109 protein-coding genes, 3 tRNA genes, 2 pseudogenes and 1 riboswitch (1 of these 115 cut by a window edge) are annotated in these 113,263 nt (G+C 68.7%); of the genes and pseudogenes, 78 read left to right on the forward strand and 36 right to left on the reverse strand.

Features of this window, described 5'->3' with window-relative positions:
* Positions 1-125: 125 nt before the first annotated feature.
* Genes ABZV40_RS20180 through ABZV40_RS20195 form a run of 4 tightly spaced genes read left to right on the forward strand, consistent with a single transcriptional unit; the run spans position 126 to position 2,368 of the window.
* A complete protein-coding gene (locus ABZV40_RS20180; protein WP_355443369.1) occupies positions 126-812 on the forward strand; it encodes a response regulator transcription factor in 687 nt (228 codons plus the stop codon).
* A complete protein-coding gene (locus ABZV40_RS20185; RefSeq protein ID WP_355443372.1) occupies positions 797-1,696 on the forward strand; it encodes a HAMP domain-containing sensor histidine kinase in 900 nt (299 codons plus the stop codon). Before ABZV40_RS20180 ends, ABZV40_RS20185 begins: the two co-directional genes overlap by 16 nt.
* A gap of 5 nt (positions 1,697-1,701) precedes the next feature.
* Positions 1,702-2,202 carry a molybdenum cofactor biosynthesis protein B gene (locus ABZV40_RS20190; protein ID WP_030467661.1) on the forward strand — a complete coding sequence of 167 codons (501 nt, stop codon included), beginning with the start codon at positions 1,702-1,704 and terminating at the stop codon, positions 2,200-2,202.
* Positions 2,189-2,368: a hypothetical protein gene (locus ABZV40_RS20195; protein WP_355443779.1), complete on the forward strand. Its 180-nt coding sequence runs from the start codon at positions 2,189-2,191 to the stop codon at positions 2,366-2,368. The genes ABZV40_RS20190 and ABZV40_RS20195 overlap by 14 nt, the downstream gene beginning before the upstream one ends.
* A 75-nt stretch (positions 2,369-2,443) precedes the next feature.
* Here the strand turns inward: ABZV40_RS20195 and mscL are convergent, their stop codons facing one another.
* From mscL to ABZV40_RS20215, 4 genes are all read right to left on the reverse strand, one after another.
* Entirely contained in the window at positions 2,444-2,878 is a 435-nt protein-coding gene (gene mscL, locus ABZV40_RS20200; RefSeq protein WP_355443375.1) for a large-conductance mechanosensitive channel protein MscL, read from the reverse strand.
* Complete coding sequence (locus ABZV40_RS20205) at positions 2,878-3,432, reverse strand: SAF domain-containing protein (RefSeq protein WP_355443378.1); 555 nt, start codon at positions 3,430-3,432, stop codon at positions 2,878-2,880. The genes mscL and ABZV40_RS20205 overlap by 1 nt, the downstream gene beginning before the upstream one ends.
* A 72-nt stretch (positions 3,433-3,504) precedes the next feature.
* Complete coding sequence (locus tag ABZV40_RS20210) at positions 3,505-3,798, reverse strand: FmdB family zinc ribbon protein (protein WP_355443381.1); 294 nt, start codon at positions 3,796-3,798, stop codon at positions 3,505-3,507.
* Positions 3,799-3,892: 94 nt separating this feature from the next.
* Positions 3,893-4,459, reverse strand: a complete 567-nt coding sequence (locus tag ABZV40_RS20215) for a 5-formyltetrahydrofolate cyclo-ligase (RefSeq protein ID WP_355443383.1) — start codon at positions 4,457-4,459, stop codon at positions 3,893-3,895.
* Positions 4,460-4,497: 38 nt separating this feature from the next.
* Here ABZV40_RS20215 and ABZV40_RS20220 point away from each other — a divergent pair, with 38 nt between their 5' ends.
* From ABZV40_RS20220 to ABZV40_RS20240, 5 genes are all read left to right on the forward strand, one after another.
* Complete coding sequence (locus ABZV40_RS20220) at positions 4,498-5,382, forward strand: UTP--glucose-1-phosphate uridylyltransferase (protein WP_355443386.1); 885 nt, start codon at positions 4,498-4,500, stop codon at positions 5,380-5,382.
* 30 nt (positions 5,383-5,412) lie between these two features.
* Positions 5,413-6,636 carry a gephyrin-like molybdotransferase Glp gene (gene glp, locus ABZV40_RS20225; protein WP_355443389.1) on the forward strand — a complete coding sequence of 408 codons (1,224 nt, stop codon included), beginning with the start codon at positions 5,413-5,415 and terminating at the stop codon, positions 6,634-6,636.
* Positions 6,633-7,286, forward strand: coding sequence for a GNAT family protein (locus tag ABZV40_RS20230; protein ID WP_355443392.1), 654 nt, complete (start codon positions 6,633-6,635; stop codon positions 7,284-7,286). The genes glp and ABZV40_RS20230 overlap by 4 nt, the downstream gene beginning before the upstream one ends.
* Positions 7,287-7,441: 155 nt before the next feature.
* Positions 7,442-8,158 (forward strand): gephyrin-like molybdotransferase receptor GlpR, encoded by a 717-nt coding sequence (gene glpR / locus ABZV40_RS20235; RefSeq protein WP_355443396.1) that lies wholly within the window; start codon positions 7,442-7,444, stop codon positions 8,156-8,158.
* A 59-nt stretch (positions 8,159-8,217) separates the two neighbouring features.
* Positions 8,218-8,290, forward strand: a tRNA-Ala gene (locus ABZV40_RS20240).
* A gap of 320 nt (positions 8,291-8,610) precedes the next feature.
* Here ABZV40_RS20240 and ABZV40_RS20245 read toward each other — a convergent pair.
* Positions 8,611-9,078: an MmpS family transport accessory protein gene (locus ABZV40_RS20245; protein WP_355443399.1), complete on the reverse strand. Its 468-nt coding sequence runs from the start codon at positions 9,076-9,078 to the stop codon at positions 8,611-8,613.
* A 576-nt stretch (positions 9,079-9,654) separates the two neighbouring features.
* Between ABZV40_RS20245 and ABZV40_RS20250 the strand changes: the two genes are divergently transcribed.
* From ABZV40_RS20250 to ABZV40_RS20285, 8 genes are all read left to right on the forward strand, one after another.
* Positions 9,655-12,327, forward strand: coding sequence for a cupredoxin domain-containing protein (locus ABZV40_RS20250; RefSeq protein WP_355443402.1), 2,673 nt, complete (start codon positions 9,655-9,657; stop codon positions 12,325-12,327).
* A gap of 117 nt (positions 12,328-12,444) precedes the next feature.
* Positions 12,445-13,392, forward strand: a complete 948-nt coding sequence (locus tag ABZV40_RS20255) for a multicopper oxidase domain-containing protein (RefSeq protein ID WP_355443406.1) — start codon at positions 12,445-12,447, stop codon at positions 13,390-13,392.
* A gap of 54 nt (positions 13,393-13,446) precedes the next feature.
* Positions 13,447-14,160, forward strand: coding sequence for a YcnI family protein (locus ABZV40_RS20260; protein WP_355443409.1), 714 nt, complete (start codon positions 13,447-13,449; stop codon positions 14,158-14,160).
* 76 nt (positions 14,161-14,236) lie between these two features.
* The gene (locus tag ABZV40_RS20265) at positions 14,237-16,000 is read left to right on the forward strand and encodes a copper resistance protein CopC (RefSeq protein ID WP_355443412.1); all 1,764 of its coding nucleotides are present in this window, start codon (positions 14,237-14,239) and stop codon (positions 15,998-16,000) included.
* A 42-nt stretch (positions 16,001-16,042) separates the two neighbouring features.
* Positions 16,043-16,882, forward strand: coding sequence for a helix-turn-helix domain-containing protein (locus ABZV40_RS20270; RefSeq protein WP_355443414.1), 840 nt, complete (start codon positions 16,043-16,045; stop codon positions 16,880-16,882).
* A 156-nt stretch (positions 16,883-17,038) separates the two neighbouring features.
* Positions 17,039-18,025: a glycoside hydrolase family 5 protein gene (locus tag ABZV40_RS20275; protein ID WP_355443417.1), complete on the forward strand. Its 987-nt coding sequence runs from the start codon at positions 17,039-17,041 to the stop codon at positions 18,023-18,025.
* A 74-nt stretch (positions 18,026-18,099) separates the two neighbouring features.
* Positions 18,100-18,468: a cupin domain-containing protein gene (locus ABZV40_RS20280; RefSeq protein WP_355443420.1), complete on the forward strand. Its 369-nt coding sequence runs from the start codon at positions 18,100-18,102 to the stop codon at positions 18,466-18,468.
* A gap of 90 nt (positions 18,469-18,558) precedes the next feature.
* Positions 18,559-20,343 carry a peroxidase family protein gene (locus ABZV40_RS20285; RefSeq protein ID WP_355443422.1) on the forward strand — a complete coding sequence of 595 codons (1,785 nt, stop codon included), beginning with the start codon at positions 18,559-18,561 and terminating at the stop codon, positions 20,341-20,343.
* 2 nt (positions 20,344-20,345) lie between these two features.
* Here the strand turns inward: ABZV40_RS20285 and ABZV40_RS20290 are convergent, their stop codons facing one another.
* Both ABZV40_RS20290 and ABZV40_RS20295 read right to left on the reverse strand, forming a co-directional pair.
* Complete coding sequence (locus tag ABZV40_RS20290) at positions 20,346-20,594, reverse strand: hypothetical protein (RefSeq protein WP_355443424.1); 249 nt, start codon at positions 20,592-20,594, stop codon at positions 20,346-20,348.
* Positions 20,595-20,851: 257 nt separating this feature from the next.
* A complete protein-coding gene (locus tag ABZV40_RS20295) occupies positions 20,852-22,483 on the reverse strand; it encodes a restriction endonuclease (protein ID WP_355443427.1) in 1,632 nt (543 codons plus the stop codon).
* Between the two features lie 236 nt (positions 22,484-22,719).
* On the opposite strand from ABZV40_RS20295, the gene ABZV40_RS20300 reads away from it, so the two are divergent.
* Complete coding sequence (locus tag ABZV40_RS20300) at positions 22,720-24,684, forward strand: serine/threonine-protein kinase (protein WP_355443430.1); 1,965 nt, start codon at positions 22,720-22,722, stop codon at positions 24,682-24,684.
* Positions 24,685-25,020: 336 nt separating this feature from the next.
* Here the strand turns inward: ABZV40_RS20300 and ABZV40_RS20305 are convergent, their stop codons facing one another.
* Entirely contained in the window at positions 25,021-27,138 is a 2,118-nt protein-coding gene (locus tag ABZV40_RS20305; RefSeq protein WP_355443433.1) for an acyltransferase family protein, read from the reverse strand.
* Between the two features lie 119 nt (positions 27,139-27,257).
* Positions 27,258-28,796 (reverse strand): phospholipid carrier-dependent glycosyltransferase, encoded by a 1,539-nt coding sequence (locus ABZV40_RS20310; RefSeq protein WP_355443436.1) that lies wholly within the window; start codon positions 28,794-28,796, stop codon positions 27,258-27,260.
* A gap of 24 nt (positions 28,797-28,820) precedes the next feature.
* Between ABZV40_RS20310 and rsmI the strand changes: the two genes are divergently transcribed.
* On the forward strand, positions 28,821-29,666 hold the full coding sequence (rsmI, locus tag ABZV40_RS20315) for a 16S rRNA (cytidine(1402)-2'-O)-methyltransferase (protein WP_355443439.1): 846 nt from the start codon (positions 28,821-28,823) through the stop codon (positions 29,664-29,666).
* Positions 29,667-29,752: 86 nt separating this feature from the next.
* Here rsmI and ABZV40_RS20320 read toward each other — a convergent pair whose 3' ends face one another.
* From ABZV40_RS20320 to ABZV40_RS20330, 3 genes are read right to left on the reverse strand one after another with little or no spacing between them, the layout of a single operon-like run.
* Positions 29,753-30,481: an ABC transporter permease gene (locus tag ABZV40_RS20320; protein ID WP_355443442.1), complete on the reverse strand. Its 729-nt coding sequence runs from the start codon at positions 30,479-30,481 to the stop codon at positions 29,753-29,755.
* Positions 30,471-31,403: an ATP-binding cassette domain-containing protein gene (locus tag ABZV40_RS20325; RefSeq protein ID WP_355443445.1), complete on the reverse strand. Its 933-nt coding sequence runs from the start codon at positions 31,401-31,403 to the stop codon at positions 30,471-30,473. The genes ABZV40_RS20320 and ABZV40_RS20325 overlap by 11 nt, the downstream gene beginning before the upstream one ends.
* A 58-nt stretch (positions 31,404-31,461) precedes the next feature.
* Complete coding sequence (locus ABZV40_RS20330) at positions 31,462-32,013, reverse strand: PadR family transcriptional regulator (protein ID WP_355443447.1); 552 nt, start codon at positions 32,011-32,013, stop codon at positions 31,462-31,464.
* Positions 32,014-32,067: 54 nt separating this feature from the next.
* Between ABZV40_RS20330 and metG the strand changes: the two genes are divergently transcribed.
* The 9 genes from metG to ABZV40_RS20375 all read left to right on the forward strand — a co-directional run bounded on the left by metG (position 32,068) and on the right by ABZV40_RS20375 (position 43,206).
* Positions 32,068-33,861: a methionine--tRNA ligase gene (gene metG, locus ABZV40_RS20335; protein WP_355443449.1), complete on the forward strand. Its 1,794-nt coding sequence runs from the start codon at positions 32,068-32,070 to the stop codon at positions 33,859-33,861.
* Between the two features lie 26 nt (positions 33,862-33,887).
* Positions 33,888-34,682, forward strand: a complete 795-nt coding sequence (locus ABZV40_RS20340; RefSeq protein ID WP_355443451.1) for a TatD family hydrolase — start codon at positions 33,888-33,890, stop codon at positions 34,680-34,682.
* A 301-nt stretch (positions 34,683-34,983) separates the two neighbouring features.
* Positions 34,984-36,396, forward strand: coding sequence for a transglycosylase family protein (locus ABZV40_RS20345; protein ID WP_355443454.1), 1,413 nt, complete (start codon positions 34,984-34,986; stop codon positions 36,394-36,396).
* Between the two features lie 149 nt (positions 36,397-36,545).
* Positions 36,546-37,379 carry a 16S rRNA (adenine(1518)-N(6)/adenine(1519)-N(6))-dimethyltransferase RsmA gene (gene rsmA, locus ABZV40_RS20350; protein ID WP_355443755.1) on the forward strand — a complete coding sequence of 278 codons (834 nt, stop codon included), beginning with the start codon at positions 36,546-36,548 and terminating at the stop codon, positions 37,377-37,379.
* Between the two features lie 88 nt (positions 37,380-37,467).
* Positions 37,468-37,561, forward strand: a riboswitch (SAM riboswitch).
* Between the two features lie 213 nt (positions 37,562-37,774).
* Entirely contained in the window at positions 37,775-38,773 is a 999-nt protein-coding gene (locus tag ABZV40_RS20355; RefSeq protein WP_355443457.1) for a methionine ABC transporter ATP-binding protein, read from the forward strand.
* The gene (locus tag ABZV40_RS20360; protein ID WP_355443461.1) at positions 38,770-39,453 is read left to right on the forward strand and encodes a methionine ABC transporter permease; all 684 of its coding nucleotides are present in this window, start codon (positions 38,770-38,772) and stop codon (positions 39,451-39,453) included. The genes ABZV40_RS20355 and ABZV40_RS20360 overlap by 4 nt, the downstream gene beginning before the upstream one ends.
* 96 nt (positions 39,454-39,549) lie before the next feature.
* On the forward strand, positions 39,550-40,341 hold the full coding sequence (locus tag ABZV40_RS20365; RefSeq protein WP_355443464.1) for a MetQ/NlpA family ABC transporter substrate-binding protein: 792 nt from the start codon (positions 39,550-39,552) through the stop codon (positions 40,339-40,341).
* A 54-nt stretch (positions 40,342-40,395) separates the two neighbouring features.
* Positions 40,396-41,361, forward strand: coding sequence for a 4-(cytidine 5'-diphospho)-2-C-methyl-D-erythritol kinase (locus tag ABZV40_RS20370; RefSeq protein WP_355443467.1), 966 nt, complete (start codon positions 40,396-40,398; stop codon positions 41,359-41,361).
* Between the two features lie 75 nt (positions 41,362-41,436).
* A complete protein-coding gene (locus tag ABZV40_RS20375; protein WP_355443470.1) occupies positions 41,437-43,206 on the forward strand; it encodes an ABC-F family ATP-binding cassette domain-containing protein in 1,770 nt (589 codons plus the stop codon).
* A 45-nt stretch (positions 43,207-43,251) separates the two neighbouring features.
* Here ABZV40_RS20375 and ABZV40_RS20380 read toward each other — a convergent pair whose 3' ends face one another.
* From ABZV40_RS20380 to ABZV40_RS20390, 3 genes and pseudogenes are all read right to left on the reverse strand, one after another.
* The gene (locus ABZV40_RS20380; protein WP_355443758.1) at positions 43,252-43,698 is read right to left on the reverse strand and encodes a DivIVA domain-containing protein; all 447 of its coding nucleotides are present in this window, start codon (positions 43,696-43,698) and stop codon (positions 43,252-43,254) included.
* Positions 43,672-43,788: pseudogene (locus ABZV40_RS20385) on the reverse strand (DivIVA domain-containing protein); the annotation flags it as partial. The gene ABZV40_RS20380 and the pseudogene ABZV40_RS20385, both read right to left, overlap by 27 nt.
* A gap of 174 nt (positions 43,789-43,962) precedes the next feature.
* Positions 43,963-44,655, reverse strand: a pseudogene (locus ABZV40_RS20390) (DivIVA domain-containing protein); the annotation flags it as partial.
* Between ABZV40_RS20390 and ABZV40_RS20395 the strand changes: the two are divergent.
* The gene (locus tag ABZV40_RS20395) at positions 44,654-46,267 is read left to right on the forward strand and encodes a fatty acyl-AMP ligase (protein ID WP_355443473.1); all 1,614 of its coding nucleotides are present in this window, start codon (positions 44,654-44,656) and stop codon (positions 46,265-46,267) included. The pseudogene ABZV40_RS20390 and the gene ABZV40_RS20395 overlap by 2 nt on opposite strands.
* On the opposite strand, the gene pth is transcribed toward ABZV40_RS20395, so the two are convergent.
* The 8 genes from pth to ABZV40_RS20435 form a co-directional block, all read right to left on the reverse strand.
* Complete coding sequence (pth, locus tag ABZV40_RS20400; RefSeq protein WP_355443476.1) at positions 46,264-46,827, reverse strand: aminoacyl-tRNA hydrolase; 564 nt, start codon at positions 46,825-46,827, stop codon at positions 46,264-46,266. The two genes, ABZV40_RS20395 and pth, sit on opposite strands and share 4 nt — an antisense overlap.
* Positions 46,817-47,380 carry a DivIVA domain-containing protein gene (locus tag ABZV40_RS20405; RefSeq protein WP_355443761.1) on the reverse strand — a complete coding sequence of 188 codons (564 nt, stop codon included), beginning with the start codon at positions 47,378-47,380 and terminating at the stop codon, positions 46,817-46,819. The genes pth and ABZV40_RS20405 overlap by 11 nt, the downstream gene beginning before the upstream one ends.
* 5 nt (positions 47,381-47,385) lie before the next feature.
* Entirely contained in the window at positions 47,386-47,985 is a 600-nt protein-coding gene (locus tag ABZV40_RS20410) for a 50S ribosomal protein L25/general stress protein Ctc (protein ID WP_355443479.1), read from the reverse strand.
* A 600-nt stretch (positions 47,986-48,585) separates the two neighbouring features.
* A complete protein-coding gene (locus ABZV40_RS20415; RefSeq protein WP_355443764.1) occupies positions 48,586-49,557 on the reverse strand; it encodes a ribose-phosphate diphosphokinase in 972 nt (323 codons plus the stop codon).
* A 14-nt stretch (positions 49,558-49,571) separates the two neighbouring features.
* Complete coding sequence (gene glmU / locus ABZV40_RS20420) at positions 49,572-51,038, reverse strand: bifunctional UDP-N-acetylglucosamine diphosphorylase/glucosamine-1-phosphate N-acetyltransferase GlmU (RefSeq protein WP_355443482.1); 1,467 nt, start codon at positions 51,036-51,038, stop codon at positions 49,572-49,574.
* A gap of 46 nt (positions 51,039-51,084) precedes the next feature.
* Positions 51,085-52,773, reverse strand: coding sequence for a GGDEF domain-containing protein (locus ABZV40_RS20425; RefSeq protein WP_355443485.1), 1,689 nt, complete (start codon positions 52,771-52,773; stop codon positions 51,085-51,087).
* Positions 52,774-52,805: 32 nt separating this feature from the next.
* Positions 52,806-52,876, reverse strand: a tRNA-Gln gene (locus ABZV40_RS20430).
* 88 nt (positions 52,877-52,964) lie between these two features.
* A complete protein-coding gene (locus ABZV40_RS20435; RefSeq protein ID WP_355443488.1) occupies positions 52,965-54,107 on the reverse strand; it encodes an alpha/beta fold hydrolase in 1,143 nt (380 codons plus the stop codon).
* Positions 54,108-54,239: 132 nt separating this feature from the next.
* On the opposite strand from ABZV40_RS20435, the gene ABZV40_RS20440 reads away from it, so the two are divergent.
* From ABZV40_RS20440 to ABZV40_RS20465, 6 genes are all read left to right on the forward strand, one after another.
* The gene (locus ABZV40_RS20440) at positions 54,240-54,380 is read left to right on the forward strand and encodes a hypothetical protein (protein WP_355443491.1); all 141 of its coding nucleotides are present in this window, start codon (positions 54,240-54,242) and stop codon (positions 54,378-54,380) included.
* A gap of 20 nt (positions 54,381-54,400) precedes the next feature.
* Positions 54,401-55,108, forward strand: coding sequence for a dihydrofolate reductase family protein (locus ABZV40_RS20445; RefSeq protein WP_355443494.1), 708 nt, complete (start codon positions 54,401-54,403; stop codon positions 55,106-55,108).
* Positions 55,109-55,325: 217 nt separating this feature from the next.
* A complete protein-coding gene (locus ABZV40_RS20450) occupies positions 55,326-56,267 on the forward strand; it encodes an acyl-CoA desaturase (protein WP_355443497.1) in 942 nt (313 codons plus the stop codon).
* Positions 56,268-56,301: 34 nt separating this feature from the next.
* Positions 56,302-56,901, forward strand: a complete 600-nt coding sequence (locus tag ABZV40_RS20455; protein WP_355443767.1) for a TetR/AcrR family transcriptional regulator — start codon at positions 56,302-56,304, stop codon at positions 56,899-56,901.
* Positions 56,902-56,944: 43 nt separating this feature from the next.
* On the forward strand, positions 56,945-57,346 hold the full coding sequence (locus tag ABZV40_RS20460; RefSeq protein ID WP_355443500.1) for an SRPBCC family protein: 402 nt from the start codon (positions 56,945-56,947) through the stop codon (positions 57,344-57,346).
* A 10-nt stretch (positions 57,347-57,356) separates the two neighbouring features.
* Positions 57,357-57,785: a MarR family transcriptional regulator gene (locus ABZV40_RS20465; RefSeq protein WP_355443503.1), complete on the forward strand. Its 429-nt coding sequence runs from the start codon at positions 57,357-57,359 to the stop codon at positions 57,783-57,785.
* On the opposite strand, the gene ABZV40_RS20470 is transcribed toward ABZV40_RS20465, so the two are convergent.
* Entirely contained in the window at positions 57,769-58,878 is a 1,110-nt protein-coding gene (locus tag ABZV40_RS20470) for a PQQ-dependent sugar dehydrogenase (RefSeq protein WP_355443506.1), read from the reverse strand. The two genes, ABZV40_RS20465 and ABZV40_RS20470, sit on opposite strands and share 17 nt — an antisense overlap.
* Positions 58,879-58,885: 7 nt before the next feature.
* Complete coding sequence (locus ABZV40_RS20475; protein WP_355443509.1) at positions 58,886-59,386, reverse strand: DUF4291 domain-containing protein; 501 nt, start codon at positions 59,384-59,386, stop codon at positions 58,886-58,888.
* A gap of 381 nt (positions 59,387-59,767) precedes the next feature.
* On the opposite strand from ABZV40_RS20475, the gene mfd reads away from it, so the two are divergent.
* The 5 genes from mfd (at position 59,768) to ABZV40_RS20500 (ending at position 69,278) form a co-directional block, all read left to right on the forward strand.
* A complete protein-coding gene (gene mfd, locus ABZV40_RS20480; RefSeq protein ID WP_355443512.1) occupies positions 59,768-63,319 on the forward strand; it encodes a transcription-repair coupling factor in 3,552 nt (1,183 codons plus the stop codon).
* Between the two features lie 14 nt (positions 63,320-63,333).
* On the forward strand, positions 63,334-64,281 hold the full coding sequence (locus tag ABZV40_RS20485; protein ID WP_355443515.1) for a hypothetical protein: 948 nt from the start codon (positions 63,334-63,336) through the stop codon (positions 64,279-64,281).
* Positions 64,278-65,198, forward strand: coding sequence for a MazG family protein (locus tag ABZV40_RS20490; protein ID WP_355443518.1), 921 nt, complete (start codon positions 64,278-64,280; stop codon positions 65,196-65,198). Before ABZV40_RS20485 ends, ABZV40_RS20490 begins: the two co-directional genes overlap by 4 nt.
* A 29-nt stretch (positions 65,199-65,227) precedes the next feature.
* The gene (locus ABZV40_RS20495) at positions 65,228-68,398 is read left to right on the forward strand and encodes a PDZ domain-containing protein (RefSeq protein WP_355443521.1); all 3,171 of its coding nucleotides are present in this window, start codon (positions 65,228-65,230) and stop codon (positions 68,396-68,398) included.
* A gap of 94 nt (positions 68,399-68,492) precedes the next feature.
* Positions 68,493-69,278, forward strand: a complete 786-nt coding sequence (locus ABZV40_RS20500) for a hypothetical protein (protein ID WP_355443524.1) — start codon at positions 68,493-68,495, stop codon at positions 69,276-69,278.
* A gap of 192 nt (positions 69,279-69,470) precedes the next feature.
* On the opposite strand, the gene ABZV40_RS20505 is transcribed toward ABZV40_RS20500, so the two are convergent.
* Positions 69,471-70,277 (reverse strand): murein transglycosylase, encoded by an 807-nt coding sequence (locus tag ABZV40_RS20505; protein WP_355443527.1) that lies wholly within the window; start codon positions 70,275-70,277, stop codon positions 69,471-69,473.
* 131 nt (positions 70,278-70,408) lie between these two features.
* Here ABZV40_RS20505 and efeU point away from each other — a divergent pair, with 131 nt between their 5' ends.
* From efeU to efeB, 3 genes are read left to right on the forward strand one after another with little or no spacing between them, the layout of a single operon-like run.
* Positions 70,409-71,233: an iron uptake transporter permease EfeU gene (gene efeU / locus ABZV40_RS20510; protein WP_355443530.1), complete on the forward strand. Its 825-nt coding sequence runs from the start codon at positions 70,409-70,411 to the stop codon at positions 71,231-71,233.
* A gap of 11 nt (positions 71,234-71,244) precedes the next feature.
* Positions 71,245-72,366 carry an iron uptake system protein EfeO gene (efeO, locus tag ABZV40_RS20515; protein WP_355443533.1) on the forward strand — a complete coding sequence of 374 codons (1,122 nt, stop codon included), beginning with the start codon at positions 71,245-71,247 and terminating at the stop codon, positions 72,364-72,366.
* Entirely contained in the window at positions 72,363-73,604 is a 1,242-nt protein-coding gene (gene efeB, locus ABZV40_RS20520) for an iron uptake transporter deferrochelatase/peroxidase subunit (RefSeq protein ID WP_355443536.1), read from the forward strand. The genes efeO and efeB overlap by 4 nt, the downstream gene beginning before the upstream one ends.
* Before the next feature lie 98 nt (positions 73,605-73,702).
* On the opposite strand, the gene ABZV40_RS20525 is transcribed toward efeB, so the two are convergent.
* Genes ABZV40_RS20525 through ABZV40_RS20535 form a run of 3 tightly spaced genes read right to left on the reverse strand, consistent with a single transcriptional unit; the run spans position 73,703 to position 76,146 of the window.
* Positions 73,703-74,074 carry a tetratricopeptide repeat protein gene (locus ABZV40_RS20525; RefSeq protein ID WP_355443539.1) on the reverse strand — a complete coding sequence of 124 codons (372 nt, stop codon included), beginning with the start codon at positions 74,072-74,074 and terminating at the stop codon, positions 73,703-73,705.
* A gap of 10 nt (positions 74,075-74,084) precedes the next feature.
* On the reverse strand, positions 74,085-74,978 hold the full coding sequence (locus ABZV40_RS20530; RefSeq protein ID WP_355443541.1) for a DMT family transporter: 894 nt from the start codon (positions 74,976-74,978) through the stop codon (positions 74,085-74,087).
* A gap of 49 nt (positions 74,979-75,027) precedes the next feature.
* Positions 75,028-76,146 (reverse strand): MalY/PatB family protein, encoded by a 1,119-nt coding sequence (locus ABZV40_RS20535; RefSeq protein ID WP_355443544.1) that lies wholly within the window; start codon positions 76,144-76,146, stop codon positions 75,028-75,030.
* A 50-nt stretch (positions 76,147-76,196) separates the two neighbouring features.
* Here ABZV40_RS20535 and ABZV40_RS20540 point away from each other — a divergent pair, with 50 nt between their 5' ends.
* Genes ABZV40_RS20540 through ABZV40_RS20555 form a run of 4 tightly spaced genes read left to right on the forward strand, consistent with a single transcriptional unit; the run spans position 76,197 to position 79,773 of the window.
* Positions 76,197-76,646 carry an Lrp/AsnC family transcriptional regulator gene (locus ABZV40_RS20540; protein ID WP_355443547.1) on the forward strand — a complete coding sequence of 150 codons (450 nt, stop codon included), beginning with the start codon at positions 76,197-76,199 and terminating at the stop codon, positions 76,644-76,646.
* A 43-nt stretch (positions 76,647-76,689) separates the two neighbouring features.
* Positions 76,690-78,228: a BTAD domain-containing putative transcriptional regulator gene (locus ABZV40_RS20545; RefSeq protein ID WP_355443551.1), complete on the forward strand. Its 1,539-nt coding sequence runs from the start codon at positions 76,690-76,692 to the stop codon at positions 78,226-78,228.
* Between the two features lie 50 nt (positions 78,229-78,278).
* The gene (locus tag ABZV40_RS20550) at positions 78,279-78,974 is read left to right on the forward strand and encodes an SDR family oxidoreductase (protein WP_355443554.1); all 696 of its coding nucleotides are present in this window, start codon (positions 78,279-78,281) and stop codon (positions 78,972-78,974) included.
* A gap of 58 nt (positions 78,975-79,032) precedes the next feature.
* Positions 79,033-79,773 (forward strand): SDR family oxidoreductase, encoded by a 741-nt coding sequence (locus tag ABZV40_RS20555; protein ID WP_355443557.1) that lies wholly within the window; start codon positions 79,033-79,035, stop codon positions 79,771-79,773.
* Here ABZV40_RS20555 and ABZV40_RS20560 read toward each other — a convergent pair.
* Both ABZV40_RS20560 and ABZV40_RS20565 read right to left on the reverse strand, forming a co-directional pair.
* On the reverse strand, positions 79,758-80,459 hold the full coding sequence (locus ABZV40_RS20560; RefSeq protein WP_355443560.1) for an alpha/beta hydrolase: 702 nt from the start codon (positions 80,457-80,459) through the stop codon (positions 79,758-79,760). The two genes, ABZV40_RS20555 and ABZV40_RS20560, sit on opposite strands and share 16 nt — an antisense overlap.
* A gap of 99 nt (positions 80,460-80,558) precedes the next feature.
* The gene (locus tag ABZV40_RS20565) at positions 80,559-81,905 is read right to left on the reverse strand and encodes an endonuclease (protein ID WP_355443563.1); all 1,347 of its coding nucleotides are present in this window, start codon (positions 81,903-81,905) and stop codon (positions 80,559-80,561) included.
* Between the two features lie 274 nt (positions 81,906-82,179).
* Here ABZV40_RS20565 and eno point away from each other — a divergent pair, with 274 nt between their 5' ends.
* The 18 genes from eno (at position 82,180) to ABZV40_RS20655 (ending at position 98,562) form a co-directional block, all read left to right on the forward strand.
* The gene (gene eno / locus ABZV40_RS20570; RefSeq protein WP_030467588.1) at positions 82,180-83,466 is read left to right on the forward strand and encodes a phosphopyruvate hydratase; all 1,287 of its coding nucleotides are present in this window, start codon (positions 82,180-82,182) and stop codon (positions 83,464-83,466) included.
* A 12-nt stretch (positions 83,467-83,478) separates the two neighbouring features.
* Positions 83,479-83,973: a septum formation initiator family protein gene (locus ABZV40_RS20575; protein ID WP_355443566.1), complete on the forward strand. Its 495-nt coding sequence runs from the start codon at positions 83,479-83,481 to the stop codon at positions 83,971-83,973.
* Positions 83,949-84,452, forward strand: a complete 504-nt coding sequence (locus ABZV40_RS20580) for a DUF501 domain-containing protein (protein ID WP_355443569.1) — start codon at positions 83,949-83,951, stop codon at positions 84,450-84,452. The genes ABZV40_RS20575 and ABZV40_RS20580 overlap by 25 nt, the downstream gene beginning before the upstream one ends.
* A 145-nt stretch (positions 84,453-84,597) precedes the next feature.
* Positions 84,598-85,887, forward strand: coding sequence for a lytic transglycosylase domain-containing protein (locus tag ABZV40_RS20585; RefSeq protein WP_355443770.1), 1,290 nt, complete (start codon positions 84,598-84,600; stop codon positions 85,885-85,887).
* 102 nt (positions 85,888-85,989) lie between these two features.
* Complete coding sequence (locus ABZV40_RS20590; RefSeq protein WP_355443572.1) at positions 85,990-86,820, forward strand: helix-turn-helix transcriptional regulator; 831 nt, start codon at positions 85,990-85,992, stop codon at positions 86,818-86,820.
* Between the two features lie 13 nt (positions 86,821-86,833).
* Positions 86,834-87,043: a DUF397 domain-containing protein gene (locus tag ABZV40_RS20595; RefSeq protein ID WP_355443575.1), complete on the forward strand. Its 210-nt coding sequence runs from the start codon at positions 86,834-86,836 to the stop codon at positions 87,041-87,043.
* Positions 87,040-87,525 carry an SUKH-3 domain-containing protein gene (locus tag ABZV40_RS20600; RefSeq protein ID WP_355443577.1) on the forward strand — a complete coding sequence of 162 codons (486 nt, stop codon included), beginning with the start codon at positions 87,040-87,042 and terminating at the stop codon, positions 87,523-87,525. The genes ABZV40_RS20595 and ABZV40_RS20600 overlap by 4 nt, the downstream gene beginning before the upstream one ends.
* Before the next feature lie 218 nt (positions 87,526-87,743).
* Entirely contained in the window at positions 87,744-89,546 is a 1,803-nt protein-coding gene (locus ABZV40_RS20605; RefSeq protein ID WP_355443579.1) for a LamG domain-containing protein, read from the forward strand.
* Between the two features lie 41 nt (positions 89,547-89,587).
* Positions 89,588-90,151: a GNAT family protein gene (locus ABZV40_RS20610; protein WP_355443582.1), complete on the forward strand. Its 564-nt coding sequence runs from the start codon at positions 89,588-89,590 to the stop codon at positions 90,149-90,151.
* Positions 90,138-90,695: a GNAT family N-acetyltransferase gene (locus tag ABZV40_RS20615; RefSeq protein WP_355443585.1), complete on the forward strand. Its 558-nt coding sequence runs from the start codon at positions 90,138-90,140 to the stop codon at positions 90,693-90,695. The genes ABZV40_RS20610 and ABZV40_RS20615 overlap by 14 nt, the downstream gene beginning before the upstream one ends.
* Positions 90,696-90,703: 8 nt before the next feature.
* Positions 90,704-91,645 (forward strand): Ppx/GppA phosphatase family protein, encoded by a 942-nt coding sequence (locus tag ABZV40_RS20620; RefSeq protein WP_355443588.1) that lies wholly within the window; start codon positions 90,704-90,706, stop codon positions 91,643-91,645.
* Between the two features lie 176 nt (positions 91,646-91,821).
* Positions 91,822-93,450 carry an ABC transporter substrate-binding protein gene (locus ABZV40_RS20625; protein WP_355443591.1) on the forward strand — a complete coding sequence of 543 codons (1,629 nt, stop codon included), beginning with the start codon at positions 91,822-91,824 and terminating at the stop codon, positions 93,448-93,450.
* A gap of 152 nt (positions 93,451-93,602) precedes the next feature.
* Positions 93,603-94,532 carry an ABC transporter permease gene (locus ABZV40_RS20630; RefSeq protein WP_355443593.1) on the forward strand — a complete coding sequence of 310 codons (930 nt, stop codon included), beginning with the start codon at positions 93,603-93,605 and terminating at the stop codon, positions 94,530-94,532.
* Positions 94,525-95,499 carry an ABC transporter permease gene (locus ABZV40_RS20635; RefSeq protein WP_355443595.1) on the forward strand — a complete coding sequence of 325 codons (975 nt, stop codon included), beginning with the start codon at positions 94,525-94,527 and terminating at the stop codon, positions 95,497-95,499. The genes ABZV40_RS20630 and ABZV40_RS20635 overlap by 8 nt, the downstream gene beginning before the upstream one ends.
* A gap of 9 nt (positions 95,500-95,508) precedes the next feature.
* Positions 95,509-96,495 (forward strand): ABC transporter ATP-binding protein, encoded by a 987-nt coding sequence (locus ABZV40_RS20640; RefSeq protein WP_355443598.1) that lies wholly within the window; start codon positions 95,509-95,511, stop codon positions 96,493-96,495.
* Positions 96,488-97,483: a dipeptide ABC transporter ATP-binding protein gene (locus tag ABZV40_RS20645; RefSeq protein WP_355443601.1), complete on the forward strand. Its 996-nt coding sequence runs from the start codon at positions 96,488-96,490 to the stop codon at positions 97,481-97,483. Before ABZV40_RS20640 ends, ABZV40_RS20645 begins: the two co-directional genes overlap by 8 nt.
* A gap of 248 nt (positions 97,484-97,731) precedes the next feature.
* Positions 97,732-98,118 (forward strand): hypothetical protein, encoded by a 387-nt coding sequence (locus ABZV40_RS20650; protein WP_355443604.1) that lies wholly within the window; start codon positions 97,732-97,734, stop codon positions 98,116-98,118.
* Positions 98,119-98,226: 108 nt separating this feature from the next.
* A complete protein-coding gene (locus tag ABZV40_RS20655; protein ID WP_355443607.1) occupies positions 98,227-98,562 on the forward strand; it encodes a hypothetical protein in 336 nt (111 codons plus the stop codon).
* 7 nt (positions 98,563-98,569) lie between these two features.
* Here ABZV40_RS20655 and ABZV40_RS20660 read toward each other — a convergent pair whose 3' ends face one another.
* Both ABZV40_RS20660 and ABZV40_RS20665 read right to left on the reverse strand, forming a co-directional pair.
* Complete coding sequence (locus ABZV40_RS20660; protein WP_355443610.1) at positions 98,570-98,998, reverse strand: GNAT family N-acetyltransferase; 429 nt, start codon at positions 98,996-98,998, stop codon at positions 98,570-98,572.
* Positions 98,995-100,452 (reverse strand): peptidase S10, encoded by a 1,458-nt coding sequence (locus ABZV40_RS20665; RefSeq protein WP_355443612.1) that lies wholly within the window; start codon positions 100,450-100,452, stop codon positions 98,995-98,997. Before ABZV40_RS20665 ends, ABZV40_RS20660 begins: the two co-directional genes overlap by 4 nt.
* 30 nt (positions 100,453-100,482) lie before the next feature.
* Between ABZV40_RS20665 and ABZV40_RS20670 the strand changes: the two genes are divergently transcribed.
* From ABZV40_RS20670 to ABZV40_RS20715, 10 genes are all read left to right on the forward strand, one after another.
* Positions 100,483-101,106, forward strand: coding sequence for a uracil-DNA glycosylase (locus ABZV40_RS20670; protein WP_355443773.1), 624 nt, complete (start codon positions 100,483-100,485; stop codon positions 101,104-101,106).
* A 68-nt stretch (positions 101,107-101,174) separates the two neighbouring features.
* The gene (locus ABZV40_RS20675) at positions 101,175-101,777 is read left to right on the forward strand and encodes a DUF4129 domain-containing protein (protein WP_355443615.1); all 603 of its coding nucleotides are present in this window, start codon (positions 101,175-101,177) and stop codon (positions 101,775-101,777) included.
* On the forward strand, positions 101,774-102,124 hold the full coding sequence (locus tag ABZV40_RS20680) for a hypothetical protein (protein WP_355443618.1): 351 nt from the start codon (positions 101,774-101,776) through the stop codon (positions 102,122-102,124). The genes ABZV40_RS20675 and ABZV40_RS20680 overlap by 4 nt, the downstream gene beginning before the upstream one ends.
* Positions 102,121-103,077, forward strand: a complete 957-nt coding sequence (locus ABZV40_RS20685; RefSeq protein ID WP_355443621.1) for a MoxR family ATPase — start codon at positions 102,121-102,123, stop codon at positions 103,075-103,077. The genes ABZV40_RS20680 and ABZV40_RS20685 overlap by 4 nt, the downstream gene beginning before the upstream one ends.
* Positions 103,074-104,303, forward strand: coding sequence for a DUF58 domain-containing protein (locus ABZV40_RS20690; protein WP_355443623.1), 1,230 nt, complete (start codon positions 103,074-103,076; stop codon positions 104,301-104,303). The genes ABZV40_RS20685 and ABZV40_RS20690 overlap by 4 nt, the downstream gene beginning before the upstream one ends.
* Positions 104,297-104,758 carry a hypothetical protein gene (locus ABZV40_RS20695; RefSeq protein WP_355443625.1) on the forward strand — a complete coding sequence of 154 codons (462 nt, stop codon included), beginning with the start codon at positions 104,297-104,299 and terminating at the stop codon, positions 104,756-104,758. Before ABZV40_RS20690 ends, ABZV40_RS20695 begins: the two co-directional genes overlap by 7 nt.
* A 142-nt stretch (positions 104,759-104,900) precedes the next feature.
* A complete protein-coding gene (locus ABZV40_RS20700) occupies positions 104,901-106,226 on the forward strand; it encodes an NAD(P)/FAD-dependent oxidoreductase (protein WP_355443627.1) in 1,326 nt (441 codons plus the stop codon).
* A 200-nt stretch (positions 106,227-106,426) separates the two neighbouring features.
* A complete protein-coding gene (locus tag ABZV40_RS20705) occupies positions 106,427-106,549 on the forward strand; it encodes a hypothetical protein (protein ID WP_269083663.1) in 123 nt (40 codons plus the stop codon).
* Positions 106,546-107,649, forward strand: coding sequence for a hypothetical protein (locus ABZV40_RS20710; protein ID WP_355443630.1), 1,104 nt, complete (start codon positions 106,546-106,548; stop codon positions 107,647-107,649). The genes ABZV40_RS20705 and ABZV40_RS20710 overlap by 4 nt, the downstream gene beginning before the upstream one ends.
* Before the next feature lie 119 nt (positions 107,650-107,768).
* Positions 107,769-107,845, forward strand: a tRNA-Leu gene (locus tag ABZV40_RS20715).
* Positions 107,846-108,147: 302 nt separating this feature from the next.
* Here the strand turns inward: ABZV40_RS20715 and ABZV40_RS20720 are convergent.
* Complete coding sequence (locus ABZV40_RS20720; protein WP_355443633.1) at positions 108,148-108,297, reverse strand: hypothetical protein; 150 nt, start codon at positions 108,295-108,297, stop codon at positions 108,148-108,150.
* 529 nt (positions 108,298-108,826) lie between these two features.
* Complete coding sequence (locus ABZV40_RS20725) at positions 108,827-109,312, reverse strand: very short patch repair endonuclease (protein ID WP_355443636.1); 486 nt, start codon at positions 109,310-109,312, stop codon at positions 108,827-108,829.
* Positions 109,313-109,409: 97 nt separating this feature from the next.
* On the opposite strand from ABZV40_RS20725, the gene ABZV40_RS20730 reads away from it, so the two are divergent.
* Positions 109,410-110,780 (forward strand): DNA cytosine methyltransferase, encoded by a 1,371-nt coding sequence (locus ABZV40_RS20730; protein WP_355443639.1) that lies wholly within the window; start codon positions 109,410-109,412, stop codon positions 110,778-110,780.
* 41 nt (positions 110,781-110,821) lie between these two features.
* Here ABZV40_RS20730 and ABZV40_RS20735 read toward each other — a convergent pair whose 3' ends face one another.
* A complete protein-coding gene (locus ABZV40_RS20735; RefSeq protein WP_355443642.1) occupies positions 110,822-111,595 on the reverse strand; it encodes a hypothetical protein in 774 nt (257 codons plus the stop codon).
* Between the two features lie 253 nt (positions 111,596-111,848).
* On the opposite strand from ABZV40_RS20735, the gene ABZV40_RS20740 reads away from it, so the two are divergent.
* Both ABZV40_RS20740 and ABZV40_RS20745 read left to right on the forward strand, forming a co-directional pair.
* Positions 111,849-112,550: a hypothetical protein gene (locus tag ABZV40_RS20740; protein ID WP_355443645.1), complete on the forward strand. Its 702-nt coding sequence runs from the start codon at positions 111,849-111,851 to the stop codon at positions 112,548-112,550.
* Between the two features lie 136 nt (positions 112,551-112,686).
* Positions 112,687-113,263, forward strand: the 5' portion of a protein-coding gene (locus ABZV40_RS20745; RefSeq protein WP_355443648.1) for a transcriptional regulator. Its footprint extends 725 nt past the window's final position; only the first 577 of its 1,302 coding nucleotides appear in the window; the start codon lies at positions 112,687-112,689; the stop codon falls past the right edge of the window.

Raw genomic sequence — 113,263 nt, forward strand, 5'->3', positions numbered from 1 at the left:
ACCAGGGCACGCACCCGGTCGGGCAGCGACACCGGAATCCAGTCACCGGACAACATCACCAGCCGCAACGACCGCAGTGCTGACGGGTCGGGGCCGGGGCGCCGCGCGTGGCTTAGCGTGGTGACGTGGTGGAACGGGTGTTGGTCGTCGACGACGACACGACGGTGCGGGACGTGGTGCGCCGGTACCTCGAACACGCCGGGTACGAGGTCGAGCTCGCCGGTGACGGGGAGCAGGCGCTGCGGCTCATGGCCGCGCACGAGCCGGACATCGTGGTGCTGGACCTGATGTTGCCCGGCATCGACGGCCTGGAGGTGTGCCGGCGGATCCGGGAACGCGGCAGCACGCCGGTCGTGATGCTGACGGCGCTCGGCGAGGAGGAGGACCGCATCGCCGGGCTGCAGATCGGCGCGGACGACTACGTCACGAAGCCGTTCAGCCCGCGCGAGCTCGCGTTGCGGGTGTCGTCGGTGCTGCGGCGGGCGAACAAGGCCTACGAGCCGCGGGTGGTGCGCGACGGGGACCTGGTGCTCGACGTGGCCGCGCACACGGCGACCCTGGACGGCGTGCCGTTGCAGCTGACGACCCGCGAGTTCGACCTGCTGGCGTTCTTCATCGGCAACGCGGGCAAGGCGTTCGGCCGGGCCGAGCTGCTGGAGAAGGTGTGGGGCTGGCAGTTCGGCGACCAGTCGACCGTGACCGTCCACGTGCGACGGTTGCGGGAGAAGATCGAGAAGGACCCCGCGAAACCGGTGCGGCTCGCCACCGTGTGGGGCGTCGGCTACCGGTATGACCGATGTTCGATCGACTGAGCCGCGTCTCGCTGACCACCGCGATGACCGTCATGGTCATCGTGCCGGTGGTGGCGACCATCGGCGGCGTGCTCGCGGTCAGCGGGTTCATGTTCACGCCGATGCTCAACGCGGCGCTCATGGCGTGCACGGTGGTCAGCGTGATCACCGTGCCGTTCTCGATCATGCTGGGCCGGGCGATCGCGCGGCGGACCATGTGGGAACGCGAGGCGGAGTCGGCGCGGCGGCAGCTGGTGGCGTGGATCAGTCACGACCTGCGCACGCCGTTGGCCGGGATCCGGGCGATGACCGAGGCGCTGGAGGACGGCGTCGTCTCCGAACCGGGCGAGGTCGCCGTCTACGCGAAGCAGATCGCGCAGGAGGCCGACCACCTGTCGAAGCTGGTCGACGACCTGTTCGAGCTGTCCAGGATCACGGCGGGCGCGTTGAACCTGACGATGCACGACGTGCGGCTGGCCGATGTGGTCAGCGACGTGGTGGCCGCCTCGCGGCCCGTTGCCGCGCTCAAGGGCGTCGAGCTGCGCGCGGACGCTCGCGAGTGGCCGGTCGTGCGCGGGGCAGATCCGGAACTGATGCGTGTCGTGCGCAACCTTGTGTCCAATGCCATTCGGCACACGCCGGAAGGCGGCAGGGTCGCCGTCCAGGTCGATGTGGACGGAGGCGAAGCCGTGGTGCGCGTGGACGACGCGTGCGGCGGCATACCCGATGACGTGCTGCCACACGTGTTCGACGTGGGCTTCCGCGGTTCGCCTTCGCGCAATCCCGCGGGCGCCGGACTCGGTCTCGCGATCGCGCGAGGGCTCGTCGACGCGCACCACGGGCGAATCGGTGTCCACAACCACGGTCCTGGCTGCCGCTTCGAAGTCGGACTCCCGCTACGGTGATCGGTATGGAACGCAGCGCGCAGCGCCTTGGCCGCGCTTTGGTCGTGATCGTGGACGACCGGGTGGCGCACGGCGAGCAGGACGACAACTCCGGCCCTCTCGTCACCGAACTGCTCGAAGAAGCGGGCTTCATCGTGGACGGCACCGTCGCGGTCGAGGGTGAGGTGGTCGACATCCGGGCCGCGCTCAACACGGCCGTCATCGGCGGCGTCGACCTCGTGGTCACCGTGGGCGGCACAGGCGTGTCGCCGCGCGACGTCACCCCCGACGCCACGCAGGGCGTGCTGGACCGCCCGATCCACGGCATCGCCGAGGCACTCCGCGCCTCCGGCCTCGCCGCGGGCGCGGTCGACGCGGGCATCTCGCGCGGTCTCGTGGGCGTCTCCGGCAGCACGCTCGTCGTGAACCTCGCGGGCTCGCGCTCGGCGGTCCGCGACGGCATGGCGACCCTGTCCTCGCTGGTGCCGTACGTCATCGAGCAGTTGAGTGGTCTTGACGAAGAGTGATTCTCCCCAGCCGGCCGACGACGACGCGGTGAAGCGTCGTCGCCGGCTGGCTGAGGTGTTCGGTGATGTCCTGCCGGAGACGACGTCGGACGAGCGCGGCGGAGGGCCGGAGGCCGACCGCGAGGCCTGGTACCGCGAGAACCGGCCGCCGCACCACGGCGGGTAGCGAGCGCCGCGAGCCGAGCCAGGAGAAGGCGCGCGGCAGATGCGCGCCTCGTCCCGGTGGGGGTGGGCTCGGTTTTCAGACCTTCGGGTTGCGCACGTCGGTCGACTGCACGACCGTCTGGTGGTTCTGCTGCGCGGCCAGCAGGTCGCGGATCTCCTTGAGCAGTTCGACGTCGGTCGGCTCCGACGGACCGGGCTCCTCGCCCTTCTTGCGGCGTTCCTTGATCTTGTTCATCGGCAGCACGAAGACGAAGTAGACGACGGCCGCGACGATCAAGAAGTTGATGCACGCGGTGATCAGCGCGCCAAAGTCCATGATCGTCTTATCGCTCTTGCCGAGCTGGACCGAGAGTCCGTTCACGTTGTTGCCGCCGAACAGGGCGACCAGCGGGTTGATGATGTTCGCGGTGAACGCGGTGACGATCGCTCCGAACGCGGCGCCGATGACCACGGCGACAGCCAGGTCGATGACGTTTCCGCGCATCAGGAAGTCCTTGAATCCCTTCAGCATCAGCGGAGAGTAACGGCTAACGCATGATCCAGTGACATCGCGGCCACTCGAGTTGCATTAAGTCTCGGCAACGTGAGCACAACGACTTGTCCTCGCGTCTCGCGCACGGATGCGTTCTCGGCCAGCACCTCCGCCGACGCCGACACCACATCGACCCGGTCGCCCGTCCGCACCACGTCGGCCAGGCCCTGGTCAGCCACCTTCACGGCCACCGAGGCGAGATCTCCGGGTGTGGCGGCGAGATCGAAGTCCGTCAGCGGGACACCCGCTCGCGCCGGACCGCTCAGCTCCCGGCCCACCACGGCGTCGACCCGTGCGAACGAACCGGAAACCGGACCGGAGAAGGACGCCAGGCGGACGTCGGAAGCTGTCAGCGGTACACCAGCCGGTAGATCACGCGAGGCGACGACAGCCGGATGGCCCACGTCGGGCCAGAAGGCCGTCAACACCGCCAGCAACGCGAGGCCCAGCGCCAGGAACCGCCGCCACGCAACGGAAGGGCGGCGGCGCGCCAGCGAGCGGATCCGATCGAGGAACGTGCTGGAAAGAGTCATGCCCCCGACGTTAGGGCCGTCGGGGGCATCGCCAACCGGGCTCAGGCCCAAGTTGTGGACAACTCGCGATCTTCAGGACGCGGCGGCCGCCGGGGCGCTCGTCGCGGGCTTCGAGTCCGAGGACGACTTCTTCTCCGAAGACGTGGAGGTCGTGGACGAAGTGGTCGACGACGTGCTCTTGGACGAGCCCGAGCGGCTGTCCGTGCGGTAGAAACCGCTGCCCTTGAAGACGACACCGACGGCGCCGAAGAGCTTGCGCAGCTTGCCCGAGCACTCCGGGCACTCGGTGAGGGAGGCGTCGCTGAACGACTGCACCGCCTCGAACCGGTGCTCACACGCGGTGCAGGCGTACTGGTACGTAGGCACTGGGTTCGCTCCTAGATCTGGCACTCGACCGTTGTGAGTGCCAACACGATTTTGCGTCAGGAACTTCCCGGAGCGCAAACACCCCAGGCCAACGTCACAGCCATCGCAGGCCCACCGAGGGGGTCAGCACGCCGTTCATCCGCACGTCGTGCGGCTCCGCGGGCACCTCGGCGAGCACCTCGCAGTCCCGGACCACAGCCACCAAAGGTGCGTTGACCAGCGGCAACGACCTGTCGTAGTGCCCCTTGCCCTTGCCGAGCCGGATCCCGGCCACCGACACGGCCAGCGCGGGCACGAGCACCAGCGAAGCTCCAGCGATCGCCGAGGGACCGAGCCGCGGCCCGGTGGGCTCCAGCAGCCGCAACGCGGCGGGAGCCAGCCCGTCCGGTCCCGTGTGGACGGCCCAGTCGAGCGGCGCGTCGCCCGTCACGATCGGTAGCAGCACCCGGCACTTCAGGCCGTCCAGCCACGACGCGTCACCGGGCTCCGACCCCACGGGCAGGAACGCGCACACGGTCTGATCAGGGCGAACGGCGAGCGCTGCCACGTGCGCCGCCAGCGCCGCGGCCTCGGCGGCCCGGACCTCGGCGGACAGCGACCGGCGGGCGGCCAGCAACCGTGAACGCAGGGTGGCCTTCCGGTCACGAAGATCGGACGTCATGGTGGGTATCCCTCGGCATGTCGTTAGCATCGCTGCCCATGAGCAGCGCCTTCCACACCGCCATCGTGCCCGCGGCCGGCCTGGGCACCCGTTTCCTCCCCACGACCAAGGCCGTGCCGAAGGAGTTGCTGCCCCTGGTCGACACCCCGGCCATCGAGTACGTGGCCAGGGAGGCGGCCGAGGCCGGCGCGTCCAAGCTGGTCATCGTCACGTCGCCGGAGAAGGCGTCGGTCGCGAACTACTTCGACGCGAACCCGGAGCTGGAGCAGACGCTGGCGGCGCGCGGCAAGGCCGACCTCGTCGAGAAGATCCAGCGCGCCCCCCAGCTGATCAAGGCCGAGACCGCCATCCAGGAGCAGGCGCTCGGCCTCGGTCACGCCGTCGGCTGCGCGGAAGGCAACCTGACGGGCGAGGACGAGGCCGTCGCGGTGCTGCTGCCGGACGACATCATCCTGCCCACCGACGCCCTCAAGAAGATGGCGGAGGTCCGGCAGGAGAAGGGCGGCAGCGTCCTGCTGGCGTTCGACATCCCGCGCGAGCAGATCTCCGCGTACGGCGTGTTCGACGTCCGCGACACCGGGAACGACGACGTCAAGCAGGTCGTCGGCATGGTGGAGAAGCCGAAGCCGGAGGAGGCGCCGTCGACGTTCGCCGCGGCCGGCCGCTACCTGCTCGACCGGGCGATCTTCGACGCGTTGAAGCGCATCACGCCTGGTGCGGGCGGTGAACTGCAGCTCACCGACGCCATCGCGCTGCTGATCGCGGAGGGGCACCCCGTGCACGTCGTCGTGCACCGCGGCGGGCGACACGATCTCGGCAATCCCGCCGGATTCCTGCGCGCTGCGGTTGACTTCGCACTCAAGACCCCGGAGTACGGGCCCGATCTGCGCGAGTGGTTGCGGGAACGCCTCGACAACTCCTGATCAACACCTTCTGGGCGCGAGGACCAACACATGAGGTCAGTGGACGAGCAGCTCGCTCGGGTGATCGCGGCCGCGGTGCGGCCCGCGCCCGTGCGGGTGGCGATCTCGGAGTCGCAGGGCCTGCTCTGCGCGGAGGAGGTCGTCGCGGAACGCGCGTTGCCCGGCTTCGACCAGGCCGCGGTGGACGGCTACGCGGTGCGCAGCGTCGACGTGTCCGGCGCGAACGCGAACCCCGTGCAGCTGCCGGTCGTGGGCGAGATCCCGGCGGGCTCACGGCAGCCGCGCCGGCTCCAGCCCGGTCAGGCGGTGCGGGTGGCGACCGGCGCGCCGCTGCCCACGCTGGCCGACGCGGTCGTGCCGCTCGGCTACACCGACGGCCACCACGCGAAGGTGACGGTCAACCGCAGCGTGCCGTCCGCCGGGTTCGTCCGCCGCACCGGTGAGGACGTGCAGACCGGTGACGTCGCCGTGCGCCGCAGCGCGTCCATCGGTGCTGCTCAGGTGGGTCTTCTCGCCGCCGTCGGCCGCAACAAGGTGCTCGTCCACCCGCGCCCTCGGGTGTCCGTGATCTCGCTCGGCGAGGAGCTCGTCGACGTCGACCGCACGCCCGGTCAGGGCCAGGTCTACGACGTGAACTCGTACGCGCTGGCCGCCGCCGCGCGGGACGCGGGAGCCGAGGTCAGCCGGGTCGGCATCATGTCCGCCGACCCGCGCCGGCTGCGCGAGGTCGTCGAGGGACGGCTGCTGCTGTCCGAGATCGTCGTCATCGCCGGTGGCGTGGGCGGCGCGATCGGCGACGAGGTCAAGGCCGCACTGGCGGACCTCGGCGACATGGACGTCACCCGCATCGCCATGCACCCCGGCTCCGCCCAGGGCTTCGGGCGGCTCGGCCCGGACGCCGTGCCGACGTTCCTGCTGCCCGCTAACCCGATGAGCGCGCTCGTGGTGTTCGAGGTGCTGGTCAGGCCGCTGATCAGGGCCGCGCTGGGCAAGAAGAACCCGTACCGCCGGGCGGTCAGCGCACGGCTGCTGTCGCCGCTCCAGTCGACCAAGGGCCGCCGCGGCTTCCTGCGCGGTCAGCTGCTGCGCGACGCGGACAACGGCGAGTACCTGGTGCAACCGCTCGGCACGTCCGGCGCGCACCTGCTCGCGTCACTGGCGGAGGCCAACTGCCTGATCATGGTCGACGAGGACGTCACCGACGTCTCCGTCGGCGAAGAGGTCCTGGTCAGCTTCCTGGCGCAACGTGGATGAGCGTCTTCGCGGATCTCGGCAGACACCCCGGCTGGCCCGCCCGCCTGGGGCCTCTCCAGGTGCGCGCGGGAACCGTCGAGCTGCGCGGACCCCACCTCTTCGACGGCGCCAGGTGGTCGCGGCTGCGTCTGCGCGACCGTGACTACCTGGAGCAGTGGGAGCCGACCGCGCAGGAGGGCTGGGAGGAGCGCAACGCGACGCTGTCCTGGCCCGCCCAGTGGTCCTCGCTGCGCGCCATGGCCCGGCGTGGCTCCACGCTGCCGTTCATGATCCTCGTGGACGGTGAGGTCGCCGGTCAGATCACCGTCGGCAACATCGTGCGCGGCTCGCTGCTGTCCGCCTGGATCGGCTACTGGGTGGCCGCCGACCGTGCGGGTGGCGGGGTCGCGACGGCCGCAGTGGCGTTGCTCACCGATCACGCCTTCCGCGACGCCGGTCTGCACCGGCTCGAAGCGACGGTCCGTCCCGAGAACGCCGCCTCACTCCGCGTGCTCGCCAAGTCCGGCTACCGCGAGGAAGGCCTCTTCAAGCGTTATCTGGATGTTGCCGGCCAGTGGCGCGACCACCTCTGCTTCGCGCTCACGGTCGAAGAGGTCCCGGATGGCCTAGTGCGCCGTTTGGTTGCACGCGGAGAGGCCCGTCTTCCCTGACGATTGCTTCCGTTCGTCCTAATCACTTCACCCAAAAGTGGGTGATACACCACACTTTGGTACGTACCGCGCTCGGCGAGCCTCCGACACAGGTGTGACTGTTGTGACTAGCGTGGTGACAGCACCACGCGTGGGCCGGGGGAGGTGAACGGGGAATGCCGAGTTCGCTGATCATCGTTGCGCTGGTCGTGGCGTGGCTGGTGGTCCTCGTCCCCATGTTGGCCCGCAAGCGCCAGGAGAGTGCGCGCAGCGTGGGGGAGGAGTACGACGCCATGCCCGACGCCGAGTACGACGACATCCACGACATCGACGACGACTACTTCGACGAGGAGGAGTACGTCGAGCGCCCGTTCCGGCGCGGCCGCGGTGGCTACGACCCCGAGACCGCGGCCCTCGTGGCGCAGGCCAAGTACGCGTTCCGCCGCAGAGTGGTGGCGTTCCTGCTGGTCGCCGCCATCGTCACGGGAGTCGTGGCCGGCGTGTTCTACACCCCGCTCTGGTACGGCCACGCCGGAATCGACCTCCTGCTCGTGGGCTACCTGACCTACCTGCGCAGGCAGGTGCGGATCGAGGAGGAGATCCGCGCCCGCCGGCTCGCCCGCCTGCAGCAGGTGCGCCGCCGCCGCGCGACGGGTCCTCAGCAGCAGGAAGCCCCGGCTCCCGCTCCCGAGCCGGTGCAGGCCGCCGTGGAGGAGGCCGAGACCACCCAGGTCGAGGTCGTCGAGGACAAGCCGGCGCTGCCGCCGTTGCCGCGCTACGAACACCATGTGCGTCCGGGCACGATTCCGGTCGACTCCGACGACGAAGATCCGGTGTTCGTCGAGTTAGAGGGACTGGAGTCGCTGCGGTACCGGGGTGCTGTCGGGGCTTAGGAGGGGGTGGTGAAAACACCCCTCCAACCCCTGCTATAGTTCTTCACGTAACACCGCAAGGGGCTGTAGCACAGTTGGTAGCGCGTCTCGTTCGCATCGAGAAGGTCAGGGGTTCGATTCCCCTCAGCTCCACAAGTGGAAGGCGAGTGCTCGCACAGAGCGCTCGCCTTTCTTGTTGCGCTGGTGTTTTCTGGGGGCCGAGCCCCCAGACCCCAGCCGGGGGCAAGCCCCCGGACCCCCGTAGGTTGCCCAGTGGGGCTTCAGGTCCATTTGAGCCGTGTCCGCAGTAGGCGCAGATCCTCTTGGCCCAAAATGTTTTCTGCAGGCGAGCCCCCACAAGGCTGGATCCCGGCGAGCGCCAGTACTGGGACGGCTTCGTCCACAAGGGCGCGATCGGGCGCACCGTGCGTCTCGCACAACCCTTCTGACGGTGAAGTCCACATTGGACGATCTCATCCCCGTGCCGGTGGGGTGATCATGTTCGAGCACGACACGGTGGTGTACTCGCCCTTGGCCGTGTTGTTGGCGACGACGTGGCCGTCGACCGTGATGGTGCACGAGATCGACTCGCCCTGGCCGTTGGTCGCCATGACCTGCGCCACGGCGAGACCGGGCCCCGCTGGGATGGTCAGTTCCTTGCGCCACGGCAGGCCGACGGCCTCGGCCTTCTCGACGCTGTTCGTCCCCTCGCCGGCGAACCTGATCTCGGGTGCCCTGCCGCCTGGGCCGGTGACCTCGTAGACGATCGTGTGGGTGGTCGGAACGGGTGCGGCGTCGTTGTCGGTGAGGCTCAGGACACCCGCCGCGACGACCACGGCCGCGGTGAGGCCGGCTGCCGCGGCCCACCAGGCTCGCCGGTGGCCTCGGCCGGTGGGAGGCGCCGGCGGGCCGGCTTTGCGGGTGTTCGTGGCTGACGGCATATCCCACCACTCTCTCTTGTCGGGGGATTCGGGTATTGCTGCGGCGGGTGTCGGTACGACGGGTCATGGTGGCAGCCTTGCGGATGTTTTGGCCAGGTCCATTCGGGGAACAAGTTTCTTGGCCCCGCGTTGTCGAATGACTTCGAAACTGTCGGGTGTCAACTTTGAAAAGCAAATGCCTGTCGCTTGTCAAGCAGGTTGGAGACTCGCTGACGGGTAAGTTGACCTGCGGATATGTGTTCCCGGGTGTGCTGGTTGCGATGTCGTGCATGCGGTGGCACGGAATATCTCGTTAGGTCTTTGTCACATCACGGGATGGTCGCGAGTGCGACCCAGTTGACGGACCGTTAACGTTCGGGTAATTCCTTCGACATTGGCTGCACGACCATTTAGGTGTCTTCACGTGGCGGCGGCGCTGTTGGACGCTAATGCGGAGAAACGAAACCCTCGACGGGGGTTTGTTTGTCATGCGTGGAGTTTTCTGATGTGCCGCAACAGGTGTCAGAAGGGAAATCGATGCGCTCTCCACACCTATCACGCATGTTCTCGCCTGGAAGGAGACGGCGCGGGACACGAGTGCTCGCGTTCGGCTCCGCGTTGTTGCTCGCCCTGACCGCGATCGGGTTGAACACGCCGGCGGCCACCGCGGCCACGTTCTCGGTGTCGCTGCAGAACCTGCAGTACAACCCGGCGACTTTGAACGTGAACGTCGGTGACACCGTCAGGTGGACCAACAACGAGACCAACGGTGTCACGCACAGCGTGACCGGCGGTCCGCTGTCCTCGGACGTGAACCCCGGCGAGTCCTACTCGTTCACCTTCACCTCGGCCGGCACCGTCAACTACCACTGCCGTTTCCACCCGGACATGCTCGGGTCGATCGTGGTCGGGGGCGCGCCGCCCACGACCACCACGGGACCGACGACCACCACCACGGCGCCGACGACCACGACGGCGCCCACGACCACCACGACCACGAGTTCCAACACGCCCGCCCCGACGACGACCACCGGTTCGGGTGGACTTCCGGTCGGTGGTGGGCCTGTGCCGGTGTCGTTCCACCTCACCGACAACCAGGGCTCCTGGTACGACACGAACCTGAACCTGTTCGGCACGAGGTCGCTCGCCGTGGCCGAACTGCCGCGGGTGAAGACCGGCGGGCTCATCCCCGGCGTGCCGCTGGACGGCCTTCCGCTGCTGGGCAACGGAGCTCTGCTCGGTGAGGCCGCGAGCAACCTGCTCAACGGTGACCTGTCGCGGTTGACGCAGCTGCCGCTCAACGGCACACCGCTGATCCAGAGCCTCGGCGTGGACCCGGAGAAGCTGCTCGGGCTGGACAAGCTGCGCACCGCGATCGGCAAGGTCATGTCGCCGCTCGACCTGCGGGCGATCAAGGCGAACACCCTGATCACCCAGCTGTCCCAGCAGATGGCGGCCCGCCCGGCCAACACGAAGACCGCGCTGACCGACCTGCCGGTCGGCGTGGAGCTGATGAAGGTGCTGGCCGACATCCAGAAGTACGTGCAGACCGCCACGATCAGCCTGCCCGTGACGGTGAACTTCGACATCTCGAGCCCGAACGCGCAGTCGGCGCACACGATCACGAACCTGATCTGGCCGGAGGGGGCGCAGGGCTTCCCGTTCGACCAGCCGGGCGCCTTCGTCGGCAGCACGACCGTGCAGCTGACCGAACCCGGCCTCTACGCGTTCGTCTGCAAGATCCACCCCTACATGCTCGGCGCGGTCGTCGTGGACGACCCGCTCACGCCCGGCCTCGACTTCGGCAAGAAGCTCAAGATCAACAGCCGTGCGCTGAACGTCCCGTCCGACGCCGACATCATCTCGCAGCTGGTGCTGAAGTTCTTCAACATCACCGCGCCGAACAACTGGCAGAAGTTCAGCAACACCGAACAACGGACGTGGAACCCGACGTACCCGCCCGCGCCGATCCTGATGTACGACTCGAACGGAACGCCGCAGCTCGTCCCGTTGCTGGACGCCTACTTCAAGAACAAGTTCGGCCTGCCGAAAACCCTGCCGGCGCTCAACCAGCGGCCGGGAACACCCGGCGTGGGCGAGGTGTGGATCGACACCGAGCTCGAGAAGACGGCGGGCAAGGCCAAGTCCGGCACCGCGACGAAGGTCGACGTCTCCGCCTGGAAGGTCGACCGGAAGGTGGCGTTGCCCGAGGTCAACATGAACAACCCGCACAACATGTGGACCGACAAGGACGAGCGGTACATCTACCAAACCGAGTGGTTCGGCAACAAGCTCGACGTCTTCGAGCGGGCGACCGGCAGGTTCGTCCGGCAGATCGAGGTCGGGCCCGACCCGTCGCACGTGATGACGAGAACGGACACCGACCAGCTGCACGTCGCGATCAACGGTGGCGCGTCGGTGGTCGAGCTCTCGCCGGGCGGCACGAAGATCGATCGGCGCATCCCGGTGCAGGGGCCGGGTGAGAAGGTCGCGCACCCGCACGCCCACTGGATGACCGGCGACGGCACGACCATGGTCACGCCGAACGTCAACACCTACGACTCCACCGTCGTGGACATCGCGACCGGCAACATCCGCAAGGAGGCGACCGGTGAGCTGCCGATCGCCACGGGCATCACGCCCGACGGCGCCAAGGCGTACGAGGCCAACTTCATGGGCGGGACGGTGTCCTGCATCTCGCTCAAGGCCGACGCGTGCAAGGACGGCGGCGCCACCGTGCACAACAAGCAGATCGACCTGTGGCACAACTACGACCCGGTGGCCGGTGACCACGGCTCGTTCGGCGGTCTGCCGATCCAGCTGCCGGTGAGCCCGGACGGCAACGCGCTGTTGGTGGCCAACACGTTGACGTCGAACATCACCGTCATCAACCCGAAGACCGACGAGATCGTGAAGTGGTTGCCGTGCGACTCCGGTTGCCACGGCATCAACTACGGCGCGAAGAAGGGCGGCGGCTACTACGCCTACGTCTCCAGCAAGTTCGCCAACACGCTCGCGATCGTCGACATCGACCCGAACGGCGACGGTGATCCGTCCGATGCCGCCGTGGTCGGGAAGATGGTGCTCGACGCGACGTCCGCCACCGCGTCGGACGACCAGGTCGTCGACCACGTGGGGATGGGCGGTATGGGCGTGCTCGCCGTGCCGCTCGTCTACAACGGCTGGGTGCAGAGGGTGCCCAGCAATCCGGTGAACGACCAGCTGACCTGTCGTCAGCGGCACCCGCTCACCTTCGCCACTGATTGCTGACACCACCCCCCACCGCGGGGCGGGAAGCCGTTCGAGGACGGCTTCCCGGCCCGCGGCTTCCCCAGCGGGAGGCGACTCATGTCCACAGATTCGGTTAGACAGCGCAAATTCCTGCCGGTGCTGACGGTTCTGCTGTCCGTCCTGATCGCCCTTGCGGCGGGGATGACGGCGTCGAGCGTCCTGAGGAAGTCCGTTGTGGATCCGGTACGGCCGGCCGCGGCGAGCGACGACCTCGGCGACGGGACCAACCTGGCCCCGTACGAGGTGGTCGGCGGGGTCAAGGTGTTCCGCCTGCGCGCGGCGCCCCTGTCGTGGGAGGTCTCGCCCGGCAACGTCCGGCAGGCCTTCGCCTACAACGGAACCGTGCCCGGTCCGGTCATCCGGGTCAACGAGGGCGACACGGTGCGCTTCATCGTCCAGAACGACCTGCCGGAGAGCACCTCGCTGCACTGGCACGGCATGGACCTGCCCAACGACCAGGACGGCGTGCCCGGCCTCACCCAGCCCGAGATCGAGCCGGGCCAGAGCTACACCTACGAGTGGAAGGCGATCAGCACCGGAACTCATTGGTACCACTCGCACATGCACGGCGACCAGGAGGGCAAGGGGCTCTACGGCTCGCTGGAGGTGGTGCCCAGGCTCGGTGACATCTCCGCCGCCCGCGACTACCGGCTGATCATCGGCGACGGCCCGCTCGGGTTCGTGTTCAACGGCAAGAGCTTCCCCGCCACCGTGCCGCTGCGGGCGCGCGTGGGTGAGCGGGTGCGGATCCGGTTGATCGGTTCCGGCCCGGAGATGATCCACCCCATCCACCTGCACGGCGGGTACTTCGAACTGGTCGCGCAGGACGGCAGACGGTTACCGCTGCCGCAGCAGATGGACACCTTGCTCGTCGGTGTCGGCCAGACCTACGACATCGTCTGGACCCCGACCAGGGTGGGCAAGTGGATGATCCACTGCCACATCTTCTCCCACTCCGAGACCCACACCGGGATGGCCGGGCTGGTGTCCATCTTCAACGTCGACCCGCCCGCGGTCGGCCTGCCGCTCCCGCTGGGCGGCTGACCCGTGCCGAGCACCTACGACAGCGACGAATCTCCTACTGCGGAAGGAAAATCGATGTCCCGGCCCAGCACCGTGCTCGTCGCCCTGGCGGCGTTCCTCGTCATCCTGTTCCCGTCGACCGCGTCGGCGCACGTCACCGTCTCACCGGGCACCGCGGAACCGGGCGGCTACGCCAGGGTGGTGTTCCGGGTGCCGAACGAGCGCGCGGACGCCTCGACGACGCGGCTGGAGGTGAGCTTCCCCGCCGACCACCGGTTCGCTTCGGTGTCCGTGCAACCGGTTCCCGGCTGGACGGCGACCACGCGGACGGAGAAGGCGGACGGGGCCGCCCAGTCGGACGAGGACTCCTCCGGCCAGGTCGTGACGGGCATCGTCTGGGAGGGCGGGACCGTCCAACCAGGACAGTTCCAGGAGTTCGGCGTCTCGATGGGGAGGTTGCCGACGACGAACACCAAGCTGGTGTTCAAGGCCGTGCAGACCTACTCCAGCGGTGAGGTGGTCAGGTGGATCGACGTCCAGACCGACGGCGGCCCCCGGCCTGAGCACCCGGCTCCGACGTTGTCGGTGGCCGCACCGCCGGTCGCCGCCGCACCCGTCACGCCCGCCGCGGGAACCGACCCGCTGGGGCGGGTGCTCGGCGGGGCCGGGCTGCTGGCCGGTCTGGTCGCGCTCGGGGTGGCGGTGACCGCGCGGCGGCGGCCGTTCGCACCGGCGGACGGCGTTGCCGCGCAAGAGGAACCTGCCGCGAACGAGCCGGCACGGGTCTGAGAGCCAGCGAGGTCGACGGCACTTCGCCCGCCGTCGACCTCGCGCCTGCCACGTCGTCCCGGTGAGAGGAAGAGCGGTGAACAACTTCGCGCGCGTGTGCATCGCGTTCGTCCTGGCGTTGCTGCCGGTGCTGGGCGTTCAGGGCGTCGCGGGAGCGCACGCCGTCGTCATCTCGACCAGTCCCGCGGGCTGGGCGGTGCTCGGCACGTCGCCCGCCGAGGTGTCGCTGACCTTCAGCGAGCCGGTGGAGCTCGGGCTGGCGGCCGTGCGGGTGCTCGGGCCGGCCGGTGACACGATCACCACCGCCGCCCCGGCGCACGCCGAGGGCAGGCCGGAAGTTCTCGTGATCTCCGTGCCGAGGGCGCTGTCCGACGGGACCTACACGGTGAACTGGCAGGTGACGTCCGCCGACACCCATCCGGTGCACGGCGCCTTCGTGTTCAGCGTGGGACAACCGTCGACGTCGGCGGCGCTGCCGGCACCGGTCCAGACGCACACCGCGACCGACGCGGCCGTGACGGTGTCGTACGGGCTGGCGCGGTGGTTGTCCTTCGCCGGGCTGGCGCTGCTGGCCGGAGCGGCGTTCTTCGTCGTGTGGTGCCAGAACGGTCCTGCGGCCGGCCGCCGGGTCCGCCTACTGCTGTCGGGCGGGTGGGGGACCGTGCTGGTGGCCACGGTGCTGGTGCTGCTGCTGTACGGGCCTTATGCCACGGGCCGGTCGCTCACCGCCGCGGTCGACCTGTCGCTGGTTTCGAGCACGGCGAGCACACGACTGGGCGTGGCGATGCTGGCGCGCCTGCTGCTGCTCGGGCTGATGGGCCTCGCCCTGCTGAGGTTCCTGCGCCGCGCCGGTGACGGCGAGGCCACCGATCTCCAGCGCCGGCGCCGAGGCGTGGTGGTGCTGGCGGCGACCTGCGTGCTCGCCCTCACCTGGAGTACCGCCTCGCACAGCGGAGCCGGGGACCTGGCCGGACTGGCTCTGGTGGCCGACACGGCCCATCTCACCGCGATGGCCGTGTGGCTGGGCGGCCTCGTCGTGGTCGGTGCCGTCGTGAGGTCCGCCGACGCGTTGGCGATGCGCGTGGCGGTGCCGCGCTTCTCCCGGGTGGCGCTGGTGTCGGTCCTCGTGCTGGTCGCCACCGGCGTGTTCCAGTCGTGGCGGCTCGTGGGCACCCCGTCGGCCCTGGTCGGCACGTCCTACGGGCGGGTGCTGCTGGGCAAGGTCGCGGTGGCGGCCGTGCTGCTCGGGCTGGGAGCACTGGCGAGGCGCTGGGTCCAGCGCCACTACGGCTTTCCCGTCGTCTCGCCCGCCGACCGGCGCCGGGCGGCGCGTGGTCCCGGTGATCGTCAGGTGCGGCGCTTCGGGGCCGTCGTCGCCGCCGAGGCGGCCATCGCGGCCCTCGTGCTGGGGCTCACGGCGGTCCTGGTCGGCACCAGCTCCGCCGCGGCGGAACTGGCCGAGCGGAAACCGCCGGCCGAGGTGGCGCAGCCCGTGCCCGGCGAGCCCGTCATCGCGGACTTCGACACCGGTGGTGCGGCCGGACGCGGCAAGATCGCGGTCGTCGTCGCGCCCGGCGCGTCACGGGGCAACGAGGTCCACCTGGCGGTGCTGGACGAGCGCGGGCGCCCGAAGGACGTCGCCGAGGTGGGGGCGACGCTGAGTCATCCCGAGCGGTCACCGGGGCCGTTGACCGTGCCGTTGCGTTACAGCGGTTTGCCGGGACATTACATCTCAGATGCGCTCTCCTTGCCCGTATCCGGGCGTTGGGAGATGTCGTTGAAAATTCGCACATCTGATGTCGATGAAGCCATTGTGCATGTCTCCGTGGGCATTCCCTGAACCGCGCGAGCGGTGATGACCCGCAGAACGGATGGTGACGGCATGTATCCCCACGACGCCCGGAAGGTATCTCCCGACGTGCTGGAAGCCCTGCGCCGGCGCGCCGTCGCCGCGGTCGAGTCGGGCGTTTCCCGCGCGGAGGTCGCACGAATGCTCGGCGTGTCCCGGCAGACGATCAGCGTCTGGCACCGCGAATACCGCAGCAGGGGCGAGGAAGCGCTGCGGAGCAGGCGGCGGGGGAGACAGCGCGGTGAACAGCTCGCCCTGTCGTACGCGCAACAGCTGTGGACGATCAGGACCGTGACGACCTGCGGACCGGACGAGGTCGGGCTGAGCTACTGGCTGTGGACGAACCAGGCGCTCGCGGAACTGGTCAACAACAGGTTCCGGATCCCCCTCTCGGCCACGACGGTGCGCAACTACCTCATCCGGTGGGGCGTGCTCCCCGAGTCCGTCCTCGCCAACCGGCCTGGCGGAGGTCAGACGGATCAGGGGGGCGCTGTGGCGGTGAACGGGGAAACGCTGTGGATGCACAGCGCGCCCTTCCACTGGCTGACCGGTCCGCAACTGCATTCGGACGGCGCGTCGGCCTGCTCGGAGACCGATGGTCACGGGAGTGCCATGTTGTACGCCGTGTCCGCCCGCGGCACAGTGTTGTTCCTCTGCTCGCACGACCCGTTCGACGGCGTCCGGTTGACGGAGTTCTTTGCCAGACTGCAGCGCCAGCGCGGTCGCCGGCTCAACATCGTGCAGGGCTGGCGACCGACCCGCCGGGCCGACGCCCTCACCACGTGGATCGGGCAGCGGGCCGGTGAGGTGTCGGTGCGGTTCGCGGTCGAAGACGTGTCGTTTCCGGCTCCCCGCAGCGGGGACAGCCGTTGACGATTCCGCCGGGTGGCGTGGTTCGGACGGGCGGACGCGGTTCGATCCGAAGTGGACCGTTTGGTCGAATGTGTTCTCCTGCAACGGTTCCAGGCTGTGTTGCGGTTGATGCACGGCCCTTGTCAAGGTCGCGTCCGTGCGGTTGCATCTGCCGCTGTGACCACAAGGCTGAGTGTCGCGAGCGTGCTCGCGCTGATGGCGTCGATCCTGGTCGGCACGCAACCCGCCGAGGCCGCGACAGGACTGCGGGTCAGCGGCACGCGGGTGGTCGAGGCGAACGGGAGCGCCTTCGTCATGCGGGGCGTGAACCACCCGCACGTCTGGTTCCAGGGCCAGACCCGCGCGTTCGCGGACATCAAGTCCCTCGGTGCCAACACCGTTCGCGTGGTGCTGGGCACGGGCAAGCGGTGGGGGCCGAGCTCGGCGGCCGACGTCGCAGGCGTCATCGCGCTGTGCAAGCAGAACCGGTTGATCTGCGTGCTGGAGGCCCACGACACCACCGGATGGGGTGATCAGCTCGGAGCCGCCACCCTGGACGACGCGGCGAACTACTGGATCGGCCTCGCCGATGTGCTCAAGGGCCAGGAGAACTACGTCGTGGTCAACCTGGGCAACGAGCCGTTCGGCAGCAACCTGCTGGTGAGCTGGGCGTGGACGAACGCGACGAAGAACGCGGTCAAGCGGTTGCGCGGAGCCGGGTTGCAGCACCTGCTGATGGTGGACGCGCCGATGTGGGGCCAGGACTGGCTGAACATCATGCGCGACAACGCCGCCTCGGTGCTCAACGCCGACCCGCAGCACAACACCTTGTTCTCCGTCCACATGTACGGCGTGTACAACACGGCAGCGAAGATCAACGCGTACTTCGACGCGTTCCGCTCGGCGGGGCTGCCCCTGGTGGTGGGCGAGTTCGGTGACAAGCACAGCGACGGCGACCCGGACGAGGACACGATCATGGCGCAGTCCCAGGCCCGTGGCATCGGCTATCTCGGCTGGTCGTGGAGCGGCAACGGCGGAGGGGTCGAGTACCTCGATCTGGTCCGCTCGTTCAACCCGGCGGACCTCACCCCGTGGGGCGAGCGCTTCTTCAACGGCCCCAACGGAGTGCGGCAGACCGCGAAGCAGGCCACGATCTACGGCTGAAGGCGCCGGTTGTGGTCAACGCGACACCGTCCTGACATGATCGGCGGCCCCACCACCTTCGAAAGGCCGCGCCCATGACCGGTACGCCGGACAGAGTCACCGTCATCCCTCCCGACGTTCTCGCGCAGATGAAGTCGTTCCCGCTGCACGGCGACGAGCGGCTGCAGAACAAGCTGCTGTGGAGGTCGCCCAACGGTGACACGATCGTCGGCCTGATCCAGATGGCGCCGGGGGCTCGCGACGTCGGGCACAACCACCCGTCCGCGACGCAGCACACGTGGGTCATCGACGGCACGGTGAGCATCGGTGGCGTCGAGGCGAGCGCGGGGTCGTACGCGTTCGTGCCGCCGGGCGTCGACCACGAGACCGTCGCGGGCGACGAGCCGGTCACGATGTTCTACATCTACCAGCCCTCGTCGGACCACGACCACGACCACCACTGACAGGTGCCGGCCAGGATCCCTGGCCCGCACCTGTCATTCTGTGAACAACTGAGCACGTACGGTCACATTGGCCCCCGCCATCATCGAGCCATGCAGTTCTTGCGCAGAGCAGTGGCGTTGGTGGCCGTCGGGACGTTCCTCGGAAGCGGTGTCTCACAAGCGGAATCGCCCGCTTTCGAGATCCAGGGCCTGGACGGGCACGGCAACAACCGTGCCCATCCGGACTGGGGCACCGCTGGTGAGGCGTACACCCGGCTCGCTCCCACGAGGTACGCGGACGGCGTCGGGCAGCCGGTCGCCGGGCCCAACGCGCGGTACGTCAGCAACCGGATCTTCGCGGACGGCAGGCAGAACCTCCCCTCCGACCGCGACGTCAGCCAGTGGGCCCAGGTGTGGGCGCAGTTCATGGACCACACGTTCGGGCTGCGCGAGGACACCGCCACCGACGCGTCGGTCCCGTGGGACAACGAGGCGCCCATGGAGCACGTGCGCAACGACCTCGGCTCGATTCCCATGCGGCGCAGTGGTGTCGTCGACGGCGTCACTCCGCACCAGCAGATGAACATCGTCAGCTCGTACCTCGATGGCTGGGCGGTGTACGGCGGCACGCAGGACCGGCTGACCTGGCTGCGTGACGGCGCGAAGTTGTTGCTGCCCAACAACATGCTGCCGAGGCGCCAGGCGCGCGGCGGCGACGGCGCGGACGCGCCGGTCATGACCGGGCCGTTCGGGGCGATCACCACCGGCAACGGCGTGGTCGCGGGTGACATGCGGGCCAACGAGAACGCCACGATCACCGCGGTGCAGACCCTGTTCGCCCGTGAGCACAACAGGATCGTCGACCGGTTGCCCTCGCACCTGTCCGACGAGGAGAAGTTCCAGATCGCGCGCAAGGTCGTGATCGCCGAGCAGCAGTGGATCACCTACCAGGAGTTCCTGCCCGCGATGGGCGTGCGGCTCGCGCCGTACCGCGGCTACCGGCCGGACGTGCGGACCAGCCTCGCCAACGAGTTCGCGACCGTCGGCTACCGCTCGCACAGCATGGTCCGCGGCGACTTCGAGGTCGTCACGAACACGTCCCGGTACCCGGCGCAGCAGCTGGACACGTTGCGCGCCAGGGGGATGAGCGTCACGGTCACCGGTGACCAGGTGGAGATCGGGATCCCGCCGCGCCTGCTGCCGTTCAACCCCGACCTGGTCGACGACGTGCAGCTCGGCCCGTTGCTGCAGAGCTTCGGCCGCCAGCCGGAGAACCGCAACGACGAGGTCGTCGACGAGGACGCGTTGCGCAGCATCGTCTTCCTCATCCCCGGCTGCGTGCCGCGCTGCCTGACCGCCGTGATCGACGTGGCCGCACTCGACGTGGAACGCGGCCGTGACCACGGCATCGCCGCCTACAACGACCTGCGCCGCGCCTACGGCCTCGCGCCGAAGCCCTCGTTCCGCGCGATCTCGGGCGAGCCGACCGAGTCGTTCCCCACCGACCCCGAGCTCACGCCGGGCGACGAGATCAACGACCCGAACAGCCTCGACTACCTGCGTCCCGGCGTCCGTCGCACGACCACGGCCGCCCGTCTCAAGGCCATCTACGGCGACGTCAGCGGCCTCGACGCGATCGTCGGCATGATGGCCGAGCCGCGCCTGCCCGGCAGCGAGTTCGGCGAACTGCAGCACGCCATCTGGAAGAAGCAGTTCGAGGCCCTGCGCGACGGTGACCGGTTCTTCTACGCCAACGACCCGGCCCTGCGGATCATCAAGGCGCGCTACGGCGTCGACTACCGCCGATCCCTCGGCGACGTGATCGCGGCCAACACCGACATCCGCCGCGGCGACCTGGCGTACGACGTGTTCCGCGCTCACCCACCTGTGGGGTGAAGTTAGGTGAGGAACGCGGCGGCCCGACATAGTTTTTCCAGCGTGAGATCAGTGGCCGCCGCGTTATTACCCGTGGCCGCCACCTCCGGCGGAGCAGCGGCCTCGACCGCTGCCCCGATCGCGAGGTGCGCGGCCGCCCGACCCGAAATCACCTCGACCGAGACATCCGTCGAAGCGCGCGTTCTCACCGGCTGCACGGCCGGTGAGCTCGTCGTGTTCCGCGCGGCCTTCGCGGCCAGCGCCCACGGCACCTCCTGCACCGCGGTCCCGTCCGAACTCGAAGCCGACCCCGCGGACGTCCCCCGGTGGATCCGCGCTCGCCTCGAACTGGTCTGCGCCCCCGGCGAGAAGGGCCTGCTCGGCTCCCCGATCACCGTGGAGATGCACGGCGCGCCCAGAACACCATCGTCGGCCTCGGCGACCTGCCGGAGGCGCCGGACCCGGCCGCGCGGTCGTCGGCAGGGTCGGCGGGAGCGGGCGGTTCGCGGACCTGCGTGGACCACGAGCTCTACGACGGCTGAGCCTTGCCCTTCTGCGTACCGGTGATCACGTCGAGACCCAGGTGCTCGGCGAGCAGGTGCTTGAGCTCAGGACCCTCGATCAGCTGGATGCGGCCGTGCCGCGCGGCGAAGTCGTGGGCCTGCTTCCCGAACCACGACGTCGTGACGAGCACGCCCCGTCCCGCGCGCTTGTCGTCCATCGTGCCCGCTAACGCACGCACGTCGTTGATCGGAACGGTCTTGCGATAGCGCTTGGCCTGCACGATGCACAGTCCGCCGATGAGCGGGTCCGGGTTGACCGCGACCGCGTCCACCCCGTCGTCCCTGGACGCCTGCGTCACCCACGACTGCATGCCCGTCGCCTCGAACAGCTGGCGCACGAGGTGCTCGAACTCGGTGGGGGTGAGGTCGACCAGCACGGGCCTGCCGTCGAGGCCGGCCGCGACGTCGATCTCGTCGATGAACCGGTACTTGGACAGATCCGGGTCGAAGAACGGCCGCACGGCCTCCATGTCGTGCGGGTGCGGGGAGACGAGCGCGTTGAGGTGTTTCAGGCACTTGACCGCTTCCAGCTCGGTCAGCACGAACTGGTCGAACTGTTCGCGTGTGGCCGTCACGCTCACCAGACACGGACGCTCGGGCTGTCCGGTCGCCTTGTTCCGGGTCGACACGTGCCCGTTGACGGAGACCTCGTGCACGAGGTGGCTGGGCTCGATCTCGAACGCGTCGCGCATGGTGAGCAGGACCAGCTGCGCCACGAGGTCCAGGTACCGCTCCCGGATCTCCTTGACCGGGCGTGGTTTCGCGTCGGTCTCGTCGCGGGTGCGGACGTACTTGTACTCCTGGACCTCGGGGATGATGTCCACAGTCGGGAGTTCACGAACGACGTAAAGCCTGCGCGCCTCGGCCTGGTAGGCGATCTCGACGTCGACCGGCACGTCCTCCGGAACCGGCGACGACTCGATGACCAGCTCGAAGTAGTCCTCGATCGCCTCCGGCTGTTCCGCGCGGAACCCCTGTTCGAGCCGGTCGACCTCGGCGTTGGCCTGCACGGCCCTGGCCTGGTGGGCCTGAGCGCGTTCCTGGTGTTCGCGCTGGGCGCGGGCGAGCGCGTGCTGCCTCGCCTGCTCCCGTTGCGCGTGATGGGCGCAAGCCTGCTGGTAGTCGGCCTGGCGTTGCTGGACGAGGTGCTGGTGCTGCTTCGAGGCGCCGAACATCTTCGCCATCAGGCCGGTCGGCTCGGGTGGAGCGAACTGGTGCCACTGGGGTGCCGGGATCGGCTGGGCGAGCTGACCGGGCTGGAACGGCGGGAACGACGGGTCGATCCGCAGTGTCTCGAACGCGATCTGGGCGATCCGGGGGACTCCGTTGGCCAGCACGGACCCGAACGCGGCGACCCTGCCCTGCACGGAAGCGGTCAGCGCGGCCGCCTCGGCGGTCTTCTCCTCGACGTGCTGAGCCTTCTGCGCTTTCTGCCACTCGGCGTGGGCGCGAGCGGTCTCCTTGCGCTGTCGTTCCTGCTCCCGGATCGCCTGGTTCACCAGGCGTTCGTGCTCGCGCTGGGCCCGAGCCTGCTGACGTTGCCGCTCGTTCTGCTGGTGCTGGAGCTCGGCGAAGAAGCCGCGTTTCCTTCTGGCCACGCAAGGTGACGCTAGCCGAGAAGTCGTTCGCGTTCGTATGTTTTGCCCGATCGATAACAAACCGTGCAGCCTTTCCGACACCGTTCAACGGAGCAGCGCACGCCTGCGTTTCCAGGTTCAACAAGCAAATCGCGTGGTGAGAAGGAGGTACAACGCGGTGATCAAGGAAAGGGTTGCTGTGGCGTCAACCGCAGACCAATCACGCACCGTACGCTGTCAGGGCGCCTAGGCTGGGGGTGATCGCGGAAGGGGTGGTGTGGGTCGTGGGGCTCGCGGAGTCCTTGCTCACGTGGCTGCACGGCTTCGTGGGTGCCGGCGTCTGCCCCGGTGACTGGGTGTGGACCACCACAGCGCTCGGTGCGGTGCTCGGGTTGTTTCCCACGATGGGGGCGCTGCTGTCCATCGTGGTGCGCCGGATCGTCGGCAACTCCTACGGCGCGGTGACGGGTGCGATCTTCGCGGTGCTCGGCGTCGCGAGCTGCCTGGTGCTGCCCTGGTTGATCATGCGCGGCACCGTGCAGGGGCTGCAGAACCGGTCGATCCCCGGCTCCGGCACGCTCGACGGCGCCACCTGCTTCGGTCAGCTGCAGCAGGGTGACTACCTGGTCGACAGCACGCCGTCGATCATCGGCGTGATCCAGCGGCCGGGTGCGCCGCCCGTGTTCCTGGTCGCCGCCTGCGTCACCGTGGTGCTGGCGTTGCTCTGCCTGTTGTTCGTGATGTTGCAGGCCGGTTCGGCGTTCCGGCTCGGGCCGAGCTGGCCGCGCCGCGTGTTCTGGCCGCCGTTCCTGGTGCTGCTCGCGGCCACGTCGGCGCTGCCCGTGACCCTCGTGGGCCACGTGTTGTTGGGCTTTCTGCCGATTGCGGTGATCGGCTCAATCGTCGTGCGGATTTTCGGGTTGACTACGGCCATGCTCAACCGCCCCGGCCGCGACCGTTCCCAGGACCGGAACGCGCAGAACCCGCCGCCACCGCAGCCGGTGGCACGCACGCCGCAGCCACAGCTGCCCCAGAACCCCCAGCAGCAGAAGAAGGCGCCCACCAAGCCGATCACGGCAGCTCAGCAGCAGCCGCCGCCGTACCAGCCGGCGCAGGTGCCGCCCTACCAGCCGGCGCCGATGAACCGGCCGATGCGCCCTGTCCACCAGCCCCCGCCGCCGCATCCCGGCCAGTACCCGCCGACCCGCGTCGCCGAGGTGCTGCCGCACCCCAAGCCCCAGCCGCAGCCGTCGCAACCGGCGGTGCTCGCCGACACGCCGGGCCCGCTGCCGTTCGGACCGGGTGCCGCGAACGCCGACGCACCCGCGCCGGTGCAGAAGTCCGGCAAGGTCTGGAACCCCGGCAACGGCCGGTTCCGCCGCGTCCGCCAGCTCGGTTCCGGTGGGTTCGGCACGGTCTGGCTGGCCGTCGACGAGCAGCTCGACCGCACGGTCGCGGTGAAGCTGGCGCACGCCCCGGACAACGAGACCGAGGCGCGCATGCTCCGCGAGGCCCGCGCGCTGGCCGCGGTCCGGCACCCCAACTGCGTGCGGGTGTTCGACATCGTCCAGGACCCGGACGGCCTCGCCCTGGTCATGGAGTACATCGAGGGCGCGTCGCTGTCCGAGACGGTGCTGAAGAACGGCCTGATCGACGACAAGCTCGCCGCCCGCCTGTGGCTGAACATGGCCGACGCGCTGGCCGCCGCCCACGACCGCGGCGTCCTGCACCGCGACGTGAAGCCGTCCAACGTGATCGTCGACGGGCAGGGCACCGCGCACCTCATCGACTTCGGCATCGCCCGCTCCAAGGGTGACAGCACCCTCACCGCCACCGGCATGATGGTCGGCACCCCGGACTTCCTCGCCCCGGAAACCGCTCGCGGCGAGACGGCGTCGCCGGCGTCGGACTCCTGGCAGCTGGCCGCGACCGTCTCCTACGCGCTGACCGGCCACCCGCCGCGCGGCTCCCGCGAGAACCCGATCTCCTCGCTGATGGCCGCCGCCCAGGGTGAACCGATCACCAAGCTGCCGCAGAACAGCGCCCACGCCCGGTTGCTGCTCGCGGCGATGGACCCGGAGCCCAGCCGCCGTCCGACGCTCGCGCAGGTGCGGGGGCAGCTGTCGCAGTTCCTCGACCAGCAGGGGATGAGCAAGGAAGGTCCGGTCACGAGGGTCATCAGCAAGCCGACTCCGCCGCCCACGAGGCACATGCCGATGTAGGCGATCCGGGTGAACGTCGGCGAAGACCGTAACGGTGATTCACCGTTCAACGACCTAAGCCGTGGCTCACCTGGGAAAGCTTCGGCATCGGAGGCGATGCCCTGCGAGGGGTGGTGAGGCGGTTTCCGCCGATCGCCTCACCACTTCACCTTCGCGCGGACGGCCGCACCCGCCACGGCGACGGGCCATCTGCGGGCCCGGCGCCTTGATCAGGAACGTTCCGGCACGGTCAGCGACCCGAGCGGGTGGTCGGCGAGAGGTGTGGATGCCGTACCCGCGCGAGATTGGGCTCGAGGGCGACCTGACCGAGGGGAAAGCTCTCGAGATCAGCCGGAGCTAGCCGATGGCCTTCGAGATCACCGGCGCCAGACTGCGGCTGAACTCGCTGTTGAGGTGGTTGAGGTCGTAGTAGACGGCCACGTTCCCGACCACGGCGTAGCACTTCTGCCGGTCGCAGAAGTAGTCGGTCAGGTCGATCAGGGTCACGCCGGGGTTGGCCGCGGTGCGAGCGGCTTGGACCATCGGATCGGTGGGGTGGGCCAGCTCGCGCGGGACGGCGCAGAGCTCGGGGTTCGCCGGGTTCAGGGTCACGCAGTCGGTCGAGCGGACCTCTTCGTTGAACGGTGGATCGGCTAGCACGACCACGTGAATGCCCGCGTCCGTCCACTTCCGCCACAGCGGCTGCAGGCCCGCGCGGTACTGCTCGGCCTGGCTGCGGCCGCTCTTGTCGTCGACGATCTCCCTGCGGGAGAAGAACGACGTCACGACCAGCGACGGCTTGTCGTCGGCGATCATGTCGGTCACCCGCTTGCTCCAGTTGGCACAGCGCTCGGCCTCCTGGCCCGTGACGGACCCGCCGCGGAACTCGGAGATCCGGACGTCCGCGAACGGGCAGCCGCCGAGATAGCTGATCCTGAGCACCCACTTGCGAGCGCGGGCGATCTCGAAGATCGCCGGCTGCCAGTGCTGGGCGTGCGAGTCGCCCACGACCCACACCTTCTCGGCAGTGGCGGAACCGCCGGAGAAGTCGCAGGTCGCCATGTTGTGCTTGTACGCGCCGAGGGTGACCCACTCCTCCGGCGCGCACTCGGGTGCCCACCGCCAGTACTCGTTGGCCGGGCCCATCACGGTCACCCTGGCCGGGCCGAACGGGGTGGCGCAGCCGTTGGCGGCGATCATGGCACCGGCGCCGTGACACGGGCTGTTCCGGCCCGCGGCCGGGTCTCGCTCGGCTTGCGCGACATGGCGCAGGTAGGTCCACTGGAGCCCGCCGGCGAGCACGGCGACGACCGTGATGCCGACCAGCATGCCCCCGAACGTCAGCTTGGTGCTGCGGGTCAGCGGGCCCCACGACATGCCGCGGTCCTCGACCAGCACCTTCGTCGCCCAGGCGAGCACCAGTGACAGCGCGAGCAGGCCCAGACGCCACGGCGTGCCGAGAGTGCTGCCGTCCACCAGGCCGCTCAGTGCGAACGGCGCGAGCAGCACGACCGGCCAGTGCCAGAGGTAGAGCGAATAGCTGATGTCGCCCACGAACTGCACCGGTCGCGATGCGGTCAGCGGCGTGTGCCACTGCCGGCCGGCACGCATGCCGGAGATGATCACCAGGCCGGTGCCGGCCGCCGGAACCAGGGCCGGGGAGCCGGGAAACGGCGTGTGGTCGTCGTAGAGGAACGCCGTCGCGATGATCATCGCCAGACCGGCGAACGCCGCGAGTTCGGCGGCCGCGCGGGGCAGCACCAGGCGGGTGGAGGCGAGGGCCACACCGGCGCCGATCGCGAACTCCCACACCCGGACCGGGGTGATGAAGTACGCCGCGCTCGGCGAGACGGCCGTGTAGTAGACGCTCAGACCGAGCGACAGCGTGCCGAGCACCGCGACGCCGGTGACCACCCAGCTGCGCCTGCCCAGTTTGAACAGGCCGACCAGCAGCAGTGGCCAGAACAGGTAGAACTGCTCCTCGACCGACAGCGACCAGTAGTGCTGGACCAGGCTCGCGGCCTGGCTCTGCGCCGAGTAGTTCACCGACTTGGCCGCGAGCAGCCAGTTCTCCCAGTAGTAGGCGGCGGCGAAGGACTCCTCCGCGGTGGCCGTCCAGCGCGGGTACGGCAGCAGGAAGTAGGCCGTGACGACGCTGAAGGCGAGCACGAGGAACGCCGCGGGCAGCAGTCGCCGGACCCGCCGCGCGTAGAACCGGGCGAGCCGCACCCGGCTGGTGCGGATGATCTCGTGGTCGAGGTGGGAGGTGATCAGGAAACCGGAGATGACGAAGAACACGTCGACTCCGACGTAGCCGCCGGTCAGCCCGTCAGGCCAGAAGTGGTTCACCACCACGGCCAGCACGGCGATCGCGCGCAGCGCCTGGACGTCGGTGCGGAAGGCGGAGTTCTTCCACCCGCCGTTGCCGACGCCCTGCCTGTCCTGCTCTCTGTAGATCTCGAAGGTGACGCTCATGCGGCTGAATCCCCCCGAAATCCGGCCGGCGCGAGCCCGTGCGGTGACGTGCAGAGTCTTCGTCGGTCACTCGATCAGGGCGTATATGACCAGGCATGTTAACTCACCGCAACCGAAGATCAGCGCCAACTCGGCAACCAGAGCTCCTGCTGCCACATCTCGGGGGTGATCGGGTTGCCGTTCAGGATCGGCCACAGCCACACGAAGTTCGCCACCACGATGCCGACGTACAGCGCGACCACGAGCAGGCCCGTGCCGCGGCGTTCGGAACCGGCGCTGCGACGGCCGAGGATCTCGCCGAGGGCCAGCACGATCATCAGCACCAGGAACGGTGCCATCGGCGTGACGTAGAAGAAGTACATCTGCCGGTCGAGGTTGAGGAACCACGGCAGCAGACCGGCCATGTACCCGACGAGCACGGCGGCGTAGCGCCAGTCGATCCGGCCGATCGACCGCCAGACCGCCCAGCCGATCACCGGGAACGCGAGCCACCACATCGCGGGCGTGCCGATCAGCATGATCGCGCCGAGGCACGACGTCGCGCCGCAGCCGGTGACGTTGTTCTCGTAGTAGTAGAGCATCGGACGCAGACCCATCGGCCACGTCCACGGCTTCGACTCCCACGGGTGCCGGTTGGTCGCCGAGGTGACCAGCTCGACGTGGAACTTGTAGACGTTCTTGGCGTTGAACCACAACGACTGCAGGACGTCGGGGATGTACCAGACGTCCTTGACCTTGGTGCCGACCACGTGCCGGTCGATGCCGGTCTCGCTGGCCATCCACGGGAACCAGGTCGCGATGTACACCAGCACCGGAATCACGAGGAGGGCGCCGAGCGAGGGCAGCACGTCCTTCGCGATCGAGCCGAGCCACGGTTCCTCGACACCGGCGTCCCGGCGGGCCAGGGCGCTCCAGATGACCGTCAGCAGCCCGAACGCGGCGATGTACCACATGCCCGACCACTTGACGCCGCACGCCAGGCCGAGGCACACGCCCGCACCGAAGCGCCACCAGCGGAAGCCCAGCCACGGGCCGAACGCCGAGTTCCCCACGAACCCCTCGCGCACGGCCACGGCGAGTCGTTCTCTCATCTGCTCGCGGTCCACGACCAGACAGCCGAACGCGGCGACGACGAACAGCGCCAGGAAGATGTCGAGCATGCCCATCCGCGACTGGACGTGCGAGACGCCGTCCGCGATGAGCAGCACGCCGGCCAGCGCGCCGAGCAGGTCCGAGCGGGTCAGGCGGCGGGCGATCCGGACGATCAGCAGGATCGTGATCGTGCCCGCGAGGGCGGAGGCGAACCGCCAGCCGACGCCGTCGTAGCCGAAGAGCTCCTGGCCGATCGCCATCAGCTGCTTGGCGAGCGGGGGGTGGACGATCAGCTCGTAGCCGGGGTTGTCCTCGTAGCCGCCGTTGCGCAGCACCTGTGCCGTCTGCGGCACGTAGTGCTTCTCGTCGAAGATCGGCGTGCCTTTGTCGGTCGGATACCCGAGGTTCCAGAACCGGACCAAGGCGCCGACCAGCGTCACGACGACGGTGACGAGCCACCCGCGCATGCGGTCTCCGGACGGCGGCGGGTCGAGCGCTGCCGCACGATCCGTGCTCGGCTCCTCGACGACGACGGGCGCCTCTCCTGGCTGCACGAGGACTGTCACGTCGCCGATCGTAGGGTGAAGCTTGTGAGTCCTGTATCCGGTTCAGGCCGTCTGGTCCTGGCAGCCACCCCGCTCGGTGACATCCGCGACGCTTCCCCGCGCTTGGTGGAGGCGTTGGAGACCGCCGACGTGATCGCCGCCGAGGACACCCGGCGGTTGCACAGTCTTGCGGCCGCGCTGCAGGTCAAGCCATCCGGGCGGGTGATCAGCTTCTACGACCAGGTGGAGACCGCGCGCCTGCCGGGGCTGCTGGAATCGCTGCACAACGGTGAGACGGTGCTGCTCGTGACGGACGCCGGGATGCCGTCCGTGTCCGATCCCGGTTACCGGCTCGTCGCCGCGTGTGTCGAGCAGGACCTCAGGGTCACGTGCCTGCCGGGGCCGTCCGCCGTGACGACGGCGCTCGCCGTGTCCGGCCTGCCGAGCGACAGGTTCGCGTTCGACGGCTTCCCGCCGCGCAAGTCCGGTGAGCGCAAGCGTTGGTTCGCACCGCTCGCCACGGAACAACGCACGGTCGTCTTCTTCGAGGCACCCCATCGGCTGGCTGCGACGCTCGCGGACGCCGTGGACGTGCTCGGGCCTGAGCGTCGAGCTGCCGTGTGCCGTGAACTGACCAAGACCTACGAAGAGGTCGTGCGGGGGTCGTTGGCGGAGCTCGCCGAGTGGGCCGTGGAAGGCGCACGCGGCGAGATCACCGTCGTCCTCGGTCCGGCTCCCGCCGAGGAGAAGCCGGACCTGGACACCCTGGTCGCCGAGGTCAGGCAGCGCGTCGCCGACGGGGAACGGCTGAAGTCGGCCGCCGCCGAGGTCGCGGAGGCGGCCGGCGTCAGCAAGAAGGCCCTGTACGACGCCGCGATCAAATCAAGCTGACCCGCGGCTCGGCTTGTCGCACGCGGGGCCCTTTCGTGCGCCAGGAGTGCACGAAAGCTCCCCGCGTGCGCTCCCAGAACGTGAAATCAAGCTGACTCGCGGTTGAACGTGCGGACGCCGTAGAACACGCCGACCAGCACCAACGCTGTCACCGAGAGCAGCCCGAGCAGGACCGAACCGGCGTTGAAGATCGACCGCTCGGCGTCGACGACGTGCGCCAACGGGTTGGCTCGAGACAGCCAGTAGAGCCACTTCGGGCCGTTGGACATCGGCAGCAGCACGCCCGAGAGCAGCATCAACGGCACGATCGTCGCTGACAGGACGGATGCGAAGACGTACTCCAGCTTCACCTTCAACGCGATCGCGTACGACGCCGACCCGATGGCGACGCCGAGCAAGGCCACGAGCCCGAGACCGAGCAGGACCTCGCCGGGTGACGCGCGGAACCCGAACAGCATCGCGGCCAGCACGATCAGCAGGCCCTGCACGACCAGCAGCACCACGTCCTTGCCGACCCTGCCGACGAGCAGCGCGACCCGGCTGACCGGGGTGACCCGCAGCCGTTCCATCACGCCCGACCGCACCTCGGGCAGCAGCGAGAAGCCCGCGTAGGCGGTGCCGAACAACGCCAGCTGCACCAGCAGGCCGGGCACGAACCACTGCCAGCCGCTGTCGCCGAGCAGCGGTCCGAACAGGCCGAGGTAGAGCAACGGCTGGGACAACCCGAAGATCACCACGACGGGGTTGCGCACCACCGGCAGCATCACGCGGGCGAAGACGAGCCAGGTGTCACCCAGAAAAGTTCTACGCAGCATGGGCTTCCTCCCGCAGAGAGCGGCCGGTCATGGTCAGGAACACGTCGTCCAGCGTCGGCCGGTGGACCTGGACGGAGTGCAGTTCGACGCCGATCTGGTCGAGGTCGCGCAGCAACGACGGCAGCGCGCGGTCGCCGTTCGGGATGCGGAAGCTGACCTTCTCGCCGTCCACCACGGCGTTGGAGAACTTCGTGGCGACGACCGGCGCCTGAGGCGTGCCGAGCACGACCAGGTCGCCGGAGACGCGGTTCTTCAGCTCGTCAGGCGATCCCTCGCCGACGATCAGGCCGTGGTCGATCACCAGCAGCCGGTCGCTGAGGAAGTCCGCCTCGTCGAGGTAGTGGGTGGTCAGGAAGACCGTGGTGCCGTCGGCCCTGAGCTGCTTGATGTGGTCCCACAGGTTGCGGCGGCTCTGCGGGTCGAGCCCGGTCGACGGTTCGTCGAGGAACAGCAGCCGCGGGTTGTGCAGCAGGCCCATCGCGATGTCGAGCCGGCGCTGCTGGCCGCCGGACAACGTGACCGCCAACCGGTTCTCCGTGCCCTGCAGCTCGAACCGTTCGACGAGATCGGCGGCCTTGCGCCGTGCCTGGGCCCTGGACATGCCGTAGAAGCGGCCCTGGAACTCGAGCTCGTCGCGAACCCGCTGGTCCGCGCCGCTGCCGTTCTTCTGACCGACGTACCCGATGTTGCGGCGCACGCCCGCCGGGTCGGTCAGCAGGTCGTGCCCGGCGATGATCGCCTCGCCCGCCGTCGGCTGCAGCAGCGTCGTGAGCATGCGCAACGTCGTGGACTTGCCTGCCCCGTTCGGTCCGAGGAACCCGACGAGCTCCCCCTCTGCGACGTCGATGTCCACCCCGCGCACTGCTTCCACGGGGCCGAACTTCGTCGTGAACCGGCGCGCGAGGCCGCGTGCCTTGATCATGACTGAATCCCCTCTAGTCAAGTTTGACTAGAGGCTAGCGAAAGCTAGTCAAGTTTGACTAGTCCCGGAGGTCGTACTCGCCGGCCTCGAGCCGCCCGATCAGTTCCTCAGTCCAGCGGACCTGCCCTTCGAGCTGCACGAGCCACAGTCGAGCCAGCTCGCTGACGTGGGCGGGCTTGCCCATCTCGGGGAACACCCCCACGAGGTGCCGGGTGGGCGCGACCTGCGCCGTCAGGCCCACCAGCCGGCTCTTCAACAGGACGAGCGCCTGCTCACGGGGCATCAGCATCAGCAGTGCGACGCCGGCCGAGAGCTCGTCCAGGGGCCGCGACGAGTCGGCCAGCGCGCCGCCGAGCGACTCCATCAGCTCGCGGTCGCCCTCCGGCGTGATCCGGTAGCTGGTGCGGGCGGGACCGCCGTCGGACTCGGTGCCGACCGGCTCCAGCAGTCCCTCCCTGGCGAGCGACTTCAGCGCGTGGTAGATCGAACCGGGCTGCACGTTGGCCCACTTGTCCGCAGCCCACGACGTGAGCTCGCGGCGCACCTGGTAGCCGTGCGCCTCGCCGACGAGCTTGACCACGCCGAGCACGAGCATCCTGGTCGCGGACAAACCGACCTCCCATGCAGTGAAAAGCGGCTGGCACCGCCTCCGTAGGCTATGCGCATGAGTGCCTCCGTACTGACCGCGGTGGCCTGGCCTTACGCCAATGGCCCCCGGCACATCGGTCATGTCTCCGGTTTCGGTGTCCCGTCCGACGTCTTCTCCCGCTACATGCGAATGTCCGGACACCGGGTGCTCATGGTCAGCGGCACGGACGAGCACGGCACGCCCATCCAGGTGCAGGCCGAGAAGGAAGGGCTCACGGCTCGTGAGCTCGCCGACAAGTACAACCGCGTGATCGCCTCCGACCTGCAGGGCCTCGGCCTCTCCTACGACCTGTTCACCCGCACCACGACCGGCAACCACTACCAGGTCGTGCAGGACCTGTTCTCCGCGCTGTGGAAGAACGGCTACGTCATCCCCAAGACGGAGATGGGCGCCATCAGCCCGTCGACCGGCAGGACGCTGCCCGACCGCTACATCGAGGGCACCTGCCCGATCTGCGGGTACGACGGCGCGCGCGGTGACCAGTGCGACAACTGCGGCAACCAGCTCGACCCCGCCGACCTCAAGAACCCCCGGTCGCGGATCAACGGCGAGGTGCCGAAGTTCGTCGAGACCGAGCACCTGTTCCTGGACCTGCCCGCGTTCATCGACTCGCTCGGCTCGTGGATGTCCACGCGCACCGAGTGGCGTCCGAACGTGCTCAAGTTCTCGCAGAACCTGATCAAGGACCTGCGCCCGCGCGCGATCACCCGCGACCTCGACTGGGGCGTGCCGATCCCGCTCGACGGGTGGCGCGAGCAGCCGATGAAGCGGTTCTACGTGTGGTTCGACGCGGTCATCGGCTACTTGAGCGCGTCGGTCGAGTGGGCGCGGCGCACCGGCGACGACGACGCCTGGAAGGAGTTCTGGACCGGCGACGCCCAGGGCTACTACTTCATGGGCAAGGACAACATCGTCTTCCACTCGCTGATCTGGCCGTCGCTGCTGCTCGGGCAGAACGGCGCGGGCGACAAGGGCGGCGAGCCCGGCCGGTTCGGCACGCTGAACCTGCCGACCGAGGTCGTGTCGTCGGAGTACCTGACGATGAGCGGCTCGAAGTTCTCCACCTCGCGCGGCACCGTGATCTACGTCGGCGACTTCCTGAAGGAGTTCGGGCCGGACGCGCTGCGGTACTTCATCTCCGTCGCGGGCCCCGAGAACCAGGACACCGACTTCACCTGGGAGGAGTTCGTCCGCCGGACGAACTTCGAGCTGGCCAACGAGTGGGGCAACCTGGTCAACCGCTCGATCTCGATGGCGCACAAGAACGTCGGCGCGATCCCGAAGGCCGTTTCGCTGACCGCCGCGGACCACGAGCTGATGTCGTTGGCGCGCGGTGCCTTCGACACGGTCGGCGCGCACCTGCGCCGGTCGCGGTTCAAGCAGGCGTCCGGCGAGGCCATGCGCGTGATCTCGGCGGCGAACAAGTACCTGTCGGACCAGGAGCCGTGGAAGCTCAAGGACGACCCGGACCGCCGCGACTCGGTGCTGCACACCGCGCTGCAGGTCGTGCAGGACGCGAACACGCTGATGACGCCGTTCCTGCCGCACTCGGCGCAGCAGGTGCACGAGGCGCTGGGCGGCACGGGCGTGTGGGCGGCCCAGCCCGCGCTGACCGAGGTCACCGACCTCGACGTGCCCGACCGCTCGTACCCGGTGCTGACCGGTGACTACGCCGGTGAGCAGGCCCGCTGGGAGTCGACGCCGATCGAGGTCGGGCGGCCCCTGCAGAAGCCCTCGCCGCTGTTCGCGAAGCTCGACCCGAAGCTGGGCGAGACCGGGCCCGAGTGGGCTCCGATCGTCACCGAGTAGTGGCGGACAAGCGGGAACGACCGCCGGTGCCGGAAGCTCTTCCGGCACCGGTGATCGACGCTCACACGCACCTCGACGCCTGTGGTGCCACCGACCGGGCAGGCGTGGCGGAGGTGCTGGACCGCGCGGAGGCCGCCGGCGTCTCGCACGTGATCACCGTGGCGGACGACCTGGCCGCCGCGCGGTGGGCTGCCGAAGCGTCCACTTGGGACCCTCGGGTCTACGCGGCGGTGGCCGTGCACCCGACGCGCACCTCCACGTTCGGTGATCTCGAGAAGGCCGAGCTGGAGCGGTTGGCGGTGTTGCCCCGCGTCGTGGCCATCGGCGAGACCGGTCTCGACTACTACTGGGACTACTCGCCGCCGGCTGCGCAGCACGAGGCTTTCCGTTGGCACATCGAGCTTTCCAAGCGCGTCGGGAAGCCGTTGATGATCCACGACCGGGACGCGCACGAGGACATCCTCAAGGTCCTCGACGCCGAGGGTGCACCGTCCACTGTGGTCTTCCACTGCTTCTCCGGCGACGCGGACTTCGCCCGGCGGTGCGTCGACGCGGGGTACGTGCTGTCGTTCGCGGGTCCGGTGACGTTCAAGAACGCCCGCGCCCTGCAGGAGGCGGCCCGGCTGGTGCCGCAGGATCAGCTCCTGGTCGAGACGGACGCCCCGTTCCTGACGCCGCATCCGTTCAGGGGGCGTCCAAACGAACCCTATTGTGTGAATTACACAGTTCGGACTTTGGCCACTCTCCGTGGCGAAGATCTTTCTGAACTCTGCTCCGCCGTCACCCGTAATGCTCAACGAGTGTTCGGGCTTGGTCACTGAGATGCGATGTGAGACGAACGGAGCAAAGGGTTCCAACCCCATGGGGTGACTGAGGTCACAACATTGGCGGGGGTGTTTGCGCAACGTGCGCGACCCCGTTACTGTCCCGTGACCGTGCCACCTGAGCCGACCTTGTCGGTTCGGTGCACGCCCGCAGTCGGGGCGGGATCCAAGCCAGAAGCGTGAAGAAGCGAGACCACGTAGGAGGAGTTGCCGGGAACCTTCGAGTTCCAACTCGAATGATCTTGTCAACGCCAACTGTGCGGTGGCCTCGAGCTTCCGCAATGGAGGTATCGACCCAGTGTCTGGTAGCGACAGAACTGCCGCTCCGTACGACTTCAACGAGGACACCGACTGGTTCACGCCGGTCGGGATGACCACGGCCACCGCCGTCGCCGATCCTCACCCGAGCTTTCCCGCCGGTGCGCTGACCATCTCGCCGGAGGACGTGCTCGAGGTGCTCGGCCCGGACGCCGACGAGCTCCTCGCGACGGCCAACGTCGACGTCGACGAGCTGATCCGTCTCATCAACGCCGAGACGACGATCATGCCGCCCCTCGTCCTCCCGACGGAGGAAGAGGAGACCGAGGACCCGCAGGTCCTCGTCCAGACCGTCACGAACTGGAAGCGCCGCTTCCTCAAGGGCGCGGTCGCCGCGGTCCTCGTCTCCATCTCCGGCGGCGGCGTGACCGCCATGGCGATGGACAAGTCCCTCACGGTCGACGTGGACGGTGCACTGCAGACCGTCCACTCCTACGAGGGCACGGTCGGCGAAGTTCTCGCGGAGGAGGGCATCACCGTCGGCGAGCACGACGCCCTCTCGCCCTCGCTGAACACCCCGATCTCCGACGGCGGCAAGATCACCCTCGACCGCGGCCGCCTCGTCAAGGCGAGCATCGACGGCCAGGCGCGCGAGGACTGGGTCCGCTCGGTCACCGTCGAGGAAGCCGCCAAGCAGATGGGCGTGCCGATCGAGGGCGCCTGGTTCTCCGCTCCCGGCAACCAGCAAGTGCCCCTGGAGGGCATGAACCTGGAAGTCAAGACCCGCAAGAACATCAAGCTCTTCGACGGCGCCAACCCGGTCCGCGAGATCCAGACCACCGCGGTCACCGTCGACGAGCTGCTGAAGAACGAGAACCTCTCGCTCGGCCCCGAGGACGCGGTCGCCTCCGGCACCGACGTCAAGCTCGCCACCGGCGCCGAGGTCTACATCTCCCGCACCGGCGTCACGGTCATCAACGTGAACGAGCCGGTCGCCCCGCCGGTCGAGACGACCAAAGACCCGAACATGAACGCGGGCGAGCAGACGGTCACCGACCCCGGCACGCCGGGTGAGCAGGTCAGCACCTACCGCGTCACCGTGAAGAACGGCAAGGAGATCAGCCGCGAGAAGATCGGCGGCAAGGTCACCAAGGAGCCGAAGCCCAAGAAGATCACGGTGGGCACCAAGCCCCTGCCCGACGGCGCCGTGTGGGATCGCCTCGCCCAGTGCGAGGCGGGCGGCAACTGGGCCGCCAACACCGGCAACGGCTACTACGGCGGCCTGCAGTTCAACGCCGGCACCTGGGCCGCCAACGGCGGTACCGCCTACGCCCAGCTCCCGCACCAGGCCACCCGCGAGCAGCAGATCGCCATCGCGACCAAGCTGCGCGACCGCGCCGGCGGCACCTACGGCGCCTGGCCGGGCTGCCGCGCCAAGCTGGGCCTGCCGTAAACCGCAAGATTTCATGGCACGCGGGGGCCCCGCGTTTCCCTCTGGGGAACGCGGGATCCCCGCGTTCCTGCCGGTCGGCGGGCGGGTTCCGGCGTCCGGCAGCCCGACCTCCGCCGCCCAACCCCACCTGCGAGAATGCTCCGGTGAGCCTGCTGGGACCTGCCGAAGTGCGACGTCTGGCCGAAGAGCTGGGCATCCGCCCGACCAAAAAACTGGGTCAGAACTTCGTGCACGACCCGAACACGGTCCGCAAGATCGTCGCCGCGGCCGAGCTCACCCCGGACGACGTAGTGCTGGAGGTCGGCCCGGGCCTGGGCTCGCTGACCCTGGCGCTGCTCCCCGCCGCCGAGCAGGTCGTCGCGGTCGAGATCGACCCGCCGCTGGCCCAGCGCCTGCCGCAGACGGTGCGCGAGATGGATCCGGAGAACGCCGGCAAGCTGCACGTCGTCCTCAAGGACGCCATGAAGGTCACGAAGGACGACCTCGTGGTCCAGCCCACGGCGATCGTGGCCAACCTGCCCTACAACGTCGCCGTCCCCGTGGTCCTGCACCTGCTGAACGAGCTTCCGGCGCTGCGGAAGGGTCTCGTCATGGTCCAGGCCGAGGTGGCCGACCGGATGGCGGCCAGGCCCGGCAGCAAGATCTACGGCGTGCCCAGCGTGAAGCTCGCCTGGTACGCCGACGCGCGGAAGGCAGGCCCGGTCGGCAGGAACGTCTTCTGGCCCGCGCCCAACGTCGACTCGGGGCTGGTTTCGTTCCACCGTCACGAGAACCCCTTGTCCACAGTGGACAAGAAGAGGCTCTTCTCGATCGTCGACGCGGCCTTCGCGCAACGTCGCAAGACCCTCAGGGCCGCCCTCAAGGGCTGGGCCGAAGCCGCGGACATCAACGTCGACGAACTGCTCGACAAGGCCGGCGTCGACCCGCAGGCCAGGGGCGAGCAGCTGAGCGTGATCGACTTCATCCGGATCGCGGAGGTCTAGGCCGGAGATCCATCGGCCAACAGTGTGATCTGTCGAACGAATCGGATTCTGGCTTGCGCAACCGAACGTGCGTCCGGTTGACTGCTAGGTGCCATCCGGAGCGACCGAGAGACCTGGCTCTACGACGTCGCAGCAACCACCCGCTGGATGCGGGCAGGTGCTAACGCCAGGACCGATGGAGGATCACATGGGTACCACGCGAATGCTGACGCGCCGTCGAGTCGTCGACCAGTGCCGTCGCACCGCTTCTGCATGTCGTCGCCACCTCGTCTAAGGCGCCTTCTCAAAGTCCTTTGACGCGCACTCGACCAAAGAGTGGCGCACACCTGAGCAGAACTTCGACCGCGCACCGCCCACGAGGCGAGTGTGCCGTCGCGCGCAGCCGTGGAGCAGAAGTGATCACTGTCGAAAACCTCACCAAGTCCTTCCAGGGTGTCAACGCCCTGAACGGCGTGACCCTCGACGTCGAAGCGGGCACCGTGCTCGGCGTCGTCGGCCCGAGCGGGGCCGGCAAGTCGACGCTCGCGCGCTGCGTGGCGCTGCTGGAGCGCCCCGACTCGGGTGCGATCCGCGTCGACGGCACGGACATCACCGCGCTGGACGGGTCAGCGCTGCGGGCCGCCCGCAGGCAGATCGGCGTTGTGCCGCAAGGGGATTCGCTGCTGCGGCAGCGCACCGCCGCCGGCAACATCGCGCTGCCGCTGGAGTCCGCGGGCGTGCCGGGACCGCAGCGCCGCACCCGTGTGGGCGAGCTGCTGGACCTCGTCGGGCTCACCGACAAGGCCGCCGCCTACCCCGACCAGCTGTCCGGCGGGCAGCGTCAGCGCATCGCAGTGGCGCGCGCACTCGCCGCCAACCCGAGCGTCCTGCTGGCCGACGAGCCCACCAGCGCGCTCGACCCCGAGACCACCGGTTCCGTGCTCACCGTCCTCGACCGTGCGCGCGCTGAGCTGGGTGTGACCGTCCTCGTCGTCACGCACGACATGGGCGTGGTCCGCAAGATCTGCGACGACGTCGCCGTGCTGGAGCAGGGCCGCGTCGTCGAGCACGGCAAGGTCCTCGACCTCGTCAGCGACGCTGGCAGCCGCACGAGCGGTGCGCTGCTGCCCGCCGTCGACCTGAACCCGATCAACGAGAGCAGCTACGACCGCGTCGCGGACGTCGTGCTCGTCGGGTTCGCCGCGGTCGGCGCGCTGCTGCCCGAGGCCTCGCACCGGTTCGGCGTCGAGCTGAACATCGTCGGTGGCGGCCTGACGCGCCTGGGCGAGACCCCCGTCGCGCGGTTCCGCCTCGGCCTGAACGGCGAGCGGTCCGACTCGGCGCTGGAGTGGATCAGCGAGGCCGGTGGCGCGGTGCAGAGGTCCCTGAAGGGGCCGCAGGGAGTAGCTGCGTGAGGTCTGCAACACCCTGGCCGGACGTGCTGAGCTTTCTCGTCGAGGCCACCGGGGAGACGCTGTACATGGTCGGCGTCTCCACCTTGATCGCCACCGCTTTCGGAGTTCCGCTCGGGGTTTGGCTGCAGCTCACCGCCAAGGGCGGGCTGCGGCCGAACGCCGCGCTGCACCGCGTTCTCGGCTTCATCACCGACCTGGGCCGCTCGATGCCGTTCATCGTGCTGCTCGTCGCGCTCACGTCGGTCACCCGCCTGATCGTCGGCGGTTCCATCGGCAGCACGGCGGTCATCGTGCCGTTGGCGGTGGGTGCGATCCCGTTCGTCGGACGGCTCGTGCAGAACATCCTGTCCGAGGTGCACGTGACCGTGGTCGAGGCCGCGGTCACGACCGGCGCCTCGACGCTTCGGATCGTGCGTTCGGTGCTGATCCGCGAGTCGCTGCCCGCGCTGATCAACGCCATCGGCGTCACCGTGATCGCCCTGATCGGGTACTCCGCGATGGCGGGCGTGATCGGCGGTGGTGGCCTCGGTGACCTGGCGATCCGCGAGGGCTACCAGCGCTTCAACGACCGGGTCCTGTGGAGCACCGTGGCGTGGCTCGCCGTGCTCACGACGTTGATCCAGCTCGGTTTCACCCGTGCCGCCCGCGCCTCGGACCGCCGCCGCCACGCCTCCGTCTGACTTTCCCGCACGCGGGGCCCTTTCGTGCGCCAGGAGCGAACGAAAGCTCCCCGCGTGCACTCAAGACTCTGCCGTGAAACTCTCAAAAGGAACGAAATGCGTATTAAGGCTGCTCTGATCGCGGTCGCTTTGACTGCTTTGTCTGCCTGCTCCGCCGGTGGTGCGTCTGCTTCGGACACGCTCAAGGTCGGCGTGTCGCCCGTCCCGCACGCGCAGATCCTCAAGTTCGTGGCCGACAACCTCGCCGCGCAGAAGGGTCTGAAGATCGAGGTCGTCGAGTTCACCGACTACGTGCAGCCCAACACGGCGCTGGTCGACGGCTCGCTCGACGCCAACTACTTCCAGACCGTCCCGTACCTCGCGACGTTCACGAAGGAGAGCGGCGCCAAGGTCGAGTGGGTCACGCCCGTCCACGTCGAGCCCTTGGGTGTGTACTCCAAGAAGGTGCGCAAGCTCGACGAGCTGCCGCAGAACGCCAAGGTCGCGCTGGCCAACGACGCCACGAACGAGACCCGCGGGCTGAAGCTGCTGGAGGCCAACGGCCTCATCAAGCTCAAGGCCGTGGACGCGCCGACCGTGCGCGACGTGGCGGAGAACCCCAAGAACCTGCAGTTCGTGCCGCTGGAGGCCGCTCAGCTGCCCCGTTCGCTGGAGGACACCGACGCGTCGGTGATCAACGGCAACTACGCGATCGACGCGGGCCTGAAGCCCGCCACCGACGCGCTCGCGCTGGAGAAGGCCGAGGGCAACCCGAACGCCAACGGCCTGGTCACGCGGACCGAGCTCAAGGACGACAAGCGCATTCGCTCGTTGGCGGAGCTGCTCGGATCGCAGCAGGTCAAGGACTACATCAAGCAGACCTACAACGGTTCCGTCATCCCGGTTTAACGCAGGTGGCGACCGGGGGAGGAGTCCAGGACTCCAGAACGCCCGTAGGCTGACATGGTGCTCGCAGTCGTTCCACCCCCGGTCACGGTCCGCGTCCCGGCCAAGGTCAACCTGCACCTGGCCGTCGGTGACGTGCGCCCGGACGGCTACCACGACCTGGTGACGATCTTCCAGGCGCTTTCGCTGGTCGACGAGGTCACGGTCGCGGTGGCGGACGAACCCGGTGTCGAGGTCCACGGCGAGGGCGCCGACCAGGTGCCCACGGGAGCCTCGAACCTCGCCTGGCGCGCGGTTCGCCTGCTGGCCGCGCACGTCGGCAAGGACCCCGACGACCCGAAGGTCCGGGTCGTCATCCGCAAGGCCATCCCCGTCGCGGGCGGCATGGCGGGCGGCAGCGCGGACGCGGCGGCGACGCTCGTGGGCCTGTCGTCGTTGTGGCGGCTGGAAATCAGCCGTGACGAGCTGGCCGAACTGGCCGGCAAGCTCGGTGCCGACGTGCCGTTCGCCCTCTACGGCGCCACCGCGCTCGGCACCGGCCGCGGCGAGCGGATCGTGCCGGTGCTGAGCCGTCACCAGTTCCACTGGGTGCTGGCGTTCGACCGGCGCGGACTGTCCACTCCGGACGTGTTCGACGAGCTGGACCGCCTGCGTGCCGAGGGAGATCCGCCACGCGTCGGTCCCGTCGAGGCCGTGCTGGAGGGTCTTTCCTCCGGCGACCCGCGTCAGCTGGCGTTGCTGCTGGGCAACGACTTGCAGGCCGCCGCCGTGTCTTTGCGGCCGAACCTGCGCCGGACGCTCAGGGCAGGTGTCGACGCGGGCGCGCTGGCCGGCATCGTGTCCGGTTCGGGCCCCACGACGGCGTTCCTGTGCGAGGACGGCGACACGGCGGTGCGCGTGGCCGCCGAGCTGGCCGGCGCGGGCGTGTGCCGGACGGTCCGGGTCGCGCACGGCCCGGTGCCGGGTGCGCGGGTGATCACGACCGAGGAACCGAAGCCGACGCCGCCGGAAGTCCACGCCTAATACGTGGTGAGCAGGGCCTTTGGCACTTCCAGGTAGCCTCTGCGGGGGTATTTCTTCTCGGGTCGTGAGGTTTTGATGGCCAACCTGGTCAACCTGGAGTCCGTGTCGAAGTCGTTCGGCGTCCGGCCGCTGCTCGACGGCGTGTCGCTCGGCGTCAACGAGGGCGACCGGATCGGTGTCGTCGGCCTGAACGGCGGTGGCAAGACGACGCTGCTCGAGGTGCTGGCCGGGGTCGAACCGGCGGACGACGGCAGGGTGTCGCGGTCGCGCGATCTGCGGATGGCGGTCGTGACGCAGCGCACGGAGCTGCCGGAGGGCTCGACCGTGCGCAACGCGGTGATCGACCCGCTCGGCTTCGACGCGGAGCACGAGTGGGCGTCGGACGCCCGTGTCAGGTCCATTTTGGACGGACTCGGGATCATGGCGCTGGGCCTGGACTCCGTGGTCTCCACCATGTCCGGTGGTGAGCGGCGCCGGGTCGCGCTCGCGGCTGCGCTGATCCAGGACCTCGAACTGATCGTGCTGGACGAGCCCACGAACCACCTCGACGTCGAGGGCGTGCGGTGGCTCGCGGAGCACCTGCTGGCCCGCAAGTGCGCGCTCGTGGTCGTGACGCACGACCGGTGGTTCCTCGACACGGTCTGCAACCGCACGTGGGAGGTCGTGCTGGGCAAGGTCGAGCAGTACGAGGGCGGTTACGCCGACTGGATCTTCGCGCGCGCCGAGCGGCAGCGGCTCGCGGACGCGGCGGAGGAGAAGCGGCAGAACCTGGCGCGCAAGGAGCTCGCGTGGCTGCGCCGCGGCGCACCCGCGCGGACGTCCAAGCCGCGCTACCGGATCGAGGCCGCCGAGGCGTTGATCGCGGACGTGCCGGCGCCGCGCGACAACGTCGAGCTGCTCGCGTTCGCCAAGAAGCGCCTGGGCCGCACCGTGATCGAGCTGGAGGACGTGACACTGTCCATTCCGGACCGGGTGCTGGTGCGCGACCTGACGTGGCGCATCGGGCCCGGCGACCGCATCGGTCTGGTCGGGGTCAACGGATCCGGCAAGACGACGTTGCTGAAGCTGCTGGCCGGTGAGCGCGAACCCGAGACGGGCAAGCGGATCCAGGGCCAGACGGTGAAGATCGCGCACCTGTCGCAGGAGCTGCACGACCTCGACGGGTCGATGCGCGTGCTGGAGGCGATCGAGGAGGTCGCGCGGCGCGTCGTGCTCGGCAAGTACGAGATGTCGGCGTCACAGCTGGGCGAGCGGTTCGGGTTCTCGTCGCAGAAGCAGTGGACGCCGGTCTCGGACCTGTCCGGTGGCGAACGGCGGCGGTTGCAGCTGTGCCGGTTGCTGATGGCCGAGCCGAACGTGCTGCTGCTCGACGAGCCGACGAACGACCTGGACATCGACACGTTGCAGCAGCTGGAAGACCTGCTCGACTCGTGGCCGGGCACGCTCGTCGTGATCTCCCACGACCGCTACCTCGTCGAGCGCGTGTGCGACAAGGTCGTGGCGTTGTTCGGTGACGGCAAGCTGACCGACCTGCCCGGCGGGATCGACGAGTACCTCAAGCGCCGGGACTTGTTGCGCGACAGGGAAAGCGCCGCCGTCCCGGCCGTCGCGAAGGTACCGTCGAACGCGGCCGACCAGCGGGCCGCCCGCAAGGAGCTGGCGCGCCTCGAGCGGCGCCTCGAAGTGCTGCACAAGAAGGAAGCCGAGCTGCACGCGGCGCTCGCCGAGGCCGCCACCGATCCCGACCGGCTGCTGAAGCTCGACGCCGAGCTCCGTGCCGTGCTGGCGGAGGAGGCCGACGTCGAGGCCGCCTGGATGGCCGCGGCCGAGGTCGTCGAGGGCTGACGATGAACGGCGCATTTGTCCACCTCAGGTGAACAAATGCGCCGTTCATCGACCTCGGCGGCGCAGTTCGTTGGCGAGCATCGGGAGCAGTTCGTCGATGAACGACGTGTCGTAACCCTGGCCGGAGAGCAGGGCGTAGCTGAAGCGCGCCTTCATGACCTCTTCCGAGGTCGCCCCGAGCATGCCGTCGAGCGCGACGCCGATCTCCTCCAGCATCCGGTCGACCTGGGCGGTGCGGTAGCCGCGCTGGCCCGCGGCCGCCGGTGGGATGCGAAGCTGGCGCAGGTCCTTCCAGGACCGCACCTGGGGCATGCTGCGGACCGGTCCGGAGAGCTGCTGCTCGACCCGGCTGAGGAACGCGTCGACCTCGGTCTCGTCGTAGCCGCGCCGTCCGATGAGCGGACGGGAGAACCTGACGTCGCGGACGTCCTTGGCGGTCAGGTTGTCCTGGCCTCGTAACGTCGCCTCGATGCGGTCGAGGAACGCGTCCACCTGGGACTCCTGATAGCCGCGGCGGCCGCGGGGAGGGCGGTGGAACGCGACGTTGCGGACGTCGGCCGCGGTGAGCTTCGGTGAGTCCACGGCCCTGGGCTGCGCGGGCTGCTGCACCGGCGGCTGCGGCTGGGGGCGCCGCGGTGGCTGGGGACTCCGCTGCTGGGGCCGTTGCTGTTGCTGCGGCAGCTGCGTGGTGGGCGGCGCGGGCGGCTGCGGCATCCTGGGCGGTGGTGCGGTTTCGAGCATGAGCACCACGAGGTCGAGGAACGTGTCCACGTCCTCCTCGTCGTACCCGAACGTGCCGGGCGCGGTCTCGCCGAACACCGCGTCCTGAACCTGTTGGGCGGTCAGGTTGTCCTGGCCGCGCAGGGTGGCCTCGATGCGGTCGAGGAACGCGTCGATCTGGCCTTCGTGGTAGCCGCGCGTCCCCGGTCTGGGCTTGTGGAAGCGCACGGCGGCAACGTCTTCAGGGGACAGTCGCACCGCGGGTCTGAGCGCCTGCGACGTGGCGTGCGCACCCTGGGCGGGCGCCGCGGCCTGCTGTCGTTGCGGAGTGGACCGCAACGTGTCGGCCACGAGCTCCATGAAGACGTTGACCTCGTTCACGTCGTAGCCCGGATCGCGGGTCGCCGTCTTGAACTTGACGTTGAGCACGTCCTCGCGCGTGAGGATGTCTCTGCTGCGCATGGTGTCCTCGACCCGGTCGAGAAATGCGTCCACCTCAGCCGCGTCGTATCCGCGTGCGCCCCTGGGGGGACGATGGAACGCGACCGAGGCCACGTCCTGCGCGGAGAGCAGAGGTGCCGGATGCGCGGGTAGACGATGCTGCGCTCCGGGGCCGCCCCGATCCACCAATGACCTCCTCCTGCGTACCTGTACTGGGGAGTATCGCGTTTCGCGTGGCATAACGTTTCGTCCTGTTGGACCAAAGGGCGCCACTACGATCGCGAACATGAGTCAGTTCGTGGATGTGATGCTGGCGACGGCCGCCAACGGCCAGGACAGGGGCATGACGACGGGGGAACCCGCCGCACCCGTCCGCCGGACATGGGCCGAGGTGCACGAACGCGCCCGGCGGATGGCCGGTGCGCTCGACGTGGCGCCGGGCACCGCGATCGCCGTGCTCGCCGCCGAACCTGCTGTGATCGCTCCAGCCGTGCAGGCAGCCTGGCTGTGCGGCGGCAGCGTCACGATGTTGCATCAACCCACACCACGCACCGACCTGGCCGAGTGGGCCGAGGACACGCTGCGGGTGCTCGCCATGATCGACTCGCGGCTGGTCCTGCTCGGAAGCCCTTTTGACGCCCTGGCTCCCGTGCTCGACCAGCACGGCATCCCGTACCGCAAGCTCTCGGAGCTCGACGGCGAGCCGATCGCTCACCCTGTTCCCACCCCCGAGGATGCCACGGCACTGCTGCAGTTGACGAGTGGATCGACCGCCGATCCGAAGGCGGTGCGCATCACCCACCGCAACCTGATGGCGAACGCCACCGGCATGCGGATCGCCGCGGCCCTCGATCCAGCTTCCGACGTCATGGTGTCGTGGCTGCCGTTGTTCCACGACATGGGCATGGTCGGGTTCCTGACCGTGCCGATGCTGTTCGGCCTGGAACTGGTGAAGGTCACCCCCGTCGACTTCCTGTCGCGCCCGACCCTGTGGGCCGACCTGATCACGCGCTACCGCGGCACGATCACCGCCGCGCCGAACTTCGCCTACGCGATCGTGGCCCGCCGCCTTGCCTCCTCCACCGACTCGTTCGACCTGTCGTCGATGCGCCTGGCCCTGAACGGCGCCGAGCCCATCGATCCCGCCGCGGTCGAGGCGTTCGTGTCGGCCGGGGCGCGGTTCGGGCTGCGTCCCGAGTCGATCCTGGCCGCGTACGGGATGGCCGAGACCACCCTGGGCGTGGCGTTCGCGCCGCTGTTCACGGGCCTGTCCGTGGACGTGGTGGACGCGGACGCCGTCGAGGCGGACCGGCGTGCGGTGCCTGCTGCCGAGGGGCGGGCGTTCCCGTTGCTCGGCCCGCCGCTGCCGGGACTGGAGCTGCGGGTCGTGTCCGACTCGGGTGCCGTGCTGGGCGTCCGGGATGTGGGTGAGCTGCAGATCCGCGGCGAGGCGGTGACGCCGGGATATCTGACCGTGAACGGGCCGCTGGCCACCCAGGACGCCGAGGGCTGGCTGTCCACAGGGGACATCGGATATCTGGTGGAGGACGGCCAGGTCGTCGTCTGCGGGCGGCGCAAGGACGTCATCATCATGGGCGGGCGGAACATCTATCCGACCGATGTGGAGCGTGCCGCCTGCTCCGTTGACGGTGTGCGCGCGGGCAATGCCGTTGCGGTGCGGCTGGACGCCGGGACGCAGCGGGAGCGGTTCGCGGTGGTGCTGGAGTCGAAGCTGGCCGGGGACGCCGAGGCCGAGAAGTCGCTGGTCAAGGAAGTCACGGCACGGGTGGTCGACGCGGTCGGGTTGCGGCCGTTCGCCGTCGTGGTGCAGCCGCCGGGGACGTTGCCGAAGACGCCTTCCGGCAAGCTGCGGCGGTCCGCGGCGGCCTCGTTGGTCTAGTGGAAGGCGTTTTGCGCGGCTTCGAGGCCCTTGGTGACGAGGGCCTCGGTCGCGTCCGCCGCCCGGTCGATCTCCAACGCGAGCTGCTTGCGCTCCACCGTCGAGAAGTCCTTGAGGACGTAGTCGGCCGGGTCCTGACGGCCCGGTGGGCGGTCCACGCCGAAGCGGACGCGGTAGTAGTCCTTGGTGCCCAAGGATTTCGTGATGGAGCGGAGTCCGTTGTGGCCGTTGTCGCCGCCGCCGAGCTTCATGCGGATGGCGGCGAACGGGAGGTCCAGCTCGTCGTGGATCACGACGATCAGGGAGGGCTTGAAGAACTTCACGGCGCTCGACACCGGGCCGCCGGAGAGGTTCATGAAGCTGCGCGGCTTGGCGAGCACCACGCGGTGGCCGCTCAACCGGCCCTCGACGATCTCGGCGCCGGACTTGTGGGCCTTGAACTTGCCGCCGACGCGTGCGGCCAGTTCGTCGAGGACCAGGAAGCCGATGTTGTGACGGTTGCCCTCGTACTTCGGGCCCGGGTTGCCCAGGCCGACAATGAGGGCGAGGTCATCGTCCACGGAACCGCAACTCCTGCTCGAGGTCGTCCAGCAACGCGTCCACGGCCTGCACCTGGTATCCCTTGCCCAGCAGGCCGGACGTGGTGCTGAACCGGGTGTTGCGGACCTCGGTGGAGGTCATGGCACCCCGGCCGTCCAGGTTGGCCGCGGCGCGGGCGATGAAGGCGTCGACTTCGGCGCGATCGTAGCCGGTGCCGGTCTTCGGCAGCTTGCGCGCGTACAGGTCCTCGCCGGTGTTCAGGCCCGTCGGCGGCACGATGCCGTTGCGGACCTGGTGTTCCAGCAGGTGCAGGACCCCGTCGACGCTCAGCGGGTCGTAGCCGTTGGGGACCGTGGCGAACCGCACGGTGCGCACGTGGTCCGGGTTCAGGCGGATCCGGCCTGCCAGCGCGTCGGCGATGATCAGCATGAACTCGTTCACCTGATCCGGGTCGTAGCCCTGCCGTTTGCGGCGGAAGGTCTTGGCCCGGATGTCGGCAGGCCCCAGGTATGCGGACGGCGCGCCTCCCCCCTCATGAGGGGGTGGCGCGCCGCCAGTCCGGCCCGACGTGATGGGGCTCAGCTTTCCTCGGTGGCCTCGGCCGGAGCGGCCTCGTCACCCTCGAGCTGCGCCGCGGACGGCGCCTCGTTCACGGCGACGACCAGGGCCTCGGCGTCGGTGGCGAGCGAAACGCCCGAGGGCAGCGCCAGGTCACCGGCGTGGATCTGGGTGCCGGCCTCCTTGCCCTCGATCGAGACCTCGATCTGCTCGGGGATGTGCAGCGCCTCGGCCTCCACGGTGATCGTGGTGGCGTCCTGCGTGACGAGCGTGCCGGAAGCGGCCTCACCGGTCAGGACGACCGGGACGTCGACGGTGACCTTCTCGCCGCGCTGGACGAGCAGCAGGTCGACGTGCTCGATGTAGTTCTTGATGGGGTGCGTGGTGACGGTCTTGGTGAGCGCCAGCTCGCTCCCGCCGTCGAGGGCGAGGGTGAGGACGGCGTTCTGACCATGCTCACGGACGACACGGGCGAACTCGAGCGCCGGCAGGGCCAGGTGCTTCGGGTCGGAACCGTGGCCGTAGAGCACCGCGGGGATCTTGCCGGCGCGACGGGTACGGCGGGCTGCGCCCTTGCCGAATTCAGTGCGCTGCTCAGCGGCGAGACGGACCTCGGACACGGTGGGGCTCTCCTTACAAGTCTGGCCTTGTACGTCGGGGCGGTGCACAAGTTTCAGCGGTTCAGCTCTGGGGTGGTGGCCTGCGGCGGCGAGCAGCACGCGGAAACGTCAACACGCGCGGCATCAAGCCACCGCGTCGATCACGCCGGACCCGATGGAGGTCCGCCCTCGCCGAGGCAACCCGACCAGTGTAGGTGAGCGCCCGAGCCCAGGGCCAATCGGGGGTCCGCTCCACGCACGCGGGGAGCTTTCGTACCCATGGAGAGCGCACGCGGGGAGCTTTCGTGTCGCAGGAGAGCACGCGGGGTCCCCGCGTGCCGCAGGCGTGAGGCGGTGGGCACGCGGGCGTTGTGGGGCGCACGCGGGGAGCTTTCGTTCACCAGGAGAGCACGCGGCGTCCCCGCGTGCGGCAGCGGGAGCAGGGTCGGCGTGCGTGCTGGGGAGAGGGAACGCGGGGGCCCCCCCGTTGGGGGTGGGGAACCCGGGGGCCCCCCGGGCCGGGGGCGGTGGGGGGGGGGGGGTGGGGGGGTGCGGGAGGGGGGGGGCCCCGGTTTTCCTTTTGGGAACGGGGGGGCCCCCGCGTTGCTGGTGAAGTGAGGGTCAGGCGTTGCCGTCGAACAGCGACGTGACGGAGCCGTCCTCGAACACTTCCTGGATCACGCGCGCCAGCAGCGGCGCGATGGAGAGCACGGTCATCTGCGGGAACCGCTTCTCCGCCGGGATGGGGAGGGTGTCGGTGAACACGACCTCGCGGGCGCCGGAGTTCTGCAGGCGCTCGGTGGCCGGGCCCGAGAGGATGCCGTGCGTGGCGGCGATCACCACGTCGGCCGCGCCCTCGTTCAGCAGCTGCTTGACCGCGCCGGCGATGGTGCCGCCGGTGTCGACCATGTCGTCGATCACGATGCAGAGGCGGCCCTCGACCTTGCCGACCACGCGGTTCGAGACGACCTCGTTGGGCCGCAGCGGGTCGCGGGTCTTGTGGATGAACGCGATCGGCGCGCCGCCGAGCGTGTCCGCCCACTTCTCGGCCAGCTTGGTGCGGCCGGAGTCGGGGGAGACGACGGTGATCTCGTGGCCCGCGTACTTGCCGCGGATGTGGTCCGCGAGCAGGGGCATGGCCCACAGGTGGTCGACCGGGCCGTCGAAGAAGCCCTGGATCTGCGCGGTGTGCAGGTCGACGGACACCAGGCGGTCGGCGCCCGCGGTCTTGAACAGGTCGGCCACCAGGCGGGCCGAGATCGGTTCGCGGCCGCGGTGCTTCTTGTCCTGCCGGCTGTACGGGTAGAACGGCATGATCACGGTGATGCGCTTGGCCGAGGCGCGCTTCAGCGCGTCGACCATGATCAGCTGTTCCATCAGCCACTGGTTGATGGGCGAGGTGTGGGACTGGATGACGAAGGCGTCGCAGCCGCGCACGGACTCCTCGAAGCGGACGAAGATCTCGCCGTTCGCGAAGTCGTAGGCCTGCTGCGGGGTCACCGTGACGTTGAGGTGCTTCGCGACCTCTTCAGTCAGTTCGGGATAGGCGCGTCCGCCGAAGAGCATCAGGTTCTTCTTCGGCGTTCCGGGCATCTGCGGGTTCACGGTCAGCCCTCCTCTGTCTTCTCGTCATTCTGGGCGGCGAGGGCTGCTGCCGCTGCCTGAGCCGCGGCGGTTCCTTCACGTCGGCTGAGGACCCAGCCTTCGAGGTTGCGCTGTGGGCCGCCGGACACGGCGAGCGCGCCCGGCGGGACGTTGCGGCGCAGGACGGTTCCCGCGCCGGTGTAGGCGCCGTCGCCCACGGTCACCGGTGCCACGAACATGTTGTCCGAGCCGGTGCGGCAGTGGGAACCGACGATCGTGCGGTGCTTGTTCACCCCGTCGTAGTTGACAGTTACCGATGCCGCACCGATGTTGCTGTGATCGCCGATCGTGGCGTCACCGATGTACGAGAGGTGGGGGACCTTCGAACCCTCGCCGATCTGCGCGTTCTTGGTCTCGACGAACGTGCCGATCTTGCCCTTCACGCCCAGCGCCGTGCCGGGGCGCAGGTAGGCGAACGGGCCGACGGTGGCGCCGTCACCGATCACCGAGTCGCTGCCGTGGGTCCGCACGACGGACGCGCCGACGCCCACCGTCACGCCGGACAGCGTCGTGTCCGGTCCGACCACGGCGCGCGAACCGATCACCGTGCCCGCGCGGAGCTGCACGTTCGGCTCGATCAGCGCGTCCTGGCCGACCTGCACGTCGGCGTCGACCCAGACGGACGACGGGTCGACGAACGTGACGCCGGAACGCATCAGGCCCTCGACGATCCGGCGGTTCATCTCGGCACCGACGGCGGCCAGCTGCACGCGGTCGTTGATGCCCTCGACGAGCCACGGGTCGGACGCGATCAGCGCGCCCACGCGGCGGCCGTCACCGCGGGCGATGCCCAGCACGTCGGTCAGGTAGAGCTCGCCCTGCGCGTTGTCGGTGGACAGCCGCGACAGGCCGTCGCGCAGCACCGCCGCGTCGAACGCGTAGACGCCGGAGTTGATCTCGGTGATCAGCTGCTCGGTCTGGGAGGCGTCCTTCTGCTCGACGATCCGCTGCACGGTGCCGTCGGAGTCGCGCACGATCCGGCCGTACCCGGTGGGGTTCTCCACCACGGCGGTCAGCACGGTCACCGCGTTGCCCGCGGAGGCGTGCTCGGCGAGCAGGGCCTTGAAGGTCTGGGTGTCGAGCAGCGGCACGTCGCCGTAGCTCACGATCACGGTGCCGCCCAGGTCGTGCGGCAGCTCGGCGAGGCCGCACGAGACCGCGTGCCCGGTGCCCTTCTGCTCGGCCTGCACCGCGACGGTGACCTTGCGCCCCAGAACACCGGCGAGGTTCTCGAGGTGCTCGGTGACGGCTTCGCGACCGTGGCCGACGACCACGGCCAGGTGGTCGGGATCGGTGCCGGCCGCCGCGCGCACCGCGTGTTCGACGAGTGAACGTCCGGCGATCCGATGCAGCACCTTGGGCGTGGACGACCGCATGCGGGTGCCTTCCCCGGCGGCGAGCACGACCGTGCTGACAGGGCCCTCGAGCATCAATGCTCTCCCTAACAGGCTGGGTGGTTCGAGTCCGCGGACCAGCCTAAGCCTCCGCGGACGGCTCTCCCGCCACGGCCGCGACCTGGCAGCCTCCCTGGCGCTTGGCCACGTACATCGCCGAGTCGGCCCGCGACAGGGCCTGGTTGGCGGATTCACGGGGGCGCAGCGAGATCACGCCGACCGACAGCGTGACGCCCCGGGAGAGGTCGATTGGCAAGCCTGCCACCGCATCCACGGCCCGGCCGAGTGCTGCTTCCGCGGCGTGCAGAGGGGCTCCCGGCAGCAGCACCACGAACTCGTCACCGCCGTAGCGGGCAACCATGTCGTCGCCGCGCAGCGCCTGCCGGAGTGTGCTGGCAATCACCCGAAGAACATCATCACCCTCGGCATGCGAATGCCGGTCGTTCACGCCCTTGAACCCGTCGAGGTCCACCAGCGCGATGGAGAACGGGTCGACCTGACCGGCGATGAGCTCGCTCATCTTGTCGTCGAGCGCCCGCCGGTTGGGCAGTCCGGTGAGGGGGTCCTGCAACGCCTGCTGCGCTATCGCACCGTGTGCGCGCGTCAGCCGTTCGTGCTCACGCCGCGCTGTCAACGTGGCCACGCGGCCTTCGCGCATCGCCCACAGCTCGGCCTCCAGCGCCGCGTTGTAGGACTCCAGCGCGGACATCGTGTGCGGGCCGCAGAGGTACGCGTACTCGCGTTCCAGCGACAGCAGCAGCGACGGTTCCGACGTGTCGTGCTCCATCTGCGTGCGGGTGTCGGCGAGGACCTTGAGCGCGTCGTCCAGCCGGTTCGCCACGACCAGGCACCTGGCCAGGGCGATCGCGACGATGATCAGCTCGCGCGCGTACATCGACAGGCCGCGCAACGACCACAGCCGGTCGAGGTGGTCCTCGCTCGGGCGCGTCAACGCGTGGGCGGCACCGAGGATCGGCACCTGCTCGGCGGCGTCGAGGTCGCGCCGGCCGGGGTGCAGCGACTGCCGGAACGGCACCTCCGCGGCCTCGGCGAGCCCGGAGGCCATCCGGAACTGCTCGTGCGCGGCGTCGTGCAGGTTCACCCGTTCGAGCCGCAGGCCCCAGCCGATCCGCAGCCTGGCCCTGTTCACCAGGTGCACGTAGATCTGGTGCGGCTGGCCGCTCTCGCGCAACGCGTTGTTCGCGCCCGCCAGCACGTCGTCCGCCATCTCGTAGACGCCGAGCTGGGTCAGCACGAGCGCGATGTCCTGCAACGTCGTGGCGAGCAGCTGGTCCCAGATCCGCTTGTCGAAGACGGGGTCGGTCTCGGGTTCCTCGTCGAGCATCATCGCGAGCGCCGCCGCGATCTCGGTCAGCGCCTTGTCCTCGGCGTTGGCCAGCAGGAACCGGCGTCCGCGCAACGCCCGCGCGTCCGCCTCCAGCACCATCAGGCCGTGGCGGCGGCAGTGGCTGAGCATCTCGTCGAGCTGCGGGTCGGACATGTCGACCAGACCCGGCGTCACCAGCCGGACCACGGCCGCGGCTCGCAGCAGCTGCGCGACGATGCGGGGCTCGCCGCGGCCCTGCGCCTCGGCGAGGATGTGGTCGATCTCGGACGCCGCGTCGAGCTGCGCGGCGAGGTGGCTGCTCTGGGCCACGGCGACAAGCTCGCTCGCGCGGCCCACCAGCCACGCGTCGGACATCTCGTGGTGGCGGTGGCCCACGTTGCCCTGCTCGTCGACCGTTTCCTCGGGCAGCTTCGCACCTCCCAAAGACCGCACAAGACCCCGTGCCCTGGGGCTCGCTCCGCCACCAGGATTCGAACCTGGACCATCGGAACCAAAATCCGAGGTGCTGCCTTTACACCATGGCGGAACGGACGCGCGCGAGCGCGTCCTGCGCACATGTTGTCACGAGACGTCCTCTTGTTGTCCAACCGCCACTCATCCGGCTCAGCCCAAGATCACGGCTTGGCGCCGATTGACCTGGTCAGGAAGTCCGCGAGCGCGTTGCGGTACGTGTCGGTCGCCACATTCCACCCCGACGTGTGGTCGGCGCCGGGGATCTCGACGTACTGCAGCGGCCACCCGAGGCCGTGCGCCGCGGCGGCCAGGTCGCGCGACGACTGGGCCGGCACGGTCTGGTCCGCCGAGCCGTGGAAGAGCAGCGTCGGCGGCTTGAGCGCGGGCGGGTTGCGGACCAGGTCGAACCGGTCGAAGTCGATGTCGGCGCGCCAGCCGGACACGAGCTCGGCGACCGGCGTGAGCCACGTCGGCACGCCCCGGTTCTGCGCCTGCAGGTCGAGCGTCTGCGACCAGTTGGTGACGGGGGAGTCGAGCACGACGCCGTTGACCGCCGCCGCGACGCTGGAGCGGGCCAGCGTCTGGCCGACGATCGCGCCGCCCATCGACCAGCCGTAGAGCACGATCTTCCGCGCGCCCTGGTTCTGCGCGTACTTGATCGCGGCCTCGACGTCGCGCCACTCGGTGTCGCCGAGGTGGTACAGGCCGTCGGGGGAGGCGGGCGCGCCGACGTCGTTGCGGTAGGTGATCAGCAGAACGGGCAACCCGGCACTGTGCAGCTGAGGAACCACGCGCAACGCCTCTTCGCGCTTCGCGCCCCGCCCGTGGACGGTGATGACCCACGTGTCGGCGGGGTTCGTCGCCGGCACGAACCAGGCCGGCATGTCGCCCAGCTCGGTCGGCACGGCGACGTCGTCGTAGGCCAGGCCCAGCGTGGTCTTCGGGTCGCCCTCGTACACGGCGGTCTCGACGCGGACCTTGGTGCCGTCCGGCGGTGCGCTGCCCTCCAGCAGCGGCCGTTCGACGCGGCCGTCCTCGTTCGCCGCGATGTCGCCGACCTTCGCCGCGCCGCCCGGCCAGATCAGCCCGAGGGTGCCGTGCTGCGTGGTGGCCACCGACTCGGACAGCACGACGGCCTGACCGTCGCGGCCCAGCGCGGTGTCCGGGTACTCGCGCGCCCACCGGTCGACGTCGAGCAGTTGGCCGCTGTAGTACCAGCCGATGCCACCCAGAGCGGCCGTGACCAGCACGAGCAGGACGAGGAGCGAGGTCGCGGTGATCCGGATGATCTTGCGTCTGGCCATCCACCGATGATGCCTGGTCCTGGTCTCGATTCCAGGCGACACGGCGTGACGAATGCCGAGCGACCGTGAAGACGGCCGATCGCCGGCGGCCGACCTGGGGCCTCTGATCGACGCGCATGTCGGTCCGCGTCCGTGCGGCTGTCCCGCAAAGCAGCGCAGGCCTGTTCGTCGGTGGCGGACGCCATGATGGGGATATGGCTGGAGAAGTACATGCCGAAGATCCGGTGGCGCAAGACCGAACGGGTGCTCCGACAGGGCCGCGACCTCGCGTGATCGCGCACAATTCCAGTTCGGTGGACGGACGGATCGCGTTGTCGCCGGGGATGTTGCTGATGTTCGACGAGCGCTGGCCGGTCTTCACCGGGTCGGGTTACGCCGATGTCAAACGTCGCCATCACCCCCAGGTCATCTTGGAGGGCAGCGGATCGTTCGTCACCGACGACCACGTCGAGCAGTTCCAGCCACCGACGGAAACCGCGGAGGAACTTCAGCGTCACCACCTGCCGGAGCACGTCACGGCCCTGGCCACTCAAGGATGGCTGGTCGTCCCGGACAGCCGCGGCCGGGTTCGCTGGGTCTACAAGCAGTTCCCCGGCCCGGATTGGCAGGGATGGCACCTGCTCGTGCTGGTCACGAAGGCGACGCCGCTGGCGTACCTGTCGTTCCTCCGCCGCGAGGACATCCCCTACCTGGTGATCGGGGAGCTGCGCGTCGACCTGCCTGCGGCACTGGAGGAACTCGATCGCCGATTCGGAGTCCGGACCGTGGTCTCCACCGGGGGAGGCCGCCTGAACGGGGCACTGCTGCGCGCCGGACTGCTGGACGAGATCGAAATCGAGGTGGTCCCGATCGCCGTCGGCGGAACGACCACCCCGATCCTGTTCACCGCCGCTGACCTGCCCCCGGACGGTTCGCCGACCCAGCTGCGCCTGTTGGCGGCCGAGCCGCGCTCACGCGATCGGGTGCTGTTGCGCTACCAGGTGACGGAACACGGGAAATGACCTGCGGCAGGAACGTGCTCTGCTCACCGGGCAGTCCGTGAGCCATCACGACGAAGGGCCCGGCCAGGCCGGCTGTCGCTCGACGAACCCTGAGAACCGGCCTCGATTTTCCACCTGGGTCTGGCGAAGCAGGTCGGCCTAACTTACGCTTCCGTAAGTTACGGTTGCGTAGGTACTTCACCCCTGAATACGCCCTCAACCCCCCAGAGGTATCCGTATGACCACGACGATGGACCGGTCCACCGACCAGGGCCCCAAGCCGTTGATCGACGGACAGCGCGGTCACGCCGAGCAGTTCGGCGTGTACGTGTTCGTCATCGTTCCCTTCCTCGCCTTGCTGGCCGCCGTCCCGTTCGCCTGGGGCTGGGGCCTGGGCTGGGTCGACGTGGTGCTCTTCGTCGCGTTCTACTACCTCTCCGGCCTCGGCGTGACGATCGGCTACCACCGGTACTTCACGCACGGCTCGTTCAAGGCCAAGCGCCCGCTGAAGATCGCGCTGGCGATCGCGGGTTCGATGGCGCTGCAGGGCCCGGTCATCGACTGGGTGGCCGACCACCGCCGTCACCACGCGTTCTCCGACCGCGAGGGCGACCCGCACTCGCCGTGGCTCTTCGGCACCGGCCCGGCCGCACTGGCCAAGGGCTTCTGGCACGCCCACATGGGCTGGCTGTTCGAGCGCGACAAGACCAACCACAAGCGCTTCGCCCCCGACCTGATGGCCGACGAGGACCTCGTCCGGATCGACAAGCTCTTCTGGCTGTGGACGACGATCTCTCTCGTCGTGCCCGGTGTGCTGGGCGGCCTGATCACGTGGTCCGTCTGGGGCGGCGTCACGGCGTTCTTCTGGGCCGGTCTGGTCCGCGTCGCGTTCCTGCACCACGTCACCTGGTCGGTCAACTCGATCTGCCACATGGTCGGCGACCGCCCGTTCGCCGCGCGCGACCGTTCCGCGAACGTCTGGGCGTTGGCGATCCTCAGCTTCGGCGAGTCGTGGCACAACCTGCACCACGCCGATCCGACCTCCGCGCGTCACGGCGTGAAGCGCGGCCAGATCGACACCTCGGCCCGCCTGATCTGGATGTTCGAGAAGTTCGGCTGGGCGTGGAACGTCCGCTGGCCGAGCGAGCAGCGACTGGCCAGGATCAGCGTCAAGAAGTGAGCCCCGTAGGCTGGCTCGGGTGACCAGGGTCAGGATGACGGGCAAGGAACGCCGAGAGCAGCTCCTGGACGTCTCCCGCGCCCTGTTCGCCGAGAAGGGCTTCGAGGCCACCTCCATCGAGGAGATCGCGCACCGCGCCGGCGTCTCGAAGCCCGTCGTCTACGAGCACTTCGGCGGCAAGGAAGGCATCTACGCCGTCGTCGTCGACCGCGAGATGCAGCGCCTGATGGACCAGATCGTCGACGCGCTGGATGGCGGCGATCATCCGCGCGAGCTGCTCGAACGGGCCGCCAGTGCGCTGCTCGACTACATCGAGGGCTCGACGGACGGGTTCCGCATCCTGGTGCGCGACTCGCCCGTCGCCTCCTCCTCCGGGACGTTCTCGTCGCTGCTCAACGACATCGCCTCGCAGGTCGAGCACATCCTCGGCCTGCACTTCGCCAAGCAGGGCTACGACCGCAAGCTCGCCCCGCTGTACGCGCAGGCGCTGGTCGGGATGGTCGCGCTGACCGGCCAGTGGTGGCTGGAGGTGCGCAAGCCGAAGAAGGACGAGGTCGCCGCGCACCTGGTGAACCTCGCCTGGAAGGGCCTCTCCGCGATGGACCACAAGCCGCGCCTGCGCAGCCGCTCGTGAGCTGCCCGTTGTGCTTTAGTAAGCGCGCATATAGTATGCGTGCATGGCGAACTACTCGTACGAGCACAGCGTTGAAGGCCCCGCGACCGTGGCGGCGGTGTGGGCGTTGTGGAGCGACGTCTCGCGGTGGACGGAGTGGGACGAGGGGCTGGAATCCGTGACGCTGTCCGGCCCGTTCGCCGAGGGGGCCAGCGGCACGATGGTGGTCAAGGGACAGGGGCCGATCGCGTTCACCCTCACCTCGGTGACCGACTCCGGGTTCGTGGACGAGACGTCCGTGCCGGGCGCGTTGCTGCGGTTCAGCCACCACGTGGAGCCGGTGGACGGGGGTGTGCGCGTCACGCACTCCGTGGTGATCGAGGGGCCTGCGGCGCAGGAGTTCGGTCCGGTCGTGACGGCCGACCTGCCGGACGCGGTGGCGGCGCTGGTGAAACTGGCCTGCTGAAATTGTCGCTGTGACGCGTTTTTCCGGTCCGGACGAGTCTCCCGGCTTCCTGCTGTGGCGGGTGACGCTCGCGTGGCGACGGGCCATGCGAGTGGCACTGGCGCCGCACGACCTGACGCACGTGCAGTTCGTGCTGCTCGCGTCGTTGTGGTGGCTGGAGGGGCACAGCGGCGCGCCCTCCCAGCAACGCCTGGCCGAGCACGCCGGCACCGATCCGATGATGACCTCGCAGGTCCTGCGCAAGCTCGCGGACCGGGGGCTCGTCTCCCGGGAGGTGGACCCGTCCGACACGCGGGCCCGGCTGCTCTCGCTGACCGAGCCCGCCAAAGCGCTGGTCTCGCAGGCCATGAAGGACGTCGAGGACGCGGACGCCGCATACTTCGCGGGGCTGGGCGACGAGCACCAGGCCTTCGTCCGCGGTCTCACCCGTCTTCTGTGAGCCGCAGCAGCTTGTCGTTGGAACCGTTCGACGTGGTGAGGTAGAGCGACCCGTCCGGCGCGGTGCGGGCGGCGCGCAACCGCCCGTACTTGTCGTTGAGCTGGTCGGGGATGCTGACGTTCTGCACCTCGCCCTGCGCGTCCAACGTGAACAGCAGCAGCTTCGTCCCCTTGAGCGCGGTGACCGCGAGCTTGCCGTGCCAGAACGCCGGCTGGCAGATCGCCTCCGTCGGCGACCCCGACGACCACACGGCCGGCACCGCGTCCGGGAACCGCTTGAGGTCGGTCATCGGCACGCTCTCGTCGTACCCGCCCTGCGTGCCGCCCTTGGACGGGTCCCACCCGTAGTTGGCCCCGGCTTTGAGCAGGTTGACCTCGTCGTCCACGTCGGGCCCGTGCTCGCTGGAGAACACCTGGCCGGAGTCCGGCCGCACGACCACGCCCTGCACGTTGCGGTGCCCGTAGGTGTAGACGCGCCGCTCGTTGGCGTTCGCCGACTGGGCGAACGGGTTGTCCTTCGCCCCTTCACCGGTCTCGGCGTCGATCCGCAGCACCTTGCCGCCGAGACTCGTCCTGTCCTGCGGGTTGCGCCCCTGCGCGATGTCACCGGTCGCCACGAACATGGTGCCGTCCGGCGCGAGCGTGGGCCGGCACCCGGAGTGCCTGCCGCTCGGGTTCGAGGGCATGCCGGTGAGGAGGTTCTTCGTTTTCGTGGCCTTGGTGCCGTCGAGGCGGAACGTCACCAGCCGCACGTCGCTGACGGTGTTGTAGCAGACGGTGAAGCGCTGGTCGTCCGGGTGGATCACCAGTCCCATCAGGCCGCCCTCACCCTGCACCTTGACGTCGGTGAGGTCGATGTCGACCGGTGTGACCTGGCCGTTGCGGACCAGCTTGAGCCGGCCGGGGCGTTCGGTGACGAGGATCGAGCCGTCCTTGCGGAACCCGACGTCCCAGCCGTGTTCCAAGCCGGTGGCGACCTCCTCGACCTTCAGGCCCTGGGGCGGAGGCACCTTGGACGGCGCGTTCCCGCCTGGCGGAGGGGTGGAGCAGGCCGCTGACGCGAGTAGTAACCCCGCTGCCACTAATGCGCGCATGTCCCAACTATGCGTTTTGTGCCGTGGTGGTCACGTAAGGCCGTTCAACGGGCAGGAGTGCGCGCGCCTTGTCGTCATCGCCCGCACGCACAGCGGCATGCACCTCGCGCGCAAGGGCCGTCACGTCGGTGATGCTGATCGTCCACTCGTGCACGTACTTCTGCACGGCTTCGCGTGTCAGGCCGATCTGGACGGCCCGGTACGGCAACGCCTCGTGCCTCAGACCGCGCTCGGGATCCCACTGCACCCGCACGTCGGGCTTGCCGGAGATGGTGCTCTCGACGGCTCGGGACACCGCCCGGTCGAACCCCTCTCGGGCGATCCGCACGGCCGGCACCCGCTCCTGGCCTTCCTTCCGCGCGTAGCCGCAGCGGTACATCATCCAGAGGAACGACGGCTTGATCCACGTCATCCGTTCCATCTTGAACGGCGGTACGAACCGTTGCGCCGCCAGTGCGGGCTCGGCGATCGCGGGCCCGCCCGATATGCCCGATGAGAGCGCGCCCACGCGGCGAGCGTCGTCGATGAAGGGACCCTTCCTGAACCTGGGGTGGATGAAGGAGCCCTTCATCCACCACGACAAGGGCTCAGTTCCGGCTCTTGATCGAATCGCCAACCTCGCAACCTGGTTGACGGCCGAGCGACTTTGCCGGAGCCCTGCACTTCAGGTGGAGGAAGGTTCCCTTCATGAAGATCAGCACTCGCGGATGTGTCCGGCATGTCCGACGGGACCGCTCCCAGGGTCGCATGACGGGCCGCTGGACCGAGAATCCGTGTGTTGCTGATCGACGCGCGCTTGAGTTCCTGGCATTGGAGCTAAGGTGGGTATGAGACCCCTCGTCCCAGGCAGGGGTCTGTCTGGCGTTCCGCACTCGACGGGGTTTCTCACATGCCGCTGCTCGGCCTGCTCGATGGTGTCCTGCCCGACAAAGCCCTCCGCACGTTGATCGACTCCGCCGGCGTCCCCGAGCTGGAGCTGGACGGTCCGCTGGCCGCCCGCCCGCTCGTCGTCGCCGCGCTGTCCACCGCGAAGCCGGTCCTCGCCGTCACGGCCACGGGACGTGAGGCCGAAGAGCTGACCAACGTCCTCAAAGACCTCATCGGAGCGGACAAGGTCGCGTTCTTCCCCAGCTGGGAGACGCTGCCGCACGAACGGCTGTCGCCCCGCGCGGACACGGTGGGTGCGCGCCTGCAAGTGCTTCGCAGGCTCAAGCACCCCGAGGGCAACCCGATCAGGGTGCTCGTGACGACGGTCCGCAGCCTCATCCAGCCGATGGCGCCGGACCTGGGCGAGCTCCGGCCGGTGCGCCTGAAGACCGGTGAGGAGCAGGACTTCGCCGAGCTGATCACGCGGCTGGCCGAGAACGCCTACACGCGGGTCGACATGGTCGAGAAGCGCGGCGAGTACGCGACGCGCGGTGGCATCCTCGACATCTTCCCGCCGACTGCGGAGCACCCGTTCCGCGTCGAGTTCTGGGGGGACGAGGTCAGCGAGATCCGGCCGTTCTCCGTGCAGGACCAGCGGTCGCTGCCCACCCGGATCGACGAGTTCGTCGCGCCGCCGTGCCGTGAGCTGCTGCTCACCGAGGACGTGAAGGACCGGGCCCGCGACCTCGCCGAGGAGCACCAGTCGGACGCCCATCTCGCCGAGATGCTGGAGAAGATCTCCAACGGGATCGCGGTCGAGGGCATGGAGGCGCTCATCCCGGCGCTGTGCCCCGGTGAACTGCAGCTGCTCACCGAGGTCGTGGAACCGGGCACCCACGTGCTGCTCAACGACCCGGAGAAGATCCGGGCCAGGGCCGCCGACCTCGTGCGCACCGGTCAGGAGTTCCTCGAGGCGTCCTGGATGGCCGCGGCGGCCGGTGGCAAGGCGCCGATCGACCTCGGGCGCAGCGCCTACCAGAGCATCGGTGAGATCGCGGAGAGCGCGAAGTCGAACGGCCGTCCCTGGTGGACGCTCAGCCAGCTCACCACCGACGCGCCGGACGTCGTGCACCTGGACGTGAAGCCCGTTGAGGCCTATCAGGGCGATGTCGAACGCGCCTTCGCGGACCTCAAGGCGCACACCGCGACCGGTGGTGCGGCGGTGCTGGTGGTGCCCGGTGCCGGTACCGCGCAGCGCGCCGTGGAACGCATGAAGGACGCCGAGATCCCGGCCGTCCACGTGGAATCCCTCGACGAGGCACCGAAAGCGCGGACCGTCACGGTCGTCCGCGGCGCGCTCGAGGACGGCTTCGTGCTGCCGGACCTCGCGCTGGTGGTGCTCACCGAGACCGACCTGACCGGCGGCCGCGGTGGGACGTCCACGAAGGACATGCGCAAGATGCCGTCGCGGCGGCGCAACGCGGTGGACCCGTTGGCGCTCAAGGCGGGCGACTTCGTGGTGCACGAGCAGCACGGCATCGGCAAGTACGTCGAGATGGTCCAGCGCACGGTCGCCGGTGCCACTCGCGAGTACCTCGTCCTGGAGTACGCGAGCAGCAAGCGCGGCCAGCCCGGCGACCGGCTGTTCGTGCCGACCGACCAGCTCGACGAGGTCAGCCGGTACGTCGGCGGTGAGCTGCCCAGCCTCAACAAGCTCGGCGGCAGCGACTGGAAGAACACGAAGTCCAAGGCGCGCAAGGCGGTCAAGCAGATCGCGGCCGAGCTCGTGCAGCTCTACGCGGCCCGGCAGAGCGCTCCCGGCCACGCGTTCGCCCCGGACACGCCGTGGCAGCGCGAGCTGGAGGACGCGTTCGCGTTCACCGAGACGCAGGACCAGATGGCCGCGATCGACGAGGTCAAGGCCGACATGGAACGCGGCGTGCCGATGGACCGGGTCATCTGCGGTGACGTCGGCTACGGCAAGACGGAGATCGCGGTCCGCGCGGCGTTCAAGGCGGTGCAGGACGGCAAGCAGGTCGCGGTCCTGGTGCCGACGACGCTGCTGGCCCAGCAGCACCTCAACACGTTCTCCGAGCGCATGCGCCAGTTCCCGGTGAACATCAAGGGGCTCAGCCGGTTCACCGACGCGCAGGAGTCCGAGCAGACCATCGCCGGTCTCGCCGACGGCGAGGTCGACATCGTGATCGGCACGCACCGGCTGCTGCAGAAGACCGTGCGGTACAAGGACCTCGGCCTCGTGATCGTCGACGAGGAGCAGCGGTTCGGCGTGGAGCACAAGGAGCACATCAAGGCGCTCCGCACGCACGTCGACGTGCTGACCATGTCCGCGACGCCGATCCCGCGCACGCTGGAGATGTCGCTCGCCGGCATCCGCGAGATGTCGACGATCCTGACCCCGCCGGAGGAACGGCACCCGATCCTCACCTACGTCGGCGCGTACGACGACAAGCAGGTCGGTGCCGCGATCCGGCGCGAATTGCTGCGCGACGGCCAGGTCTTCTTCGTGCACAACAGGGTTTCGAGCATCGAGAAGGCCGCACGACGCATCCGCGACCTCGTACCGGAGGCACGGGTCGTCACCGCGCACGGCCAGATGAACGAAGACCGCCTGGAGAAGATCATCCAGGGCTTCTGGGAGCGCGAGTTCGACGTCCTCGTCTGCACCACGATCGTCGAGACCGGCCTGGACATCTCCAACGCCAACACGCTGATCGTCGAGCGCGGCGACCTGCTCGGCCTCGCCCAGCTGCACCAGCTGCGCGGACGTGTCGGCCGCGGCCGGGAACGCGGCTACGCGTACTTCCTGTACCCGGCCGAGACGCCGCTGACCGAGACCGCGCACGACCGGCTCGCCACGATCGCGCAGAACACCGAGCTGGGCGCCGGCATGGCGGTCGCGATGAAGGACCTGGAGATCCGCGGCGCCGGCAACATCCTCGGCGCCGAGCAGTCCGGGCACATCGCGGGCGTCGGCTTCGACCTGTACGTCCGGCTCGTCGGCGAGGCCGTCGAGGCGTTCCGCAAGCACGCGGGCGCGGAGAGCACCGAGGAGGAGGAGCTCGCCGACGTCCGCGTCGACCTCCCGGTCGACGCGCACATCCCGCACGAGTACGTGCCCGGCGAGCGGCTGCGCCTGGAGGCCTACCGCAAGATCGCGGCCGCCTCCGACGAAGCGGCGCTGCAGGCCGTCTGGGAAGAGCTCAAGGACCGTTACGGCACGCCGCCGGAACCGGTCGAGCGCCTCCTCGGCGTCGCCCGGCTGCGGCACACCTGCCGCCGCCACGGCGTCACCGAGGTGATCGCCATGGGGCAGAACCTGCGGTTCGCGAAGCTGGAGCTGCTCGACTCGCAGCTGGTCAGGATGCGCCGGCTGTTCCCGAAGGCCGTCTACAAGCAGGCCATGGGCACGGTCACGGTGCCCAGGCCGACGGAGGGAGCGGCGGGCGGCCGGATGGGTGCACCGCAGCTGCGCGACCAGGAGCTGCTGGACTGGTGCGGTGCGTTCCTCGACTCACTCGCGGGGACTCCCGTGACCCCGGTCACCACGGCGTGAGAAGGTAGATCCTCGTGAGCACTGTTCTGAAGCGTTTCTCGCTGGTCGGTGTTGCTGTGGCGCTCTTGGCCACCGGATGCGGCACCGGACCCGCCAAGGCCGGTTCGGCCGCGATCGTCGGAGATCAGGCGATCACGTTGAAGACCGTCCAGGACCGCACCGTGAGGGTGCTCAACAAGGAACCTGGCGCCAAGCAGGCGCGCGACCGGGGGCAGTTCAAGCTCGAACAGGTCTCCCGTGCGGTGCTCGCCAACGAGATCCTGCACAGGTTCGCCGAGAACGCGGCCCAGCGCGAGAACATCACGGTGGACGAGACGAAGGTCTACGACATCGTGCAGGAGCGCGGTGGGCCCGAGGCCGCCTCGGCGGACAGCCTGAACGACGCGACGAACATCCACCGCCAGATCCGCGACGCGCTGATCTTCGCCGAGCTCGCCCGGCGCAACCTCCCGACGCTGCAGGTCACCGTGGACTTCGTCTCCGTGAAGGACTCGAAGGAAGCGCAGAAGATGGCCGAGCAGGTCGCGGCCGACCCGGCGAAGATGGACGAGTTCATCCAGGCCGCACCGCGCAGCACCCAGGGGCCGCAGCTCTCCGGCAAGGACCGGCAGCTGCGGATCAGCGAGAACGCGTCGCTCGCGGGCACCCCGCTGTGGGCCGTGAAGCCGGGCACCGTCGTCGCGTTCAAGACCAACACCCAGTCGGCCACCTCGGAGGTCGCGCTCGTCAAGGACCGCAGGACGGTCTCGGCGGTGCCGGGCGAGGACGACATCGCCGACCGCGCCGACCCGAAGCTGCTCTTCGACTTCGGCCAGCGCATCGCCCAGTACCTCGCGGCCGACCTGTCGATGGAGGTCAACCCCCGCTACGGCGTGTGGGACCCGGTCGACACCACGGTCAAGCCGAGCGCGGGTGAGCTGTCGGGGTTCGTGGGCCCGGTCGCCACGAAGAACAAGTCTTGATCACCGTCGTAGTCCTGAGCGAGCGGCTCGACGCCGTGCTGCCCGCCGCCGCCCTGCCCGCGTTGCGCACGGCCAAGGCCGTCTACGCGGGCGAGGGCGTGCCGCTGGAGTTCTGGTCCTCCCTCGGGGTCGACGGACCCGCGCCGGCCGCGGTGGAGGACGGCGCGGTGGTGATCACGACGTCACCGGAGGCGTATCCGGGTGCCACCGTGATCACGACACCGGAGCCGATGGGCGCCGCACTGCTCGACGCGGCCGCCGTGATGCACCGGCTGCGCTCACCCGGCGGCTGTCCGTGGGACGCCGAGCAGGACCACCTGTCGTTGCGCCAGTACCTGCTCGAAGAGACCTTCGAGCTGCTGGAGGCGATCGAGGACGGTGACCGCGCGGCGATGCGCGAGGAGCTGGGCGACGTGCTGCTCCAGGTCCTGTTCCACGCGCGGGTCGCGGCCGAGCACGCGGAAGACCCGTTCGACGTCGACGCTGTCGCGTCCGAACTGGTGGCGAAGCTCGTCGGACGTCATCCGCACGTCTTCGAGGGGCACGACCCGGCCGTGCACGACGCGACCTCGCAGCAGCACCGCTGGGAGGAGCTCAAGCAGGTCGAGAAGCGGCGTGAGTCCAGTGTGGATGGTGTCGCGCTCGGTCAGCCGGCGGTAGCGCTGGCCGCGAAGCTGGTGCAGCGCACCAAACGCGCGGGTTTCCCCGTCGACCTGCTGCCGGAGGGCGACGACACCGGCACGACGTTGTTCGCCGTGACGGCGCTGGCGAAGCTCGCGGGTGAGGATCCGGAGACGGAACTTCGCCAGGTGTGCCGACGTTTCGCCGCGAACGTCCGCGAGGCGGAGGCCAAGGCACGGGCCGAAGGTATGGAATCTCTGGCCGCGGAGGACTGGCGTCGCTTTTGGCACTCCTGAAACGGTGAGCGTGGGCTAACGTCGATCTCGTGACTTACCTGCGGTATCCGCATCTGCGCGGTGACTTGGTGACGTTCGTGGCCGAGGACGACGTGTGGCTCGCGCCCGTCGACGGAGGAAGGGCCTGGCGCGCGTCCGCCGATCAGGTGCCGGCCCGCACGCCTCGGTTTTCCCCTGACGGCACGCAGTTGGCCTGGGCCAGCTGGATCGACGGCGCACCGGAGGTCCGGGTGGCGCCTGTGGACGGTGGCCCGGCACGCCGGTTGACGCACTGGGGTGTGACCCGCACGGCGGTGTCCGGGTGGACGCCGGACGGGCGGGTGCTCGCGGTGTCGACGACCGGGCAGATGTCCCGGCACCGCAAGCAGGCGCACGCCGTGCCGCTGGACGGCGGACCTTCCGAAGTGCTGCCGTACGGGTGGGTCAACGACGTCTCGTTCGGTCCGGACGGGCAGGTCGTCACGTCGTCGAGCTACATGCAGGAACCGGCCAACTGGAAGCGCTATCGCGGTGGTACCGCCGGAAAGCTGTGGGTGGACCTCACGGGTTCCGGCGAGTTCGAGCGGATTCTCGGCGATCTGAAGTCGTCGCTGGTGAACCCGATGTGGGTGGACGGGCGGATCGCGTTCCTGTCCGACCACGAGGGCGTCGGCAGCGTGTACTCGGTGCTGCCGGACGGTTCCGACCTGCGCCGCCACACGGCGGGCGAGTTCTACGCGCGCAACGCTTCCAGTGACGGCTCGCGGGTGATCTTCCACCAGGCGGGCGAGCTGTGGCTGCTGGAAGGCCTGTCGGACCTGCGCAAGCTCGACATCAAGCTCGGTGGCCCGCGCACCGGTCTGCAACCGCACCACGTCAAGGCTTCCGGCAACATCGAGTCGTTCAGCGTCGACCACACGGGCCGCGCATCCGCCGTTGAAGTCCGTGGCACCGTGCACTGGGTGACGCACCGCGATGGTCCCGTGCGCGCGTTGGCCGACCGCTCGGACGTCCGTGCGCGGCTGCCGAAGGTGCTCGGCGAGACCGATCACGTGGTGTGGGTGACCGATGTCGAGGGCGAGGAGGCCCTGGAGATCGCGCCCGTGGGTGGTGTCGAGCCGGGCAACACCGCACGCCGCGTCGCCTCCGGTCAGCTCGGCCGGGTCATGTCGCTGGCCGCCGCACCCGATGGTTCGCGCGTCGCCGTGGCCACGCACGACGGTCGGTTGTTGTTGGTGGACATCGCTTCCGGTGAGGTGCGCGAGGTCGTCAACGGGGCCAACGCGCACATCACGAACCTCGCGTTCTCGCCCGACTCGTCGTGGCTGGCGTGGTCGCACCCCGGCCCGCTCCCGTTGCGGCACATCAGGATGGTGAACACCTCGGATCTGTCCGTTGTGGACGTGACCCCGCTGCGGTTCGCCGACTTCTCGCCCTCCTTCACCGAGGACGGCAAGTACCTGGCGTTCCTGTCGATCCGCACGTTCGACCCCGTGTACGACGCGCACGTGTTCGACCTGTCGTTCCCCACGGGCTGCCGGCCGCACCTCGTGCCGTTGGCCGCCACCACGCCGTCGCCGTTCGACCCGATGTTCGGCGGGCGTCCGGTCGATGACGAGGACAAGGACTCCGACGACGAGGACGAGAAGACGTCGGTCACCAAGGTCGACGTCGAGGGCTTGGCCGATCGTGTCGTGCCGGTGCCCGTCGCGGCGGCGGAGTACGTCTCGCTCAAGGCCGCGCGCGGCGGGTTGCTGTGGTTGCGCCGGCCGTTGCTCGGGGTGCTGGGCGACAACCTGGCCACGCCGAACTCGCGGCCGCCGCGCACGGTCCTGGAGCGCTACGACTTCGGCAAGCTCAAGACCGAGGTGCTGGCGGACAGCGCGGAAGCGTTCGCGGTGTCCGGTGACGGCAAGCGGATGGTCGTCGAGGACCGCGGTGACCTGCGGGTCGTGCCGTCGGACAGCAAGGCGGACGAGGACTCCGCCGACTGCGTCGAGATCGACCTCTCGCGCGTGCGCGTCGTGGTCGACCCGGCGGCGGAGTGGGCGCAGATGTACGCCGAGAACGGGCGGCTCATGCGCGACCACTTCTGGCGCACCGACATGGGCGGCGTCGACTGGCAGGGCGAGCTGGACCGCTACCGGCCGCTGGTGGCCGAGGTGGGCAGCCACGACGACCTGGTCGACCTGCTGTGGGAGGTGCAGGGCGAGCTCGGCACCTCGCACGCCTACGTCTGGGGCGAGGCGCCGAGCGTGCCCGCGTCCCGTCGTCAGGGCCTGCTGGGCGCGGACCTGGTGCGTTCCGGCTCCGACTGGATCGTGGAGCGCGTGATCCCCGGCGAGACGTCCGATCCGCACGCGCGTTCGCCGCTGGCCGCGCCTGGCGTGGCCGTGCGCGCGGGCGATGCCATCGTGGCCGTTGACGGGCGTCCGGTCGGTCTGGCCGGTCCTGGCGCGTTGTTGGTGGGGACTGCCGGTAAGCCGGTGGAGCTGACCGTGCGGCCCGGTGGTGGTGGCGAGCTGCGCCGGGTCGTGGTGGTGCCTCTGGCTGATGAGGAGCCTCTGCGTTACCACTCGTGGGTGGCTGATCGGCGTGCGTTCACACATCGGCTGTCCGGTGGCCGCGTGGGTTATCTGCACGTGCCGGACATGATGGGGGCCGGCTGGGCGCAGCTGCACCGCGACCTGCGGGTGGAGCTGGCCAGGGAGGCTCTGGTGCTGGACGTGCGCGAGAACGGCGGCGGGCACACCTCTCAGCTGGTGATCGAGAAGCTGGGTCGCAAGGTCATCGGCTGGTCGGTGGCCCGCGGGTACACGCAGCCCGAGTCGTACCCGCAGGACGCGCCCCGCGGACCGGTCGTGGCGGTGGCCGACGAGTTCGCGGGCTCGGACGGCGACATCGTCAACGTGGCCATCAAGGAGCTCGGGATCGGACCCGTCGTCGGCGTCCGGACGTGGGGCGGTGTCATCGGCATCGACATGCTCTACTCGCTCGTCGACGGCACCATGGTCACCCAACCGAGGTACGCGTCCTGGTTCAAGGGCCACGGATGGGCCGTGGAGAACTACGGTGTCGACCCGGACATCGAGGTGGTCATGACACCGTCCGACCGCGTTTCCGGGCGCGACCCGCAGCTGGAGAAGGCCGTTTCGTTGGCTCTGGAAAGCCTTTCATCTTCGCCTGCTGCTCACGCTCCGGAGCTGCCACCGCTGGCCTGACAACCCCATCGTGTGACTAAAGAACTGTGACGGACTGTTCCGTGTGGACGATCAACCAGACGGAACAGTTGTCACCGTTCGGGGGTGCGTCCAGATGAGTCATCGTGAAGAGCCGCGCAGCGGTCGCGGATGCTTCGGAGCCGTGGTCGTCGTGCCGTTCCTGGCACTCGGCGGCATGTTCGCGTTGATCGCCCTGACGGGGTCTCCCGACGAGGCACCGCTGGCGGCGCCGCCGCCCGCCCGGCCCACCTCGCAGTGGTGGACCGAGCCGTTCGAGACCGGGACGTCGCTGGCCACCGTCACCGAGACCGTGGTGGTGGAAGGGGCGGCTCGGGAGGTCCGGGCGGCTCGGCTGGCCACGCAGACTCGGGTCGCGGTGTCCACAGTGACCGAGACCGTTCAGGTCACCGGGGTCAAACCCGCTGCCAATGCACGGAACGAGCCTCCCGGTGATCCCGGCGATGCCGAGCCCACCCGGACCTCGCCGTCCACTTCGGTCGTTTCGACTCCGGTCGTCACGTCGGCGTCCAGCTCGCCGCCCGCGCCTCCGGCGCCGCCTGCCACTTCCGCGCCCGGCTCTGGCGGGCCGGTCACGCAGACTCCGGTGCCGTCCACGCCTCGGTCCGAGGAACCGGTTCCGACCACGCCGGGCAAGCCTGGTGAGCCGGGCAAGCCCGGTGGACCCGGTAAGCCCGGTAAGCCCGGCGGTCCTGGTCGGTCTGATGAGCCGGGCAAGCCTCCCTGTGATCGGTCCGAGCCCGCGCCTTCGCCGGAAGAGCCTGCTCCGGGTGAGGTTTCCGCCGGGGCGACGCTGGAGTTGCCACTGCCTTCCCCTGCCGGGGTTTCGTCCACGTCCTCCGCGCCCTCGGCAGGGGCCTGAGAGAGGGGGTTGGGGTCTTCTACCGCCAGGCCCCAACTTCCTTCAGGGCTTCGAGATCGCACAGTTTGTTGTGCAGTGCGGGGCTGGGTGTTGCTCCTGTGTCGGTCGCCCCGACTGGCCGGCACTTGTTCCCGGGGTCACCTGGCCTGCGGGGCAGCGGGGTTCCGCTGCCCCGTTTCTGCGTGTCCGGGGCTACTGAGCCGCGCTTGCCCTCGCGTAGGCGTCAGCTCCGCTGAAGACGTTCTGGCCGTACTCCACCGAGTTGTTGTAGGCCATCACCGCCGCCCACCAGCCCTGGCCGGTGCCCAGGTCGCGGGATCCGCCCGCGCACAGGTAGCGCGCGGCGGTGAGGGCGGCGTCGTCGATGTTCTGCGGGTCCGGGGGAAGGCCGTCTTCCGCCGCGCGCTTGGCCCAGCGGTTCCACGTGCCCGGGATGAACTGCATCGGGCCCACCGCGCGATCCCAGGTCGGGTCGCCGTCGAGGCGGCCGCCGTCGGTGTCCTTGACGGCTCGGACACCGGGGGAGCCGTCGAGGGGGATGCCGATGATCGGGCGGCTGGGGAGGCCGTTGTCCTGCAGGCGGGTGCCGTTGATGGTGCCGTGGCGGGACTCCACCCGGCCGATGCCGGCCAGGGTGGCCCAGGAGATTCGGCAGGCGGGGGCTTCGCGCTGCATCGCCAGGTCGGCGGCGGCGTAGGCCTGCAGGGCTCGTACTGGGATGTCGGTCTTCGAGGCGACTCTGGTCGCCCACTCGTTCAGGGGGTTCGCGCCTGCTACGGCGGCCGGCCCCGGTGCGGCGGCGCCTGGTTCCACGTCCTGGATCGGGACCAGGAACGGAGGTGGGCCCAGTGGCGCGGTGTCCCTTCGGTTCAGGGCGCCCAGGGCCCAGGCGCCCGCGGCCACCACGACGACCAGCAGCAGCACCAGGACGATGCGGCCGATGACGTTGCCGTAGGCGGGGCGGCGGACGTGGGTTTTCACGGGCGGCGGCGGGACCACGAAACCCAGGCTACGGGTTCCTCGGAGCCGCCGACGGGGCCAAGCGTGATGAAACCGGCACTGATGGCGGCTGGACATACAGGTGAGGCTTACCTTAAATAAGGCCGACCTAATTTGTGGAGGGCGTCGAGATGTTGTTCAGCAATGGGCTGATCGGGCTACGGGAAGGCCTCGAGGCCGCGCTCGTGGTGAGCATCTTGATCGCATTCCTCGTGAAAACGGACAGAAGGTACGCGCTCAAGTGGGTTTGGGTCGGCGTGGTGACCGCGGTGGCACTGTCCGTGGCGGCCGGGGCGATCATCACCTTCAGCGCTGCCGGGATGAGCTTTGAGCAGCAGGAGGCGTTCGGCGGGACGATGTCGATCATTGCGGTCGCGTTCGTCACCGGAATGATCTTCTGGATGCGCAAGGCGGCCAAGACGATCGCGGCCGAGCTGCGCGGCAAAATGGACGAGGCGCTCAAGGTCGGGCCGCTGGCCATCGTCGTTGTGTCCCTTTTGTCCGTTGGCCGGGAAGGGCTGGAGACGGCCGTCTTCTTCTATTCCAGCGTGCAGGCCGCCGGTGGGGGCACCACCGAGCCGTTGTTCGGGTTCCTGGCGGGAATCCTGGTGGCGGTGGTGATCGCGGCGCTGCTGTACCAAGGGGCGATCCGGTTCGACCTCGGCAAGTTCTTCAGCGTCACCGGTGTGCTGCTCGTCTTCGTGGCCGCGGGGGTGCTCAGCTACGGGATCCACGACCTGCAGGAGGCGGCGATCCTGCCGGGGTTGAACACGCTGGCGTTCGACATCAGCGGCACCGTGCCCGAGGACTCCTGGTACGGGGCGCTGCTCAAGGGGTTCTTCAACTACTCGCAGCGCACGTCCGTGCTGCAGGCCATCGCGTGGGTCTCCTACGTGGGCGTTGTTCTGTCCGTGTTCCTCATCCGGCCGCGCCGTCGCGCCGCCGTGGCCAACTGATCAATGGAGTTGTGACCGTGCGCAAGGCAGTAGTGATTCTCGGTTCGCTCGCGGTGCTGGCGGCGTGCAGCGGCAAACCCGCGAACAACGCGAGTGGGGCCATCGCTGTCGAGGCGACTGACGACGCGTGCAAGGTGTCCAAGACCGAGGCGAGCACCGGCCCCGTCACGTTCGAGGTGACCAACAAGGGCGCCAAGGTGACCGAGTTCTACCTCTACGCGGAGGGCGACCGGATCCTCGGCGAGGTCGAGAACATCGGGCCCGGTCTCAGCCGGAAGCTGATCGTCGAGGTCACGGAGCCGGGCAAGTTCCAGACCGCGTGCAAGCCCGGCATGAAGGGCGACGGCATCCGCGGCGACTTCACGGTCACCGGTGACAGCAAGAAGTCGAGCGACGGCAACGCGTTGCTGGGCGAGGCGACCAAGAGCTACCAGCGCTACGTCACCTCGCAGGCCGACCAGCTGGGGGCCAAGACCGAGGAGTTCGTCAACGCCGTCAAGGCCAAGAAGGTCGACGACGCCAAGGCGCTCTTCCCCGTGGCGCGCACCTACTGGGAGCGCATCGAGCCGGTCGCGGAGAGCTTCGGCGACCTCGACCCCAAGATCGACGGCCGCGAGGACAAGATCGAGAACGGTCAGGCGTTCACCGGCTTCCACCGCCTGGAGAAGGACCTGTGGACCTCCGGGCTGCAGGCCGACTCCGACAAGATCGCGGACCAGCTGCTGGCCGACGTCAAGGAGATCGTGGCCAAGGCGAAGACGGTCGAGCTGACGCCGGTCGAGCTGGCCAACGGTGCCAAGGAGCTGCTGGACGAGGTCGCCACCGGCAAGATCACCGGTGAGGAGGACCGCTACTCGCACACCGACCTGTGGGACTTCCGCGCCAACGTCGACGGCTCGCAGGCCGCGATCGCCGCGCTGCGCCCGGCCGTGGAGCAGAAGGACAAGGCGCTCGTGTCCACTTTGGATGCAAAGTTCAAGGCGCTCGACGAGGCGCTGGAGAAGCACCGCAAGGGTGACGGCTTCAAGTCCTACCAGGAGCTGTCGCAGGACGAGGTCAAGGCGCTGGCCGAAGTCGTCGACGCACTCGGCGAGCCGGTCAGCAAGGTCGCAGAGGTGGTGTCGGCCAAGTGACGACAGGGGTTCCCCGGCGCAGGCTGCTCGGGTTCGCAGGCGCCGGTGTGGCGCTCGCGGGCGCGGGTGCCGCTGCCGGAGCGTTCGCGACGAAGCAGTCGCCGGAGGTCGAGAACGTCGCCGCGGCGAAGGTGCCGTTCCGCGGTGAGGTCCAGGCGGGCATCACCACGCCCGCGCAGGACCACATGCACTTCGTCGCGCTGGACGTGAAGACGACCAGCCGCGACGAGCTGATCGACCTGCTCAAGCAGTGGACCGTGGCCGCGGAGCGGATGACCGCCGGCCAGGAGGCCGCGGAGAACGGCGCGGTCGGCGGCAACGCCGCGGCACCGCCCAAGGACACCGGCGAGGCGCTCGACCTGCCCGCGTCCGCGCTGACGCTGACGATCGGCTTCGGACCGTCGCTGTTCGACGACCGGTTCGGGCTGAAGGACAAACGGCCGGAGGCGTTGATCGACCTGCCGCGCTTCCCGCAGGACCAGCTGGACCCGTTGCGCTCCAACGGTGACATCTGCATCCAGGCGTGCGCGAACGACCCGCAGGTCGCCGTGCACGCGATCCGCAACCTGGTCCGGATCGGGTTCGGCCGGGTCGCGGTGCGCTGGTCGCAGCTCGGGTTCGGCCGCACGTCGTCGACCACGCGCTCGCAGGTCACGCCGCGCAACATGTTCGGGTTCAAGGACGGCACCCGCAACATCAAGGCCGAGGACACCGACCTGCTGCGCGACCACGTGTGGGTCACCGAGGGGCCTGAGTGGATCCGCGGCGGCACGTACCTGGTGGCGCGCCGGATCCGCATGCACATCGAGATCTGGGACCGCACCTCGCTCACCGAGCAGGAGCAGATCATCGGCCGCACCAAGGGCGAGGGCGCACCGCTCGGGCAGCAGAAGGAGTTCGACGAGCCCGACCTGCACGTCCGGGGCGCCGGTGGCGTTCCGCTGATCGGCGAGACCTCGCACATCAGGCTCGCGTCGGCGGAGTCGTTGAACGGCGTGCGGATCCTGCGCCGCGGCTACAACTTCACCGACGGCTCGGACGGGCTCGGACACCTCGACGCCGGCCTGTTCTTCCTCGGGTTCAGCCGCGACTCGCGCACGCACTACGTGCCGATGCAGCAGGCGCTGTCCACAAAGGACAAGATGATGGAGTACGTGGAGCACACCGGTTCCGCGCACTTCGCCGTGCCGCCGGGCGTGAAGGAGGGCGAGTTCTGGGGCCAGGGCCTGTTCCGCTAGTTCCCCGAACCCGGCGCGCCGGGCGCTCGATGAAGGGCGCCTTCATCCACCTCACGTCGATGAAGGCGCCCTTCATCGAGGTCGAGCGCGAGCCGGGTTCAGGTGCCCAGGGCCATCCGGGCTTTGACCTCACCGAGCGCTTCCTGGTACTCGGGTGACGGGTTCATCGCGACCGCCATCCGCAACTGGGCGAGCGCCTCGGTGAGGCGTCCCAGCCGCTGCAGCGTCTTGCCGAGCGCGAACCGCGCGTAGTGGTCGCTCGGGTCGAGGTCGAGGACCTTGCGGAACGCTTCCTCGGCCCGGTTGAGCTGCGCGGACCCGAGATAAGCCCGGCCGGCCAGCAGCTGCACCGACGGCGCCTCCCCGGCCTCGGCCAGCACCTGCTTCAGCTCACGCAGCGCGTCGAGAGGCCGACGCTGCGCGAGCAACGCCTCCGCCTTCCGGAACGCCTCGAAGGTGCTGTCCGTCATTCGATCAACGTTACCCACCGCTCGCGGGTTCTTCGACTGCCGTCCGGGCGACAGCACCCTTCGGGGTGGTCGTGCCGAGCCAGCACGCCCCGAACCCGAGCACCAGCCCGGCCACGACCCCGGCCGTCGGCACCTGTCCGAGCAACGGCCACGCGATCAACGCCGTCACCGACGGCACCACAGAGGACAGCGTGGTCATGGCCGCCGCGCCACCGTCGCGCACCCCGACGAGGAACAGCGACGCCCCGCCCATCGAGTTCACCAGCACCAGGAACGCGACGGCCGGCCAGAACTGCCGCCAGTCGGTCACCCCGGCGTTCTCGGTCAGCGCGAGTAAACCGACCACCGGCACCGACACGGCGTGCTGCACGGCGTTGCCGCTGCGGAAATCCGTGTCGCGGCAGAACTTCTGCTGGTGGACCCCGCCCGCGACGAAGCACAGCATGCCCAGCACGGTGAACATCGCGCCGGACCCGAACGACGCCAGCCGGTCCCACAGCGCCGTGAGCACGGCGGCGGCGCCCAGTGCGAGCCCGAGCACCTGCGCGAGTCCAATTCGGACTCTGAACACACCCGCTGCCACCACGGCCGTCAGCACCGGTGTGCACGAGATGATCAACGCGGTGACCGACGCCGGCACGCCCAGCCGCAGCCCGAGGTACACGCCGGAGAACTGGCCCGCCTGCACCAGCAGGCCCGCCACGCACGTGTGGACGAGCAGCCGGCCGCGTGGCCGGCTCGCGCCGGTCGTGAGGGCCACGAGCGCCATCAGGGCGGCGGCGAGCGCGAAGCGGATGGTGGTCATGAGGAACGGAGGAGCGACGGCCACGGCGAGCGCGCCCACCGGGTAACCGGAGGCCCAGACCAGCACCGTGCCCGCCGCGAAACCGGGTTTGATCCGCACGGCTCAGGACTACCAGCCGGTGCCGTCGCGCACGAGGTCCCGTTCCGATCTACAGCACGGACGCCATCCGCCGGACCGCCTCGGTGATGATCTCCGGTGAGGTCGCGAGGTTCATCCGCACGAACCCCTTGCCGCCGGTGCCGAACGGGATCCCGGAGTTCAGCGCGACCCGGCCGTTCTTCAGGAAGACCTTGCCGGGGTCGTCACCGAGGCCGAGCCCGCGGCAGTCCAGCCACGCCAGGTACGTGCCCTGGCCGGGCGTCCAGCGCACGCCGGGCAGCTGCGCGGCCAGCAGGTCGGCGAGCAGTCGCCGGTTCTCGTCCAGCCCGGTGAGCAGCGCGTCCAGCCAGTCGCCGCCGTGCCGCAGTGCTGCCGTGTGGGCGAGGATCCCGACGTGGCTCGGCCCGTGGCTCACCTCTTCCGGCAGCCGTTTCAGGTCCTCGGCCGACGCCGGTCCGGCGATCGCGAGCGCGGCCTTGAGCCCGGCCAGGTTCCAGGCCTTGGAGGCCGACATCAACGACAGCCCGTCGTCGGCGACGCTGAGGTACGGCACGAACTTCGCGGTCGTGATCGGTGCGTGGATCTCGTCGGCCACCACGCGCACGCCGTGCTCACGCGCCAGCCGCGCGACCTCCGCGAGCTCGGCTCCGGTGTGCACCGTGCCGGTCGGGTTGTGCGGACTGCACAGCAGGTACACCGCGCCCTTACCCGCCCTGGTGAACGCGTCCCGCAGCGCGGTGAAGTCGATCCGGTGGGTTTCGTCGAGCGGAGCCTCCACCACGGTGCGGCCCAGCGACTCGACGAACTGGTAGAACGGCGGGTAGACCGGGCAGTTGACCACCACCGGCGCGTCCCGGTGCGAGACGAGCCGGAGCATCTCGACGACGCCCAGCATCACGTCCGGCACGATCGCGGTGTGCTCGACGGCGGGTGCCCAGTCCCAGCGGCTCTTCGCGAACTCGGCCAGAGCTTCTGCGTAGGCGGTCCCGCAGGGGTAACCCGTGTCGCCGAGCGCCACGGCGTCGGTGATCGCGCGGGCGACGGGTTCGGCCAGGAGGACGTCCATCTCGGCCACCCACAAGGGCAGCACGTCCTCGGGGTAGTGCCGCCACTTCATGCTGGTGCGTCGCCTCAGCTGGTCCAGGGAGAGCTGACGTAACGGGTTCATGCAGCAAAAGCTAGGGGAACTCGGCGGCAAGGTGTTTGCGTTGTTTGCTCATGGACGCCGTGGATCGCAAAATTCTTGCTGAACTGCAGCGCGACGGCCGGATCACCGTCACCGACCTGGCCCAGCGGGTGCAGCTGAGCATCTCGCGCTGCCAGCGGCGCCTGCGCGAGCTGGAACGCGACGGGGTCATCCGCGGCTACCGCGCGGTGGTGGACGCCGCCGCGGTCGGGTTCGGTTTCGAGGCGCTGGTCTTCGTCAAGCTCCGGCTGGACACCATGGCCGACTTCGACCGCGCCCTGGCCGGCGTGCCGAACGTCGTGGAGGCGCAACGGCTGTTCGGCAGCCCCGACTACCTGCTGCGCGTGGTCACCCCGGATCTCGTGTCCTACCAGCGCCTCTACGAGGAGACGCTGGCGAAGCTGCCGGGCGTGCGCGGGCTGACGTCGACCATCGTGATGAAGCAGGTGATCGAGCCGCGCCCGTTGCCCGCCCACCCCTGACGTCGGGGGAAGCGGGGAATGCGCGCGAGCGTTGTGCCGTTGCATGAGCCTGCGCTTCTCACTGATGGGTCCGGTACGAGCCTGGCGAGACGACGAGGAGATCGACCTGGGGCCGCGCCAGCAGCGGGCGGTCCTGGCCGCGTTGCTGCTGAACAACGGCATCCGGCTGAGCAACGACCAGATCGTCGGCATGGTCTGGGACGATCCGACGCCGAGTGCGGTCATGGCGTTGCGGACGTACATGTACAAGATCCGCAAGATGCTGCCCGAGCTGAACCTGAAGTCCAAGGACGGCGGGTACGTGGTGCGCGCGGAGATCGTCGACGAGTGCGGCGGCGAGCCCTTGGAGGGCCTCCAAGGCGCCTACTTCGACGCGCAACGGGTGCGGCTGCGCGACTACCGCCTCAAGGCGCGCGAGGACTGCCTCGAACGTGAGCTCGACGTGCTGGAGCTGCAGAAGCACGTCGCCGCCTTCCCGCTCAGGGAACGACCGCGTGCGCTGCTGATGCGCGCGCTCTACCTGGAGGGCAGGCAGGCCGAAGCGCTCGACCACTTCCACCAGGCGCGCGCACTGCTGAACGAGGAGCTCGGTCTCGAGCCGGGCCCGGAGCTGCGCGAGATCCACGCGCAGATCCTCAGGGGCGATCTCCACCTGCCCCGCCGCCCGGAACAGCTGCCGCCCGACCTCGCCGACTTCGCCGGGCGCGCGCAGGAGATCGCCCAGGCCCTCCGGACGTTGCCGGGCACGATCGGCATCACCGGCATGAACGGCAGCGGGAAGACCGCGCTGGCCACGCGGATCGGGCACCTCGTCAAGAACCGCTTCAGGGACGGTCAGATCTTCGTGCGCGGCAAGGACGTGGCCGGTGAGCTGTTGCGCGCGGTCGGCGTGGAGAACCCGAACGGCGACAAGGCCGCGCTGTGGCGGGAGAAAGCGCGCGGCAAGCGGTTCCTGATCGTCGTGGACGACGTGCAGGACGCGACCTCGGTCCGCGACCTCGCCCTGCCCGGCTCGGCCATGATCCTCACGAGCGTCCGGCGGCTGAACGAGCTGCCCGGCGTGACCTGGTTGAAGATCGCCGGGCTCACTCCTGGCGAGGCGCGGGAGTTCTTCCGCGGCGTTCTCGACCCCGCCCGGATCGACGCGGAGCCGCAGCAGGCGGACGAGGTGCTCAGCCGCATGTCGTACCTGCCGAACGCCATCCGCGTGGTCGGCGGCAAGCTCTCCGCCCGTCCGAACTGGACGCTCGCGATGCTGATCGCCCAGATGGACCGGGAGACCAAGATCGGCAACGCCGTCCCGTCCGACTGCCGGGCGGTGCTGGCTCCCCTGGTCAGGGCGGAGGAGCAGCTCACCGACGAGGAACGGCACCTGCTGCAGTGCTTCGCCCGGCAGGACGCCGAGGTGATCGACGTGTGCGCGGCGGCGAAGATGGCGGGCGTCGAGCCCGGCGCGATCGAGTACGTGCTGGAGTCGCTCGCCGACGTGCACCTGATCGAGCCGCTGGTGCTCGGCCGGTACCGGCTGCCGCGGCTCGTGCGGATCTACTTCGGCTGGCGCACACCCGCGCTGACCGGCTGATTCATTCTTCGTTCACGGCCTGACGACGAACCGCCGGAACCGTCAGCGCCATGGAACTCAAGGGACGACGAGCACTCGTCACCGGGGCGACCTCCGGCATCGGCAGGGCGGTGGCGGTGCGGCTCGCCGAGGCGGGCGCGACGGTCTTCACCACGGGGCGCCGGGCCGGCTTCGGTGACACCCACCACGTCGTCGCCGACCTCGGTGACCTCGCCGACGTGCGCAGGCTCGCGGACGAGGTCGGCGAGATCGACGTGCTGGTCAACAACGCGGGCATCTTCCCGTTCGGGCCGACGGTCGAGCAGGACGTCGAGACCTACGAGCGGGTCTTCGACGTGAACGTGCGCGGGCCGTACTTCCTCACCGCCGCGCTGGTGCCGAAGATGATCGCGAACGGCGGCGGCAGCATCGTCAACATCTCGTCGGTGACGGCGCGCACCGGCACGCCGCACATGTCCGTCTACGCCGCGTCGAAGGCCGCGCTGGACGCGTTGACGCTGAGCTGGGCGGTGGAGTTCGGCGGCCACGGCATCCGGGTCAACTCCGTGGCACCCGGCCTCACCCGCACCGAGAGGGTCCGGGAGAACCTCGGCGACGCCATCGAGCACGTCGTGGCGCCGACACCGCTGGGCCGTGCGGGCGAGCCGGAGGAGATCGCGGAGGCGGTACTGTTCCTCGCCTCACCGCGGTCGAGCTTCCTCACCGGCTCGATCGTGACCGCGGACGGCGGTGTCATGGCGACCTGACCTGGGCGTATATCTGGAATTTATGCCGAAATGATCTGACGTCGGCAGATTCGTAGACATGTCAACCAAGGAGCTTGAAGGCAAGAAGGCACTCGTCACCGGAGCCACGTCGGGCATCGGCCGCGCGATCGCGGTCAAGCTCGCGGAGGCGGGTGCCACCGTCTACGTCACGGGGCGCAGGGCCGAGCTCGGCAAGGAGACCGTCGCGCTGATCGAGCAGGCCGGCGGCACCGGGCACTTCATCGTGTCGGACGTCGCGAACCTCGACGACGTGCGCAGGCTCGCGGACGAGGTCGGTGAGGTCGACGTGCTGGTGAACAACGCGGGTATCTTCCCGTTCGCGCCGACCCCCGAGCAGTCGGTCGAGGCCTACGAGCAGGTCTTCGACGTCAACGTCCGCGGCACCTACTTCCTCACGGCGGCCCTCGCGCCGGCGATGGTCGCGAAGAAGAAGGGTTCGATCGTCAACGTCTCGTCGGTGGCCGGGCAGATCGGCACGCCGGTCGGTTCCGTCTACAACGCCTCCAAGGCGGCGATGGACGCCCTGACCCGCTCGTGGGCGGTCGAGTTCGGTGCGGCGGGCGTGCGCGCCAACTCCGTGGCGCCCGGCCCGATCGCCACCGAGATGGCGGTCACGAGCGTCGGCGAGATGTTCGAGGAGATCACCAGCGGTGTGCCGCTGGGCCGTGCGGGTGAGCCGGAGGAGATCGCGGAGGCCGTGCTGTTCCTGGCCTCCGACCGGTCCAGCTACATCACCGGCGCGGTGCTCACCGCCGACGGTGGCTACGTCGCGACCTGAGCCAGCAGCGGGGAGAGGGACGAGGGCGACTCGACGTGCACGTTGTGGCCCGCACCGGGGAACACCACCGGTTCGGGCACCAGCTCCTCCAGGTGCTCCCGGGGGCACATCGGGTCGTTCTCACCCGCCGCCAGCACGATCCGGCCCTTCGCCGCCATGATCAGACCGGGCAGGTCCGGCCGTCCGACGCCGAAGGCCCTCAGGTCGAGGCTGGGCGCCCAGCCACCGTCCACTTCGGACACGCCGTGCCGCAGCGGCACGCCCGCCATCTTCGACGCCCGCTCGACGGCTTCCGCCTCGGTGGCGAAGACCTTGGCGGGCTTGGCCGCGAGGGCCTGGGCCTTCGCCAGTTCCTCGTCGGTCCACCGCACCTTGATCCCGACGCCGACGCACGTGGTCACGTCGACGCCGAACCACCCGCTCGCCAGCGCCAGCCCGACCACGCCGCCCAGCGAGTGCCCGACGACGGTCACCGGTCGGTGGGGAACCACCTCGGCGACCGCCGCCGCGAACGAGCCGAACGAGTAGCGCGCGACGGGCTTGCTGCGACCGTGACCGGGCAGGTCCGGCACGAGCCAGCTGCCGTGCCAGTCCTTCACGACGTCCTGCCACACCTCGCCCGTCGCGCCCAGGCCGTGCAGCAACACGAGCAGCGGTCCGTCTCCACCACGTTCGACATGAAGCACGCCGGACAGCGTAGTGCGCGCCCAGTGCTCGATGAACGGCGCATTTGTCCACCTCAGATGGACAAATGCGCCGTTCATCGACAGCGAGCGGGGGAGCGGTCAGTTTCGCGTGTAGATGAAACCGATCTTGTCCACCTCGGCGTCGGCGCGGCCGGTGAAGCCGGCGATCTGCCAGCCGGCGGGCGCGGTGCGGGTGACGCAGTCCGAGGTGGTGCTGCCGCCTTCGAGCGTGCGTCCGAGGTTCGTGGTGAACTTCGCGTAGAACACCCGCGTGTGGTTGTTCTTGCTGCCCTGGCAGAGGTACGCGCTGTTCACGTACTCGTTGCTGCCCAAGGAGAGTGACGAGTAAGAACCGCCCTCCCCGCCGTGGGACAGCCTCGTTCCGTCGGCCAGCGTCACGCCCATCTGGTCGACACGGGCGTCGCTCCGCAGTGAGATCTCGGTGGCCCTGGCACCCGGCGCGACGCGGTCGACGTCGTTGAAGTAGTTGCCGTGCGGGCCGCCGAACTGCTCGCTGAACTGGTACGCCGGGTTGGTGGACCAGCTGAACCCGACGGCCAGCGGGAAGTGGTCGGACAGCATCTTGCCGGTGCCGTCCTGCAGGAAGTCGGTGTGCTTGTTGGCGTACGAGGTCGCGGTGAGCGTGACGGCCCGGCTGCCGCGGTACCAGTACTTGTCGACGACTTCGCAGTCGGTGGTGGGGTTGGCGTTGTCGCACAACACGGGGGCGCTGCCCTCCGCCGGGGCGTTGCCACCGCGGACGAGCTGCACCCACGGGTCGGTCAAACCGTTGGCAGCGGCGAAGTTGCGGATCGTCGTGCCGTCGACGTTGCGGGTGTAGCGGGCGTTGGTGTCACCCATGACCACCACCGCGTTGCCGGCCGAGTGGCTCTGGATGAACGAGCTGAGCTGGGCGAAGTTGGACGCCCGCGCCTTCAGGTCACCGCTGGAGTCGCCCGCGTCGGCGTGCAGGTTGTAGAAGTCGACGTACACGCCCTCGGCCAGCCGCGTCCGCATGAACGTGAAGCCCTTGGGCGTCAGGCAGTCGCCGCTGTCGATGTAGCAGTCGTTCCACTTGACCCGCTCGAAGTCGTCCTGGTCGAACGGCTTGTGGGACAACGTGTTGAGCCCGCTGCCGACCGGCACCCCGCCGCTGGTCGCGGTGCGGTACTCGTGGTTGTTCTCGGCGTACAGGTAGGCGTGGTAGTTGAAGTCCTCCTGCACGTGGACGATGTCGTACGGTCCGATCCGCCGGCCGATCGCCGTCGTCGCGGGCACGCGGGGAGTCGGCGCGCTCGACAGCGACTCCGGCAGTCCGGCGACGTTGTACGTCATGGCGGTGAACGTGCCCGCCTCCGCCGCGGAGGCTGTGGGGGTGGTCGGCAGTACCGCGATGGCGGTCGAGGCGAGTGCCGCCGCTACTGCGCCAACCAGGGTTCGTCGCATGATGGGCCCTTCTTCGTGCCGCTGCTGGCGAGAATGTAGGGCCCACCCGCGCGCCTGCGGAATGGATAGTGAATGAATTTCGCGTTCATGGGTCTGAAACCGCCTGGTGGGGTAGGCCGAACGGCGGTCATCGCTGGAGACCGTTGTCGTCTGGCACGATTCAGTAGGCAGGCGCGGTCGGCGTGACGTGGTCCGACGGTGTCGGGCCCTTGCCTGTCAGTGGGTCCAAGTAGGCTCGTCGCGAGACGAGACGCAGGAGAAACAGGGAGCGCAAGTGGCGGTCATCGAGCAGGTCGGAGCACGCGAGATCCTGGACTCGCGCGGCAACCCCACCGTCGAGGTCGAGGTGGCGCTGGACGACGGCACGCTGGAGCGCGCGGCCGTTCCGTCGGGCGCGTCGACCGGTGAGCACGAGGCGGTGGAGCTGCGGGACGGCGACGCCAAGCGGTACCTGGGCAAGGGCGTCGAGCGCGCGGTCACCGCGGTGCTGGACGAGATCGGGCCCGAGCTGGTCGGCATCGAGGCCGTCGAGCAGCGCGTCGTGGACCAGAAGCTCGTGGACCTGGACGGCACGCCGGACAAGTCCCGCCTGGGCGCGAACGCGATCCTCGGCGTGTCGCTGGCCGTCGCGAAGGCCGCGGCCACGTCGTCCGGGCTGGAGCTGTTCCGCTACGTCGGCGGCCCGAACGCGCACGTGCTGCCGGTGCCGATGCTGAACATCCTCAACGGTGGCGCGCACGCCGACACCGACGTCGACATCCAGGAGTTCATGATCGCGCCGATCGGCGCCGAGACGTTCCGCGAGGGTCTGCGCTGGGGCGCGGAGGTCTACCACGCGCTCAAGTCCGTGCTGAAGAGCAAGGGTCTCGCGACCGGCCTCGGCGACGAGGGCGGCTTCGCGCCGTCGCTGTCCAGCAACCGCGACGCGCTCGACCTGATCCTCGAGGCCATCGAGAAGGCGGGCTACCGGGCCGGCCGCGACGTCGCGCTCGCGCTGGACGTGGCCGCGACCGAGTTCTTCTCCGACGGCGCCTACACGTTCGAGAAGTCGAAGCGCTCGGCCGAGCAGATGATCGGCTACTACTCCGAGCTGGTCCGCGACTACCCGCTGGTGTCGATCGAGGACCCGCTGTCCGAGGACGACTGGGACGGCTGGGTGCAGATGACCGCCGAGCTGGGCGAGAAGGTCCAGATCGTCGGCGACGACCTGTTCGTCACCAACCCGGAGCGCCTGGAGGAGGGCATCTCCCGCCGCGCCGCCAACGCGCTGCTGGTGAAGGTCAACCAGATCGGCACGCTGTCCGAGACGCTCGACGCGGTGTCACTCGCGACGTCCTACGGCTACAAGTCGATGATGTCGCACCGCTCCGGCGAGACCGAGGACACCACCATCGCCGACCTCGCCGTCGCGACCGGCGCCGGCCAGATCAAGACCGGTGCCCCGGCGCGTGGTGAGCGCACCGCGAAGTACAACCAGCTGCTGCGCATCGAGGAGTCGCTCGGTGACGCGGCGCGCTACGCCGGTGAGCTCGCGTTCCCGCGCTACACGCCGGAGAGCTGAGAAGCTTCAGCCATGGCCGAGCGCGCGCGTCGTCCCCGCCGCCCCCGCGAAGAGCGGGAGGCGCGGCCCGCGCGCGCTCGAAAGCCACCGCGTCCCAAGGCGCCCACGCGGCGCAGTGACGGCACGGGTGGCGCGTTCGGCATGACCGGTACGCGGCGGGCCGCGATGTTCGCGATGGTGCTGTGCGCACTGGCGTTGAGCATCGCGGTCCCGTTGCGGACCTACCTCTCGCAACGCGACGAGCTGCGCGACGTGGGAGCCCAGCAGGAGAAGCTGCGCGAGACGGTCTCCGCGCTGGAACAGCGCAAGGCGCAGCTGCAGGACCCGGCGTACGTGGAGATCGAGGCGCGCAAGCGGCTGCACTGGGTGCGGCCGGGCGAGACGCCCTACATCGTGCAGCTGCCGGGCGACGAGAGCCGCAACACTGAATCGGAGAGGCCGTCGGGCAAGCCCGCGGCACAAGGGTCTTGGTACGAGGAACTGTGGGAATCGGTGACGCACAAGTAAGTGCTGCTGACCTGGAAACGGTCGCTCAGCAGCTCGGCCGCACGCCGCGCGGGACACGTGCGATCGCCTCGCGGTGCCCCAGCGGGCACCCGAACGTCGTCCAGACGAACCCGCGGTTGCCCGACGGGACACCGTTCCCGACGCTCTACTACCTGACCTGCCCGAAGCTGAACTCGCTGGTCAGCACGCTGGAGAGCGGTGGGCTGATGAAGGAGCAGACCGAGCGTCTGGAGACCGACGCCGAGCTCGCCGCGGCCTACCTGCGCGCGCACGAGTCGTACCTCGCGGAGAGGGACGCCATCGAGTCGTTGGGCACCCAGGTCACCGCGGGCGGCATGCCGGGCAGAGTCAAGTGCCTTCACGTGCACGTCGCTCATGCCCTCGCGAAGGGCCCCGGGGTCAATCCCATGGGGGACGAGGCCCTGGCGATCTTGACGGAGCAGGGCCTGTGGCCGACAGGTGACTGCTCGGCCAGTTAACAGTCAAGGGAACCGAACAGACGCTTCACTCCGTCTTGGGTACACCTAGGCTTCGGAGTCGGGCAGGGTGGAAGTACCGGGGGCGTTCGCCGTAACTGCAGGACGGCGAGCCGCGATGATGCACGAGAGGTGAGTATTCGTGGCAATGGCCAAGCTGCGCGGTCCGTCGGTGCTGAGCCCCAGGCAAAAGGGCTTCGCCGTGGCCGCGCTGGCTGCGATGCTCGCCCCCACCATGATCGTCGGCACCAAGCTCGTCGACTGGGTCAACCTCTCGAAGCACAACACCATCGCCGTCAGCCTCGGCCCCGCCGACGTCTACGGCGCCCTGAAGCGCGACCCGTCCGAGCTCGGCGCGTCCGGCCGCCTGCCGCTCTCCGAAGAGCTGAGCGCGGCCCTGCTCGCCGACCTCCAGGACGGCAAGATCGACGACAACCTCGACCACGACCCGGGCAGCGCTATCGACGACTTCCCCGGCAGCTACGACATCCCCGGCATCGTGTTGGAGGCCTACCTCCGCGCCGAGGACAAGATGGCCCAGCTGGTCCCCGGCTGCAAACTCGACTGGGCGCTGCTCGCCGGCATCGGCAAGATCGAGTCCAACCACGCGAACAACGGCCGCGTGAACGCCGCCGGCGACGCCACCCCCAAGATCCTCGGCCCGGTCCTGAACGGCTCACCCGGCGTCGCCGCCATCCGCGACACCGACGGCGGCCGCCTCGACGGCGACACCGCCTGGGACCGCGCGGTGGGCCCGATGCAGTTCATCCCCTCCACCTGGGCGACCTTCGGCGCGGACGGCAACGAAGACGGCAACGTCGACCCGAACAACGTCTACGACGCCGCGCTCGGCGCAGGCCGCTACCTCTGCGCCGCCGGCGGCGACATGACCAAGCAGGAAGACCGCGCCAAGGCCGTCTTCCGCTACAACAACTCCACGACGTACGTCCAGACGGTCCTCAAGTGGGCCAAGGAGTACAGCGAGAACGTCAACGCCCTGCCGTCGCTGCCCGACACCGGCAACAACGTGCAGAACCCGAAGCCGAACAACCCCGGCAGCAACCCCGGTAACAACCCGGGCGGCAATCCCGGTTCGTCGACCCCGCCGTCGTCCACCACCACGACGACGACCACCCCTCCGACCCCGAACTGCCCGACGCCGACCTCCACCACGACGTCGACGTCCACGTCCTCCTCGGCACCGTCCTCCACGTCGACGTCGTGCCCGCCGGTCTCGTCGGAGCCCCCGTCCTCGTCCTCGACGACGACCACTACGACCACGACCACCACGTCGTCCAACCCGCCGCAGCAGTCGTCCGACACCTCCCGCTCCACCTCGGCCACCTCGTCCCCCTCCGCGACCGAGAAGTCCTCGACGGGTGGCAGCTCAGCGCAGTCGACGACGACGCACAGCCTGGTAACGAGCACGCCGAGCTAGCCCGGCGTGTCGCGTTGGCACGCTTCCAAGTCGTACTTCGTTCGGGGCGATTCGGGTAGAAACGTTGGAGTGAAGGGGAGTCCGTCTCCTAGCTTCCTTTCCATGCCGAAGCGCAACTCAAGCGTGGTGGGCCGGGAGTTCGGCAACGGAGTCCGCACCGCCATCGAGCAGAGCGGTCTGACGCAACGGATGCTCGCCGAACTGCTCGGCTGGCAGGAAGCCAAGATCTCCGACCTCGTGCAGGGCAAGGGCGGCGTCAGCGAGGTCGACCTCGTGCGGCTGCTCTCGTACTGCCGCGTGCCCGCCGCCGAGGTCGAGCGTCTGATCGCCTTGTTCCGGGAGTCCCGAGAGAAGGGCTGGTTGCTGTTCCCGGAGGACGGAGTACCGGACCAGGTGCACTCGCTGATCAACCAGGAACGGCTCGCCAGCAAGATCACCGTGTGGTCGATGAACCTCGTGCCGGGCCACCTCCAGATAGCCGGCTACATCCGTGCGGCCAGCGAGAAGTCAGCCAAGATCCAGCCCGCGGACATCGACGCGTTGATCCGGGCGAAGCTCGACCGTCAGGCGATCCTGAAGCCTGGTCGCGAGTTCGTCTTCCACGTGCACGAGCAGGCGCTCCGGCTGCCGGTCGGCGGTCCGAGCGTCATGCTGGCACAGCTGAACCACATCATGGTGATGTCGGTGCGCAGGTACATCTCGTTCCGGATCGTGCCGATCGCCATCGGCGCGCACGCGGGCTTGTCCGGCTCGTTCCTTCAGCTCAGTTACGAGAAGTTCGAGCCGGTCATCTACATCGAGAGCCAGAACTCCTGCCTCTTCTTGGAGGACAAGGGATCGTTGGCCACCTACGCCGAAGTGCTGAAACGTCTGGATGACGAAGCCTTGGATGCGGAACAATCGAGGAGGTTGATCACTACCTTGCTCTCCTGAGGAGGCGTACCGCATGTCGACGTGGCGCAAGAGCAGCTACAGCCCCTCGGCGAGTGATTGTGTCGAGGTGAGCTGGCGTAAGAGCTCTTACAGCCCTGAGTCGAGTGACTGCGTCGAGATCGGCCATGGCATCGGCATCCGCGACAGCAAGGCCCCCTCCACCCACCTCCCCGTGTCGGAGAAGGCGTGGTCGGCATTCCTTCACCTCGTGAAAGCTCCGTGAGCCCGAGGTTCTCGCCAGAGTCCGAGAAAACGCTGAGGCAGGCGGGCTGGTACCCCGGCAGGACGGTCGACACCGCGGTCTGGCGGGCTCCGCTGGAGGAGCCGGGGTTCGTCTTCCACGAAGCAGCCGAGCGCTTTCTCGCGGAGTTCGGCGGTCCGTCCGTCGAGCAGTCCGGGCCGGGACGCTCCCGCGCGAGGGAGCCGTTCGAGTTCGGTCCCCTTCTCACCATCGGCGAGGACGACCGGTTCGGAGAATGGGGACAGACGATCGGCCGAGTCATCGCGCCGCTGGGAGAGCTCGACCACGGCAGGTTCTTCCTCGGCATCGACGAGCGCGGAGAGATCTACCTCGTCGCCGACTGGCTGGCGCGGTTCGGTTCCGGTGACGCCGACCTGGAGTGCCCTGAGCTCGAGGTACATGCCGGAGACCTGGTCTGCGAAGGAGTGAACAGCGGGGTTCGGTCCGCGGCGAAGTTCCTCTGACCGAGGTATTCCCTTTCCTGATGGATTCGTCCATGCTGCTCCAGCACGGGTCGGGGGACCATCGAACAGACTGCCGGCGGGGATCGGCGGTGGGGGGATAGATGCTCAACGCCACGAGGCGGAGCTTTGCTCTGCCCGTTTTCACTGCTGCCGTCATGCTCTTCGGCTCAACCACCGCGAGCGCCGCAGCCTGTCCGAACCCACCGACCGATCTCGGGATGGAGGGGTGGGGGCCGAACGGCGCGGACGCGTTGCCCTGCCGCGCCGGGGTCGACCGGCCCGTCCTGGCCACGCAGACGCCGAGGCTGCGCGCGAAGCTGTCCGGGGACAACCAGTTCCTGAGCGCGGACTTCGTGGTGCGCGCAGGCGAGACGCGCGTCACCGAGTTGACGGCGAAGGACGTGCCGTCGGGTTCGTTCGCCCAAGTGACGTTGCCGCAGGGCGTTCTCGTGGACGACACCGTCTACCGCTGGGACATCCGCGCGAGCGACGGCAAGCATCGGTCGAAGTGGGTCGGCGCCTGCGAGTTCCAGGTGGACTCTGTTGCTCCCAACGCACCCGTGGTGTCGTCGACGGACTACCCGACGAGCGGACTCAACGGCGCCCCCGGTCGCACCGGCGTCTTCACGTTCTCTCCCAACGGTTCGACGGATGTCGTCCGTTACGGGTGGTCGCTGAACACGGACACCTTCGCCAACCGGGTCGAGGCGAGCGGTGCGGTCGACGTGCCGATCACGCCGACGGGAAGTGGCCTCAACGTGCTCTACGTCCGTTCGTACGACAAGGCCGGACACCCGTCTCCGACGCAGACCTACCTGTTCAGGGTCGCGGACGCGCCCAGGGCCACGCCTCCGGTGGCGGTGTGGAACTTCGACGAGACCGGTGGCACGGTCGCGGCCGACAGCACTGGCAACGGCCATTCGCTGACGCTGAACGGTGCGACGTTCGGCGAGGGTTACTCGAAGAACGGTCAGGTCAACAACACGAACTCGTTCTCCACCACCGAGTCCGCGCTCGTGGACACCTCGCGCGCGTTCTCCGTGTCGGCGTGGGTGAAGCTCGATGTTGCGAACACCCCGTACACCGTCGCGAGCCAGGACGGTGAGCAGGAGAGCGGCTTCGTGCTGCGGTACTCGGCCGATCCTTCGACGGTCGGGGTGTGGACTCACCTGGTGGGTGTGTACGAGGCGAGCAAGGTTTCCTTGTACGTCAACGGAAAGCTCGGCAGCACGACGGCCGTGACGCTCACCGGTGCGCCTGGACCTTTCGTGGTCGGTGCCGGCAAGAGCGGTGGCGCGCGGGTCGGGCAGGTGGCGGGCACGATCGACCACGTCCAGGTGTGGGATCGCGCGCTGAGCGCGGCAGAAGCGGCGAAGCAGAGCAACCTCGTGGCGCTGCGTGCCCGCTACAGCATGGACGAGCTCACCGGCACCACGACCAAGGACGAGGTCAGTGGGCAGAACGGCACGTTGTCCGGCAGCGTCGGCTGGGGGAGCACACCCGCCGATCCCCTTGACCCGAACCAGGTCTGGGCCAGCACGGACAAGTGGTTGCGCTTCGGTGAAGCCGCCACCGGTGAGATGACGGCGCCGCGTCCGGCGAACCTGCGCACCGACCGGTCGTTCACCGTGTCCGCCTGGGTGCGGCACGGGGACTTCAGCGGCACGGCCGACACCGTCGTGAGCATGGCGGGTTCTCCGTTCGTGCTGGGCTACCGGCCGGACACCGGCAGGTGGGGATTCCAGCTGGCGGACGGCACGGTCGCGCTCTCCCACTCGCCTGCCAGGGCGAACAGGTGGGAGCAACTCGTGGCCACGTACGACGCGGCTACCGGCAAGATCATGTTGTACGTCGGGAGCGATGCGTCGGACAGCGTGCAGGCCGGCCCTCAGACGTTCGACGGCGCCGGTGAACTGCAGGTCGGACGTGGTGTCGTCGGCGACGTCGACGACGTACGTGTCTACTCCGGAGTGATGGACGCGGACGACGTCTTCAAGCTGTATTCGTCGTCCCAGCACTAAATCGCGAGGCGTGGGGCGGCGGTTCTTGGCAGGGTGAGGGCGTGCTCAAGCCTGACTACCCGCTGAGGACCGCCCGCCTCGTCCTGCGGCCGTTCGAGCCGACCGACCTCGACGACTTCTACGCCTACCGCTCGCGCCCGGACGTCTACCGCTACCTCTACGGGGAGGCCGTGGACCGCGAGAAGGCCGCGGAACTGCTCGCCAAGCGGATGGCCGAGACCGAGCTGACCGAGGAGGGGCAGGGGATCTCGCTGGCCGCCTACTGGCCGGAGGCCGGGCGGGTGGTCGGCGACGTCGTCCTGAAGTCGCTCAGCGCGCAGGACCGGCAGGGCGAGATCGGCTACGGCTTCAACCCCGAGTTCGGCGGCAAGGGGCTGGCCACCGAAGCCTCAGCCAGGATGCTGCGGCTCGGGTTCGAGGAGCTCGGGCTGCACCGGATCGTCGCCGAGTGCGATCCGCGCAACGAGCCGTCGTGGCGGCTCATGGAACGGCTGGGGATGCGCAGGGAGGCGCACTTCCGGCAGAACGAGATCTTCAAGGGCGAGTGGGGAGATCTCTACGTCTACGCGATGCTCGAAGGGGAGTGCCGGCGTGCTCAAGCCTGACTATCCACTGAGGACGGACCGGCTCGTCCTGCGGCCGTTCGAACCCGCGGACCTGGACGACTTCGTCGCCTACCGCTTGCGCCCGGACGTCCTCCGCTACCTCTACAACGTCGCGGCGGACCGCGAGGCCTGTGCGGAGCTGCTCGAGAGGCGGGCGAACGAGACGGAGCTGGCTGAAGAGGGGCAGCGGATCGCGCTGGCCGTGCAGCTGCCGGAGGGACGGGTCGTCGGTGACGTCGTGCTCAAGTGGCGCAGCGAGGTCGACCGCCAAGGCGAGATCGGCTACAGCCTTCATCCCGACTTCCAGGGCAAGGGCTACGCGACTGAGGCCGCGGAACGGATGCTGCGGCTCGGGTTCGAGGAGTTCGGGCTGCATCGGATCGTCGCCCAGTGTGATCCGCGCAACGAGCCGTCGTGGCGGTTGATGGAGCGGCTGGGGATGCGCAGGGAGGCGCACTTCAGGGACTTCGGGATCCTCCAGGGCGAGTGGGGCGACCTCTACGTCTACGCCATGCTTGCCGAGGAGTACCGGCACAACAGGTAGGGGTGACCATGTCGCGCGTTGCGGCCATCGACTGCGGGACCAACTCGATCAGGCTGCTCGTGGCCGACGTGACGTTGCGGGACGACGGCACCGCGTGGCTGCGGGACGTGCACCGCGAGATGAAGATCGTCCGGCTCGGGCAGGGGGTCGACGCGACCGGGCGGTTGCACCCCGACGCGATCCAGCGCACCAAAGCAGCCCTAGAGGACTACGCGCGCACGATGCAACGCAAGGGAGTCGAGCGGGCACGGATGGTGGCCACCAGTGCCACGCGGGACGCGAGCAACCGCGACGAGTTCTTCGGCATGACCGAGGCGGTTCTCGGCGCGCCCGCGGAGGTGATCACCGGGGACGAGGAGGCGCGGCTGTCGTACCTCGGCGCGGTGGCCGATCTTGACCCGGACGAGGGACCCTTCCTCGTCACCGATCTGGGTGGTGGCAGCACCGAGTTCGTCCTCGGCACCGGCACGGAGGTCGAGGCCGCGCGGTCGATGGACATCGGGTGCGTCCGGCTGACCGAGCGGTTCATCAAGTCGGATCCGCCGGGGAAGGACGAGATCGCCGAGGCGGAAGCGTTTGCGCGCGAGCAGATCAAAGCGGCGTTCGAGATCGTCCCGGTCGAGAAGACCCGGACGTGGATTGGCGTCGCCGGCACCGTCACGACGTTGTCAGCCCTGGTCCAGGGGCTGGAGGTGTACAACAGCGACGATATTCACCTCAGCCGAATCACACTTGACAATGTTCGGGAAATCACGCACAGTATCCTCTCCATGACGCATGATGAGCGTGCCTCGCTCGGACCCATGCACCCCGGACGGGTGGACGTCATCTGCGGTGGAGCGCTGGTTCTGCGTGCGATTGCCGAGGAGCTCTCGAATCGCGCGGGTATTCGCGCGCTCGTGTGCAGCGAGCACGACATCCTCGACGGCATCGCGTTTTCGCTGGTCTAGAGTCGAATTAAGGTCGACTTGAGGTGATCGTGACGAGTTTGTAACCGCTTTCGATGCGCGTACTCCTGGACACCCCGGTTAACGTCCTCTCACGTTTTGGGAGGTGGACGAGACCTCCCGGGGAGGCGTGCGCACGCAATAACTGCGGCGACGCCGGGGAAAGGCGGGAGAGACTGATGTCGCGATCACGGGTTGCGTGGGTGGCTGTGCCAGCCGCGCTGGCCATGACGCTCAGCGCGTGCGGTGGCGGCGGTGGGGGTTCGTCCACTGCTGGGGGCAAGGAAGACCCGGACGGCACCGTGTCGATCTACGGCACCGAGCCGAAGAGCACGCTGTTCCCGGCCAACACGACCGAGGCCGGCGGTAGCAAGATCACCGACGCGCTGTTCACGCGTCTGGTGGGGTACAAGCCCGAGGACGGCTCCACGTACAACTTGGCCGCGGAGTCGGTCGAGTCGAGCGACGCCAAGGTCTACAAGATCAAGCTGAAGCCGGGCCAGAAGTTCCACGACGGCACCGAGGTGAAGGCCAAGAACTTCGTCGACGCCTGGAACTACGCCGCGTACTCGCCGAACGCGCAGCAGGCCAGCTCGTTCATGGCGCCCATCGAGGGCTACAAGGACGTCCACCCCGAGGACGAGAAGGCGAAGCCGGCCAAGGACAAGATGTCCGGCCTCAAGGTCGTCAGCGACACGGAGTTCGAGGTCACGCTGAGCGCGCCGAACTCGGTCTTCCCGATCATGATCGGCTACCAGCCGTTCTCGCCGCTGCCGGACGCGTTCTTCGCGGACCCGAAGGCGTTCGAGGCGAAGCCGATCGGCAACGGCCCGATGAAGTTCGTCTCCCGCACGCCGAACTCGCTGATCAAGCTCGAGCGCTTCGACGACTACAAGCTCGAGAACCAGGTCCACTTCAAGACCCTCGACGTGAAGATCTACTCCAGCCAGGAGACCGCGTACCAGGACCTGGTCGCGGGCAAGCTGGACTTCATGGAGGCCCTGCCGCCGTCGGCCAAGGTCGGCGAGAAGTACAAGGCGGACCTCGGTGACCAGGTCCTGAACGCCAACCTGCTGGGCCAGAGCGCCATCGCCCTGCCGTACTACATCCCGGCGTTCAAGGACAACGTGAAGCTCCGCCAGGCCATCTCGATGGCCATCAACCGCGAGCAGATCACCAAGACCGTGCTGGCCGGCTCCTACGTGCCGTCCGACGGCTGGGTCTCGCCCGGCATCAAGGGTCACCGCGACGGCGTCTGCGGCGAGTACTGCAAGTACAACCCGGAGAAGGCCAAGCAGCTGCTCACGGAGTCCGGCTTCACCGGCAAGCTGACCATCCAGTCCAACCAGGACGGTGGCCGCAAGGAGCCGCTCGAGGCGGTGTGCAACAGCATCAAGCAGGCGCTGGGTGTCGAGTGCGAGTTCGTCGGTGCCACCAACTTCGGTGCGTTCCGCCAGATCGTCGACGGCAAGCAGCTGACCGGCATGGCCCGTTCCGACTGGTCGGCCGACTACCCGTCGATCGAGAACTTCCTGAACCCGCTGTACCGCACCGGTGGTTCCTCGAACGACTCGAACTACTCGAACCCGACGGTCGACTCGCTGCTGGAGAAGGCTGACGGCACGGCCAACCCGGACGAGGCCATCAAGCTGTACCAGCAGGCGGAGGACCAGGTCGCGAAGGACATGCCGTCCATCCCGACCTGGAACGAGAAGGGCATCGGCGCGCGGTCGAAGAACCTCCTCGCCGCCAAGCTGACCTTCAAGCGCGACGCCGAGCTCGCCGCGTTCCGGGTCAAGGCCAAGTAGCTGACCGCCGAAGCACACGTTGAGAACCTGAGCAAGTGATGTCCGAGCAGTGACCTTTCCGGCCTCGCGTCCGCCAAGCGTTGCGGACGCGAGGCCGGAGGGGTGTTCGGGCTCAGGTTCCGGCGCCCCCCACCACGCAAGGAGCCGACCTCATGGGTCGCTATGTGCTGCGCCGTCTGCTGCAGCTGATACCGGTCTTCCTGGGGACCACTTTTCTGATCTACGCCCTGGTCTGGGCGATTCCGCAGGACCCGTTCTCCGGCAAGTGCGGTCAACGGCCGTGCGACCCGTCCTACATCGCGGAGATGAGCCAGAAGCTCAACCTCAACGACCCGTTGCTGGTCCAGTACTTCAAGTACCTCGGCAACCTGCTGACCGGCAACTTCGGCACCACGTTCAACGGTGTGTCCGTCGGCGAGCAGATCTCCATCTCGTGGCCCATCACCTTCAAGCTGGGCATCATCGCGGTGATCATCGAGGCCGTCATCGGCATCATCGCCGGCGTCCTCACCGGTCTGCGCAGGCAGGGCTTCCTCGACAACCTGGTCCTGGTGTCGACGCTGTTCCTGATCTCGCTGCCGGTGTTCGTCACCGGTTTCGTGCTGCGGCTCTACCTCGGCCCGCAGGGCTTCGACATCATGGACACGTCCGTCGGCGCGGATCCGACGATCGGGGAGCTCATCCTCCCCGGCTTCGTGCTCGGCAGCCTCTCGATGGCCTACGTCGCCCGGCTGACGCGGACGAGCATCGTGGAGAACCGCCGCTCCGACTACGTGCGCACGGCCATCGCCAAGGGCCAGCCGCAGACCCGCGTCGTCGGCGTCCACCTGCTGCGCAACTCGCTGATCCCGGTGATCACGTTCCTCGGCACCGACCTCGGCAGCCTCATGGGTGGCGCGATCGTCACCGAGGGCGTGTTCAACATCAACGGCATCGGCGGCCTGATCTTCCGCGGCATCCAGGAGAAGGAAGGCGTCATGGTCACGGGCATCGTGACCCTGCTGGTGCTCGTCTACCTGCTGGCGAGCCTGCTCGTCGACCTCCTGTACGCCGTTCTCGACCCGAGGATTCGCTATGAGTGACCCAGGATCCGTGTCCGGCGGCACCGGACTCGAGGCGGCCGCGGCGGCCGGTGTGGACCAGCTCAGCCACGTCGACGACTCGTCGCAGAAGCAGCGCAAGCCTCGCTCGCTGTGGAGCGACGCGTGGGGCGAGCTGCGGCGCAAGCCCACGTTCATCATCTCGCTGGTGATCATCCTGATCGTCGTGGTGATGGCGATCTGGCCGTCGCTGTTCACGTCGGTCGACCCGCGTCACGCCAACCTCGACAAGTCCCTGCAGAAGCCGTCCGCCGAGGCGTGGTTCGGCTACGACCTGCAGGGCTACGACGTGTACGCCCGCGCCATGTACGGCGCCCGTGCGTCGCTGCTCGTGGGCATCTTCTCGACGATCCTGACCGTGATCATCGGCTCGTTCGTCGGCATCATCGCGGGCTACGCGAAGACGTGGATCGACAGCCTGCTGTCGCGGTTCGCGGACATCTTCGCGGGCATCCCGTTCGTGCTCGGCGCGATCGTCATCCTGACCACGCTGAACGCCCCGAACGAGAACCCCGGCGTCGTCCGGATCGTCACGCAGGTGGTGCTCTCGATCGCGGTGCTGTCGTGGCCGGTCGTCATGCGCATCATGCGTTCCGCGACGCTGGTCGCGAAGCAGCAGGACTACGTCAAGGCCGCGCGCGGCCTCGGCGCGTCGCCGATGCGCATCGTCTTCCGGCACCTGCTGCCGAACACGATCGCCCCGGTGCTCGTGTACGGGACGATCGCACTCGGCGCGTTCATCGGCGCCGAGGCGACGCTCGCGTTCCTCGGCATCGGCCTGCGGCCGCCGGTCGTGTCGTGGGGCGTGATGATCTCGGAGTCGCGCGACTACTTCCAGTCGGCACCGCACATGCTGCTGTTCCCCGCGGGCTTCGTCACCGTCACCGTGCTGGCCTTCGTCATGCTCGGCGACGCCGTGCGCGACGCCCTCGACCCCAAGTCCCGATAGGGAGATCTCGTGACTCAGCCATTGCTGGAGGTCGAGGATCTCCACGTGGAATTCCGCACCCACGACGGTGTGGCGAAGGTTCTCAACGGCGTTTCGTACCACGTCTCGGCGGGCGAAACCCTTGCGGTGCTGGGTGAATCCGGCTCCGGCAAGTCCGTGACCGCACAGACGATCATGGGCATCCTGGACATGCCGCCTGCGTTCATCACCAACGGTTCGATCAGGTTCCGCGGTGAGGACCTGCTGAAGAAGTCCGCGGAGGAGCGCCGCGAGGTGCGTGGCGAGGGCATCGCCATGATCTTCCAGGACGCCCTCTCGGCGCTGAACCCCGTGTTCACGGTCGGGTTCCAGATCGAGGAGCAGCTCAAGGTCCGCCGCGGGATGTCCAAAGCGGACGCCCGCAAGCGCGCCGTCGAGCTGCTCGACCAGGTCAAGATCCCGAACGCCAAGGGCCGGGTCTCGGACTACCCGCACCAGTTCTCCGGCGGTATGCGGCAGCGCGCGATGATCGCGATGTCGCTGGCGCTCGACCCGGAGCTGCTGATCGCGGACGAGCCCACGACCGCGCTGGACGTCACCGTGCAGGCCCAGATCATGGACCTGCTGGCGGAGATCCAGAAGGAACGCGACATGGGCATGATCCTGATCACCCACGACCTCGGCGTCGTCGCCGACGTCGCGGACCGGATCTCGGTCATGTACGCGGGCCGCATCGTCGAGCACGCCGACGTGTACGAGCTGTTCCGCGCGCCGGGCCACCCGTACACCGAGTCGCTGCTGGAGTCGTTGCCGCGCCTGGACCTCAAGGGCCAGGAGCTCAAGACGATCAAGGGTCTGCCGCCGTCGCTGACCAACATCCCGCCCGGCTGCCCGTTCAACCCGCGCTGCCCGCGCGCGTTCGACCGGTGCGTCACCGAGGTGCCGACCGTGCACAATCTCGGCATGGGCCGCACCAGCCGGTGCCACATCGCGGAGGAGGTTGTCGCTCGTGGCTGAGCCGATCCTCGAGGTCGAGAACCTCGTCAAGCACTTCCCGGTCCGGGTCGGCGTGCTGTTCAAGCGCACCGTGGGCCACGTCAAGGCCGTCGACGGCGTGTCGTTCTCGCTGAACAAGGGCGAGACCCTGGGCGTCGTGGGCGAGTCCGGCTGCGGCAAGTCCACCCTGGCCCAGGTGCTGATGCGCCTGGAGCCGCCGACCTCGGGCGTCGCGCGCTTCGAGGGCCGCGACATCTTCGGCATGAAGGGCGCGGAGCTGCGCAAGCTGCGCCGCGACATCCAGATCGTGCTGCAGGACCCGTACACGTCGCTGAACCCGCGCATGACGGTCGGCGACATCGTCGGGGAGCCGTTCGAGATCCACACCGACGTGGCGCCGAAGGGCTCGCGCCGGCAGAAGGTCCAGGAGCTCCTGGAGATCGTCGGTCTGAACCCCGAGCACATCAACCGGTACCCGCACCAGTTCTCCGGCGGTCAGCGCCAGCGCATCGGCATCGCCCGCGCACTGGCGCTGCGGCCCAAGGTGATCGTGTGCGACGAGCCGGTGTCGGCGCTGGACGTCTCGATCCAGGCGCAGGTGATGAACCTGCTGGGCGACCTGCAGACCGAGTTCGGCCTGTCGTACGTCTTCATCGCCCACGACCTGTCGGTGGTGCGCCACCTGTCCGACCGCGTCGCGGTGATGTACCTCGGCAAGATCGTGGAGATCGGCACCGAGGACGACATCTACGAGCGGCCGATGCACCCGTACACGCAGGCGCTGCTGTCCGCCGTGCCGGTGCCGGACCCGACCCAGCGCGGCCGGCGCGACGTCATCCGGTTGACCGGTGACGTGCCGTCGCCGATCGACCCGCCGTCGGGCTGCCGGTTCCGCACGCGGTGCTGGAAGGCGCAGGACATCTGCGCGACCGAGGTGCCGGAGCTGGTGTCGCGCAACGGGGGCCACCCGGCGGCGTGCCACTTCGCCGAGGAGCGCGCGGTCGTCTGACGTTCACCTGAATGAGGGGCCGCACCGTCCGTGCGGCCCCTTCTTCGTTGTGCTGGGTGTTCTGGCGTTGACGGTGTTCGGCGACACCCTGCTGGTGGATTGTCGTCACCCCATCAGTCCAGTTGGTGACTATCCAAGTAGTTTTCCACATCGTTGATCAACGCCCTTCTGGCGGTGTCCCCGGTCGCGGTCGCGTCGCTAATTTTCATCGCGTTCCGCCATTCACCTCTACTGGGGAGGAAATAGCGATGAAGAGGAAGATGTTCGTCGTGGCCGTCGGTGTGATCGGCGCGCTGGTCGCCACCGCGATGCCTGCCAGTGCTTCTCAGTCAGGAATTTCCGGAAATCTGCGAAAGGGTGAGTGGGTCAACTACAGCACGGCACGGACGATCACGGTCGGCGGCACCAACATCTACGTCAACAAGACCGACGGGCCTGAGATCGGGGTGAAGTGGCGCCGCTGTTCAGGTGGCGCCGAGGGTTCCGAGGTGCGCCTGCAGAACGCCGACCCGACGCCGCGCGTCCGCATCGGCTCGAACTTCCGGGCGAGCACCGTCTTCTGTCTTTCCGCGAAGTCGTACGGCAGCAACTCGACGGACACGTGGAACGGCAACGTCTGGTGGAACGTGAACTGAATGCGTTTCGTCTGTCTGCTGTTGTTGTTGTTCGCGGCCGGGTGCGGTGCTGCGGCTTCTCCTCCGCCGGCCGGGTATTCGGACGAGGTTCGTTCGCTTTATTCGACCATGAGGTGGCCGACGGACGTGCATCCGGACCTGGAGGCGCTGATCAGGGCGACCTCGCCACCGGACGGCGAACAGGGCTTCGCGCGTCAGGCGCTGGCGGTCGTCAACACCTGCGCCTGGTACCGCTCCTGGGACGCCGCGGTCGGCCGCGGCGACTCGGCGGGAGCGGCCTCCGCGCTCGACGCGATCACCAACCTCGTGACCCGGTATCCGCCGGAGGACGACAAGGCAGGCCGCCAGTTCGTGCGGGACGCGGCGCTCAAGGCCGCGGCCGGCGATCCGGCACCGGTCCGCGACTACGTGGACGCGAACTGCTTCGACACCAAGTGGTCGTAGACCCGCGTCAGGGTCTGGCGAGATCGGTGATCGACACGCCTGGTGCGACCTCGCGCGTGCCGGTCTCGGAGAACCCGCGCTTGCGGTAAAGCCGGAGCGCGGGTTCGTTCCTGGTGCCGGTGCTGACGGTCTGCGGCCCGTCCGGCAACGCGTCGAGCAACCTGGACGCGATGCCGCGGCGATGCGCCCGCGGGTGCACGACCAGCCGGCAGATGTCCACAGTGGACCCGTCGAGCCGGTACGACACCGCGCCGGCGAGACCTTCCTCGTCGTACAGCCCGAGGAAGGTCTCGCCGCACGCCCCGAGGTCGTCGAGCGACTCGTGCAGCGTTGGGATGCCGTCGAAGCCGATCAGCTCGGCCTCGACGGCGTAAGCCAGCCGCTGCACCGTCCACAGCTCGTGCAGGACGGTGTCGTCGGACAGGTCGAGGATCACGTGTTGGACGAGTTCCGCACGAAGTTCGCCAGGTCCTCTGACTGCTGGATCCTGCTGGGCTCGTGCACGTACATCATGTGGCCGGCCGGGTAGTAGGCCGACTCGATGTTCGCGGTGAGCTCCTTCGGGATCTGCAGGTGCGCGAGGAGGTGCTCGGCGGCGAAGTACGGCGTGGCGCCGTCGTACCAGCCGAACGCCACGTGGACCTTCAGGTGCGGGTTCGCGCGCATGGCCGCCGAGAGCTTGCCGGCCGTGGTGACGTGACGGCCCTCGAACTCCTTGTACGACCACTGCTCGATGGCCCGCGAGAGGACCTCGTACGGCAGGTCGTTCGAGTAGCCGAGCTCGGCGTGCAGGTAGTGGTTCATCGTCGCCGAGTACGGGCCGAGGATCGCGTCGATGGACGGGTCCGCGGAGATCTCCTCGCGGCCGTAGTCCTTGTCCCAGCCCGTGAATCGGCCGTCGATGCGGCCGACGGTCTTGCGGTCGCGGCGCAGCAGCTCGGTGAAGAACCGGATGTGCTCGATGCGCAGGTCGACCGCGTCCACGTACTCCGTGGACAGGCCGGTGAGCCTGGCCAGCTTCTCGATCGTCGCGGCGCGCTCGACGTCGGAGAGCCGGTTGCCGCGCGCGAGGGCGTACGGGTAGTCGCGGACCGCGAACTCCTCCGCCTCCGCGAGCACCTCCTTGAGCGGCCGGTCGCCGTGCAGGCCGTGGTAGTGCGCGATCGCCGCGTACGTGGGCAGGTAGAGCGTGTAGCCGAGGTCGTGGCCCTCGTTGAACTCGAGCGTCGCGAAGTCCAGCACCGAGGAGATCAGCATGAGGCCGTTGAGGTACATGCCGTGCTTGCGCTGCAGCTGCTCGGCCAGGCCGGCGGCCCGCAGCGTGCCGTACGACTCGCCGCAGATGAACTTCGGCGACATCCACCGCCCGTTGCGCGACGTCCACAGCCGGATGATCTCGGCGATGGAGTCGATGTCGGGCTGGTAGCCGTGGTAGTTGCCGGGCTTCTCGCCCTCCGCCGCCCGCGAGAAGCCGGTCGACACCGGGTCGATGAACACGAGGTCGCTCTCGCTCAGGAGGCTCTCCTCGTTGTCCGCGATCCCGTACGGCGGCGCGGTCAGGTTGCCGACGTCACCGCTCAGCACCCGGCGCGGCCCGAGGAGGCCCATGTGCAGCCAGAGGCTCGCGGACCCCGGCCCACCGTTGAACGCGAACGTCACCGGCCGCTTGAGCGGGTCGGCACCGTCGAGCGTGTAGGTGGTCAGGAACACCTCGGCCTTGGGCTTGTGGCCCTCGAACACACCGTCCTTGATCACCTCTTCCCTGAGCACGACACGCCCGGCGGTGGCGGTGTAGTTCAGCTCGCGGCCCTTGACGGTGATGCTGTGCTGGGTGGTGACCAGGTCATCAGCGGGAGACGAGGGCTTCTCTTCGGTCTTCTCCTCGGACATAGGAGCAACACTACGGAACTCGACGATCGAATTACGGCCTGCCGAGCGTGCCCGCGCCTGGTCGTGTGGCGTGAGTCGGTGGCGGTGGAGAAACGCGCGGCGTTTCGCGACGAGGAGTACTGGGGCAAGCCGGTGCCGGGCTTCGGCCCGATGGACGCCTCACTGCTGATCGTGGGTCTGGCGCCGGCCGCGCACGGTGGCAACCGGACGGGCCGGATGTTCACCGGCGACCCCTCCGGCGACTTCCTCTACCGCGCGCTGTACGAGGTGGGCCTCGCGTCGCAGCCCGAGGCCTGGTCCCGCGACGACGGCATGGAGCTGTACGGCGTGCGGATGGCCTCACCCGTGCGGTGCGCGCCGCCCGACAACAAGCCGACGGCCGAGGAACGCGACCGGTGCTCGCCGTTCCTGCACGAGGAGATCGCCCTGCTGCCGAACCTGCGATCCGCGCTGGTCCTCGGCGGGTTCGGCTGGAAGGCGTTCCTGCCGTTGCTGGGACCGGAGCGGCCGAAGTTCGGGCACGGGGTCGAGGTGTCGATGGGCGGCCTGCGCGTGTTCGGCTGCTACCACGTCTCGCCGCACAACACCTACACCGGCAGGCTGACCCAGAAGATGCTGCAGGACGTGCTGAGGCGGGCGGTTGCGGTGAGCTGATCGGTTCCTGACCCGCAAGTTGACCAAATGATCACCCCGGCTGGGCGAACCGTGTCAGGCTGATCCGCATGAAGTGGTGGCGGGCCGTGGTGGCGGTGGCGGCGCTGCTGATCGTCGTCGTCGCGGCCAGCGGTTCGTCGCCGATCACGCTCGTCAACCGGTGGAACGACCGCCCGCCGCCGCAGCACCGCTCCGGCTCGGTGGACCTGCCGCAGCCGCTGGAGCTGCCGGACGTGGTGGGCGTGCCGTTCACGGCGTTCCTGCTGGCCCTGGTGTTGCTGGTCCTCTTCGGACTGGTCGGGCTGCTCCTGGCGTTCGAACTGCCGCGCCGGCGCCGCCGCCGGGGCGTGCGCGGGGTGGAGATCGAGGACTTCGAGATCGGCGAGACCACGTCGGCGGTCCAGCGCGTCGAGAAGGCGTTGCAGGAGTTCACCGCGCACCCGCAACGGCCGCCGCGCGACGCCGTGATCGCCGCCTGGCTCGCGCTGGAGGAGGCCGAACCGCGCAAGCCGCACCAGACGCCCACCGAGTTCACCGAGAAGCTCGGTGTCGACGCCACCGTCCTCAAAGACCTCTACCAGCGCGCGCGTTTCGGCCACGAGGACGTGACGGCCGAGCAGGCCCAAGAGGCGCAACGGGAACTGAGCCGCATCGTCCGGGAGCTGGCATGAAGACCGCGCTGGCGCTGCTGATCGGGGTGATCATCGGCGTGGTGATCTGGTTGCTCGGCGCCGAACCGTTCTGGGCGGTGGCGCTGGCCGTGCCGCCGACCGCGTTCGCCGTGCTGGTCACCAGGTTGAAACACGCCACGGACATCGTGTGGAGCTCGGCACCGCCGCCGCCCGGCTCGATCAGCACCGCGCACGCCAGCACGCTCGCGTCGCGGCTCGCCGAGGCGGCGGAGAGCCCGCGGCGCTACCGGGAACGGTTCCGCACCCGGCTGCAACGACTGGGGATCGACGCGTCCGAGATGCCCGATCCGACGGAACTCGCCGAAAGGCTCAGGAGGGTGGAGTGACGATCGCTGCCAACACCATCGCAGCGGAGGCCGAGGCCGTTCTCGACGAGGTCGGCAAGGTCGTCGTCGGGCGCACGCGGACCGTTCGGCTCGCGCTCGCGGCCGTGCTGGCCGGCGGGCACGTGCTGCTGGAGGACGTGCCGGGGCTCGGCAAGACGCTGATCGCGCGGTCGCTCGCGCAGGCGCTCAGCCTCGAGTTCCGGCGGCTGCAGTGCACGCCGGACCTGCTGCCCGCGGACGTCACCGGGTCGTTCCTCTACGACCCGGGCAGCCGCGAGTTCGAGTTCCACCAGGGACCGGTGTTCACCGGGCTGCTGCTCGCCGACGAGATCAACCGGACGCCGCCCAAGACGCAGTCCGCGTTGCTGGAGGCCATGCAGGAGCGGCAGGTCACGGTCGAGGGGCGCACGTTCGCGCTGCCCAGGCCGTTCCACGTGCTCGCGACCTCGAACCCCGTCGAGTACGAGGGCACCTACCCGTTGCCGGAGGCGCAGCTCGACCGGTTCCTGGTGCGGCTCGACATCGGCTACCCGCCGGCGGACGAGGAGATCGAGGTCCTGCGCCGCCGGATCGCACGGCAGCGGGAGGAGGCCGAGGTGCCGCCGGTGCTGGCGCCCGGTCGTCTCGCCGAACTGCAGCAGGAGCTCGAACGGGCCACAGTGGACGACGATCTCCTGCGGTACTGCGTCGATCTGGCCGTCGCGACGCGGCAGCACCCGTCCGTCGAGGTCGGTGCGTCACCGCGGGGCGCACAGGGGCTGGTCCTCGTCGCCCGCGCCCTGGCCAGTTTGGACGGACGCGGTTACGTGACGCCGGAGGACGTCAAGGAGTGCGCGGTCGCCGTCCTCGCGCACCGGCTGGTGATGAAGCCGGAGACGTGGACGTCCGGCGTGAACGGCGTGCAGGTGGTCACCGAGCTGCTCGGCAAGGTTCCGGGCCCGCCCAGCTCATGAGCAGAGCCGACAAGATCAGGGAGGCGTTCGCCCAGTCCCACGGCGCGCACTGGCACCCGACGGACGCGTACGCGCGGGCCGTCTGGCTCGGCACCGGGCTCGTCGTGGCCGGGCTGTTCCTGCACCAGGTCGAGATGGTGCTGTTCGGCGTTCCGCTCATCCTCTCCGTGCTGCTCACGAACAAACCGAAGGGCACACCGACGGTCAGCGTCCGCCCGGTGCCGCGCGGGGCGGGTGCGGGCGTCGTGCACACCGTCGCGCACCTCGACGGGGCGGACGCCGAGATCGCGGTGGTCAAGCTGCCCGGCGTGACCAAGGCCGTGCCCGCGCACTCGCCCGACCTGCCGGTCCGGATCAGGCGCGACGCGTGGGGACCGGGCATCGACCTCCGGCTCGACCACCTCTTCGCCGGGCCGGACGGCATGCACGTCTACGGCCCGATCGTCGGCACCGAGCACGTCCGCACGATCCTGCCGCCGGTCGAGCACCACCCGTCCGGACCGCTGCCGCCGCGCCCCGCCGGCCTGGTCGGCATCCACCGCTCGCCGCGGGCCGGTGACTCGACCGAACTGCGCGACATCAGGGCGTTCCAGCCGGGTGACCGGCTCAAGCGCATCGACTGGCGCGTGACGACCCGCACCGGCACGGTCCACGTGCGCGAACGGCACGCCGAGGCCGACGCGGAGATCGTGCTGGCCGTCGACACCAGGACCGACGTCGGCGCGGACGTCGCGCTCTGGTCCTCTCCGCACTACGGGGCCACCACCCGCCCGGACGGCAGCCTGGACCGGGCGGTGCGGCGGGCCGCGTCGATGGCCGCCGGGTACCTGCGGCAGGGCGACCGGGTGGCGTTGACGGACCTGAGCCGGCCGCAGCTCAACGTGCGGTCCGGCGTCGGGCGCCGGCACCTCATGCGCATCCGCACGCAGCTGGTGGTGTGCGTGCAGGCCGCCGGGTGGTCGTCGCGCGTGGCGTTGCGGAAGCTGCCGCACGGGTCCGTGGTCGTGCTGCTGTCGCCGTTCCTCGACGACGAGATCGCCGAGCTGGCCGTGCAGACGCGCAAACACGGTCACGTCGTGCTGGCGATCAACACGCTGCCGTTGCCGTTGAAACCCGACCGGGAGACGCCGTGGGGCGAGGTCGCGGCCGAGATGATCGCCGCGGAACACCGGCAGCGGCTGCGGCGCATGGCCGAGCACGGGGTGGCGGTGACGCGCGAATGCTGATGCGACTGGCGATCGTGCTCGCGGCGCTGCCCGTGGCGCTCGTGCTGCGCCTGGACTCCGGCGCTGTCGCGCCGGTCGTCATCGTCGCGGTGCTGACGGCGCTGTCGGCGCTCATGCCCGGCAGTGCGGGTCCGGCGCTGCTGATCGGCTACGCGGCGCTCGCGATGGCGTTCGGCGACGGGCACCCGCTGCGGCTCGGCGTGTGGATCATGATTCCGGCGCTGCACCTGATTCACGTGACGTCCGCACTGGCCGCGGTCGTTCCGGTGAAAACGAAAATCGAGCTCGCCGCGCTGAAAGCTCCGGCCCGCCGGTTCGCCATTGTCCAGGCGATCTCTTTTGGTGTCGCCGCGTTCGCCGCTTTCATCCCATCGGGGCCCAACATCGGGCTCGTGGAGCTGCTCGGACTGGGTGCTCTGACGGTCGTGATCGGGGTCGTGGCGCTGAGGATCTGAATCGCTCCTCTCAGCGAGAACTCCTCGACTTCTGCTCAAGCCCCAGGTCAGTCGCGAGGGTGTCCGGCATCACCCGGCGACGGTAGTCACAACGGCCCCTTCGGACGCGCGAAAAAGGGGGTCTCGGTGCGACCATGTCTGTATGGCTGCTGTGAAGTCGCAACCCACGCGGATCGTGATTGTCGGTGGTGGGTACGTCGGTATGTACACGGCTCTCGGATTGCAGAAGAAGCTGCGATCCGGTGAGGCGTCGGTCACCGTCATCGACCCGCAGCCGCACATGACCTACCAGCCCTTCCTGCCAGAGGCGGCGGCCGGCTCCATCGAGCCGCGCCACGTCGTCGCCCCCCTGCGCAAGGTGCTCAAGCGCTGCCACGTCGTCACGGGCCGCGTCACCAAGATCGAGCACGCGCGCAAGATCGTGACCGCCGAGCTGTCGGACGGCCACGTCGAGGAGATCGAGTACGACGTGCTCGTCTCCGCGCTGGGTGCGATCTCCCGCACGCTTCCGATCCCCGGCCTGGCCGAGGTCGGCATCGGCATGAAGACCATCGGTGAGGCGATCTACGTCCGCAACCACGTGCTGTCGCGCCTGGACCAGGCGGCCAGCACGAACGACGCGGACCTGCGCAAGCGCCTGCTCAGCTTCGTCGTCATCGGCGGAGGCTTCGCTGGCATCGAGACGCTCGCCGAGCTCGAGGACATGACGCGGTATGCGCTTCGGTACTACGAGGGCATCAAGCCCGAAGAGATGAACTGGGTCCTGGTCGAGGCCGCCGGCCGGATCATGCCCGAGGTCTCCGCCAAGCTCGGCGCGTGGACCGTCGAGGCGCTGGAGAAGCGCGGCATCAAGATCTTCCTCGACACCCGCGTGAAGTCGTTGGAGAACGGCCACGTGGTCCTGGACGACGGCACGGAGTTCGACTCCGACACGATCATCTGGACCGCCGGCATGAAGGCGAACCCGGTGCTGCGCAACACGGACCTCCCGCTCGACGAGCGCGGCCGCGTCCGGTGCACCGCCGCCATGCAGGTGCAGGGCCTCGAAGGCGTGTGGGCCGCCGGTGACTGCTCCGCGGTGCCGGACCTCTCGCGCACCGAGGAGGACCCGACGGCGACGTGCGTGCCCAACGCGCAGCACGCCATCCGCCAGTCGAAGCTGCTCGCGAAGAACATCGTCGCGTCGTTGCGCGGCCAGCAGCCGAAGGACTACTTCCACAAGTACCTCGGCTCGGTCGCGGGCCTCGGCCTCTACAAGGGCGTCGCGGACGTGTTCGGCCTGCGCTTCAAGGGCATGCCGGCGTGGTTCATGCACCGCAGCTACCACGTGGCGTTCATGCCCACCGTGAACCGCAAGCTGCGCGTGCTGATGGACTGGACGCAGGCGCTGTTCTACGGTCGCGAGGTCGTGGCGCTGGGTCAGATCAACGACCCGAAGTCGGACTTCGATCGCGCCGTGCAGAGCTGAGATTCACTCTCTGTGAGTGACCTGGTGCCCCGGACGAGATCTCGTTCGGGGCACTGTTGTGGCCTCTAGGCGGAACTTAAGCGCCCAATCGGAGTAAAGCTCCGGCGGTCGCCTTGACATTGCGTTACGTGAACCAGAGACTACGGCAGGTGCATCACCTGAATGCGTGATGCGCCTGTGTGGGGAGAGAGGTGATCCCGATGTCTCTCGAGGAGCTGGCCGCACAGCTTCGCCGTGGCGAGATCGAGGACCCCGCGTTGGCGCAGTACGCCGCAGAGTACGCGCAGGCGGGGCAGAGTTTCCGCAGCAAGAAGGACGATTGAGCAGGTCAGCTGACGGGCGGGTGCCGGGTGCCCCGTCCGAGGCTGCCAGACCGTTGCTGCTGCAGGGTCAGGACTACCTCTTCCGCTCTCCGCCCAAATGCCTGGACTTCCAGGAACAGGTGCACCGCCTCGGCATGGTCGACGAGGGCGACGGCAACCCGCAACCCTGCGTGCTCGTACTGGCGCGCGCCGCCGACATGGAGATGAACGAACTCTCCATCGCACTGGCCGAGCGCGGCATCCGCATGGCCCGCATCGACGCCGACCGCTGCGTCGACCTGCCGCTGTCCGTCTACACCGACCAACCCCTGATCGAGCTCGACCGCTGGCTGCTGCGCCCGCTTCTGGTGTGGCGCCGCCACTTCGAGCTCTCCGCCGTCCCGGTCGAGCCGGGCACGCTGGCCGGCGCCTACGCGGTCGACCAGTGGGCCTCAGTCGCCAACTGGCTGTCTTCCCGCTCCGACTGGGCACACGTGAACCCCTCGCGCTTCTCGACGCATCTGGACCGCCTCACGCAGCTTTCCGACGCATCAGCCTTCGGCTTGCGTGTGCCGCGCACGGCCGTGACGACACGTCCAGGCCGCACGCGCCCAGGCGGCGGCCGCTGCATCGTGAAGACAGCGGGACGACACCTGTTGGAACCGCGCCCAGGCGTGCAGCACGGGCTTTTTCCCCGGCCGTTGGAGACCTCTCGTGCCTCGGACGCCCCCGAGCCCGCCCCGGTGATCGTCCAGGAGTACGTGCCGTCCGACACCGAGCTGCGCGTGTTCGTGGTGGGAGAGCGGTGCATCGCCTTCCAGGTCGACAAGCTCGACCCCGCCCAGCTCTGGGTGGACCCGGACGCCGTACGCGTGACGCCGACGTGCGTGCCCACCTCGCTGTCCGACCGCCTGCTGGCCCTGGCACGGCACTGGCGCGTGCAGGTGGCCGCGTTCGACCTCCTCGTGACCGGCTCCGACCACGTGTTCCTGGAGATCAACGTCAACTGCGACTGGCGCTGGTTCGAGCACAGGGCAGGCGACAACTCCGTCTCCGCGGCCGTGCACGACTGGGTGGCGCTGCGCTTCAAGGAGCTGCTCGGAGCGGGGAGGGCGCGCTGATGTTCGGGTCCGTTCGACGCTTACCCGGATGCTCGCTCTAGTCCAATTCGCTGGGCCGTGCGGGCGAGAAAAGTCCATCCGCTCACACAGGCAGACGATCAAGGCTTAGGCTCCCCGTCGCCCCCGTAGCCCAATCGGTAGAGGCAGGTCCCTTAAAAGGATCACAGTACGGGTTCGAATCCCGTCGGGGGCACCATCTCCATCCGTACCAGGATCTGGTGCCTGAACAGGCATTTTGTTCGGCGTAGGCATGGCTTCGACGATCCTTTTGGCCGTGTCCGCTACCTCCGATAGGGCTTCGGAGGGGAGCCGGAGAGTAACCAGAAGTTGATCATGGCCATCGTCCAGGTGGACGCTGAGCCGAGTGATCTTGAACTGGAGTCGTCGCAGCAGGTCAGGGTTGTTGCTGAGGTCTGCGGCGGCGCGCGGTGCCTCGGTGTCGGGCCGTTCGGTCCGGCGTGTCGCTCGGTGTGGGCTTCGTCACCGGGTGCTAGCGCGTCAGTTCAATCGTGGTTCTGGCGGCTTCAGGATCACCCGCTGAAACGTCTCGGGCGTCCGGGGTTCGCCGGAAGAGTCTTCTGACCCGGCAGTCACCAGTACCAGCACCGCCACGGCGATCACCACCACTGCTGCCATCAGCGGCTTCATGCCGCCTTCTCACGTTGTCCGGCGCCTACATGCGTCTACGGCGGCATGAGCTATGTCGGCCCGTGCGGGGTCGGCAAGGGCTACCAGGGGCGCGCAGCCGGTGACCCGTCGCCGACCTGAGTCTCCACGGCTGCCCCCGGCATCGTCGCGAAGCGCGGCGGTGGCCTGATCTTCTACCCGAATGCCGCTGGCCGCGCCGGAGGCAACACGTCTCGTGTGCCGATCACGCTCGGTGCCACGAGGAGCAGAATGGACTTGGTGGCATCAAGAAGGTGATCCTGCTGACCGCGGCCCTCGCGCTCAGCGGCACCAAGGAGTACAGCCGCATCTACGGGCTGATGTTGGACCTCAAACCGTTCCGGGCGACCCTTTGCCGTACGACGAGCTGAATATCGCCGCCTTCGGCATGTCCGCAGCCCGACGTGGCCCGACCACCCCGAACCGTCGTTCGTGCGGACTGCGCGGATCTGAAGATCCGTTCGGTGGTTAGTGATCAGTTGGCGCGTACGTAGTGCACTTTTCGTGAAGATCAGTTATGTTCGAACCCGTGTTCGACGGCGGTTGTGACTCTCTCAACTGCGGCGTCGAGGGTCTCGTGCTCCCAGATGCGGATCACAGACCATCCCGCCGCGGCGAGTACCTCATCGGCCCGCCGGTCACGTTCGATGTTCCGCCGGAGTTTCGGCGTCCAGTACCAGTCGTTGGTAGTGGGCTGTCTTCCGTGCTCCGGGCAGACGTGCCAGAAGCAGCCGTCGACGAACACGGCGATCTTGCGAGCGGTGAACACGATGTCCGGCCGGACCTTGATGCCGTCGTCGAAGCGGAGCAGGTGATCTTTCCGGTAGCGCAGCCCGCGCCGGTGCAAGGCACTTCGCAGCGCAACCTCTGGTTTGGTTCCAGAGCGGCGATTCGCCTGCATGTTCCGCGATCGTCCCTCGTTGAGGGGCGCGGGGTAGCGGCCTTCGGCGTGAGCTCGCTCACGCCGGATCCTGGGATCTTCTTCGGGCACGATCATCCCGTCCAGCAGGTCAGCTTGTACCGAACGTGCAGGTGCCGGAAGATACCCCAGTCTTGTCGTCCGTTTGTGACGCGAACAAGTGAAAGGAGGGCCTGTGGTAGCCCCCGAGGCCGGGAAGCCGCTGAAGGTTGTTGAGATCTGCGCCGGCGCGGGTGGACAGGCCCTTGGGCTCATGCAGGCCGGCTTCGAGCACGAGCTCGCGATCGAGCTCGACCCCACCGCGGCTGACACGCTTCGCGCGAACTTGCGCGCCCGGCACGGCCTTCCGGAGCGCCCGGAACCCTTCCGTGCGAAGCGGGGCGGCAAGAAGGCGCCAGCAGCTCCTGATCCCATCGAGATCGTCGATGGCGTGATCACCGGTGACGTGGCTTCCGAGAAGGTGTGGGACAAGGCGCACAAGGCGGGCCTCGCCCTTCCTGAGAGTTTCGATCTCCTGGCCGGCGGTGTGCCATGCCCCCCGTTCAGCCTGGCGGGTCAGCAGCACGGTTCGACGGATGAGCGTGATCTGTTCGCCTGGGCAGTGCATCAGTGTCAGACTCTCAAGCCTCGCGCCCTGCTGCTCGAAAACGTTCGCGGTCTCAGCACCCCGAGATTTTCCGGCTACCGGCAGGAGATCCTCGACCGGTTGATCGACATGAAGTACGTCGCAGAGTGGCGGCTGTTGCACGCTTCTGACTTCGGAGTGCCCCAGTTGCGGCCGCGATTCGTTCTCGTTGCTTTGCAAGAGGAGTTCGCGCCGTACTTCCACTGGCCTGAGCGTCAAGACGAGCCGCTGACAGTTGGTGAGACTCTCCGCGAACTCATGGGTGCTCGTGGATGGAAGGGGCTGGACGCCTGGGTGGCGAAGGCCAACGGCATTGCGCCCACGATCGTCGGCGGTTCGAAGAAGCACGGTGGTGCTGATCTCGGCCCGACGCGTGCCAAGAAGGCCTGGGAGCAACTTGGCGTCGACGCATGGGGTATTGCAAACGAAGCGCCGGCTGAGAACGACGAGTTCGAGATCGGACCGAAGCTCACGACTGAAATGGTGCAGCTCCTGCAGGGCTGGAAGCCAGGCGAGTGGCGGTTCGTGGGACTGAAGACGTCCAAGTATCGCCAGGTGGGCAATGCTTTCCCGCCGCCGGTGGCCAGGGCGGTCGGGCTTGCGATCAAGTCTGCTCTGCACAAGGTGGGCGATCCGGTCGATCGCGACGTCAACACCGAGCACGACCCGATCTACCGCGCACTCCGCGATGCCGGCGACTTCCTGACTGCGGCGCAGATCTCCAAGGCGATCGGCAAGGAGCTCGAAGCGCACGAGCTGGAGCACCGGATCTCATTGCTGAACAAGGATTTCGAGATCGAGATCCAGAACAGCAAGACGAACGTCGCCAGGTTCAAACTGGGCAAGTTCAAGGCGTTCGTCGGTCAGGCTGACCACGTCCGGCACGACTTGTTCAACAAGAACAAGTCGAAGATCAGCTGAGCGCTGGTTCGCCGCCGGCAGCATGACCTGCGCGTTTGTCGTCAAATGATCAACTTGAGCAGCGCGTCAGCGTCGTCCGGAAACCGCAGTTCGCGTAGTGCCATGGACATTCGGACGACATCCTGTGTCCGGTTCGTCCGGTGGTCGCGACCGTAGATCCGGACCAGGGTGTCGGCGAGGTCGTCGTGCCGCTCTGCGCGGAAGTGTGCAACACAGTGCGCCGCTTCGTCTGCGTTGTGGTGCTCAGAAAGCTGCGACAGCAGGGTCAGTGCCTGTTCGTGCAGCCCGATCTCGGTCAGCTCGATCGCCTCTGTCGCCACCTGCGGTGCCGGTCGCTCTGCAAACGCATTGCTCTGCCGGTCCCCCTCCTCGACGGGGACCGGCAGGATGCCGGGCGCGTCGTTGTTGCCGCCATGGTCGGCAAGCAGCCGCTCCAGCTCCTCGATGCGGCGGTCCTTGCGCGCCGCGGCATCCATCCGTGCCTGGCGTCGGCGTCCATCGGTGGCCTCTGCTCGCGTGCGAAGGTCCTGCAGCTCTTCAGAGGTCAGAGGCAGTACATCGGTGGCACGCTCGCTGATCAGCTTGTAGTACTTCATGACGAAGTCCTCGGAAGGGACGTTCTTGCCGTTGAAGTACCTGCACAGGCTGGACTTGCTGTGGCCGGCTTCGACGATGTCGAGCAACTGGGCGTGCGAGATCCGCTTGCCGTCCTGGTAAGCGACGCTCTCGTACAGATCGCGCAACGCCTGGGCGAAGACCTGCCTCGGTCTTGGCAGGTCCGCGCTGATCTCCGACTGGAACACCCCAGACAGCATCGCCACCCCTTGTCGCGTGCGTGCAGTTCCGTCTGACTGTACGCCGTCTACGCGGCCATAGATGTTGCTAAATGTATCGCGCAACACGAAAACTTTGTTTCGTGTTGCGCGATTAATTCGCAACACGAATCGCTGGCCGTGGCCCCCTATGGCGTGTTCTCGTTGTCATAGCGCCGTTGGACGCGTACGGCGCTTTGCGCGCTTTACAGCGCCATGTACTTGTAGGCTCGTCACTTGGCTTAGGGGAGGAACCATGTCGATGCCCTCGTGGAGGGACAAGGACAGCAAGCGCGGCAGCATGGTGAGGGGGGCGCTGTGGCTGGTGCAGGAAGTCGGCGTCAACGGGATCTTCACGAAGAACGACCTGCGTGAGGCGTTTCCGGACATCGCCCAGATCGACCGCCGGCTGCGCGACCTGAGGGACTACGGCTGGCAGATCGACACGTACCGCGAGGACCCCGGCCTGAAGCAGGACGAGCAGCGGCTCGTCGGGGTGGGTGCGGAGGTGTGGATCCCCGGCCAGGCCAAGACGGTCAAGCAGAAGGTCGGAGTAACTGCGGCGCAGCGGAAGAAGGTGATGGAGGCTGACGGCTGGCTCTGCCGGTCCTGTGGCATCGCCGGCGGCGACACCTTTGACGACGGCGCGATCGCGCAGCTGGACATCGCCCGGCGCCAGGTGCTTCTGCCTGACGGAACCGAGGAGACCCAGTTGAGCACCGAGTGCAACAAGTGCCGGGTCGGGGGGCGCGGCAGCATTGTGGATCTCGCCGAGATTCTGCGTCTGGTGGAATCCCTGGGGCCACTCGAGAGGAAGATCTTTGGTGGCTGGCTGAGCGCTGACGAACGACGCTTGAGTGGACTTGAGAGGCTGTGGGGCCTTTACCGTGCAATGCCGGCGGATTCCCGCACGGCTGTGCGGCGTGAGGTGCTCGGGGACGAAGAACTGGGAGTGTGAGGATTTGATGCATCGGGAATTTCCCCCGCCACCCCGCGCCGTGGAGTTCAGCGAGCTGGTCAAGAAGCGTCTCGCGGAGGCGAAAGAGTCCGGTGGTACGCGCGAGACCGTGACCGTCGACTGGAACGGGCAACCGTTGCACGTCGACGTGATCGAGGCGCCGCTCAGCAGCCTGTACTTCAACCCCGCCACTCACCGCATCCGGGCCCAGCGGACGCACGACCCGAAGCGGGACGCGGAGCTGGACGCCGACCCGTACAGCGCGGCGAGCCAGGACTATCTGAAGTACCTGCTGCAGGCCTCGCCGGCGGATCCCAGCCGCCGGGACCCGGAGTTCGACGACCTGCTCAAGAGCCTGAAGGAGTTCGGGCAGAACGACCCTGGGCTCATCACGCATCAGGGCGTGCTGGTCAACGGAAACACCCGTGCTGCGGCGCTGCGTGAACTCGGCGCGCAGTCGATGCGCGTGGGCGTGCTGCCCGAGTCGTTCACGTGGGCAGACGTCAACTCGGTCGAGCTTTCGCTGCAGCTGCGCAAGGACCACCGGCGTGACTACTCGTACATCAACCGGCTGTTGGCGATGGAGGAGCAGGCTTCCCTGGGCCGCACGGCGGAAATGATCGCCAAGGAGTTCAGGATCCGCACCGACACCTATCACCAGGAGCGGTGGATCCTCGGCGTGATCTACGACCAGATCGAGCGGAGCCGGGACC

This window comes from Lentzea sp. NPDC004782 (genome assembly GCF_040609115.1).
GTDB lineage: Bacteria > Actinomycetota > Actinomycetes > Mycobacteriales > Pseudonocardiaceae > Lentzea.

Excerpts from the sequence above, each read along its gene's own strand:
- ABZV40_RS20185 (WP_355443372.1), top strand. The coding sequence starts at position 797 with ATGTTCGATCGACTGAGCCGCGTCTCGCTGACCACCGCGATGACCGTC.
- ABZV40_RS20190 (WP_030467661.1), top strand. The coding sequence starts at position 1,702 with ATGGAACGCAGCGCGCAGCGCCTTGGCCGCGCTTTGGTCGTGATCGTG.
- mscL (WP_355443375.1), bottom strand. The coding sequence starts at position 2,878 with ATGCTGAAGGGATTCAAGGACTTCCTGATGCGCGGAAACGTCATCGAC.
- ABZV40_RS20205 (WP_355443378.1), bottom strand. The coding sequence starts at position 3,432 with ATGACTCTTTCCAGCACGTTCCTCGATCGGATCCGCTCGCTGGCGCGC.
- ABZV40_RS20215 (WP_355443383.1), bottom strand. The coding sequence starts at position 4,459 with ATGACGTCCGATCTTCGTGACCGGAAGGCCACCCTGCGTTCACGGTTG.
- ABZV40_RS20220 (WP_355443386.1), top strand. The coding sequence starts at position 4,498 with ATGAGCAGCGCCTTCCACACCGCCATCGTGCCCGCGGCCGGCCTGGGC.
- glp (WP_355443389.1), top strand. The coding sequence starts at position 5,413 with ATGAGGTCAGTGGACGAGCAGCTCGCTCGGGTGATCGCGGCCGCGGTG.
- ABZV40_RS20230 (WP_355443392.1), top strand. The coding sequence starts at position 6,633 with ATGAGCGTCTTCGCGGATCTCGGCAGACACCCCGGCTGGCCCGCCCGC.
- glpR (WP_355443396.1), top strand. The coding sequence starts at position 7,442 with ATGCCGAGTTCGCTGATCATCGTTGCGCTGGTCGTGGCGTGGCTGGTG.
- ABZV40_RS20245 (WP_355443399.1), bottom strand. The coding sequence starts at position 9,078 with ATGCCGTCAGCCACGAACACCCGCAAAGCCGGCCCGCCGGCGCCTCCC.
- ABZV40_RS20260 (WP_355443409.1), top strand. The coding sequence starts at position 13,447 with ATGTCCCGGCCCAGCACCGTGCTCGTCGCCCTGGCGGCGTTCCTCGTC.
- ABZV40_RS20270 (WP_355443414.1), top strand. The coding sequence starts at position 16,043 with ATGTATCCCCACGACGCCCGGAAGGTATCTCCCGACGTGCTGGAAGCC.
- ABZV40_RS20280 (WP_355443420.1), top strand. The coding sequence starts at position 18,100 with ATGACCGGTACGCCGGACAGAGTCACCGTCATCCCTCCCGACGTTCTC.
- ABZV40_RS20285 (WP_355443422.1), top strand. The coding sequence starts at position 18,559 with ATGCAGTTCTTGCGCAGAGCAGTGGCGTTGGTGGCCGTCGGGACGTTC.
- ABZV40_RS20305 (WP_355443433.1), bottom strand. The coding sequence starts at position 27,138 with ATGAGCGTCACCTTCGAGATCTACAGAGAGCAGGACAGGCAGGGCGTC.
- ABZV40_RS20320 (WP_355443442.1), bottom strand. The coding sequence starts at position 30,481 with ATGCTGCGTAGAACTTTTCTGGGTGACACCTGGCTCGTCTTCGCCCGC.
- ABZV40_RS20325 (WP_355443445.1), bottom strand. The coding sequence starts at position 31,403 with ATGATCAAGGCACGCGGCCTCGCGCGCCGGTTCACGACGAAGTTCGGC.
- metG (WP_355443449.1), top strand. The coding sequence starts at position 32,068 with ATGAGTGCCTCCGTACTGACCGCGGTGGCCTGGCCTTACGCCAATGGC.
- ABZV40_RS20365 (WP_355443464.1), top strand. The coding sequence starts at position 39,550 with ATGCGTATTAAGGCTGCTCTGATCGCGGTCGCTTTGACTGCTTTGTCT.
- ABZV40_RS20370 (WP_355443467.1), top strand. The coding sequence starts at position 40,396 with ATGGTGCTCGCAGTCGTTCCACCCCCGGTCACGGTCCGCGTCCCGGCC.
- ABZV40_RS20375 (WP_355443470.1), top strand. The coding sequence starts at position 41,437 with ATGGCCAACCTGGTCAACCTGGAGTCCGTGTCGAAGTCGTTCGGCGTC.
- ABZV40_RS20395 (WP_355443473.1), top strand. The coding sequence starts at position 44,654 with ATGAGTCAGTTCGTGGATGTGATGCTGGCGACGGCCGCCAACGGCCAG.
- ABZV40_RS20415 (WP_355443764.1), bottom strand. The coding sequence starts at position 49,557 with ATGCCCGGAACGCCGAAGAAGAACCTGATGCTCTTCGGCGGACGCGCC.
- glmU (WP_355443482.1), bottom strand. The coding sequence starts at position 51,038 with ATGCTCGAGGGCCCTGTCAGCACGGTCGTGCTCGCCGCCGGGGAAGGC.
- ABZV40_RS20435 (WP_355443488.1), bottom strand. The coding sequence starts at position 54,107 with ATGGCCAGACGCAAGATCATCCGGATCACCGCGACCTCGCTCCTCGTC.
- ABZV40_RS20450 (WP_355443497.1), top strand. The coding sequence starts at position 55,326 with ATGACCACGACGATGGACCGGTCCACCGACCAGGGCCCCAAGCCGTTG.
- ABZV40_RS20455 (WP_355443767.1), top strand. The coding sequence starts at position 56,302 with ATGACGGGCAAGGAACGCCGAGAGCAGCTCCTGGACGTCTCCCGCGCC.
- ABZV40_RS20460 (WP_355443500.1), top strand. The coding sequence starts at position 56,945 with ATGGCGAACTACTCGTACGAGCACAGCGTTGAAGGCCCCGCGACCGTG.
- ABZV40_RS20470 (WP_355443506.1), bottom strand. The coding sequence starts at position 58,878 with ATGCGCGCATTAGTGGCAGCGGGGTTACTACTCGCGTCAGCGGCCTGC.
- mfd (WP_355443512.1), top strand. The coding sequence starts at position 59,768 with ATGCCGCTGCTCGGCCTGCTCGATGGTGTCCTGCCCGACAAAGCCCTC.
- ABZV40_RS20500 (WP_355443524.1), top strand. The coding sequence starts at position 68,493 with ATGAGTCATCGTGAAGAGCCGCGCAGCGGTCGCGGATGCTTCGGAGCC.
- efeU (WP_355443530.1), top strand. The coding sequence starts at position 70,409 with ATGTTGTTCAGCAATGGGCTGATCGGGCTACGGGAAGGCCTCGAGGCC.
- ABZV40_RS20525 (WP_355443539.1), bottom strand. The coding sequence starts at position 74,074 with ATGACGGACAGCACCTTCGAGGCGTTCCGGAAGGCGGAGGCGTTGCTC.
- ABZV40_RS20535 (WP_355443544.1), bottom strand. The coding sequence starts at position 76,146 with ATGAACCCGTTACGTCAGCTCTCCCTGGACCAGCTGAGGCGACGCACC.
- ABZV40_RS20540 (WP_355443547.1), top strand. The coding sequence starts at position 76,197 with ATGGACGCCGTGGATCGCAAAATTCTTGCTGAACTGCAGCGCGACGGC.
- ABZV40_RS20545 (WP_355443551.1), top strand. The coding sequence starts at position 76,690 with ATGAGCCTGCGCTTCTCACTGATGGGTCCGGTACGAGCCTGGCGAGAC.
- ABZV40_RS20550 (WP_355443554.1), top strand. The coding sequence starts at position 78,279 with ATGGAACTCAAGGGACGACGAGCACTCGTCACCGGGGCGACCTCCGGC.
- ABZV40_RS20555 (WP_355443557.1), top strand. The coding sequence starts at position 79,033 with ATGTCAACCAAGGAGCTTGAAGGCAAGAAGGCACTCGTCACCGGAGCC.
- ABZV40_RS20565 (WP_355443563.1), bottom strand. The coding sequence starts at position 81,905 with ATGCGACGAACCCTGGTTGGCGCAGTAGCGGCGGCACTCGCCTCGACC.
- ABZV40_RS20575 (WP_355443566.1), top strand. The coding sequence starts at position 83,479 with ATGGCCGAGCGCGCGCGTCGTCCCCGCCGCCCCCGCGAAGAGCGGGAG.
- ABZV40_RS20585 (WP_355443770.1), top strand. The coding sequence starts at position 84,598 with ATGGCCAAGCTGCGCGGTCCGTCGGTGCTGAGCCCCAGGCAAAAGGGC.
- ABZV40_RS20590 (WP_355443572.1), top strand. The coding sequence starts at position 85,990 with ATGCCGAAGCGCAACTCAAGCGTGGTGGGCCGGGAGTTCGGCAACGGA.
- ABZV40_RS20595 (WP_355443575.1), top strand. The coding sequence starts at position 86,834 with ATGTCGACGTGGCGCAAGAGCAGCTACAGCCCCTCGGCGAGTGATTGT.
- ABZV40_RS20605 (WP_355443579.1), top strand. The coding sequence starts at position 87,744 with ATGGAGGGGTGGGGGCCGAACGGCGCGGACGCGTTGCCCTGCCGCGCC.
- ABZV40_RS20620 (WP_355443588.1), top strand. The coding sequence starts at position 90,704 with ATGTCGCGCGTTGCGGCCATCGACTGCGGGACCAACTCGATCAGGCTG.
- ABZV40_RS20625 (WP_355443591.1), top strand. The coding sequence starts at position 91,822 with ATGTCGCGATCACGGGTTGCGTGGGTGGCTGTGCCAGCCGCGCTGGCC.
- ABZV40_RS20630 (WP_355443593.1), top strand. The coding sequence starts at position 93,603 with ATGGGTCGCTATGTGCTGCGCCGTCTGCTGCAGCTGATACCGGTCTTC.
- ABZV40_RS20635 (WP_355443595.1), top strand. The coding sequence starts at position 94,525 with ATGAGTGACCCAGGATCCGTGTCCGGCGGCACCGGACTCGAGGCGGCC.
- ABZV40_RS20650 (WP_355443604.1), top strand. The coding sequence starts at position 97,732 with ATGAAGAGGAAGATGTTCGTCGTGGCCGTCGGTGTGATCGGCGCGCTG.
- ABZV40_RS20655 (WP_355443607.1), top strand. The coding sequence starts at position 98,227 with ATGAGGTGGCCGACGGACGTGCATCCGGACCTGGAGGCGCTGATCAGG.
- ABZV40_RS20665 (WP_355443612.1), bottom strand. The coding sequence starts at position 100,452 with ATGTCCGAGGAGAAGACCGAAGAGAAGCCCTCGTCTCCCGCTGATGAC.
- ABZV40_RS20675 (WP_355443615.1), top strand. The coding sequence starts at position 101,175 with ATGAAGTGGTGGCGGGCCGTGGTGGCGGTGGCGGCGCTGCTGATCGTC.
- ABZV40_RS20680 (WP_355443618.1), top strand. The coding sequence starts at position 101,774 with ATGAAGACCGCGCTGGCGCTGCTGATCGGGGTGATCATCGGCGTGGTG.
- ABZV40_RS20690 (WP_355443623.1), top strand. The coding sequence starts at position 103,074 with ATGAGCAGAGCCGACAAGATCAGGGAGGCGTTCGCCCAGTCCCACGGC.
- ABZV40_RS20695 (WP_355443625.1), top strand. The coding sequence starts at position 104,297 with ATGCTGATGCGACTGGCGATCGTGCTCGCGGCGCTGCCCGTGGCGCTC.
- ABZV40_RS20700 (WP_355443627.1), top strand. The coding sequence starts at position 104,901 with ATGGCTGCTGTGAAGTCGCAACCCACGCGGATCGTGATTGTCGGTGGT.
- ABZV40_RS20705 (WP_269083663.1), top strand. The coding sequence starts at position 106,427 with ATGTCTCTCGAGGAGCTGGCCGCACAGCTTCGCCGTGGCGAGATCGAG.
- ABZV40_RS20720 (WP_355443633.1), bottom strand. The coding sequence starts at position 108,297 with ATGAAGCCGCTGATGGCAGCAGTGGTGGTGATCGCCGTGGCGGTGCTG.
- ABZV40_RS20725 (WP_355443636.1), bottom strand. The coding sequence starts at position 109,312 with ATGATCGTGCCCGAAGAAGATCCCAGGATCCGGCGTGAGCGAGCTCAC.
- ABZV40_RS20735 (WP_355443642.1), bottom strand. The coding sequence starts at position 111,595 with ATGCTGTCTGGGGTGTTCCAGTCGGAGATCAGCGCGGACCTGCCAAGA.
- ABZV40_RS20740 (WP_355443645.1), top strand. The coding sequence starts at position 111,849 with ATGTCGATGCCCTCGTGGAGGGACAAGGACAGCAAGCGCGGCAGCATG.